Consider the following 85,613-nt stretch of genomic DNA (forward strand, 5'->3'; position numbering starts at 1 on the left):
GCAGGGGGGACCCTGTGGGAGAGTAGGACGCCGCCGAACAATCTTTAGCCTCGGTCCCGAGCATTTCATGCTCGGGACCGAGGCATTTTTGCGTTCAGTACCAGGTTCCCAATCGAACTGATGTATCACTGGATCGAGTGAAACGGGGCTGCGGCCCTGGCGTGGCGAGTGCGAGACCGCCCAGAATCGCCAGCAGCAGGGGTGAGGAGAGGCGGGGGAGCCGGTGAGGGTCGTGAGGGCGATGCGGGCAGGGAGGGCGGCGGAGACGGCATCAGGGCCCGCTATGGGGCCGGTTCTGGCGCCACCGTCCGCCACCCTCACCGCATCAGTCGCCGCAGCCGGCGGCACGGGCGAGTTCGAGGTCGAGCGCCTCGCGGCGGATGCGCTGATCCATGTAGAGGAGAGCGGTCACGCCGGCGCTGATCGGAAAGGTGATGGACGAGCTGATCACCCCGCCGATGCCGACGACGATCAGAAAGGCCCAGCCGACCGAGACGGACTCGCCGGAGAGGTAGTCGATGGCGCTGTCTCCGCCCAATGCCATCGCGACGGCGCTGGTCGGGACCTCGACGATGGCGGCCACGAGGAAGACCAGCACGATGGACAGGAGCTGGATGCCGAAGACTCGCCACCAAGCCCCGCGTACGAGCTTGGCCGAGCGGCGGAGCGCAGAGATGATCCCCTGCTTTTCCAGCATCAGCGCGGGAGCGGCGAGGCTGAAGCGGACCCAGAGCCAGATGGCGACACCCGTTCCCGCGAGGGCTCCGAGCGAGGCGAGCGCCGCGCCCTCGCTGCCCACACCGACCGCTACGAGGAGCATCCCCGGCGCCATGCCCACGCCGATCACGGCCGCGGTGATGGCCGGGATGAGCAGGAGCAGACCGCACAGCTGAAGCAGGCGCGGTCGGGCACCGCCCCAGGCCTCACCGGTGGACACGGCGTGGCCCAGGACCGCCCGGGCGGTGACCATGGTCAGCAGGGCGGTGGTGACGATGGTGCCCAGCACGCCGACGAGCAAGGTCACCGAGCTGCTGCCCAGAGCGTTGCGAACGGCCTCCAGCGCCTCCTCGAGCGTGGGGTCCGGATGGTCGACCACGCCGGTCCCGGAGGTGGTGCGGAACCAGAGACCGGTGACGACGGTGATCAGCCCCTGGGCCACCACCGAGACGGCGAGCGAGATGCCGAGGACCGTGCGCCAGTGGGCACGCATGGTGGCGACGGCGCCGTCGAGGATTTCGCTCACGCCGAGCGGCCGCAGCGGGATGACACCGGGGCGGGGCGCGGGCGGCTGCTGTCGCCAACCGGCGCCCCAGCCACCGCCGTTCGCCGGTCCGGCCGGGTGCGGGGGCGGCGTGGAGATGCCGCCGCCCGGGGTCGTCCAGCGTCCTGCGGGCGGTTGCTGCCGGGCCCAGGTGGCGCCCCGCGCAGGCCGCTCCGGCACGGGGTGGTCGACGGGCTCGTTCGGCTGCTGACTGCCGTGGTCGGGCTCGTCGGAAGGGGACGATCCGGGCGGAGCCCAGCCCGGAGAGTCGTTCATCGTCGCTCCGTAGGTCGTTCGTTGGCCGGTCGCGGATGCGGTGACGGCCGCTTCGTAGCCATCGTGCCACGGTGCGTTGTGGTTCGTGCCGGTCGCCGGGGCGGGCTGACCACTTCATTAGTCGGTGCCGCAGGGGGCAGACTGGGCGGATGGCTGATGAGCACCGGGGATCCCCGGAAGGCGCCGCAGGGCCCACTGCTTTCGCACTGCGCTGGGAGGAACCACCGGAGGGGCCCGTGGTGGTCCTCCTCGACCAGACCCGGCTTCCCGCCGAAGAGGTCGAGCTGGTGTGCACGGATGTGCCGATGCTGGTGGAGGCGATCCGCTCGCTCGCCGTCCGAGGAGCCCCGCTGCTCGGCATCGCCGGGGCCTATGGGGTCGCCCTCGCCGCGGTGCGCGGATTCGATGTGGACGAGGCCGCCGAGTCACTCGCCCATGCCCGCCCCACCGCCGTCAATCTCGGCTACGGAGTGCGCCGGGCCGCCGCCGCGTACCACGAGGCGATCGGGGACGGAGCGGATCCCGACCGGGCCGCCGCGGCCGCGCTCGCCGAGGCCCGCACCCTGCACGGGGAGGACGCCGAGGCGAGTGAGCGGATGGCCGGGCATGGCCAGGCGCTCCTCGATGAGCTGCTCCCCGCGGGGGGCTACCGCATCCTCACCCACTGCAACGCCGGCGCGCTGGTCTCCGGCGGTGAGGGCACCGCCCTGGCCGTCGTCAAGGCGGTGCACCGGGCCGGGCAGCTGCGGCGGCTGTGGGTGGACGAGACCCGCCCGCTGTTCCAGGGGTCTCGCTTGACGGCGTACGAGGCGGCCCGAGCGGGGATGGCCTACACGCTGCTCACCGACAACGCGGCTGGATCGCTGTTCGCGGCGGGTGAAGTGGACGCGGTCCTGATCGGTGCGGACCGGATAGCGGCGGACGGCTCGGTGGCGAACAAGATCGGCAGCTATCCGCTCGCGGTGCTGGCCCGCTACCACCATGTGCCCTTCATCGTGGTGGCCCCGACCACCACGGTGGATCCGGACACCCCCGACGGGGCGTCGATCGAGGTCGAACAGCGGCCCGGGCACGAGGTGACGGACGTCATAGTGCCGCATGCCCCGAGCCCCGGAGCCGAGACGGCGATGGGAGTCCCAGTGGCTCCACTGGGCACTCAGGCCTTCAATCCCGCTTTTGACGTCACACCGCCGGAGCTGGTCACCGCGATCGTCACCGAGCGTGGTGTCGTCGCTCCGGTCACCGAGGGGGGTATCGCGGAGCTGTGCGCCAGGTCACGATCAGGTAATGGGATGATGGCCTCATGAAGGGACGCGTCCTTGTCGTCGACGACGACACCGCACTGGCAGAGATGCTCGGCATCGTGCTGCGCGGCGAAGGCTTTGAACCGTCGTTCGTCTCGGACGGCGACAAGGCTCTTGCCGCCTTCCGCGAGGCCAAGCCGGATCTGGTGCTGCTCGACCTCATGCTGCCCGGGCGGGACGGGATCGAGGTGTGCCGGCTGATCCGGGCCGAGTCCGGGGTGCCGATCGTCATGCTCACCGCCAAGAGCGACACGGTCGACGTGGTGGTCGGGCTGGAGTCCGGTGCCGATGACTACATCGTCAAGCCGTTCAAGCCGAAGGAGCTGGTGGCCCGGATCCGGGCGCGGCTGCGGCGGTCCGAGGACCCGACGCCGGAGCAGCTGACGATCGGCGATCTGGTGATCGACGTCGCCGGGCACTCGGTGAAGCGGGACGGGCAGTCGATAGCGCTGACCCCGCTGGAGTTCGATCTGCTGGTGGCCCTGGCCCGTAAGCCGTGGCAGGTGTTCACCCGTGAGGTGCTGCTGGAGCAGGTCTGGGGCTATCGGCACGCGGCCGATACCCGGCTGGTCAACGTCCATGTGCAGCGGCTGCGCTCCAAGGTCGAGAAGGACCCGGAGCGGCCGGAGATCGTGGTGACCGTGCGCGGCGTCGGCTACAAGGCCGGGCCCAGTTGAGATGACGGCTGGCGGCACGGCTCCGCGGCCCCAGGGTTCGGGAGGCGGGGCGCCGGAGAGCGGCCGGGTGGGGCGGCCCGACCCGGCGGGTGACATTCCGCTGTTCCGGAGGCTGTGGAGCGGCGGGCATCTGCTGCCCGATGGTGCCTCCGGTGGACCGGCCCATCCGCTGATCCGGCTGTTCGGGCGGTGGGTGCGCCGTCCGCTGCTGCCCGCTGCCCGGCTGTGGCGGCGGAACATCCAGCTGCGGGTGGTGGCCACCACGCTGCTGATGTCCCTTGGCGTGGTGATCCTGCTCGGCCTGGTCGTCATCGGCCAGGTGCGCAACGGACTGCTGGACGCCAAGCGGCACGCCGCGCAGGGCCAGGCCGTCGGCGGGTTCGAGGTCGCCGAGCAGATGGCCGACCGCAAGCGCGACGGCGGCGGCCAGGACGGCGCGAGCCCCGGCAGCCGCGGCGCCCAGGACGCGGGGGCGTGGCTGAACGCGCTGGTGGAGCAGTTGGCCAGCGGCGGCAAGGGCGCGTACTCGGTGGTCGCGCTCAGCTCCGACTCCGGGGAGACGCCCTATGTGGCCAGCCGAGGCCCCCGGGCCTCCGGTGACGTCAAGGCGGACAGTGTGCCCGCCGACCTGCGGCAGCGGGTGGACGAGGGCCGGACGGCCCCGTACGAGCAGTACGGGCGGATCCAGCACCTCGGCTCCGGTGACAGCGAGCCCGCGCTGATCATCGGCAAGCGGCTGGACGACAACCACGGCGACGCCTATCAGCTGTACTACCTCTTCCCCTTCACCCAGGAGGAGAAGTCGCTGAGCCTGGTGAAGGGCACGCTGGCCACGGCCGGGGTGTTCGTGGTGGTGCTGCTGGGCGCCATCGCCTGGGTGGTGGTGCGGCAGGTCGTCACCCCGGTGCGGATGGCGGCCGGGATCTCCGAGCGGCTGGCGGCCGGGCTGCTGCAGGAGCGGATGAAGGTCACCGGGGAGGACGACATCGCCCGCCTCGGTGAGGCGTTCAACAAGATGGCCCAGAACCTCCAGCTCAAGATCCAGCAGCTGGAGGAGCTGTCCCGGATGCAGCGGCGGTTCGTCTCGGACGTCTCGCACGAGCTGCGCACACCGCTGACGACCGTGCGGATGGCGGCGGATGTCATCTACGAGGGGCGCGAGGACTTCGATCCGATCACGGCGCGCTCCGCCGAGCTGCTGTGGGGCCAGGTCGACCGCTTCGAGTCGCTGCTCTCCGATCTGCTGGAGATCAGCCGGTTCGACGCGGGCGCGGCCGCCCTGGAGGCCGATCAGATCGATCTGCGCGATGTCGTGAACCGGGTCGTCGACGGGGCCGAGCCGCTGGCCGACGCCAAGGGCACCCGGATCCTGGTGCGGGGCGCCGAGGCGCCCGTGGTCGCGGAGGCGGACGCCCGCCGGGTGGAGCGGGTGCTGCGCAACCTGGTGGTCAACGCCGTGGAGCACGGCGAGGGCCGGGACGTGGTGGTGCGGCTCGCGGCGGCGGGCGGCGCGGTCGCCGTGGCCGTCCGGGACTACGGGGTGGGGCTGAAGCCCGGCGAGGCGACGCGGGTGTTCAACCGCTTCTGGCGGGCCGATCCGGCGCGGGCCCGCACGACCGGCGGCACCGGTTTGGGGCTGTCGATCGCGGTGGAGGACGCGCGGCTGCACGGCGGCTGGCTCCAGGCGTGGGGCGAGCCCGGTGGCGGTTCGCAGTTCCGGCTGACGCTGCCGAGCGCCGCGGGCGATGTGCTGCGCGGTTCGCCGATCCCGCTGGAGCCCGAGGACTCCCGGCGCAACCGGCAGCCGGCCGAGGCCGGGCAGGCGCAGCCCGCGGCGGAGCGGCTGGCCTCGGTGCCCGCGCAGCCCCGCTCCGCGCTGCCGCCCGCCGACGCCCCGGTGCCCTCGGCCGATCCGACGGCGCTGCCGGGGAACGGGGCACGGGTGGTCCGTGGCGCCGCGGAGCCGTCGTACCGGGAGCACCGGGAGCACCGGGAGCGAACGACACCGAACGAAGGGGAGGGCCGCCCCCGTGGGCGCTGACCGTGCCGACCGCCACCGTTCCCGCTCCGGCGCGCGCCGTCGCGCGCGGGGCACGGGCACGTTGCTCGCGTGTGGTGTGCTGCTGCTGTCCGGCTGTGCCTCGATGCCCGACAGCGGGGATGTGCGCCGGGTCGATTCCTCGCCGCGCTCCGATGTGGATTCGCAGGTCCGGGTGTACGGGGTGAGCCCGGGCAAGGGCGAGCAGCCCGCGGAGCTGGTCTCCGGCTTCCTGGAGGCCACGACGAGCGACGAGGAGAACTTCGCCACCGCGAAGGAGTATCTGACCCGGGGCGCCTCCAAGGACTGGGACCCGTTCGCGCAGACCACGGTGCTGGAGCAGGCCCCGGATGTGCGGGTCGAGACCGACCCCGGCGACCGGGACGGCAACAGCAAGACCGTGGTGCTGTCGGGCAAGCGGATCGCCACGGTGGACGCCACGCACGCATACCGGCCCGATGAGGAGAATTACGAGGCGCGCATCCACCTCACCCTGCGCGGGTCGGAGTGGCGGATCGACGGGCCGCCGCCGGGGCTGGTGCTCGGCGAGTCCGACTTCCAGCGCATCTACCACTCGGTCAACAAGTACTACTTCGCGAAGCTGGGCCCGGACGCCAAGGACTCACGGGTGGGGGAGGAGGTCCTGGTCGCCGACCCGGTCTATCTTCGGCGGCGCATCAACCCGGTCACGGCGACCGTCAAGGCGCTGCTGGACGGCCCGACGGGCTGGCTGGATCCGGTGGTCAGCACTGCCTTCCCGGCCGGTACGGTGCTCGGCCGCCACGCCGACAAGCTGTCGCTGGACGATTCGAACGCGCTGAAGGTCCGGCTGAGCGATCAGGCGGCGCAGATCAGCCCGACCCGCTGTGCCCGGATGGCGGCGCAGACGCTGTTCACGGTGCAGGACCTCTGGGAGGGATCGGATGAGGTCAGCGGGGTGCGGCTGGAGCGGCAGAGCGGCTCCGAGCTGTGCACCCTGTCGAGCGACGCGGCACGCGCGTACGCACCCGACCGTGTCATCGGCCGGCCCCAGCACCAGTACTTCGTGGACGCGAAGAACCGGATGGTCCGGCTGTCCGACGACGAGGAGAAGCCACGGCCGGTGCCGGGGCCGTTCGGCGCCGACGGCGCGGGGCTGGGCACCGTGGCGGTCTCGCGCGACGAGCGGGACGCGGCGGCGGTCAGCGAGGACGGCCGGTCGCTGTATGTGACGGAGCTGTCGGCCGGCGCCGAGCGGGGCCGGGTGCGGGTGCACAGCCAGGGCGGCAGCCCCGAGAACGGGCTGACGGCGCCCAGCTGGGACGGGCTGGGCGGGCTGTGGGTGGCCGACCGGGATCCGCAGCGGCCGCGGCTGCTGCGGCTGCGGGGCGGCACCGGCCCGGCGGACGAGGTCGAGCTGCCTTCGCTCGACGGTGGCCGGATCACGGCGCTGCGGGTGTCCGCGGACGGCACGAGGATCGCGATGCTGGTCAAGCGGGGCGGGCATACGACGCTGCGGCTGGGCTGGATCGAGCGGCGGGGCACGGCCGACCAGCCGAAGCTGTCGGTGCGGGCGCTGCACGCGATCGCGCCGAAGCTGCAGGATGTCGACACCGCGTCCTGGGCCGGGGACAGCCGGCTGGTGGTCGCGGGCCGCGAGTCGGACGGTGTGCAGCAGCTGCAGTACGTGGAGACGGACGGCTCACCGGCGGACCTGCCGGAGGTACCGGGGCCGAACGGGGTGGAGACGGTCGCCGCCTCGGAGGACCAGACCCGGCCGCTGATCGCCGAGACCAGGGAGAACGGGATCGTCCGGCTGCTGCCGAACTCGGACTGGAAGACCGTCGACGAGGACGGTTCCGGGCCGGTGTACCCGGGATAGCCGCAGGGCGGGGGAGGCCGGGGCGGCCTTCTCACCGCCTTCCCCGCCATGGGGGCGGCCGGTTGTCCACATGCGCGTGGTTTTCCACAGGGGGTGGCGGCCCGGCCGGTGTGACGGGACAGTGGGGGCCATGCGGGGCTGGTGGCAGGAGATCGCCGATCTGGTGCTGCCGGCCGACTGCGCGGGGTGCGGTCGGCCGGGTGTCCCGCTGTGCGACCGGTGTCAAGGGGCGCTGCGTGGGCCCGGGGCGCGTCGGGTGCTGCCGAGCCCGGTGCCGCCGGGGCTGCCGGTGGTGCATGCGGCGGTGGATTACGTGGACGAGGCCCGGGCGGTGCTGCTCGCGCACAAGGAGCGGGGAGCGCTGCGGCTGGCGGGGCCGCTGGGCGAGGCGCTGGCCGGTGCGGTGCGGGCGGCGGCCCGCGGGGCCCTGCCCCGGGCCCCGGGAGGCCCACCCCTGCTGCTGGTGCCGGTGCCCTCGGCGCGGCGGGCGGTGGGGGCGCGGGGTCATGATCCGGCCAGGCGCATCGCGTGCGCGGCGGCGGACGTGCTGCGCCGCGAGGGGTGTCCCACGCGGGTGCCGGCGGTGCTGCGGCAGCGGCGCCGGGTGACCGATCAGGCGGGGCTGGGCGCCCGGCAGCGCCGGGCGAACGTGACGGGGGCGCTGGAGGCCGTGCAGGGCGGCGGGCGGCTCCTGGTGGTGGGCCCGGTGGTGCTGGTGGACGATCTGATGACGACGGGGGCCTCGCTCGCGGAGGCGGCACGGGCGGTGACGGAGGCGGGCGGACGCGTCGTGGGCGGTGCGGTGGTGGCCGCGCCGCCGGCCCCGGTGACCGCGGCGGCCGCGGGGTCTTCCGGGCGTCTCAGACCCTTCGCGAGCCGTAAGCGGAACTGAATACGAAGCCGCGTCGTTGCAGGCTGTAAGGATGCCAAAGCACCTGATCGGAGGTACGGCCCGGTAGGGGGTGCCGACATCCGCCCGGGCGAGCTATGTTCGGTTGTGAGGAGTGGCAAGTGCTATGACTCACAAATCCGCTTGGCGTGTTTTGGGTGCTTTTTTGTGAGCTGTTGGACGAAACGGGGTGGACCTCTTCCCCGTGGGAAGGAGAGGTGAAACCGCCAAGTCGGTGGCTCCGGAAGACGCCGGAGCCTGGTGCACAAGGGATGAGCTCCGGTGGATGATCCGGAGCGACCCGGGAACGGAGTTCTGCGTGGACATCGTCGTCAAGGGCCGTAAAACAGATGTGCCCGAGCGGTTCCGGAAGCACGTGGCCGAGAAGCTGAAGCTGGATAAGCTCCAGAAGCTCGACGGCAAGGTGATCAGCCTCGACGTCGAGGTGTCCAAGGAGCACAATCCGCGGCAGGCCGACCGGTCCGACCGAGTGGAGATCACCCTGCGCTCCCGTGGTCCGGTCATCCGGGCGGAGGCCGCGGCGGCCGATCCGTACGCAGCGCTGGACCTGGCGGCCGGCAAGCTGGAAGCGCGGATGCGCAAGCAGCACGACAAGCGCCACACCCGGCGCGGCAACGGTCGCATTCCGGCCAGCGACGTGGCCATCACCGTGCCCAACGCGGCACGCATCAACGGGCACGGCGAGATCGCCGCCCAGCGCACCCCGTCGGACAATGTGCCGACCACCCGGATGGGGCCCCTGGAAGTCCAGGGCGAAGGCCCCCTCGTGGTCCGTGAGAAGACCCACGCCGCGGTCCCGATGACGCTTGACCAGGCTCTCTACGAGATGGAGCTGGTCGGGCACGATTTCTATCTGTTCGTCGACTCCGACACCAGCCAGCCCAGCGTCGTCTACCGGCGGCACGGCTATGACTACGGGGTCATTCATCTTCAGCCGGAGGCGTTCGCCGGGGAGGAGCCCGGCGGCGCCGGCGGTGCCCTCGGCGCCTGAGGCGCACCTGGCCTCGACCGCCTCTGGGCGGGCGCACAGAGAGTGAGCGGGATCGCGCGGCGTATGCGCCGCGCGGTCCCGTGGCCGGTCCGGGCATGAAATCATGGCTCGACGGCCAACCGGCATGGGGGAAACGACTGGTTGGCGCCGCACCGCACCGTGCACCGCAGAGTGCAGACCGCAAGGGCCATGGCCTTCAGGGGGAGGAACGATGGCGGACAGCTTCGGGCCCATGTCCGACGAAGGCGATGACCAACGCCTGAGGCCGGACAGGGGTGAGCCGCGCAAGGAGCCGATCCGGGTCCTCGTAGTGGACGACCACGCTCTCTTCCGGCGTGGGTTGGAGATCGTCCTAGCCCAGGAGGAGGACATTCAGGTCGTCGGTGAGGCCGGGGACGGGGCCGAGGCGGTGGACAAGGCGGCGGACCTGCTGCCGGACATCGTCCTGATGGATGTGCGCATGCCCAAGCGCGGGGGAATCGAGGCATGCACGTCGATCAAGGAAGTGGCCCCCAGCGCCAAGATCATCATGCTGACGATCAGCGACGAGGAGGCCGACCTCTACGACGCGATCAAGGCGGGTGCCACCGGCTATCTCCTCAAGGAGATCTCGACCGACGAGGTGTCGACCGCGATTCGCGCGGTGGCCGACGGCCAGTCGCAGATCAGCCCGTCGATGGCGGCCAAGCTCCTCACCGAGTTCAAGTCGATGATCCAGCGCACCGACGAGCGCCGGCTGGTGCCGGCGCCCCGGCTCACGGACCGTGAGCTGGAGGTGCTGAAGCTGGTGGCCACCGGCATGAACAACCGCGACATCGCCAAGGAGCTGTTCATCAGCGAGAACACCGTGAAGAACCACGTCCGGAACATCCTGGAGAAGCTGCAGCTGCACTCCCGGATGGAGGCCGTGGTCTACGCGATGCGGGAGAAGATCCTCGAAATCAGGTGAGCGAGCGGGGCCGGGCCACGGTCAGCGGACCGCGGCCGCCAGCGGCGCCGCCAGCTCCGGGCGGTTGACGCGCTCGATCCGCACCGCGTCGCAGCCCACCCAGCCGGCCGCCTCGCGCAGCGCCTCCGCCATCGGCGCCACGGCCTTCGGCGTGTCCAGCGACACCTGCCGGGCCACCAGCGTGGTGCCCTCACGGGCCGGATCGACCCGGCCGAGCAGCCGCCCACCCGACAGCAGCGGCATGGCGAAGTAGCCGTACACCCGCTTCGGCCGGGGCACGTACGCCTCCAGCCGGTGGCTGAAGCCGAAGATCCGCTCGGTGCGCGCCCGATCCCATATCAACGAGTCGAAGGGCGACAGCAGGGTCGTGCGGTGCCGTCCGCGCGGGGTGGTGGCCAGCGCCTCGGGATCCGCCCAGGCCGCCTTGTCCCAGCCCGCGACCGTCACCGGCACCAGCCCCGAGTCCGCGATCACCGCGGCCACCTGGTCCTGCTTGAGCCGGTGGTAGTCCGCGAGGTCCGCCCGGGTGCCCACGCCGAGGGACTGGCCCGCGAGCCGCACCAGCCGCCGCAGGCACTCCGCGTCGTCCAGGTCGTCGTGGAGCAGCGCGGCCGGCACGGCGCGCTCCGCCAGGTCGTACACCCGCTTCCAGCCGCGCCGCTCCACGCACACCACATCGCCGTACATCAGCGCGCGCTCGACCGCGATCTTCGTCGCCGACCAGTCCCACCACAGGCCGCCGTTCTTGGCGCCGCCCAGCTCGGTCGCGGTCAGCGGGCCCTCGGCCCGCAACTGCGCCACCACCTTCTCGTACGCGCCCGGCGGCAGCTCGTGGTGCCAGTGCGGGCGGGCGCGGTAGGCGCGGCGCCGGAAGGCGAAGTGCGGCCACTCCTCGATCGGCAGCACGCAGGCCGCGTGCGACCAGTACTCGAAGGCATGGGTGTCGCTCCAGTACGCCGACTCGACCGTCGTGCGGCCGACCGCGCCCAGCCGCGCGTACGGAATCAGCTCGTGCGAGCGGGCCAGCACCGAGATGGTGTCCAGCTGCACCGCGCCCAGGTGGCGCAGGAGGCCACGCACCCCGCCGCGCCGGTCGGGCGCCCCCAGGAGCCCCTGGGCGCGCAGCGCGATCCTGCGCGCCTCGTCGGCGGACAAGGTGACCTCGGGCTTGCGGTCCGCGAGGGACCCGGCGGCGGGATTCGTCATGCGCGCCACCGTAGTGGCGACCACCGACAACGCCCCCGCCTCCTGGGGGCGCGCGTCAGGCCGGGTCCGCCACGGGGGCCGGGAGGTACGGCGTGGCCGAGGGCAGCCCCCAGTCGGAGGGCAGCAGCGCGCCCCGCCAGGCGTCCCGCCGCGTGCCCTCGCGGACGATCCGCGCCCGGTCCGTCCCCTCCATCCGGAAGCCCACGGCGAGCGCGACCGCCCGCGACGCCTCGTTCCCGGCCTCCGTGCACCACTCCAGCCGCTCCACGCCGAGCCCGGTGAACGCCCACTCGGCCACCGCCCGGGCCGCCTCGCCGGTGTAGCCGCGCCGCCGGTGCTCCCGTACCGTCCAGTAGCCCAGTTCGGCCTGGCGCTCGGGGCTGTGCAGCCGGGTCAGCCGTACGAGGCCCATGGCCCCGATGAGTTCTCCCTCACTCTTGGTGACCAGCGCGAAGTTGTAGCTGCTGTCGCCCCGCCAGCCCTCCGGGCAGGTCCGCCGGATGAAGTCGTCGGCGTGCGCGCGTTCGTACGGAGCGGGCACGGTCGTCCAGCGCAGGATGTCCGGGTCCTGGCAGGCGGCGTGGACCGCCGGGGCGTCGGACGGCCGGAAGGGGCGCAGGACGAGTCGCTCGGTGGTGAGGGTGACGGGCTCCATGGCCAGAGTCTGGGCCGCTGCCGCACGGCGCCGCGAGCGGTTTTGGCGAATTCGGGGGCACCCCGGCGCCCCCTCACGCGTTGACACGGTGTGGTGACACCCGGCCCGCGTGGTGACGGACCTCCCGGCCAGGCGGGGTCTGTCTTACGATGGCCGTTGCGGCGGGGCTTGTGCCCCTTGACAATGCCGCGCCAGCGCACCCCACAACCGTGCCAGGCCCGACCGGCAAGGAGCCAGCCTACGTGTCCGTCTTCAACAAGCTCATGCGTGCAGGCGAAGGAAAGATCCTGCGCAAGCTGCACCGCATCGCGGACCAGGTCAATTCCATCGAAGAGGACTTCCTGTCGCTCTCCGACGCCGAGCTGCGTGCCCTCACCGACGAGTACAAGGAGCGGTACGCCGACGGCGAAAGCCTCGACGACCTCATGCCGGAGGCGTTCGCGACGGTGCGCGAGGCGGCCAAGCGGGTGCTCGGCCAGCGTCACTACGACGTCCAGCTGATGGGCGGCGCGGCGCTGCACCTCGGGTACGTCGCGGAGATGAAGACCGGTGAGGGCAAGACCCTGGTGGGCACCCTGCCCGCCTATCTGAACGCGCTGTCCGGCAAGGGCGTCCACCTCATCACGGTCAACGACTATCTGGCCGAGCGCGACTCCGAGTGGATGGGCCGGGTGCACAGGTTCCTCGGCCTCGAGGTCGGCTGCATCCTCGCCAACATGACCCCGGCGCAGCGCCGTGAGCAGTACGCGTGCGACATCACCTACGGCACCAACAACGAGTTCGGCTTCGACTATCTGCGCGACAACATGGCGTGGTCGCAGGACGAGTTGGTGCAGCGCGGCCACAACTTCGCGATCGTCGACGAGGTCGACTCGATCCTGGTGGACGAGGCCCGTACACCGCTGATCATCTCGGGCCCGGCCGACCAGGCCACCAAGTGGTACGGGGACTTCGCCAAGCTGGTCACCCGGCTGACCCGGGGCGAGGCGGCGAATCCGCAGAAGGGCGTGGAGGAGACCGGGGACTACGAGGTCGACGAGAAGAAGCGCACCGTCGCCATCCACGAGTCCGGCGTCACCAAGGTCGAGGACTGGCTGGGCATCGACAACCTGTACGAGTCGGTGAACACCCCGCTGGTCGGCTACCTGAACAACGCCATCAAGGCCAAGGAGCTGTTCAAGAAGGACAAGGACTACGTCGTCATCGACGGCGAAGTCATGATCGTCGACGAGCACACCGGCCGTATCCTCGCCGGCCGCCGCTACAACGAGGGCATGCACCAGGCGATCGAGGCCAAGGAAGCGGTCGAGATCAAGGACGAGAACCAGACCCTCGCCACGATCACCCTCCAGAACTTCTTCCGCCTCTACGACAAGCTCTCCGGCATGACCGGTACGGCGATGACCGAGGCCGCCGAGTTCCACCAGATCTACAAGCTCGGTGTGGTCCCGATCCCGACCCACCGCCCGCTGGCCCGCCTCGACCAGTCCGACCTGATCTACCGCACCGAGGTGGCCAAGTTCGACGCGGTCGTCGACGACATCGTCGAGAAGCACGAGAAGGGCCAGCCGGTCCTGGTCGGCACCACCTCCGTGGAGAAGTCCGAGTATCTGTCGCAGCAGCTCGCCAAGCGCGGCGTGCCGCACGAGGTGCTGAACGCCAAGCAGCACGACCGGGAGGCGACGATCGTCGCTCAGGCGGGCCGCAAGGGCGCCGTCACGGTCGCGACGAACATGGCCGGCCGTGGTACGGACATCAAGCTCGGCGGCAACCCCGACGACCTCGCCGAGGCCGAGCTGCGCCAGCGCGGGCTCGACCCGGTGGAGCACGCCGAGGAGTGGGCGGCCGCGCTGCCCGCCGCCCTGGAGAAGGCGGAGGCCGCGGTCAAGGCCGAGTTCGAGGAGGTCAAGGAGCTCGGCGGGCTGTATGTGCTGGGCACCGAGCGCCATGAGTCGCGCCGCATCGACAACCAGCTGCGCGGCCGTTCCGGCCGTCAGGGCGACCCCGGCGAGTCTCGCTTCTACCTCTCGCTCGGCGACGATCTGATGCGGCTGTTCAAGGCGCAGATGGTCGAGCGCGTGATGGCCATGGCCAACGTTCCCGACGATGTGCCGATCGAGAACAAGATGGTCACCCGCGCCATCGCCTCCGCCCAGTCGCAGGTCGAGCAGCAGAACTTCGAGACCCGTAAGAACGTCCTGAAGTACGACGAGGTCCTCAACCGGCAGCGCGAGGTCATCTACGGCGAGCGCCGCCGGGTCCTGGAGGGCGAGGACCTGCAGGAGCAGGTCGGCCACTTCATGGACGACACGATCGACGCGTACATCCAGGCGGAGACCGTCGAGGGCTTCGCGGAGGAGTGGGACCTGGACCGGCTGTGGGGCGCGTTCAAGCAGCTCTACCCGGTGAAGGTGACCGTCGACGAGCTGGAGGAGGAGACCGGCGACCGCGCCGGGATCACCGCCGAGTTCATCGCCGAGGCCATCAAGGACGACATCCACCAGCAGTACGAGGCGCGTGAGGAGCAGCTCGGCTCCGAGATCATGCGCGAGCTGGAGCGGCGCGTCGTGCTGTCCGTGCTGGACCGCAAGTGGCGCGAGCACCTGTACGAGATGGACTACCTCCAGGAGGGCATCGGCCTGCGCGCGATGGCCCAGAAGGACCCGCTGGTCGAGTACCAGCGCGAGGGCTTCGACATGTTCCAGGCCATGATGGAGGGAATCAAGGAGGAGTCGGTCGGCTACCTGTTCAACCTGGAGGTCCAGGTCGAGCAGCAGGTCGAGGAGGTCCCGGTCGAGGACGCGGAGGCCAAGACCTCGCTGGACAAGGACGTGCAGGACGCGGTCCCGGCGGGCGCGGGCGCATCCTCGGGTGGTCGTCCCGAGATCCACGCCAAGGGCCTGGAGGCCCCACAGCGGCCGGACCGGCTGCACTTCTCGGCCCCGACGGTGGACGGCGAAGGCGGCATCGTGGAGGGCGACTTCACCAACGATGACACCCCGCCCGCCCCGCGCTCCGAGTCCGACGGGCTGACCCGGGCGGAGCGGCGCAAGGCCAACAAGGGCCGCCGCCGCAAGAAGTAGCGCGTACGCGGTACGCGAGAGGGCCGGGGCACCGTGCGGATCGCACGATGCCCCGGCCCTCTCATGTCACCAGCGGGGCCGGCGGGGCCAGCGGGCCGAGGTCGACGGCGGCGCAGCGCCAACGGGCGTCGGCGCCCAGCTCCAGCCGGAACGCGAGCGCGCTGAGCCGGTCGCCGGAGGCGATCCGGGCGAACGCCTCGATCACCCCGTGCCGCGGCCGGTACTCCCCGCAGCGCCGTACGACGGGCGCGGCGCGTCCAGTGGCGGGGCGCAGCGGTGCGCACGGCGCGAGGGCGATCAGCTGGTCGTAGGCGTCCGGGAGGGCGTGCCCGAGCAGGGTGTGGACGGGGCGCTGGCCGCTGAGGGCGAGCAGCAGCCGGTGCGCGAACCAGTAGTGGGGGAGCCGGTCGCGCTCCCGCTGTACGGCGGCGAGGGCGGCCGTGCGCGAGACGGCCGCCGCGCGCCGCGTCGCGGTGCGGGTGCCGGGGTGTGGCGCGGTCGCGCTGCCGGGCGCGCTGTCCGGCCGCCGTACGGTGGTGCCGCCCGGCCGCCGGGAGTCGTGGCGCCCCGGCGGCCCACCGCTCCGGCGCCGGGCGGTGGTGCCCGCCGGGCCCCGGTCGGTCCGCGTCGTCGTCCGGGTGATCTCGTGCATGCGCCTCGCCGCCGTCTCTGCCGGGCCCGTGGAATACCGGGCAGTAGCTTGTCGTTGGAGAGACTTCTACCGACGCGTTTCCGCCACCCGCAACGCCCGGGCCGGGGCCCCCGGACCCCGCCGGGGGCTTCACCTATCCGGGGGAACCGATCCGGTGGAAGGGCTGGTGGCGGCGTACGGGACGGCGGGCGAGCCGGGGGCCGCGGGGCCCCGCGAATACCCCGAACGGGGACCGGCGGGGCACGTATGCTGGCGGGACCTGATGTCTCGTGAAAGCGGCGGCCCATGCGCGTCTACGTCCCCCTGACCCTCTCCGGTCTCGCCGAGGCGCACAAGGCGGGGGAACTGGGACCGGGGCCGCTGACCGCCTACGCCGTGACGCCCGCGCTGCGCGAGTGGTACGTGTCGGATGACATCGAGGAGCTGGAGTACGCCGCGCTCAGCCGGGCCGCGCAGGCGTCCCTGCGGCTGCTCGCCGTGGACCCGCAGGTCCCGCGGCGGCGCGTGGTGGTCGCCCTGGACGTGCCCGACGGGCAGGCCGTCGCCGATCCGGACCGGGGGCTGGACCAGTCCGCGCTGGGGGAGGTGCGGGTCGCCGCCGCCGTACGGCTGGCCGAGGCCGCGGCGGTGCACCTGGACGCCGAGGACGCCGAGGGGGACGTCGCCGCGGCGGCCGACGCGCTGGGCGCGGCGGACCTCGGGGACGACGACGCGCAGTTCACGGTGGACGGCGCGGAGGACCACGAGCTGATGTGGTACGCAACACAGGAGATCCCCAATCTCATCGGCTGAGCCGTACCGTCGAGGGATGGGGACGAACCACGTGACGCACATCGTGTGGGACTGGAACGGCACGCTCTTCCACGACATCGACGCCGTGATACAGGCGACGAACGCCTCATTCGGGGAGATAGGGCTGCCGCCGATCACGCTCGAGCGCTACCGGGAGCTGTACTGCGTCCCGGTCCCGCTCTTCTACGAGCGGCTGATGGGGCGGCTTCCCACCGACGAGGAGTGGGAGGTCATGGACGCGGCCTTCCACCGGCACTACTGGGTGCTGGCCGAGACCGCGGGGCTGGCGCTCGGCGCCCGGGAACTGCTCACGGAGTGGCAGTCCGCGGGGCTCACCCAGTCGCTGTGTTCGCTGGCGCCGCACGAGAATCTGATGCCCCTGGTGCGTACGCACGGCATCGAACGCCACTTCGTCCGCGTGGACGGCCGCACCGGGCAGAGCACCACCGGCAAGGCCGAGCAGATGGTGCGCCATCTCGCCGCGCTGGAGCGGGTGCCGCCGCGGCGGGTCGTGGTGATCGGGGACGCGGTGGACGACGCGGTGGCTGCCCAGCGCGTGGGGGCGCGGGCGGTGCTCTACACGGGCGGCTCGCACAGCCGGGCCAGTCTGCTGGCCGCCGGGGTGCCGGTGGTCGACACCCTGGAGGAGGCCGTACGGGAGGCCGAGGCGCTGGCTGACAGCTGACGGATCTCGGCTGACAGCCGGCGGACAGCAGATGGCGGATAGCAGCTGTCAGCTGACAGGTATCGGGTGACGGGTATCAGCTAACAGGTAGTGGCTGACAGCTATCAGAAACTGTCAGCCACGCTGAACGGGCGCCTTCGTCCGCAGCACCGCCAGGAACTCCCGCATCCACACCGGATGGTCCGGCCACGCCCGCGACGACACCAGCGTGCCGTCCACCACGACCTCCGCGTCCTGGAACGTCGCCCCCGCCGCCTGCATGTCCAGCTCCAGCGCCGGATACGAGGTCACCCGCCGCCCGGTCAGCCCGCCGATCGCCGCCGTCAGCAGCGGGCCGTGGCAGATCTGCGCCACCGGCTTGTCGGCGTCGAAGAACGCCTTGCAGATCTTGCGCAGCTCCGCGTCGTTGCGCAGGTACTCCGGGGCCCGGCCGCCCGGGATCACCAGGGCGGCGTACTGCCCCGGGTCGACCTCGGAGAAGGCGAGGTCGGCGGGGAAGCTGTAGCCGGGCTTCTCGGTGTAGGTGTCGTAGCCCTCCTCGAAGTCGTGCACCACGAAGCGCAGCGTCTTCCGGGAGGGGGCCGCGATGTGTACGTCGTAGCCTTCCTCGCGCAGCCGCTGGTACGGGTAGAGCACCTCCAGGGATTCGGCCGCGTCCCCGGTCACCAGCAGGATCTTCGCAGTCGCAGCCGTGCTGCTCATGCCGCCCACCTCCACGTTTCCACGCTTACCACCGACGATGTCACCCTGCATCCGCACCAGGGGTTTGCCAAGAGCGCATATGTGGCGGCGCGCGCTCCCTCGCGGCCGGCCCCGCTGTCCGGTGTTGTCAAACATCGGGGCCGGGTTTTGTACACGAACGGCTCATGACGAGCCCCTGGGGTGGGGCGATAGCCTTACTGCGTGATCAGCGCGATAGTCCACGGGGGCAATGAGGCCCTCGCTCCCGTCCCGGGGCGCCTCCGGGCCGGAGCCGCCGCCGCTGGTCGACGCCGCGTGGGGTCTTGGTCACTTACGGCCGAGTACGCCGCGGCCTTCTCCGAATCCGGCATACCGTCGTACGTGACCGGATACCCCGCGTCGCGGCGTCATGCCACCGCCACCTATGTCACGCAACGGCGCGCGACAGGAGCCAGAGGACATGCAGACCAAGCTGGACGAAGCCAAGGCCGAGCTGCTCGCACGGGCCGCCCGGGTCGCTGAGAACAGTCCTGCCGGGGGGCAACCACCGGTACAGGGCCCGGGCCCGGAGACCCTGACCGCATACCTCCAGCACTACTACCTGCACACGCCACCCGAGGACCTCGCGGACCGCGACCCTGTCGACGTCTTCGGTGCGGCGCTCTCGCACTACCGACTCGCCGAGGCGCGCCCCCAGGGCACGGCGAATGTACGGGTGCACACCCCGACCGTCGAGGAGCACGGCTGGACGTGCAGCCATTCGGTCGTCGAGGTGGTCACCGACGACATGCCGTTCCTGGTCGACTCGGTGACCAACGAGCTGACCCGTCAGGGCCGTGGCATCCATGTGGTGATCCACCCGCAGGTGGTCGTGCGCCGCGACATCACCGGCAAGCTGATCGAGCTGCTGGACGCCTCGTACGACCGCAAGGCCCGCGAGAACCTGCCGCACGACGCCGTCGTCGAGTCCTGGATCCATGTCGAGACGGACCGGGAGACCGACCGCGGCGACCTCAAGCAGATCACCGCCGACCTGCTGCGCGTCCTGTCCGACGTCCGCGAGGCCGTCGAGGACTGGGACAAGATGCGCCAGTCGGCGCTGCGGCTCGCCGAGGTGCTGCCCGAGGAGCCCAAGGCCGCCGAGGTCCGCGACCAGGAGGTCGAGGAGGCCCGTGAGCTGCTGCGCTGGCTCGCGGATGACCACTTCACCTTCATCGGCTACCGCGAGTACGAGCTGACCCAGGCGCCCACCGAGGCCGGTGGCGAGGAGGACGTGCTGACCGCGGTGCCCGGCACGGGGCTGGGCATCCTGCGGTCCGACCCGGAGCACCGGGACACCGACGAGAGCGCCCACACCGGGGCCGCCCCGGTGTCCCCGTCGTTCAACCGGCTGCCGGCCGACGCCCGGGCGAAGGCCCGCGAACACAAGCTGCTGGTCCTCACCAAGGCCAACAGCCGCGCCACCGTCCACCGGCCGTCGTACCTCGACTACATCGGCGTGAAGAAGTTCGACGCCGAGGGCAACGTGGTCGGCGAGCGCCGCTTCCTGGGGCTGTTCTCGTCCGCCGCGTACACCGAGTCGGTGCGCCGGGTCCCGGTCATCCGGCGCAAGGTGGACGAGGTGCTTGCGGGCGCCGGTTTCGGGTCCAACAGCCATGACGGCCGGGACCTGCTGCAGATCCTGGAGACCTACCCGCGCGACGAGCTGTTCCAGACGCCGGTCGACCAGCTCCGCTCGATCGTCACCAGTGTGCTCTACCTCCAGGAGCGCCGCCGGCTGCGGCTGTTCCTGCGGCAGGACGAGTACGGGCGCTACTACTCCGCGCTGGTCTACCTGCCGCGCGACCGCTTCACCACCGATGTGCGGCTGCGGCTGACCGACATCCTGCTGGAGGAGCTGACCGGCCGCCCGCCGGTGGACTTCACCGCCCTGCACACCGAGTCGGTGCTGTCCCGGCTGCACTTCGTGGTCCGCGTCCAGCCCGGTACGGAGCTGCCCGACCTGACCGACGCCGATGTCGAGCGCATCGAGAACCGGCTGGTCGACGCCGCCCGCTCGTGGGCCGACGGCTTCTCCGAGGCCCTGGTGTCGGAGGTGGGCGAGGAGCGCGCCGCCGAGCTGCTGCGCCGCTACCAGCACGCCTTCCCCGAGGGCTACAAGGCCGACCACACGCCGCGCGGCGCCGTCGCCGACCTCCAGCACGTGGAGCGGCTGACCGCCGAGGACAGCAAGCAGGACTTCGCGCTCAGCCTGTACGAGCCGGTCGGCGCGGCCCACGCCGAGCGCCGCTTCAAGATCTACCGGGCGGGCGGCCAGGTGTCGCTGTCCGCCGTACTGCCGGTGCTCAACACGCTCGGCGTCGAGGTCGTCGACGAGCGCCCGTACGAGCTGCGCTGCGCCGACAGGACCACCGCCTGGATCTACGACTTCGGGCTGCGGCTGCCGCTGCGCGAGGGCGAGGCCCTGGCCGACGACGCCCGCGAGCGCTTCCAGAACGCGTTCGCCGCCGTGTGGACCGGCCAGGCCGAGAGCGACAACTTCAACCAGCTGGTGCTGGGCGCCGGTCTTGACTGGCGGCAGGCCATGGTGCTGCGCGCGTACGCCAAGTACCTGCGGCAGGCCGGGTCCACCTTCAGCCAGTCGTACATGGAGGACACCCTCCGTAACAACGTGCACACGACGCGGCTGCTGGTCTCCCTCTTCGAGGCCCGGATGTCGCCCGAGCGGCAGCGGGCGGGTCTTGAGCTGACCGACGCGCTGATGGAGGAGCTGGACGCGGCGCTGGACCAGGTGGCCTCGCTCGACGAGGACCGCATCCTGCGCTCGTTCCTGACCCTCATCAAGGCCACCCTGCGCACCAACCACTTCCAGAAGAACGCACACGGCGAGCCGCACGACTACCTGTCGGTCAAGCTCGACCCGCAGGCCGTGCCCGATCTGCCAGCGCCCCGCCCGGCGTACGAGATCTGGGTGTACTCGCCGCGCGTCGAGGGCGTGCACCTGCGCTTCGGCAAGGTCGCGCGCGGTGGTCTGCGCTGGTCCGACCGGCGTGAGGACTTCCGTACCGAGATCCTGGGCCTGGTGAAGGCGCAGATGGTGAAGAACACGGTCATCGTGCCGGTCGGCGCCAAGGGCGGTTTCGTCGGCAAGCGGCTGCCGGATCCGTCGGTGGACCGGGACGCCTGGCTGGCCGAGGGCATCGGCTGCTACAAGACCTTCATCTCGGGTCTGCTCGACATCACCGACAACATGGTCGGCGGTCAGGTCGAGCCGCCGAAGGACGTCGTCCGGCACGACGGAGAGGACACCTACCTGGTCGTCGCCGCCGACAAGGGCACCGCGACCTTCTCCGACATCGCCAACGAGGTCGCCCAGTCGTACGGCTTCTGGCTCGGCGACGCCTTCGCCTCCGGTGGTTCCGCGGGGTACGACCACAAAGGCATGGGCATCACCGCGCGCGGTGCCTGGGAGTCCGTCAAGCGGCACTTCCGCGAGCTGGACCACGACACCCAGAGCGAGGACTTCACGGTCGTCGGCGTCGGTGACATGTCCGGTGACGTGTTCGGCAACGGCATGCTGCTGAGCGAGCACATCCGGCTGGTCGCCGCCTTCGACCACCGGCACATCTTCATCGACCCCAACCCGGACGCGGCCACCTCGTACGCCGAGCGCCGCCGGCTGTTCGAGCTGCCGCGCTCGTCCTGGGAGGACTACAACGCCGAGCTGATCTCGGCGGGCGGCGGCATCCACCCCCGTACGGCCAAGGCCATCCAGATCACCCCGCAGGTGCGGGCCGCGCTCGGCATCGAGACCAAGGTCGCCAAGATGACCCCGGCCGACCTGATGAAGGCCATCCTCAAGGCCCCGGTCGACCTGCTGTGGAACGGCGGCATCGGTACGTACGTCAAGGCGTCCACCGAGTCGCACGCCGACGTCGGCGACAAGGCCAACGACGCGATCCGGGTGGACGGCCAGGACCTGCGGGTCAAGGTCGTCGGCGAGGGCGGCAACCTGGGCCTGACCCAGCTCGGCCGCATCGAGTTCGCCACCAACGGCGGCCGGATCAACACCGACGCGATCGACAACAGCGCCGGGGTGGACACCTCCGACCACGAGGTGAACATCAAGATCCTGCTCAACGCGCTGGTCACCGAGGGGGACATGACGGTCAAGCAGCGCAACAAGCTGCTGGCCGAGATGACCGACGAGGTCGGCGCGCTGGTGCTGCGCAACAACTACGCGCAGAACGTGGCCCTCGCCAACTCCGCCTCCCAGGCCCCCAGCCTGCTCCACGCCCACCAGCGGCTGATGCGCCGGCTGTCGCGCGAGGGACGGCTGGACCGCGCGCTGGAGTTCCTGCCCACCGACCGGCAGATCCGCGAGCGGCTGTCCGCCGGACGCGGTCTGACCCAGCCCGAGCTGGCCGTGCTGCTCGCCTACGTCAAGATCACCGTGGCGGACGAGCTGATCGGCACCGATCTGCCCGACGACCCGTACCTTCAGCGGCTGCTGCACGCCTACTTCCCGCAGGCGCTGCGCCAGAGCTTCCCCGAGTACGTCGACGGGCACGCGCTGCGCCGCGAGATCATCACCACGGTGCTGGTCAACGACACGATCAACACCGCCGGTACGACCTTCCTGCACCGCATGCGGGAGGAGAGCGGGGCCTCCACCGAGGAGGTCGTGCGCGCCCAGACCGCGGCCCGGGTGATCTTCGAGCTGGGGGAGATCTGGGACGAGGTCGAGGCCCTGGACACGGTCGTCCCCGCCGAGTACCAGACCCGGATGCGGCTGCACTCGCGGCGGCTCGTCGAGCGTGGCACCCGCTGGCTGCTCAACAACCGGCCGCAGCCGCTGGAGCTGGCCGGGACGATCGACTTCTTCGCCGAGCGGGTCGCCGCGGTGCGGGCGCAGCTGCCCAAGCTGCTGCGCGGCAGCGACATCGAGTGGTACCAGCGCATCCATGACGAGCTGACCGCCGCCGGTGTCCCGGACGACCTGGCCACCCGGGTGGCGGGCTTCTCGTCCGCCTTCCCGACGCTGGACATCGTCGCCATCGCGGACCGCACCGGCAAGGACCCCCTCGCGGTCGCCGAGGTCTACTACGACCTGGCCGACCGGCTGTCGATCAGCCAGCTGATGGACCGCATCATCGAACTGCCGCGGGCCGACCGCTGGCAGTCCATGGCCCGCGTCTCCATCCGCGAGGACCTGTACGCGGCCCAGGCCGCCCTCACTTCCGACGTCCTGTCGGTCGGTAACGGTGGTTCGACGCCGGAGCAGCGGTTCAAGGCATGGGAGGAGAAGAACGCCGCGATCCTCCAGCGGGCGCGGACCACGCTGGACGAGATCCAGTCGTCGGAGACGTTCGACCTGGCGAACCTGTCGGTGGCGATGCGCACCATGCGGACGCTGCTGCGCACGCACAGCTGATCCGGTCCGGCTCTCCACAGCGCCCCCGGCGGGTTTCATGCCCGCCGGGGGCGTTCTTCACCCGGTCGGCCGCCACTTTTATGAACTTATCGGGCATATAGGGACGTATGATCCTACGGTGGTGAAGCAGCGAGCGCTTCGCGCTCAAGGCCGTCGTTGCGTCCTGAAGGAGCCGTATGCCCCGCTTCACCATCGTCATCGCCGCCTACCGCGTGCAGGGCTATCTGCAGGCCTGCCTGGACTCCGTGCTGACCCAGTCGTTCCGCGACCTGGAGGTGGTGGCCGTCGACGACTGCTCGCCGGACCACTGCGGCGCCATCATCGACTCCCGCGCGGCCCGCGACAGCCGGGTGGTGCCCGTGCATCAGCCCGTCAACTCCGGCCCAGGCCAGGCCCGTAACGCGGGGGTCGAACACGCCACCGGCGACTATCTGCTGTTCCTCGACGGGGACGACACCCTCGCGCCCGGCACCCTGGAGGGCCTCGCCGAACGGCTCGCCCTCACCGAGGACCCGGACATCCTCTACTTCAACCATGTGCGCACCTACTGGTCGGGGCGCACGGCGCCCAGCGTCTTCGGGGAGCTGCTGGCCTCGGCGGGCACCGATGTTTTCTCCATCCTGGAGCGCCCCGAATTCCTGCGGATCTTCGCGATGTCGTCCAACCGGGTCTACCGCCGCGCCTTCTACACCGGCCACGGCTTCGCGTTCAACGAGGGAATCTACGAGGACGCCCTGCTGTCGTATCTGACGATGCTCACGGCCCGGCGCATCACCTGCGTGGATTTGGTCGGCCTGGAATACCGTCAGCGCCGGGTCGGTGCCAGCACGGGAAGTCCCGGCGAGAAACACTTCGTCATCTTCGACCAGTACGCCCGGCTCTTCGCCTTCCTCGACGAACATCCGCATCTGAACCCGCTGCGGTGTCTGCTCTTCGAACGGGCCGTCTCCCATTTCCTGTTCTGCCTCGACCGCCGCTCCCGGGTGGCGACGGCCGACCGGCCCCGCTTCTTCCGCCGGGCCGCCGCCTGGTACGGGACCCACCTCCCGGACGGGTTCACGCCGCCCGCCGGGGCCGAATGGCGCTTCGCGGCGCTCGCCCGTAGCTCCTTCGCCCGCTACCGGGAGCACGAGATGGCGACGCGGGCCGTCTCCGGGGCCCGCAAGGCCAAGCGGATCGCCCGCGCGGCGCTGGCCGTACGGGGCAAACGGGCCCTGTACCGGGCCCACCGGCAGCGCCCGGTCGAACCCAATCTCGCCGTCTACAGCGCGTACTGGGGGCGGGGCGTGCTGTGCAACCCGGCGGCGATCTACTACAAGGCCCGGGAACTGGCGCCGCACATCCACGGGGTGTGGGTCGTCAAGAAGTCGGAAATCGCCTCGCTCCCGGACGACATCGACTACGTCATCGCGGGAACCCGGGACTTCTACCGGACGGTGGCCCGCGCCGCCTATCTCATCAACAACGTCAATTTCCCCAACGACGTCGTCAAGCGGCCCGGCACCGTGCATCTGCAGACCTTCCACGGCACCCCGCTCAAATGCATGGGCCTGGACCAGCAGCACTATCCCGCCGCGGCGGCCGGAATGAGCTTCGGGAATCTCCTCAGCCGCATCGACCGCTGGGACGTCGCCCTCTCCTCCAATCCGCATTCCAGCGAGGTGTGGGAGCGGGTCTACCCCGCCAACTACCGGCTGCTGGAATACGGATATCCGCGCAACGACGTGCTGGCCTCGGCCTCCGCGGACGACGTCCGGCGCGCCCGCGCCGGGCTCGGAGTCCCGGAGGGCCACACCACCGTCCTCTACACCCCGACGATCCGCGACTACCAGAAGGGGTTCATGCCCCGGCTGGACCTGGAGCGGGTCAGCCGCGGCCTGGGACCGAACACGACGCTCCTGGTGCGGGCGCACTACTCGTACCGGCCGTCGGCGGCGCTGCGCGCACTGGACGAGGCGGGACTCGTGCGGGACGTGTCGCGCCATCCGCGGGTCGAGGAGCTGTGCCTGGCCGCCGATGCGCTCATCACCGACTATTCGTCGATCATGTTCGACTACGCCCTGCTCGACCGGCCCATCGTGATCTACGCGGACGACTGGGACACCTACCGGGCCGCGCGCGGCGTCTACTTCGACCTGTTGTCGGGCCGCCCCGGCGACACCCCGGGCCCGGTGGCTCGCACCCTGGACGAACTGATCGCCGTGTTCCGCGAGGGCCGGTGGTGCGACGCCGAAGCGGCCGCGCTCCGCACCGCGTTCCGGGCCCGCTTCTGCCCGTACGACGACGGGCACGCGGCGGAGCGCGTCGTACGGGCCCTCATGCTGGGCGAGGACGTCACCGCGCAGCCGGTGGCGCAGGGGCGGCCCGACAGCCGTACGGTGCCGTCGCCACACGGTGTGCGGGCGCACGGCGGCGCCCTGCCCCCGCACACCGCCCAGCCCACCCGCGCCTTCCCCGACCGCGAGTGATCCTTTCGGCCCCGAGTCCGGAGTCAGGAGCCCGCCATGCCCGCGTCCCCTCCCCGTGCCAGCGTGATCATCCCCGCCTACAACGCCATGCCGGAGCTGACCCGTTCCGTCACCTCCGCGATGGACCAGACCCTCGGCCCGGACCGGATCGAGATCATCGCGGTGGACGACGGTTCGACCGACGGCACCGGCGAAGAGCTGGAGCGGCTCGCCCGCGCGTGCCCCGCGCTGCACGTGATCCACCAGGCGAACTCCGGCTGCGCGGGCAGCCCCCGCAACACCGGCCTCGACCGTGCCCGCGGCGACTTCGTGTTCTTCCTCGACTCCGACGACTACCTGGGGCCGGACGCGCTGCGCCGCATGGTCGCCATGGCCGACGAGAACGACACCGACATCGTGCTCGGCAGGATCGCGTCGGTGGGCGGCCGCGCCGTACCGCGGGCCGTCTTCTCGCACAACCAGCCGCGCACCGACATCTTCTCCTCCCACGCCTATCTCACCCTGGGCCCCTGGAAGCTCTTCCGGCGTTCGCTCATAGAACGGCTGCGGCTGCGCTTCCCGCCCTACCGCAACTGCGAGGACAAGCCGTTCACCGCGGCCGCCTATCTGAACGCCTCCGGCATATCCGTGGTCGCCGACTACGACTGCTACTACGTCCGCTACCGCGAGAACCGCAGCAACCTCACCCTCACCGCGTCCGACCTCGTCCACCGCATGGACGGCATCCGGCTGTGCTTCGAGACCGTGGCCCGCCATCTCGAACCGGGTCCCCGCCGGGACCAGATCATGCGCCGTCACGTCGAGTGGGAGCTGTGCGGTCCGCTGCGGGGGCTGCTGCCGCGTGAGAGCGAGCGGGACGCGCGTGAGCGCTTCTTCCCCGAGTTCCGGCACTTGGCGCGGACTTGGGTGACCGACACCATATTCCAGCGGATCGACGCCCCGGACCGGCTGCTGATACATCTGCTGCGCGCCGACCGCTTCGACGACGTTCTGGCCGTCGCGCGCGACGCCAAGGAGGACGCGGGCCGCGGCCATCTGGTCGACAAGGGCCGCGTCTACTGGCTCCACCCCTTCTTCCGCGACCACACCGCCGACGTCCCCGACGCCTGTTTCGACATCACGGACCGGCTGCCGGTCCACCACCGCCTCGACGCGGCGCACTGGCACGGCGGAGTGCTGCGGCTGACCGGCCGGGCCGCCATCGAGGGCATCGACGCGATCGACCCGGCCACCGACGTCATCCTGCGCAAGTACGAGTCCGACCGCCCCGAGATCCGGGTGCCCACCACGCCCCATCCCCCCGGGTCGCCCGGCTTTTCCGTCGGCATCGACCCGGCCACCGCAGACGGCGGCGCACCGCTGGAACGCGGCCTGTGGAACATCTACCTCGACGTCCGGGCCCAGGACGTCAGCCGTATCGTGCGGTTCGGGAGCGTCCGCGAGGGTCGGGCCTCCGGTGAGGCCACCCGGCCGACCCGGCGCGCGGTGACGACTCCGGGGGGCGAACCCGTGGTGGTGGTCCCGTACTTCACCCCGTACGGCAATCTCTCGCTCGACGTCGGCGAGGTCGCCCACCGTCGTGAGGACGCCGACGACGCCCCGTGCGAGGTGACCCGGACCGGCTGGCACGGCGCCAGGGTCCTGATCGTCGGCGGGCGGCTGACCGGCGCGGCCGTCCGGGACGGGGCCGGGCTGCGGCTGCGCGCCGAGAGCGGGGCGGGCGTGGTGCGCGAGGTCGCGGTGCGGTTCGAGCCGGGCGATGGCTCCGGCTCCTCCGGTGACTTCACCGCCCGGCTGCCCGTCGGACGGCTGACGGCGGGCCGCTGGACGCTGACGCTGGTCATGGCGGACCGCAGCGTCGTCGTGCCCAGCCTGGGCCGGCTGGCCCCGACCCGCTGGCTCCGCTTCGGCCGTCCGTACTACGCCAAACCGCTCACCCGGCCGTCGCCCTCGGCCCTCGCGCTTGAGGTGGCGCCCATCAAGGTCGCCGAGGGTGTGCGGCGGCGACTGCGGGGGGCCCGTATCGGCGGGTGAGTGGCGGTCAGGTGCGGTGGCCGAGGCGGTTGCGGGCGGCGGCGAGGAGGCGTACGGGGGCGATGCGCAGCTCCAGGGTCGCCGCGCCGCGGCCGGTGAGCGGCTTGGCGTAGTACGGACGGCCCCGGCGCAGCCAGCGGGTGCCGGGCAGCCGCTCGGGCGGCGGTACGGGCGCGGCGCACGGCGGGCCGTCGCCGCGGCCGACGAGGGCGAGCGTCACCGTCCAGCGGCCGCGGCCGAGGTCGCGTACCGGCAGCCGGGCGGTGAACGCCCCCGCCGGGTGGCCCGCCGCGTACCGCACGGGGTGGTCCACGACGCGGCCGTCGGTGTGCTCGGCGCGCAGCCGCAGCACCCGGTCGCGGGGCGGCGAGCCCGGCGGCAGCAGCCGCCCGGCGACGACCAGCGTGCCCTTGTCGGACGGATGCCACAGCGCCTCGGTCACCTCGCAGGGCGCGCCGCCCGGGGCCGGGCCGATGTCGAGGGAGAGATTGCCGTACGGGGTGGTGAAGTACGGCGTGACGCGGGCGCGCAGGCCGGGCCCCGCGGTCACCACCCGGCGCGCGGTGCCGATGTCGAGCCCCTCGTCGTGGCGGTTGCCGAACCGTATGGTGCGGCTGACGCCCTCGGCGCGTACGTCCAGGAAGACATCCCAGACGCCGGGGCGCAGCGGGGCGCCGCCGTTGGCGGTGGCGATGTCGACATCCGCCGCGAACTCGCCGTCCGCCGCCTCGCCCTCCGCCGTCTCCTGGGCGATCGCCGTCACCGGTATGCACAGTTCGTCCATGGCCTCGCGGCGGCGCAGCACCAGTGCGGTGCGGTCCTCGGGACCGGCCTCCAGGCCCTTGACCTCGGCCCGGCCGCGGACCCGCAGGGTGGAGCCGCCGTGCCAGGCCGCGCCGGTGAGGTGGTGGCGGACCGGCAGCCGGTCGGTGACGTCGAAGCAGTCGTCGGGGACGTCGGCCGCCGGGTCGCGGAAGAAGGGGTGCAGCCAGTACACGCGCCCCTTCTCGACCAGACGGCCGCGGCCCGCGTCCTCCTTCGCGCTGCGGATGACGGTCAGCAGATCGTCGAAGCGGCCGGTGCGCAGGAGGTGGACCATCAGCCGTTCGGGCGCGGTGAGGGTGCGGAAGAGCGCGTCCGAGCAGTGGTCGGTCGCCCAGCGGCGCAGCTCGGGGAGGAACCGGGTCCGCGCGTCGGCCTCGTTCTCGCGGGGCAGGGCGCGCAGCACGCCGCACAGCTCCCGGCGGATGTGGTGCCGCATCACATGGTCGCGGCGCGGGCCCGGCTGGGTGTAGCGGGCGGCGGTCTGGAACAGCAGCCGGATGGCGTCGATGCGGTCGGTGAGGCCGGTGCGGGCGGGGTGCCTCCCGGCCTCGTCGCGGGTGAGGTGGTAGCAGTCGTAGTCGGCGACGACGGAGATGCCGGAGGCGTTGAGGTAGGCGGCCGCGGTGAAGGGCTGGTCCTCGTCGGTGCGGCAGTTCTCCGGGAAGCGCAGATCGAACCGTTCGATGAGGGAGCGGCGGAACAGCTTCCAGGGGCCGAGGGTGGAGTAGGCGTGCGAGCCGAGGACGTCGGTGCGCAGCTGGTTGTGGCGGAAGGCCGCCCGGGGGACGCCGCGTCCGCTGGGGGAGGCCATCCTGCCGAGGACGACGTCGGTGCCGTTCTGGTCGGCCATGGCGACCATGCGGCGCAGCGCGTCGGGGCCCAGCCGGCCGTCGGCGTCGAGGAAGAAGACGTAGTCGCCGCGGGCGAGGTCGAGGCCGGTGTTGCGGTGCCTGCCCGGTCCGCCGCCGGGTTCCTCGTGGACGACCTTGAGGGCGGGGCAGTCGGCGGCCAGCCGGTCCAGCTCGGCCGCGGTGCCGTCCGTGGACCCGGCGTCGATCGCGATGATCTCCAGCCGGGCGATGCCTATGGTCTGCTCCATGGCGGAGGTGAGGGCGCGGGTCAGGGCGGGCATGGCGTTGCGGGCGGGGACGATCACGCTGACGCGGGGGCGCGGGCCGGGGCGAGGGGTACGCGGCAACATGCGGACTCCGGAGGGTGAGATGGGGCTCAGGCTGCGTCGCCGGGGGGCGCGGACGGGCGGGTGCGGTCGGAGTTGCCGCGGGTCCCGCGGTCGTGGTCCGTGGCCCATCTGCCGTCGGTGGGCGCCTGGATGAGGCCGACGGCTATGACGTGCTGCGTTCCCATGATCGCTCCTGTGTTCCTGGTGGCTGCTCCTGGTGGCTGCTCATGGTCGGGGCCGGGGGTGAGTGACGGGTGTGGGACGTACGGCCGGCCGGTGACGGACCGGCGTCCGGGGCGCCCCGGTACGACGTACGGAACGCCGAACCCGTTCACTTCACTTCGCGGGCGGCGGCGCGGCGGGAACGGACGGAGCGCAGGTGCACGGTGCGGCCGGCTGGTGCTCATCGGGTGCGTCGGGCGCATCGGCTGCTCCCTCGTGGATCGTCTGCGGTTCGCGCAGCCGGATGAGCGCCTCGCCCTTCGCGGCGAGCGCGTCGACCGCCTCGTTGAAGCGCTGGATGGACGGCGGGTTCGTGGGGCCGAGCAGATACGCCTTGAGCTCGTGGCGCGCGGCGCGCAACGTGTCCCGGGTGGGGTCGAAGAGCAGCCGGAGCAGGTCGTCCACCCCGGCGGCTCCCGGGCCGAGCAGATGGGCGGCGCGGGCCACCGTGTGCTGCCGCCGGAACTCCTGCGTATCGGTATCGGTACCTGTATCGGTGAGGGCGTACGGCTTGAGGGTGGCGATGAAGTCGGATACCGGGCCGGAGAGATCACTGATCAGCAGATCGGCCTGGTCGAAGCAGGAGTGGAGGGACGGTCCCGTCGTCTCGACCACCTGGTGCAGCCAGGGCGGCGAGGCCGCCCAGTGAGCCCGGTGCCACTGCTCGCTCAGCTCCCTGGCCTCGTCCGCCGCCGGATCGGGGGCCGCGCTGTCGCGGGTGAGCATGGCCTCGTCGGCGTACGCCGGGCGCAGCCGTGCCCCGTGCGCGGCGATACGTCTCGTCAGCTCGGCGCGGCAGCGGGCGGCCTCGGCGCGCAGCGCCCCGGCTTCCTCCGGCTCGTCCGCCCCCTGCCCGGCCCGCCGCTCGTTCGCCGCGCCGATCAGGGCGACGACGCGCCGGTGCGCGGCGCGGGCCGCGGCGGACCGGCGGCCGGTGGAGGGGCACGGCCGGTAGAGGACCCGGACCGGCGGCTCGCTCTCCAGCAGCCGCCGTACGAGCGACTCGCCCCCGGCCGCCGGCGACGCGTCGCCCGGGGCGTACAGCACGGTGGGGACGGACGCCGGGGCGCGGTCGTCGTCCTCCTGGACCCGGACGCCGTCCAGCTGGGGCCGCCCCACCTCCACGATGTCCGCGTCCTCGACCCCGACCGCCGCCTCCGCGTACCGCTGCCGCCCGGCCCGGCCCGCGACCCACACCTGGTCGTAGACCTTGCTGTACGGATCGACTCCGGCGGCCGTGTCGCCGTCGCCCAGGAACACGTGCTGCATGGTGGGAACGCGCAGCAGATGGATGTTCTCGCCGACGTTCGCCGGATAGAGCGCGACCCGTACGCTGCCGAGATCCAGCGCCCGCAGATGCGTCGCGTCCGGCACGCACAGCACCGGCAGCGCGGTCGGCCCCAGCACCTCCAGCAGCTGCCGCTCCCGCAGGATCACCAGCGCCGGGGCGCGCAGCGCCGCCACCGTCTCCAGCCATGTGTTGCCCTGCTGCCCGGTGAAGTAGAGCACCGTCTCCGGCCGGTGCCGCGCCAGCCAGGCGTTCACCTCGGCCAGCACCCGCGCCGGTCCCGGCAGCCGGCGCGACCGCACGAGGTACGGCAGCAGCGCCAGCACCGTCACCACACACCCCCCGGCCGCCGCCGCCAGCCCCGCCACCACCCAGCGGGCATCCCCGGTGACCAGCGTCGCTCCCAGCCCGGCCAGCGCGGACACCTCGTACGCCAGCATCCGCAGCCCCGGCCATTCGGTCAGCCGCCGCGGCGGCCGGTCGCTGATGCGCAAGCCCCGCAGATCGATATGGCGCGCCGCGACCGCGAGCCGCCGCCGACGGCGCATCAGCGTGCAGATCGCGGCATGCAGCGCCTGACCGCCCAGCAGACACAGCACCGTCGCCATCGCCGACGCCAGCCCCACCGGACCGGTCACATGCATCCGCCCGAGCAGCAGGAGCATCAGCACACACCGCAACTCGAAGCGCAGCGTCTCCCCGATATGCAGCCGCCCCAGACGTCCCATCAGCCCCGGCTCGCTGCGCTGCAGCACCAGATCGCCCCCGACCCCCACCACCCACGCCCCCACGAACACCCCACCACTCCCACCCACGGCAGTCCCCGCCATCGTCACCAGCCCCCCGGCCACCACGGCAAACGCCGCGAGACCGCGGGGACTCCTGATACCGAGGCGATTCATGGCGCGCGTCCTTCGCGGTGGATACGTCGTACTGAGAGCAAACCCTAGGCGACTCGCCGTATATGCGCCTTTTGTCGCCTCCGATGGAGTACGACCCCATGGGAGGCTCTGTTCGCGTGCGCAGAGGGAGGCCGGACATGAGGGAGGGGCTTGTGGTTCTGGACGAGGCGGACGGCTTCGGGGATCCCTGGGAAGGGGTGGACGCCCAGGCCGTGGGGGAGGCGGCTCGGCGGCAGGGGGAGCGGGCGGTGGCCGGGGTGGGGGACATGGCGGCGTACCTCGATGCCCAGGTGTCCGACGTCTCCCATCGGGCGGGAGGGTGCCAACTGCTCGCCGGGGAGTGCGTACGAGGGTGAATTAGCTCGATCGTGTGATGGTTGACTTTCGAGCTTGTGGTGGTGTGGGCTGTTCGGGCTAGGGTGAGCGGGCGATCTGGGACGCCGGGTACGGTGCCAGCGTGCGGGGCCCCCGCTCCACCAGCGAGATGGTTCGGGGCCTCCCCGTCGCCTCTGGCCGTATCCACATGGCCAGGTCGTGAGGGATCTGGCCTCCCGGGATCGGACCACGCACAGGATGCGTGTCGCCGCCCCGGGGCTGAGTACGCCGGGGACCAGTGCGCCCAAGACCGTTCGGGGCGTGCGGCTGAGCGGACTCACTCCTGCTCAGTCCCCAGGAACGGTACCGAGTCGGCCGGCGGGCCGCCCGGTGAGGGCTGGGCGTACAACGATGTCCGGGTGAACCTGACCGCGCTGGCGCTCACGGTGCTGTTCCGCCGCGCGCTGCCGGACGTGCTGCGGGATCGCGTCATGGCGCCGGTCGGGGCGTCGTCGTCCTGGTCCTGGCACGGCTACGAGGACTCGTTCGTGGACGTGGACGGCACCCGTGTGCCGGTGGTCTCCGGGGGCGCCCACTGGGGCGGGGGGCTGTGGATCAGCGCGCTCGACCTGGCCCGCATCGGGCAGCTGTGCCTGCGCGGCGGCCGGTGGGGGCGGGCCCGGGTCGTCTCCGCCGGCTGGATCGAGCAGATGTGGACGCCGTGCCGGGTCAAGCCGAACTACGGGCTGTCCTGGTGGCTGAACGACCACCGCACGGTATGGCCGTCCGCCCCGGCGACCGGGCGCTGCGCCCGGGGCAACGGCGGCGGTCACCTGCTGTGGGTCGACCCCGCCCGGGACCTGGTCATCAGCTCCCGCTGGGGCGCCGGTGTCGAGAGCCTTCTCGCCGAGGTGTCGCGGGCGGTCAGCGCGGGGCCGCGAGGTGTTTTGCCAGGCGCCGGGGGCCCGGCATGATCCACAAGGCGCCCCCGAGGCGAGTGAGGGCGGGGCGGAGGGTGCGGGGGCGGTAGGGGGCGTTCCAGGCGCAGGGGAAGGACGCCCTGTCGGGGGTGAGGAGGTTCGTCGTCTCGTCGCAGACCAGGATCGCGATCAGCCAGCGGCGCACGGCGCGGTGGAAGGCGGGGGTGAGGGGGCGGGGGGCCAGGAGCCAGTCGCGGGACTGGGGGCTGACCGCCTGCCGGTAGGTGGTCTCGTCGTAGCGCTGCCAGGGGGACTCCGGGGTGATCGGGTGCAGGCCGTAGTCCATGGCGGTGAGGGGGGTCAGGGCGGTGCGAAGGGTTTCGTGGTCGGCGCCGGGGAGGAGTTCGCAGATGATCCAGGGGCGGTGGCGGCGGATCGTGGCGAGGGCGCCGGTGAGGACGGCCGCTTCGTAGGTCTCGACGTCGATCTTGATGAGGTGGGGGACGAGACCGCGGTCCTCGGTGACGGCGTCCACCGTCGTGACCGGGACGGTCACCGACTCGGTGTGCTTGCGGTGGGCCGGGTTGAGGGAGTTCGAGGACTCCGACTTGTGGGAGAAGTACAGCTCCGCCGTGCCGGGTTCGGAGGCGAGCGCGGTCTGCTGCACCTCGTAGTTCAGGGCGTTGCAGAGGCGGATGCGGCGGCAGAGGGCGGCGGTCTGCGGGGTGGGCTCGAAGGCGATGGTGCGCGGGCCGCCGCCGGTGCGGGTGCCGGTGGTCGTTCCGCGCCCGTAGATCGCGTCGATCAGGGCCGAGTACAGCCCGATGTGCGCCCCGATGTCGTACACCGCGCTGCCCGCCGGGGCCTGGCCGGCGAGGGCCAGCAGGGTGGCCTGGGTGGTGGGTTCGTAGCCCGCCAGGCCGGAGCGGCGCAACTGCCGCTGGACCGCGGTCTGTTTGCGGCTGAGCACATTGAGCGCGCGGGGGTACGGGCCGCGGGAGGCCAGGACGTCCGGGTTCAGCGGGAGGGTGATGGCGAGGGGCATGGCTGCCGCGGCTCCTGTCGGGTGACGGCCCGCTCCAGCGGGCTGGGAACGGGGAAGTAGGCGTCGAGGAACGGGCGGAGCAGGGCCAGCTGGGCGGCCAGGTCGTGCTCGGAGGAGACCGTGTCGTTGAGGCAGAACGCCTGGCAGCGGCGCGACCGCAGCAGTTTCGCGAGCCGGGAGTGGATGGCGGGCCGGGAGAGGTCGACGTAGTCGTAGCGCAGCTGGGCCGGGATCGCGCGGCCGGTGAGGAACGCGTAGTAGTGGTGCAGCGAGGACGGCAGGGAGATGTCCGAGGCGGAGCGCACCCGGTTGGCCGTGGTGGCGCGGATCGGGTCGGGGAACTCCCGCTCGATCTCGGCGAGGACGCTGGTGCGCACGGCGTGCGGGGTGTGCTTCATCTTCTGGGTGACGGTCGCGCCGAACCGGCCCTCCAGCAGCCGCCGGTTGTTCTTGCCCGCCGCCGATACGGGGACGTCCAGCTGGTCGGCGGGGGCCAGCGGGATCAGCGCGCGGGAGGGGAAGAACTTGCTGACGCCGTTGGCGAGGAAGAAGTCCTGGGGGGTGACGGGCGAGCCGAGGAAGACGTCGTCGTTGAAGTAGAGGAAGTGTTCGGCGAGGCCCTTGATGTGGTGCAGCCGGGTCTCGATGGCATGCGAGTTGAAGGTGGGCAGCACGGTCGGGTCGTCGAAGATGTCCTCGTGGTCGACGACGGTGATGCCCGGGTGGTCGAGCGCGAGCCAGGGCGGAACCTGGCGGTCGGTCACGATGTAGATGTGGCGCACCCAGGGGGCGTACAGGTGCAGCGAGCGGAGCGAATAGCGCAGCTCGTCGCGGTTGGCGTAGCGGGCGGCGTTGGCGGCCTGCTCGTGGTAGCCCACCCCTCCGCCCTCGCCGGTCACGGCGGCGCGCCGCCGCTGCCACTGCGGGTCCGAGCCGTCGACCCAGGTGTAGACGACGTCGATGGGGAAGCGGACCTCGTCCGGCAGCCGGGTGGTGAACTCGGGGCGCGTACGGACGAGGGGGCCCGGGGACCAGCCCTCGGCCGGGGCGAGCCGGGTGAACATCTGGTCCGGCGCGCGTACGGCGTCGCCGGTGAGCGGTACGGAGGCGGTGGTGCGGTTGGGGCGGGGGGCGTGGAGGTGGCTCTTGGCCGTGTGTCCGGCGGGTTCCGGGATGCCCGGGGCGGGGGCAGGGCCGTCTGCCGGGCCGCGCTCCCAGAACTCGATGTCGCAGCCGTGCGACGAGCCCAGGACGAGATCCCCGCGCGGGGTGGTGTGGAAGCGGGTGAAGCGGACGACGGGCTCGGCGGCCAGCCGCCGCCAGACCCGGGGCGCGGCGCCGAGGCGCGGCGCGCCCGCCCGGCCCCGCCGGCGCGGGGACGGCGAGACGTAGCCCGCCTCGCGGGCGCACAGCGCGCCGAGCGCGGCGACCACCGCCGCCCGTTGATCCGCCCGAACGCCCACGGCGGAGGAGACGTTGCTGTAGCAGCGGATGACGAAGTGGTCGAGCCGTGCCAGGTCCAGCGCCTCGCACACCAGCCGCAGGTTCTCGGCGCGCGCGAACAGCGGGGTGGGCGTGGCGACGACGGTCGCGATCCGGGTGCCGCGGTCGTCGGCGACCACCATGCGGTCCGGTGCGGACAGCAGCCCCGTACGCACCAGGCGGCCCAGCCGCCGCCGCGCCCAGCGCAGCCGTAGCGCACCGGAGGTGAGGGACAGCCGGCCCAGTCCGCGCAGGGCCGCGAGGCGCAGCTCGGCGCCGATCAGGGCGATGATCGCGCGGCGGAACCGCAGCGGGACCGTACGCCGGTAGCCGCGCACCAGGGGCGGATCGGCGAGCCACGGGGGGCGGCGGGCGGCGGGCGGTGCGGTGAGGGGCATCGTGCGTCCTGGGGCGGGCGGCGCAGTACGGGTTCCTCACACCATCATCTGAACGCCGCCCGGATGGGGCGGCGGCATGGCGGGCCACCGCCCAAAGTGCCCCCGTTCGGCCCAGCGGGTCATTCCCCTGTCCCGCCCCGGCCCCGGCCCCGGCGCCGCACGGGGCCGGGGCCGGGGTGCGGGCCGGGGGCTACTTCACGGCGCCTGCCATGACGCCCGCCACGAACTGGCGCTGGAAGGCGAAGAAGACGGCCAGCGGGATGATCATCGAGACGAACGCCCCGGGGCCCAGGATGTCGATGTTGTTCCCGAACTGCCGAACCTGCTGCTGCAGCGCCACCGTGATCGGCGGGTTGCCGCTGTCGGCGAAGATCAGGGCGACCAGCATGTCGTTCCAGACCCACAGGAACTGGAAGATCCCGAGCGAGGCGATCGCCGGGGCGCCCAGCGGCATCACGACGCGGAAGAAGAGCCGCAGCTCGCCCGCGCCGTCCAGGCGGGCCGCCTCCAGCAGCTCCCTGGGGATCTCGGCGAAGAAGTTCCGCAGTAGGAAGATCGCGAAGGGCAGGCCGAAGGCGGTGTGGAAGAGCACGACGCCGGTCGTGGTCTGGAAGATGCCGATCTCGCCGAAGAGCTTGGCGACCGGGATCAGGGCGACCTGGATCGGGACGACCAGCAGGCTGACGACGATCAGGAACCACCAGTCGCGGCCGGGGAAGTCCATCCAGGCGAAGGCGTAGCCGGCCAGCGCGCCGATGACGACGACCAGAAGGGTCGCCGGGATGGTGATGGCGAGGGTGGTCCCCAGCGAGTCGGTGATCTGCTGGTTGCCCAGCAGCTTGTCGTACGCGTCGAAGGTCAGCTGCGACGGGTCGCTGAAGACCTTCCACCACCCCGAGATGTCCACCTGCGACGGGTCGCGCAGGGAGGACAGCAGCAGCCCCGCCGTCGGCATCAGCCAGAAGAGCCCGATGAGGACGAGGACGACCTGCACCACCCCGCCCCCGGCCCGTTCGGCGATCCGCCCGATCAGGGACCGCTTCGCCTGTACGACCGTGTCCGCGCTGGTCATCGGCGGCTCTCCCTTCGGATCCGGCGGATGTTGACGAACATGACGGGCAGCACCAGCAACAGCAGCAGGACGGCGATCGCGCTGCCGAGGCCCTGGTTGACGTCGGTCCCGAAGGACGACTGGAAGAGCTGGAGCGCGAGGACGTTGGCGTCGTCCTGCGAGGGGCCCGGCGCGATGATGTAGACGAGGTCGAAGATCTTCATCACGTTGATCATCAGTGTGACGACGACCACCGAGAGCACCGGCGCCAGCAGCGGCACGGTGACCCGCCGGAAGACCTGCCACTCGTTGGCGCCGTCCATCCGCGCGGCCTCCATCAGCTCACGCGGTACGCCCGCGAGCCCGGCCGCGATGAGCACCATGGCGAAGCCCGCCCAGATCCAGACGTACGAGCCGATGATGGCCGGGGTGACGAGGGACGGGCCGAGCCAGTCGATGCCGTTGTACGGCGCGGAGAAGTTCCAGGCGGGCAGCCGCAGCTGGGCGCCCTCGGCCTTGGCGGGGAGGGCGTACGTACCGTCCGCGGCCGAGGTCGTCTTCGCGACGACCTTGCCGTCCTTGACCGCCTCGATCTTGAGGTCGGCCATCGCCTTCTCGCCCTTGTCGATGGCGCCTTCCTTGCCGAGGCCGCCCTTGGTGAAGTCGAACCAGACGGTGCCGGTGACCTTCCCGGCCTCGGGCCGCGCGGCCTTGGCGTCCTGCGCGCCGCTGATGTCGTCGCGCTTGGCGGCGACCAGCGGAATCGAGGAGGGGGACCCGGCGCGGACGGTGTCCCGGGTGGTGAAGGAGCCGCCTCCGGACTCCGTCAGCCCGGCGTCCGGGCGCGGATGGGCGCCGGGGAAGGGCGGCGAGGCGCTGAACGAGTCATGTACGCCCACCCACATGGCGTTGGCCACGCCCTTGTCCGGGTCCTGGTCGTACACCAGCCGGAAGATGATGCCCGCGGCCAGCATGGAGATCGCCATGGGCATGAAGACGATCAGCTTGAACGCGGTCGCCCAGCGCACCCGCTCGGTGAGCACGGCGAAGATCAGGCCGAGCGCGGTGGAGATGGTCGGCGCCAGGATCAGCCAGATGATGTTGTTCTTGATCGCCGTCTTGGTCGCGTCGTCGGAGAACATCTCCGTGTAGTTGTCCAGGCCGACGAAGCCGTTGCCGCTCGCGTCGAAGAAACTGCGGTAAACGGAGTAGCCGATCGGATAGACGACGAGCGCGCCGAGCAGCACCAGCGCGGGCAGCAGGAACACCGCCGCCAGCCAGGGCCGGGTGCCCAGGACGCTCTTCCTCTTCTTGACGGTCAGTGGTGAGGCCGGTGGGGCGGACGGCGCCCGGCCAGGTGTGGCCGCGCCGCCCGCTGTCGCGGTCGACATATGTGGATCTCCCGGTCGAGTCGTCAGTTCTTGTACGCCTTGGCGGCATCGGCTTCCAACTGGCGCTGGATTCCTTCCACGTTCCTCGGGTTCTTGAGGAAGTCCTGGAGCGCTTTCCATTCGCCCTGGGCGGGCTTTCCACCGAAGGAGGCCGGGGCCTGGTCGGACATGTCGAACCGGAAGTCATTGCCCGCCGCGACGAGCGCCTTGGCGATGTCGCGCATCGGGTCATTGGGATACGCGCTGAATTTGACGTGTCTGTTGGCCGAGACGAACCCGCCGGACTGGGCCCAGATGGTCGCCGCGTCGGGCGACGCCAGGAACGTCAGCAGCGCCTGCGCGGCCTTGCTGTTCTTCAGCGCCACGCCCACGTCGCCGCCGGTCACCACCGGCTTCTTGGCGCCCACCGCCGGGAACGGGAACACCTTCGCGTCCCCGCCGAGTTCCGCGCCCGCGTCTTGGACGTTGGCGGCGACGAAGTCGGCCTCGAAGACCATGCCCGCGTCGGGCTGGGCGGCATTGCCGAACGCCTTGGTGACCGAATCCGGGAACGCGGTCTGCAGCGCCCCGCTGCGTCCGCCCGCGATCAGGCCCTTGGCGCCCCACAGCTGGGCGAGGGTTTCCAGCGCCTTCTTGACGGACGGGTCGGTCCATTTGATTTTGTGCTGGGCGAGCTGGTCGTACTTCTCCGGCCCCGCCTGGGAGAGGTAGACGTTCTCGAACCAGTCGGTCAGCGTCCAGCCGTCCTGGCCGCCGATCGCGATCGCGTCGGTGCCGGAATCCGAGATCAGCTGGGCCTGCTCAAGGAATTGGTTCCAGGTCTTCGGCACCTTCGCGCCCGCGTAGTCGAAGGCCGAGGTGTTGTACCAGAGCAGCGACTTGTTGCTGGCCTTGAAATACACCCCGTACTGCTTGCCGTCGTACGAGCCGAGATCCTGCCAGCCCTTGGCGAAGTTCTTGTTCACCTCGGCCTTGGCGGCGGCGTCGAGCGGTTTCGCCCAGCCCTTCTGCGCGAATTCGCGCATGACCCCGACCTGGCCGACCATCGCCACGTCCGGCGGTGAGCCGCCCGCGACCTTCGAGCCGACGAAGCCCGCCATGTCGTCACCGCTGGGCACGAAGGAAACCTTGGCACCGGTGCGCTTTTCGAACTCCTTCAGCACCTTGGTGAAGTTCTCCTGCTCCGTCCCCGTCCAGACGGCGGTGACCTCGAGCTTCTGGCCCTTGAGGCTGGGCAGCTTCACGGTGACCGGCGGTGGGCCGCCGCTGACCGTGTCCCCGTCGTCGCCGCCGCAGCCGGCGACGGTGAGCATGAGCGCTCCCGCCGATGCCGCGGCCAGCGTGGCTCGTGCCACTCGCCTTTTCCGCTTCCTGCGAAGCGATTTCTGCATCCCCGTTTCCCTCCGATGCCGACCGCCTCGCGCGCGGTCGTGTCCCGTGCGACAGTCCTACGCCCGGTCACCCAACGTGGCAATACTGTTTTCGGCGTTCACTCACGGTCGTGACCGGGCCGTGATGAACGCCAAAAACGCACAGGTGGTGCGGAACTGGGAGATCCGTGATCGGTTAAAGCGTCAATTGATCGGTGGGGTGAGTGGGGTGAGCGAGGCGGACGGAGCGGGCGGGCCGTGGTGTGGCCCGTCCGCTCCGGTTGTCCCTGTGACCGTCAGATCAGCGCGGGTGCGGTCGGCGCGTCCGCCGACTGCGCGGCGCGCTGGAGCGCGCTGGCGAGCAGCGCCAGATCGGTCGGCCCGTTGCCCAGCTCGCGCAGCGGGCGGCGGGCCGGCGGATCGCCCATCCGCTCCCACTCCAGCGGTACGACCGTCGGCCGCTGGGTCGCGGTCCGCGGTATCCGCCCGGTGACCCGGCCCGCCTGGAACGGGGTCGCCGCGCCGTCGTCGGGGCGCAGCAGGCGGCCACGGCCGGGGGCGTGCTCACCGCCGGACTCACCGGACGTGTCGGAGGCGTGGCCCTCTCCGTTCGGCCGCTCCGGCCGCCCGGACGGGGCGGGGCCCAGCGGACGGGGCTCCAGCACGATCCGCAGCCCGGCCCGCTCGACCGCCGCCGTATCCGCCGTACGGTCCGGGCGGCCGGATGCCGCCACCAGGTGGACGCCGAGATGGGCGCCGTCGCGGGCGATCGCCTCCAGCGCGCGCACCACCGAACCGGCCGCCGGGCGGCCCGGGCTGCCGAGGGCCGGGGCCACCAGCGCGTCGAAGTCGTCGACGAGGACGACGAGGCGGGGGAGGGGGCGCGGAGCTTCCGCGGTACGGGCTTCGGGCGCGTGCTGCTCGCCCTGGTCGCCCTGGTCGTGGCGGCCGCCGCGCTGGGGGCGCAGCTTCAGCGTCGTACTGGGCGGGGGGTCGATGTCACCGGGGGAACGCGGCGCGATCACCCGCTGGGGAGCGCCGCCGGGCGCGCTCGCGCCCGTACCCTCCCGAAGCCGGGTGTGCCAGGTGACGAAGTCCAGCCGGCCCAGCAGCTCGGCCCGGCGCTTCAGCTCCGACGTGAGCGCCTGTGCGAACTCCCGCATCCGCACCGGGTCGGAGGCGGCCAGATACGTCGACACATGCGGCAGGTCGGTGCAAACCCGCAGCCCCTCGCCGCGCTCCGCCCCGCCGCCCGCCCCCGCGCCGTCGAGGAGCACCAGCTCCAGCCGATCGGGCCGCTCGGCGGCCGCGAGGGAGGCGGCCAGCGACCGCAGCAGCTCCGTCTTGCCGGTGCCCGCGCCGCCGTCGATCAGCAGATGCGGGCCGTCGGCGGCCAGATCGACGGCGACCGGCCCGCGCGGCCCGGCGCCCAGCACCGCGAGCGCCCGGCCGCCCGCCGGGACCTCGTCCGCGGCGGCCGCCCAACGCGCCATCAGCGAGGCGGGCGTGGCCCGGGCAAGCCCCAACTCGTCCAGCAGCCGGGCCGAGTCGGGCAGCGGGGCCGACACCTGCCGCCCGGGGTCGCCCTCTTCGCCATGGCCGGAAGCGGCCGGGCGCAGGGGCGCGAGCGCCCGCGCGAACCGCTCGGCCCACGCCCCCGACACCGCGTCCACGGTGGCCGCCGTGGTGGCCCCGGCCGCCCACATGGGCACGCCCGCGCCGCCGGTGGCGGCGTCCCGGCGCACGATCTGCAACCCGGTGGCCACATCGCCGCTCAGCAGCGCCGCCACCTCGCACGACGAGAACGCCGCGGAGGCCGCGCACGCCGTCTCGTAACTCACCGACAGCGGTGAGGCGGGCGACGCGGCCGGGGCCTCGGCCAGACACAGCAGGTGGATCCCGGCCCCCGGGCCGCCGACCGCCAGCCGCGCGAGCGTCTCGCGCAGCGCGGGCGGGCCCGGATCGCCGTCCACGATCACCACGGTGTACGGCTCGGCCGGGCCAGCGGTGGCGTCCTCCAGCCGCCGCGTCAGCTCCGCCGTACGGGCCGTCACCTGCTCCGCGTCGTACGCCAGCAGCAGCCGGCAGTCCTGCCCGCGCAACGGCTGGAGGTGCGGCAGCCAGCCCAGCCAGGACCACTCGGCGGGCCGGTCCTCGGTGCTGAGCAGCACGATCTCCAGCGTGCTGGGGGAGTGCAGCGCCGCGAGCTGCGCCACGACGGACCGGGCGAGCCCGGCCAGCCGCCCGCGCGGCCCCGCCAGCCCCAGCGAACCCGCCTGCCGCAGATCGACGGTCACGGGCGCGGCGGGCAGCAGCCCGCCGGCGCCGGAGAGCCGGTCGGCGGAGCCGAGCCGCACGGTGAGCGCGTCCGGGTGGCCCGGCCCGCGCTCCCACAGCCGCGGCCCCGGCCCCAGCGCCGTCATCAGCACGGCGGCGGGGTCCGGCCACCGCCGGTGCAGCGCGGCGGCCTCCTCGGCCGCCCGCGCCGTCAGCTCCTCGGCGCCCGCGGGCGCGTCCGCGCCCGGCTCGTCCCCGCCCCGGCCCCCGGTCAACTGCCGCACCCAGGCCCCTATCCCGCGCCGCCGGACCTGCGCCCCGGGCGCGTCGTACGCGTACGCCCCCGCCTCGCCGATCCCCTGCGGCACGGTGGTCCCCCGCAACGGCGTCCCCCGCCCGCCGCGCGGCCCGGTGCCGGCCGGACCGCCGCCGTACGGCGCGCCGCCGCCCGCCGGGCCCGGCGCCCAGGAGTCGTGCGCGCCGCCCGGCCCGCCACCCGCTTCCGGGCCTCCGGCCCACGGTTCCTGGCTACCGCGACCGGGGCGGCCAGAGCCGCTGGGCGTGCCTCGGTGGCCTGCGGTGTGCCCGCCATCGCCCGGCCATGGCTCCTGCGCGTCGTGCGCCGGGGCGCCCGGCTGCCCGGCGGGGCCGCTGCCTGTGGGGTACCTGCCCGCGCCCGGCTGACCGGCGGCGGTTGGGCCGCCCTGCGGCGAGCCGCTGTCCGCCGCAGGGCCTCCGGCCCAGGGGCCGGGGGCTGCCGCGCGCCCGCCGGGGGTCCGGTTGCCGTGAGGCGCGTTGCCGCTCGCGTCCGGCTGCCCGGTGGTCCCGCGCTGCGCGGGGTGCCCGCCGGTGTCCGTTCGGCCGTCGCCGCCCCGGCCGCTTCCGGTCGAGGTGCCGTAGGGCGCGCCTCCGGCGGTGCCCGGCTGCCCGGGGAAGCCGCGTTCGTCGGCCGACCGTCGGTCGGTTGGGCCGCCGTGCGGTGGGCCGCTGTCCGTTGCCGGGCCTCCGGCCCAGGGGGCCTGGGTGCCGGGGTGCCCGGAGTGCGGTCCGCCGCCCGCGGCGCCCGGGGCGGGGTGGGTGCCCGTGCCATGGGTGGTGGGGGCTTCGGGGTGGGCGGCGATTCCCTGGGCGCCGGCGTGGGTGGCGGCGTCCCACTGGCCGACCGGGGCCCAGCCCCGGCCGGGGTTGCGGGGGGTCGGGACCGGGGCGCCGGTCCAGGGGCCCGTGGCGTGGGCCACGCCGTCCGTGCGGGGGGTGACCCGCAGATGGCCCTCGCCGTCCGGGTGGGCGGGGAGGCGCACGGGGGAGGACGGGGCGGTGGCGGGCGTACGCAGCCGCAGCGCGGATTCGCCGATCCGGAGCAGCGCGCCCGGCGCGAGCGGTACGGGGTCGCGGCCGACCGGGGCGCCGTCGGCGGCGGTGCCGTTCGTCGAGCCGAGGTCGGCGATGGTCACCCGGCCGTCCTCGGTGACCGTCACGGCGCAGTGCAGCCGGGAGACGTCGGGGTCGTCCAGGGGGACGTCGGCGTCGGCGGAGCGGCCGATGCGGACCTGGCCGCCGTGCAGCAGGTGGACGCCGCCCGCGTCGGGCCCCGCGATCACGTCCAGGTGGACCGTGGCGTCGGACACCGCCGCCTCGGGCAGGCCGGGGTAGCCCGGGTAGCCGGGGTAGTGGTCGGGGTCGGCCGGGGCGTGGAGGGAGAGCACCGCGCCGTCCACCAGCGGCGGCTCGCCGAGCGCGCAGCGCTGTGCGTCGAGCCGCTCCGAGCCCGCGTACACCACGACCGCGCCGGTGCCGCCCCCGGCGTCGTGCCCGGCCGCGGCGACGGCGGCGGCGAGGCCGCTCGTCACGGAGGCGAGGGCGGTGCCGACGGGAGCGGTCACGAGCACGTCCACCGCGCCCGCGAGGGCGTGCGGCGGCGGCGCGGGCGCAGGACGGCCGGAACGGCCGGGGTGGGCGCTGCGCGGCCCGAGGACGGTCAGCCGAATCTGCATCGCCGTCAACGGTCCCTTCTGTCCGGGGGGCCGGGCGGGGGTGCCAACCCGCCGTCTCGCCCCCAGGCGCTTCGGCACGTACAGGTCCGTACGGGGTCGTACGGATCACGGAGCGTGAGCCCCCCGCCGCTCGGCGCTTCCGTGCTGCGTGCATCCTCGCACCTGCCGCTGACACTTCGCCCGCCGCCCGGCGCGACATGATCTTGATTGGTCGGCTAGTCGGCCGAAACTGGCTGATTGCGACCGGATCCGCTGCGTGAGTGCTGCGTGAGTGAGGACCTGATCCACTGTGCGAGGACCTGATCCCCTGTGTTAAGAGGGCGGGAGTGGGCAACCGACCCTCCGGATCACGCGTCTTTCCCCCGGGCCCTGTCACGGCCCGGGACGCCCGCGCCCGGGTGGTGATCTGCGGTGATCGGTACGGCACCATCTCCGTCCCATTACAGTGGGCGGTCGAGCACGGCAGGCAGTGCAAGCGACGCAACAAGCAATGCAGCAAGCGATGCAAGTGATATGACCACGACCAGGGAGCGCATGACGTGCGGCCGGTAGGCAGCAAGTACCTGCTCGAGGAGCCGCTCGGACGCGGAGCCACGGGCACCGTCTGGCGGGCCAGCCAGCGGGAGACGGCGGGCGCCGAGGCGGCCGTGGCCGGGCAGCCCGGCGAGACGGTCGCGATCAAGGTCCTCAAGGAGGAGCTGGCGAACGACGCGGACATCGTCATGCGCTTTCTGCGCGAGCGTTCCGTACTCCTCCGTCTCACCCACCCCAACATCGTCCGTACCCGGGATCTCGTCGTCGAGGGCGATATGCTCGCCCTCGTCATGGACCTGATCGACGGTCCGGATCTCCACAACTACCTGCGCGCCAACGGCCCGTTCACCCCCGTCGCCGCGTCCCTCCTCACCGCGCAGATCGCCGACGCGCTCGCCGCCAGCCACGCCGACGGCATCGTGCACCGCGACCTCAAGCCCGCCAACGTGCTCCTCGCGGGCACCGGCGAGGGCCAGGACATGCACCCGATGCTGACCGACTTCGGCATCGCGCGGCTCGCCGACTCGCCCGGCCTGACCCGGACCCAGGAGTTCGTCGGCACCCCCGCCTACGTGGCGCCGGAGTCCGCCGAGGGCCGCCCGCAGACGTCCGCTGTGGACATCTACGGCGCGGGCATCATGCTGTACGAGCTGGTCACCGGCCGTCCGCCGTTCGCGGGCAACACCGCGCTCGAGGTGCTGCACCGGCACCTCAGCGAGGAGCCGCGCCGCCCCACGACCGTGCCCGAGCCGCTGTGGACGGTCATAGAGCGCTGCCTGCGCAAGAACCCGGACGAGCGCCCGAGCGCCGAGAGCCTGGCCCGGGGGCTGCGCGTGGTCGCCGCCGGTATCGGCGTGCACGCCTCGGCCGCGCAGGCGGAGGCCGCCCTCGGCGTCGCCGCGCTGCTCGCGCCGGACCCGGCACCGGCCCCGGTCCCGGACACCGCCCCCGCGGACGCGGGCGAGGCGACCCAGGTGCTGCCGACGAACGCGCCGAACGCGCCGGGCAATCAGTACGACCCGGCCGCGGCCACCAACGTGCTCCCCACCACGGGCCCCGACGCCGACCCCACCCGGGCCATGCCCCCCGTACCGCCCGGCGGTGCCCCCGGCCAGGACGATCAGCACCCCTGGCAGAACCAGATGCGCGCGGCCCGCGACCGCAACGAGCAGACGCAGGTCCAGTACCTCGACCCGAGCGAGGACCCGCTGCGCCGCCGCCCCCACCGTCCCGCACCGCAGCAGCCGCCGCAGGGGTACCAGCAACAGCAGCAACAGCAGCGGTATCAGCAGTACGCGCAGCCGCAGCAGTACCAGCAGCCGCAACAGCCGCCGCCGTCGCGCCGTCAGCAGCGGCAGCAGCCGCAGCGCTACGCGCCGCCGCCGCAGCAGCCGGAGCCGCGCCGCGAGCCCCGGCAGCGCAGGGACAACCCCAACCGGATGAAGATCCCCGGGCTCGGCTGCCTCAAGGGCTGCCTGTTCGTGATCCTGATCCTGGTGGTGGGTTCCTGGCTGATCTGGGAGCTGACCCCGCTCAAGGACTGGGTCGCCGAGGGCAAGGGCTACTGGGACGCGGTCTCGACCTGGGCCACCGAGGTCAAGGACTGGATCTCCAGTCTGGGCGGCCCGAGCTGACCCACGCCCCGATCCGCCGAACCCTTCGGAAGAGCGGAAGTTCCACCGGAAGCACGCCGGAAACACCCTCAACACCCCGACCGATGCGCCGAGTCAGGTGATTTGTCGACATCCAAGGGGTGTTTTCCGCTCAGAAGTGACAGTTGGCGCTGTCTGATGCCCCCAACGCGCCAGTAGCCGCGTAGCTTTGTCGCCAACGTGCCCCCTGTCGGAGGATTCGGAGCAGCCTTGTCACGGAAGATCGGCAGCCGGTACACCGCGCACCAGGTCCTGGGCCGCGGGAGCGCCGGCACGGTGTGGCTGGGCGACGGTCCCGAGGGCCCGGTCGCCATCAAGCTCCTGCGGGAGGACCTCGCCTCCGACCAGGAGCTCGTGGGCCGTTTCGTGCAGGAGCGCACCGCGCTGCTCAGCCTCGACCACCCCCGGGTGGTCGGGGTGCGCGATCTCGTGGTGGACGGCAACGACCTGGCGCTCGTCATGGACCTGATCCGCGGTACGGATCTGCGGACCCGGCTCGACCGCGAGCGGCGGCTGTCCCCCGAGGCCGCGGTCGCGATCACCGCGGATGTCGCCGACGGGCTGGCCGCCGCGCACGCCGCCGGGATCGTGCACCGGGACGTCAAGCCGGAGAACGTCCTGCTGGACATGCAGGGCCCGCTCGGCCCCGGCCGCTCCCATCCCGCCCTGCTGACCGACTTCGGCATCGCCCGTCTGGTCGACGAACCGGGCCGGGCCCGCGGCGGCCGGCCGGCCCGCGGCCAGCAGCCGCCCCAGGGCCGCTCGCCCAACCCGCGCAGCGTCATCGGCACCCCCGACTACCTCGCGCCGGAGATCATCGAGGGGTTGCCGCCGCGCGCCAGCGTGGACGTGTACGCGCTGGCCACGGTGTTGTACGAGCTGCTGGCGGGCTTCACCCCGTTCGGCGGCGGCCACCCCGGAGCGATCCTGCGCCGCCATGTGACGGAGACCGTCGCCCCGCTGCCCGGTATCCCCGACGAGCTGTGGCAGCTGCTGCTCCAGTGCCTGGCCAAGGCCCCCGCCTCCCGGCTGCGCGCCTCCGAGCTGGCCGCACGGCTGCGCGAGATGCTGCCCAGTCTGGCCGGATATCCGCCGCTGGACATCGACGAGCCGGACGAGGCCGAGGAGGAGCGGGAGGGCGAGGGCCCCGAGGGAGGCCACCAGCCCGCCCCCACCGGACCGGGCCAGGGGTACGGGCAGGGATACGGCCAAGCCGGCCAGGGCGGCCAGGGCGGCCAGGGCGGGCCGCAGCAGCGGCGGCGCGGCGCGGTCCCGCTGGTCCCGGGCGCGGTCCCGGACGGCAGCCGCGAGACCCACACCAGCATGCGCGTGCCCAGCGCGGACGAGCTGGCGGGCGGCGCGCACGGCACCGCGCGCGCCCCGCGCGTTCACGGTCAGCGCCGGGCGGGCTCGGCGCGCCATCCGGCGGTCTCGGGGGCGCTGCGCCGTCGTCGGCTCAAGGTCGCGGCGGCCACGGTGGCGGCGGTCGTCGTCGTGGGCGTCGGCGGATGGCTGGTCGCGGGCGGCGATGACGGCGGCGATGCGCCCAAGGGCGGCGAGCACTCGTCCTCGCAGGACTCAGGGCAGTGAGCCTGGGCAGGAGCCCGGTCAGGGCACCCGGACAGGCCCCCGGGCAGGGCGCCGGGACCCGGTGAGGGCCCGCTGTCCCGGCGAGGGACCGACGGGCCGGAGATCCTTCTATAGCGGTTAGGCTGGTGCACGTGGCAGTCGTCGATGTATCCGAAGAGCTGAAGTCCCTCTCCTCGACCATGGGGTCGATCGAGGCCGTCCTGGACCTCGACAAGATGCGGGCCGACATCGCCGTGCTCGAGGAGCAGGCGGCGGCCCCGTCCCTGTGGGACGACCCGGAGAACGCGCAGAAGATCACCAGCAAGCTTTCCTACCTCCAGGGGCATCTGCGCCGGGCCGAGGAGCTGCGCGGCCGGATCGACGACCTCGAGGTGCTGTTCGAGCTGGCCTCCGACGAGGGCGACGAGGACGCCCGCGCCGAGGCCGAGGCCGAGCTGGAGTCCGTGCGCAAGGCCGTCGACGAGATGGAGGTCCGTACCCTCCTGTCCGGCGAGTACGACGCCCGTGAGGCGGTCGTCAACATCCGCGCCGAGGCGGGCGGCGTCGACGCCGCCGACTTCGCCGAGCAGCTGCAGCGGATGTATCTGCGCTGGGCCGAGCGGCACGGCTACAAGACGGAGATCTACGAGACCTCGTACGCGGAGGAGGCCGGCATCAAGTCGACCACCTTCGCCGTGCAGACGCCGTACGCGTACGGCACGCTCTCCGTCGAGCAGGGCACCCACCGCCTGGTGCGGATCTCGCCGTTCGACAACCAGGGCCGCCGCCAGACCTCCTTCGCGGGGGTCGAGGTGCTGCCGGTGGTCGAGCAGACCGACCACATCGAGATCGACGAGTCCGAGCTGCGGGTCGACGTCTACCGTTCGTCGGGGCCCGGCGGGCAGGGCGTCAACACCACCGACTCCGCGGTGCGGTTGACCCACATCCCGACCGGCATCGTGGTCTCCTGTCAGAACGAGCGCTCGCAGATCCAGAACCGGGCGACGGCGATGAACGTCCTCCAGGCGAAGCTCCTCGAGCGGCGCCGCCAGGAGGAGCAGGCCAAGATGGACGCGCTCAAGGGCGACGGCGGCAATTCCTGGGGCAACCAGATGCGTTCGTACGTCCTGCACCCGTACCAGATGGTCAAGGACCTGCGCACCGAGTTCGAGGTCGGCAACCCGCAGGCGGTGCTCGACGGCGAGCTGGACGGTTTTCTCGAAGCGGGGATCCGCTGGCGCAAGCAGCGGGAGCAGGAGAGCTGAAGCCTCTCGCCACTGTCTTCCTGATCGGCAAGTGCTCGCTCAAAGAGCTTTTTTGGTCACAGTCCTGTACCCATGCGTCACACAAGCACCTTCATAGCGGACATCTCGCTCTCAAAGACGCTTGACGGTGCCATGAAAACTGGGAAGGCTGACGCGCGGCATGCGTATGACTGGGGCGCGTGTGAACGGGGACGGCGGATCGCCTGAGCAGGCAGAGCCCGCGGAACTTCTCCCCCTGACGGCCGTGGCCCCGTGCATAGCTGCTCTCCATTACGAGTACAGCTACTGGGGGTAGCAGGCAGATGACGAAGAAGACGCGGCTGCGTGTCGCGCGCATAGCGGCCGCTGCGGTGATCGCCGCCGGTGCGTCGCTGACCGCAGCCGGCGCCGCATCGGCCGTGGGGATCGACGTCGGGATCGGTGGCGTCGACGCCTCGGTCAAGGCGGACGAGAAGGGCCTGGACGTCGGTGTCGGCGTCAAGAACCCCGACAACCCGACCGAAGACCCGACCGAAGACCCGACCGGCATTCCTACCGGCGACCCGACGGACGAGCCCACCGACGAGCCGACGGGCCTGCCCACCGGGCTGCCGACGCTCCCGACGGGCGAGCCGACGGGCGAGCCGACCGGCCAGCCGACGGACGAGCCCACCGACGAGCCGACCGGCAAGCCCACGGGCAAGCCGACCGGTGAGCCGACGGACGAGCCCTCCGGCCAGCCCAGCGCCTCGCCCAGCCAGGGCGGCGGCGCCGGTGGCGACGACAACACGTGCACCGTGGACCTCGACTCCACCAACTGCGACGACAACACGGACACCGACAGCGTCGGCTCCAAGCCGGTCGAGCAGGGCAAGGCCAAGGAGGAGCTGGCCGAGACCGGTGCCTCCTCCGAGACCACCTTCCTGCTGATCGGTGCCGCGACCATGATCGCGGGTGGCATCGGCTTCCGCGTCGTGCCGCGTCTCGCGAACCGCAACAACAACGTGGCCTGATTCACGCGCCACACGCACGTCGAGGGGCCCGGAGCGCTGCAGAGCTCCGGGCCCCTCGGGCGTCTATGTCATGGGGTGCGGTAACGCTGCGTTACGCCGCGGCCGCCATCTCGTGAGCGAGCACGGCCACCGCGATCAGCGCCACCAGGAGCGCTATCAGCGCCGCCGGGGTCAGCCCGCCGAAGAGGCCGTCCTGCTGCTGCAGGCGCTCCCTGCTGGCCCGGCAGACCGGGCAGCGGCCCTCGCTGACCGGGCTCGCGCAGTTGGCGCAGACGAGCCTGTCGTACGTCATGCGCTTTCTCCTCCCGCGCGGCGGTGCCGCAGTAGATATGGGGCCAACGCTCGGGGAAATGGGTTGGTTCCCCTTCCACTGTGCCAGCTTCCGCCCGGTTCGGCGCGCCCCGCACGATTCCGTGCCGCATCCGTACCGGTTCTGTGGCCGTTTCGGACGACCCGACGGCCGCTTTGTCAACCGTTTGCCCCCAATAGTGCCGTGAATAAACGCACCAAGCCGGATGGGCGCTGCGCACCCGTGCGCGCTTCGCGTATGGTCACGCTCACCGACGGGAGCCGCTCCGGCTGCGACCCGTACCGCTACCCAGGTCGACCGTGGTGCATCAGTGATCCGATTCGACAACGTATCCAAGACTTACCCCAAGCAGACCCGTCCCGCACTCCGGGATGTCTCGCTCGAGATCGAGAAGGGCGAGTTCGTCTTCCTGGTGGGCTCCTCGGGGTCGGGAAAGTCCACCTTTCTCCGGCTGCTGCTCCGTGAGGAGCGCGCGAGCCACGGCGCGGTCCATGTGCTGGGCAAGGATCTCGCGCGGCTGTCCAACTGGAAGGTGCCGCAGATGCGCCGCCAGCTGGGCACGGTGTTCCAGGACTTCCGGCTGCTCCCCAACAAGACGGTCGGGGAGAACGTCGCCTTCGCGCTGGAGGTGATCGGCAAGCCGCGTGGCGCGATCCGCAAGACCGTGCCCGAGGTGCTCGACCTGGTGGGCCTGGGCGGCAAGGACGACCGGATGCCCGGCGAGCTGTCCGGCGGTGAGCAGCAGCGCGTGGCCATCGCGCGCGCGTTCGTGAACCGGCCGATGCTGCTGATCGCCGACGAGCCGACGGGCAACCTGGACCCGCAGACCTCCGTTGGGATCATGAAGCTGCTGGACCGGATCAACCGGACCGGCACCACGGTCGTCATGGCCACGCACGACCAGCAGATCGTGGACCAGATGCGCAAGCGCGTGATCGAGCTTGAGAAAGGCCGTCTCGTCCGCGACCAGTCCCGCGGCGTCTACGGCTACCAGCACTGATCACGGCTACCAGCACCTGAAAGGACGCCATGCGCGCCCAGTTCGTCCTGTCGGAGATCGGCGTCGGTCTCCGCCGCAATCTCACGATGACCTTCGCGGTCATCGTCTCCGTAGCCCTCTCGCTCGCCCTGTTCGGCGGGTCCCTGCTGATGAGCCAGCAGGTGAGCACGATGAAGGGCTATTGGTACGACAAGGTCAACGTCTCGATCTTCCTCTGCAACAAGAACGACAAGGAGTCGTCGGCCAACTGCGCGAAAGGCGCGGCCACCGACGTCCAGAAAAAGGAGATCCGCTCCGAACTGAACCAGATGAACATCGTCGACTCGGTTCAGTTCGAGACCAGCGAGCAGGCGTACAAGCACTACAAGGAGCAGTTCGGCGATTCACCGCTCGCCGATTCGCTGACCCCGGACCAGATGCAGGAGTCCTTCCGTATCAAGCTGAAGGACCCGACGCGGTACGACGTCATCTCCACCGCCTTCGCCGCCCGGCCCGGGGTGCAGGAGGTCCAGGACCAAAAGGCCCTGGTCGACGATCTCTTCAATCTGCTCAACGGCATGAACTACGCGGCGCTCGGCGTGATGACGCTGATGCTGGTGGTCGCGTTGATGCTGATCGTGAACACGGTGCGGGTGTCGGCGTTCAGCCGGCGCCGGGAGACCGGGATCATGCGGCTCGTCGGCGCGTCCAGCTTCTACATCCAGATGCCGTTCATCATGGAGGCCGCCATCGCGGGGCTGATGGGCGCGGGCTTCGCCTGTGTACTCCTCGTCAGCGGCCAGTACTTCCTGGTCAACAACTGGCTCGCGGGCAAGATCGAGGTGATCAACTTCATCGGCTGGGACGCGGTGCTGGCCAAGTTGCCGCTCGTGCTGGCGATCGGGCTGCTCATGCCCGCCCTCGCGGCCTTCTTCGCGCTCCGCAAGTACCTCAAGGTGTGACATTCGCCTGGGGCGCCGTACCTCACAACTCGGCGTACGGCCCCTGGGCTTGCCCTACACTCACCGGCATGTCGGGCCCGTGTTTGTTCGTCCATCCCCGCCGCATTCGCCACGGGGCCGCCCTGACATTGGTCTTCGTGAGCGTGCTCGCCACGGGCGCAGCCGCCGGCTCATGGGGCGCGGAAGGTCCCGCCCGAGCCGCCGACCGGGGCTCGTCGGCCGCGCGGATACCGATCCGCCCGGTCGCCGCCGGCTCCGTCGAGAGCGACCAGGTCGAGGCGGCCGCTGCCGCGGCCGAGGAGGACGGTAAGTCCGGTTCGCAGGCCGCCCGTGAAGTGGTGAGCCGCAGCGGCGACCGGTGGGGCGCGGTCTACAGCGCCCGTGAGTACGAAGGATTCCGCCAGCACCTCGACGGCGCCTATGTCGGCATCGGGGTCTCCGCGCGGGTCGGAACCGGCGGCCGGATCGAAGTGGACCACGTCCAGCCCGGCAGCCCCGCCGACCGCGCCGGACTCCGGTCCGGCGACCGGCTGCTGACCGTCGACGGTACGAAGGCCACCGGCCACCCCGTCACCGAGGTCGTCGCCCGGCTGCGCGGACACGCCGGCCGCTCGGCGGGCACCCCGGTGGCGCTCGGCCTGGAGCGCGACGGCCACGAGTGGCGGCAGACCCTGCACCGGGCGCGGCTGGCCACCGAGCCGGTCACCGTCGACCGCGTCGGCGACGTCGGCGACCGGAGACGGGGAGCCGTCCGCATCAAGGTCGACTCCTTCACCAAGGGGTCCGGCGAGGCGGTGCGCCGCGCCGTGCGGGACGTTCCCCAGGGCGACGGCATCCTCCTCGACCTGCGCGGCAACTCCGGCGGCCTGGTCACCGAGGCCGTCACCGCCGCCTCCTCCTTCCTCGACGGCGGCCTGGTCGCCACGTACGACGTACGGGGCGAGCAGCGCGTCCTGGACGCCCGCTCCGGCGGCGACACCCGCAGCCCGCTGGTCGTCCTCGTCGACGGCGGCACCATGAGCGCCGCCGAGCTGCTCACCGGTGCCCTCCAGGACCGCGGCCGCGCCATCGTCGTCGGCTCCCGCACCTTCGGCAAGGGCTCGGTGCAGATGCCCAGCAAGCTCTCCGACGGCTCCGTCGCCGAGCTGACCGTCGGCCACTACCGCACCCCCGCCGGCCGCGTCGTCGACGGCGCGGGCATCACCCCCGACCTCACCGTCCACGACGACGAAGGACCGAGCGCCGAGGCACGCGCCCGGACAGTATTGAGTGGCCTCGGGGGCGGGGCGTAGTGCGAGAATGACCTCGCTATGGCTAAAGAGACGGGTCGCAAACTGATCGCGCAGAACAAGAAGGCGCGGCACGACTACCACATCCTCGACACCTACGAGTGCGGTCTGGTGCTGACGGGGACCGAGGTGAAGTCGCTCCGCCAGGGGCGCGCCTCGCTCGCCGACGGCTTCGCGCAGCTCGACAACGGCGAGGCGTGGCTGCACAACGTCCACATCCCCGAGTACAGCCAGGGGACGTGGACCAACCACTCGGCGCGCCGCCGCCGCAAGCTGCTGCTGCACCGGGCGGAGATCGACAAGCTCCTCTCCAAGACCCAGGAGTCCGGCAACACCATCGTGCCGCTGTCCCTGTACTTCAAGGACGGCCGCGCCAAGGTCGAGGTCGCGCTCGCCAAGGGCAAGAAGGACTACGACAAGCGCCAGGCTCTCCGCGAGAAGCAGGACCGCCGCGAGACCGACCGGGCGATCTCGGCGGCCCGCCGCCGTGAGCGCGGCCGAGTCTGACCTCGGACATCGCCCGGGGGAATGATGTGGCCCCGTAGCGCGTTGTTCACCTATGATGGCGGTGCGCCCCACGCAGGGGCGTGGCACCACCCTTGAGCAGTACCTAATTCAATAGTGGCAACATGGGGATGATCGGTTTCGACAGCGGCTGTCGAAGCAGGGGAAGCGAGCCGAGGAAGCGGCAATGATCTCGTAAACCATATGTCGCAACCAATAATCGCCAACACCAAGCGCGATTCCTTCGCCCTCGCTGCCTAAGTAGCGACTTTGCGAAGTGTCAGCCCGGGGCTGTTCCCGACCCGGATCCTGGCATCGACTAGGGAACTAAACCACTAGACCCGGTCACGGGGTGTAGTGGGAAATCAAACAGTGACTGAGCCCGTCGGAGACTTGTCCGCGTGATCTCCGGGGCCGAGAAAATCACAGCGGACTGCGCTCGGAGAAGCCCTGATTCCGCACCGTTGGACGCGGGTTCGATTCCCGCCATCTCCACTCATCCCATGTACGACGAGGGCCCCGCCGGATGGCGGGGCCCTCGTCGTGTTCGGGGCCGGTGCCCGTCAGCCGCAGGGGTCCCGGTAGTCGAGGTCCGGGAAGAGCCGGTGCCAGCGGTCGCCCGGGGTCGCCGTGCGGCGGACCGAGCAGAGCCTGTCGCTCAGCCGCGGGAAGTCGACGCTCACCAGGACCGTCCCCGCTCCCAGCGCGGGCATCGGGGAGAAGCCGGTGCTCGGCGAGACGACCATGGCGTCCCCCTGCTCCGTGAAGTCCTTGACGGACGCACTGCCGAAACTGGGGGAGAGGGCGAGGAGCTCCGCGTCTCCGGGAGGTGAACCGTCCCGCGCCAGCCGCCAGAGCCCCAACCCTCCGTAGTCCGACCACGCGACCAGCAGCTTGCCGTCGGAGGCCAGCTCCTTCATGGCGTCGATCGGGCCCGGAAGGGGAACCGTGGTCCTCAGATGGTCCACGGACCACAGGGCCGGCCGCCCGGACGAGGAGATGCCCGCCAGCAGTCGGCCGGAGACGAGGCGCAGTTTCAGGGCATCCGCGTCGACCGTGCCGAGCCTGCGCGCCGTGGCCCGCGCGGACACCGACCACACACCGGACCGCTTCGCCCCGCCCTTTGCGGCGTCGGTGACCAGGACCCGCCGCCCGTCGCTCGCGCTGATCCCCATGGGCACCTCTTTGTCCTCGGCGCCGACACGGGAGGTGCGCCGCGGATGCCGGGGGTCGGCGAGATCCCAGAACTGGGCCGTAGAGGACAGCACGGCGAAGACCCGGTCACCGCCGGAGAAGGCCAGGTCGAACCCGTCCTCGGGCACGGGTACGTGCCCGAGTCGCTTCGGCCGCGCCGCATGGCGGATGTCCCAGATGGTCGCGGTGCGGACGGACGGGTCCGCCACGGCCAGCAGACCACCCCGCGAAGCGACGGCGAAGGTCAGGGTGTGCTCCGTACGCGCGGCCGGGCGGAACTCGTATCCGGGGCGCAGACGGCCGCCGCGGAAGCTCCACAGCCCCAGCCGCTTCCAGTCCGCGCTCTGGGCGATCAGCGTCCGTCCACCCGGCAGAAAGCGCGCCTTGTTCCAGGGCCGGGGGAGCGTGGCGGCCTCGGTCGGAGGCGTGCCCGGTTCGCCGAGCCGCCAGATGTGCGTACGGTCCCTGGTCGTGGTGGTGATGAACCGTCCCTGCGGGTCGGAGGCGGAGCCGCTGACCGACCCCGCGGCGTCGGTGGTGCCGGGGACCGAGTCCGGTGGCGGGTTCCACAGGTGGATGAGGCCGTCGGAGCCGCCGACGGCGATACCGCGTCCGTCCGGGCGGTAGGCGAGGGAGAGGTCCCTCTCGGCGGCTTTGCCCGCGCGCGGCAGCGCGGCCGACTCCAGCAGCGGATCGGAGTACGTCTCGTCCCGCACGTTGAACAGATGCGGCGTACCGTCCCACGAGGAGGCCGCCGCGTACTGGCCGTCCGGGCTGAAGGCGATCGACGTCAGGACCTTGGAGGTGATAGGCCCGGTACCGAGGTACCGGTGGGGGCGTTCCGGGTCGGTCACCTTCCAGACGGCGACCTCCCCCGACGCCCCGCCCCCCGCCAGCAGCCGTCCGTTCGGGCTGAAGGCCAGGGACAGGACGAGGGCCTTGCGCAGCACCTTTCCCGGTTTCGGGCGGTGGGCGTCCGCGGTGTTCCACAGCTGCACGGTGCCGTCTCCCACCGCCGTGGCCATGACCTTGCCGCCGGGCTGGAACGCGACGGCTTCCACGGGCTTTCCGCGCCTCGTTCCCGCCACCACGGTGCGGACCGGGTGCCGGGGGTCGCGGAGGTCCCACAGCCACACCCGGCCGTGTTCCGCGCCGACCGCGAGGGTACGGCCGTCCGGGCTGAAGGCCGCCGCGAAGACCCGGCCGTCGCGCACCGGCACGCGGGCGACGCGCCGGGGGTGCCGGGCGTCGCGGACGTTCCACACGTACAGCGCGTCCCTGGTGCTCGCGGTGAGGTATCGGCCGTCCGGATGCCAGGCGATGGCCGCCGGCCTGCCCACCCTGAGCACGGAACCCGGCAACGGGCCGTAGGGGTTGGCCGTGTTCCACAGGCGGACCGTGCCGTCGGTCGACGAGCTGGCCAGCACCTTTCCGCCCGCCCGGTACGCCAGGTTGATCACCTCGCGGGAGTGCCCCCGCAGCGGTACCGGCGGCGTGGGAGAGAGCGCCGACCGCAGCAGGGCGGAGCGGGCTTCGACGGTCGGGGAGCGACGGTAGGCGGCCAGGCTCAGGTCGAGCGCCGTCACAGGGTCATCGTCCCGCAGCGCGTCGGCCTGGGCGGCGACGCGCTTCGAGGCCAGCTCGTCCGCCCGCTTCCTCGACTCGCTCCGTTCGACGTAGGCCACCGTGCCGATCGCGACGAGCAGCAGCGCGACGCAGGCGGCCACGCCGCGCCACAGCATGCGCAGGCGGCGGCCGCGCCGTGCGGCCTCGGCCCCGGCCCCAAGGAACTCCCGCTCGACGGTGGTGAGCGCGATTCCGGGAGCGTTCCCCGGGCGGTCCGGGTCCAGGCGCCCGCGGACCTGATCCAGATGTGAACCGGCGTAGAGGTAGTGCGGGTTGCGGTCGTGCTCCTCCCAGACGGCGGCCGACTCGGCGAGCCGCTGGTGCTCCAGCAGATCGGCGTGGGCGTCCCGGATCCAGGACCGCAGTCTGGGCCAGGCGTGCAGCAGCGCGTCGTGGGAGAACCGCGCGCCTTCACGGTCGACGGTGACCAGCCGGGTCCGGAGCAGATGGTCCCAGACGGTCCGTACGTCGTCGGCGCCCCCTTCCCCCAGCAGGTCCGCCGGGGCGACCTCGCGGCGCACCACCTCACCGGCCGAGGTGAGGTGCACCATGCTCAGCAGCAGACGGCGCAGGACGTGCCGCTCGGGTTCCCGTAATGCCTGGTACAGCGCGTCGGTCGAGGTGGTCACGGACTCCCAGATCCCGCCGGTGCGCTGGTAACCCGCCAGGGTCAGGACCGTTCCGCTGCGCTCCCGCCACGTCTCCACGAGGACATGCGCGAGGAACGGGGCCGCCGCGTCCCGCGCCGTTCCGTCCTCGCCGTCCCGGCGCAGGTCCGACAGCAGCCGGTCGACGAGCCCGTCCTCCAGGACGAGGCCCGCCCGCGCCGCCGGGCGCTCGATGGCGGCGCGGAGGGTGTCCAGGTCCATCGGCGCCACGGTGAACTGCCCGTGGTCCAGGGCGTCGACCAGCTCCGGGTGGGCCAGACAGTCGCCGTAGTGGTCGGCGCGCAGTGCCAGAACCACCCTGGGCCGGTCGCCCGGGTCACCGGGTTCGTCCGGGGGCCCGCACAGCAGCCGGATGAAGCGGCTTCGCCGTTCGGCGTCCTCGCAGCGGGTGAAGACCTCCTCGAACTGGTCGACCACGAGCAGTCGGCAGGGCTGGCGGCCGGGCTCCGGACCGGGGAACCGGCCCTCTTCGAAGGCTTCCCGTATCTCCTCCGGACGCCGTCCCGTGGCCGACGCCCAGCGTTCGGCGAGGGTCTGCAGCGGGTCGGCGCCGGGGGCCGGCAGCAGCAGCGCGGGCCAGGGGACCGTGTCGCGTTCCGCACCGTGCCGGGCCTCCAGACTCGCCAGCAGCCCCGCTCCCAGCAGCGACGACTTGCCCGAGCCCGACGCGCCCACGAGTACGACCGGGTGGTCTCGCGACGGATCGCACACGGCCGACACGAGCCGTTCGGTCAGCTCTTCGCGTCCGAAGAACCACTCCTGGTCGGCCGCCCCGAACGACCGCATGCCCGGGTACGGGCACGGCACATCGGCCGGTGGCTCGCCGGGCGGCACCGCATCGGGGCGGTAGGCGGCGTTACGGGCCACCACGAGCCCGCCGAGTCTGCCCTCGCTCTGCCCATGCGGACGTACCGGCCCGTCCCGGAACGCACGGTCCAGCGCGCCGTGCAGGTACTCGACCGTCAGCCAGGGCGGGCCGCCCGGGTCGCCGTCCTCCAGCAGGCGCAGCAGCCGCCCGCTGAACAGCGTGTGCCGGGCGCCCTCGGGGGCGAAGGAGAGCGCGAACTGCGAGGCGGAGGTGATCAGGAAGCTGCCGTCCGGGCGTGCGGAGGCGTAGGGGCTGGGTTCGCGTCCGTCCGGTGCCGTGGCACGGCCGGAGAAGCAGCAGTCCAGCACGACCACGCTGCCGCCCAGGGCCCCGCCGAGCAGATCCTTGACGGTCCGGTAGGGGACGGAGCCGGAGATCCGGTCGTCGGCCGGGCTGGCGTGAGTGGCGAGATACAGCTCGTCCCCCGGGCCGAGGATGCCGTGGCCCACGTACGCGAAGAGCACCGGCCCGGTGGCTTCGGCGACGGCGTCCTCCACGGCGGCCACGACCTCCGCCTGCCCGGCGCCCGCCGCAACCCGGTGCACGTGTGCCATGCCGCAGACGTCGCGCAGCACCCGCTCCAGGTCCTCCAGTGTGGTCCCGACGCTCGGCAAGGGCGGCAGGGTGGAGCCCGCGACATGCTCACCGGTCCCGACCAGCACCGCGCGGGCCCCCGGCGCGGCCAGACCGGTCGGGGACGTGCCGGGCAGGGGCCGGGCGTCGCTCATGACGCCGGTGGCAGGCCGTCGGCCGGGTCCGCGCCTTCGTCCTGTTCCAGGGCGGCCGCCAGCCGCTCCGCCAGCTCAATCGCCTGTTGCGGGTCGAGCGTCCCGACCTCGGCGGAGCTGACGGTGATCTCCGTACCGTCGGGCCGCGTGAGGGTGACGGTCCGGCCCCCGCGGCGGGTCTGCAACCAGGTCACCACCGCACCGGCCAACACCGTGGCGACGCCGCCGGGCTCCAGCAGCGCGAGGATCACGTCCGTCCCCGCGCCCATGGCCCCCGGCGGCGGGCCGGAGTCGGTGGCTCTGCGCACCCTGCCGCGCAGCCCCGGCTGGCCCGCCAGCCAGCGCCGCAGATCGTCGGAGCCCGCATCCGGAGATGGGGCCCGCTCATCAGCACGGACGGTCAAACCGATACGCATGGGCTCCCCCGGTGGCCTGGTTCGCGTAGGTTGCCCCGGGAGGGTAGTGGCAGTGGTGGCTGAAGAGAGAGACCTGTTCACGCCATGCTTGCCGATGGCCCGCTCAGACGAGGCGGTGCTCCCAGCGCAACGCGGGCCCGTCGCCGATCCAGTACGTGTGGGAGCTGGGGGTGATACGGATCCGCATGGCGCTGATGTCGGGGCGCCCGGCGGCCTGCCAGGCGATCAGCGCCCGCTCGATGTCGTCCCACAGGGCCACCGGACCGCCTTGCCGTACGGTCCAGCCGGAGCCGTTCTCGGCGAACGCGGCGAAGGATTCGCGCTCGGCGTCGAATAGATAGAGCTGCGGGGTGCCATCGCCCAGGACGGCGCGTACGAGCTGGGCGCCGGGTGCGGCGAGCTGGGTGAGGAAGGCGGGCATCCACTCCTCAAGCAGCGTCGGTGGCACCTTCGCCTCGCGCTCGCTGTCGGCGTACGCGGTACGCGCCGACAGGTCCCCGGCGAGCGGCACGGCGGCCTGGGAGCGGGCCTGCATGAACGACGACTCCCCGATGATCCGCCCCTCGGCCGTGCCGTCGTCGTTCACGGTGACCTTGGCGAGCCCGGTGCCGTACGCCCACGAGCCGGGGGCGAGGGTGGTGAGGATGATGCCGCCCGGCGTGGTCTGGCGTACCCAGGTGTGGGGGACGCGGCGCACCGCGCACGTGGCGATGACCCGGTCGTAAGGGGCGCGGCGGGGGTGACCGAGGAGTCCGTCACCGGTCACGGTCCAGGTGGAGTATCCGGCGGCTTCCAGGGCGGCATCCGCACGGGCCGCCACGCCCGGGTCCACTTCGATCGTGGTGACGTTGTCCTCTCCGAGCCGGTGGCACATCAGGGCGGTGGAGTAGCCGGTACCGGTGCCGATCTCCAGCACGGTGTGACCGTCCTCGACATCCAGGGCCTCGATCATGCCGACGACCGTCACGGGCGTGGTGGACGACGATGTGGGCACGCCGGGGACGGTCTCGACTGCCTGGTCGGCGGTGAGGTGGCCGTCCAGTTGCGTCACCAGGGACTCGTCCCGGTGGGCGATCTCGGCCCATACCTCCGGGGCGGTGCCGAGCGTGGTGGCGGGCTGCCATCGTCCGCCGTCCGTGGGCAGAAACACTCCGGGCCGGAGGAACAGTTCGCGGGGCACGGCCTCGACCGCTGCGCGCCACTTCGGGTGGGCGAGGACCTTGGCCTCCTGGAGCCGGTCGGCGAGGGCGTGCCGCTCAGGGGCGGTGTCGGGCGTCATCGGTGCTGTCTCCTTGTGCGAGCAGGCCGGCGAAGGCGGCGGCCATCGGCAGGCCGGTCTTCTCCTCCAACCACCCCCATTGGCCGTTCGGGTTCAGCTCCAGGAAGTGGGGTTCGCCGTCGCGGTCGAGGGCGAGATCGAAGCTGCCGGAGGGGAGATCGAAGCGGTCGAGAAAGGCGAGCAGCGCTCTTTCCAGCCGATCCGGCAGGTCTACCACGCTGTACGACAGGGCGGAGTAGTCCTTGCGCCAGTCCAGCAGGCTGGAGTCGATACGGACGGCGAACGACTGTCGGCCGACGACCAGCACCCGGAGGTCGGCTGTCTTGTCCACACGGGCCTGGAACAGGTGCGGCGCCGCCGTCACGGTGTCGTCGACTTCGTCGGCGGTGACCGGCTCGGCCCAGCTCGTCAGGCCGATGCCGTCTCGCTCGTACGGGGTCCACCGCAGCGTCTTGGTGATCACCGGTCCGTGTGCCGTGATGAACCTGCGTGCCTCATCCGGGTCGTTGGTCACCAGCGTCGCGGGCACGGTGAGGCCGAGGCGTGCGGCTGCGGCGAGTTGGGCGGGTTTGTGGTCGGCTGCCGCGTTGCGGGCGGGGTGGTTGACCCACAGGGGGCCGTCGAGGGCGTGGAGCGTGCCCGCGAGCCCGTGGCGGACCTGCGCGGCGGCATAGCGTGCGTCGTCCGTGTTCAGGTGCTCGAAGGTGGGCCAGACGGGACGGCGCCAGTACACCGCCCGTACGTGCTCCAAGGCGACGGTCCTCGACGGGGTACGGAGCTGCCCGGCCACCGGGATGGAGGCCGGGCAGCCACCGAACCGAGCCGAGACCGTCAGCTCCGCGACTGGGAGGTCCGCCGGGTTGAAGCGGACCACGGGGACGCCGCGCTCGTTGAGGTGGGTGATCACCATGTCGGCGGTGATGTCGAGCGGTTCCGTGACCACCAGGACCGGTTTCGTGTCGGTCATCGAGGCTGTCAGTCCTGTTGGGAGTCCTGGTCGGAGCCCGCGTCGTTGCGCGAGTCCAGGTTCGTCACGGTCGATGTCGAGGTGGCGGAGCTGGTGCCGTGCCTGCCCATCTCGACCACCAGGCCGTCGCGGTCGCGGAACACGCCGGTCTGGGTGTCCGGGTCGATGGTGACGGTGGTGAAGGGCATCTCCGCCGCCCTGGGGTACGGACCGAGTCGGCGGAGGCCCCAGGGGCGGATCGGGGCGCGGCGGCTGGGAGCGGTGCGGGTCGTGCACTCCGCCCAGACGCCCTTGCCCCATGGCTTGGGGGTGATGCCCCACCGGCAGGAGAGGGCTTCCACCACCGCCATGCCGCGCCCGGACTCGGCGGTGTCGCTCGCCTGAACGATGCGGGGGACGGCCCGGGACCGGTCGAACGTCGTGATGCGTACCAGGTGGTCGCCGGGGCGTTCGACCTTGAGGCGGAAGCTGCCGCACTGCTCGGGGTCGGGGTCGGGGTCGGGGGCGTGGCGGGCAGCGTGCCGGATCGCGTTGGTGGCCAGCTCCGAGGCGATCAGGCGGGCGTCGTCCACCAGGGCCTCCAGCCCCCATGCGCGCAGGGTCGCGGCGACGGATAAGCGCGCGATGCCCACGGACTCGTCGGTGCACGGGAGCGACTGGGAGTACGCCGGGTGGCCTGTGCCGGTGGGGGTGAGTGGTGAGTAGCTGCTGATCATCATCGTGGTCATTTCGTCGGCCTTCTGGTGAGTGGGCCGGGCAGCGTGGAGGTCCCGGGCAATGGGGGTACTCGTGGGCGGCCTGGCTCCGCGTGACAATCAGTCAACGCGCGGGAGCGCTCCGGGTTCAGGGCATACGCGATCCTTCCAGGCCGCACGCACCCGGACTTTTTTGCCCACCCTTGACCCGTTTTCTTGGTGGGTTGTGCCCGCGTGTCTACCGTGGGGGCATGGGGAACCAAGCGCTCCAAACCGCCCTGGACGATGCTGGATTAACGCAGGAGAAATTGGCCGAGGCGCTGAACAAGGCCATCGAGCGGATGACCGGTAGGCCCGGCCGTATCAGTGACCGGGTGGTGCGGCGGTGGCTGAGCGGTCAGACCCGTTGGCCCCATGAACTCCAGCGCCGCGCCCTCACCATGACGCTGGGCCGGGAACCGGTCGAGCTGGGATTCGTTCCCCCGCCGGGTCGTCCCTCTGTCGCCGTTCCGGAGGACAACGTGAACCGTCGCCAAGCCCTCTCCACAGGAGTTGCCCTCGGCGCGGCCGTCGCCGCACCGGTTCCCGCTGCCCCATATCGCGTCGGCATGACCGATGTGCGCGCCCTGCAAGGCCGCTTCGCCAAGCTCGTTGCCGCCGACCACAAGAAGGGCGGGGAACGGCAAACCGAGGCCGCTGCCCTGGCCCTGGCCGATGAAGCCGTTGCCCTGCGGCAGCGCGGTGCGTGCTCCCAGCGCGTCAGGCTTGCCCTCTACGCCACGGCCGCCGCCTGCGTGTCCAGCGCCATGTGGGCCGCCACAGACGGGCGTCGATTCGATGCGGCTCTACGGCATCACGAGCGGGCGGCCAGCCTTGCCCAGGAGTCCGGTGACCAGGCCATCCTGTTCCGCATCTGGTCCCACAAGGGGAGTCTCTACCGCCATCTGGGCAGACCGGCCGACGCCCTCGACGCCAACGATGTTGCCCGCCGCCTGTCCATCACCCGCCGCGACCCGCTGTTCGCTTCCCTGGGCCACGCCCGGCACGCCGCGATCCTCGGTCTGGCACGGGACAAGGCAGGTGTGGACCGTGCCTTGGACTGCGCCCGGGACGCGATGCGCCGGGCTGATCATGGCGAGCGGCGGCCGCTATGGCTGACCGCGTTCTACGACGAAGCCGAGGTGCACAGCCTGGCCGTCACCGCGTATCTGGCCGTCGGCCGACCGGCCGAGGCCGAGGCGCAGGCTCACGCGTCCCTCACCCTGTTCCGCCCCCACCTCGTCCGCTCCCGGGGCATCACGACCGCCCGCCTGGCCCGAGCCCAGCTCGGGCAGGGGGAGGCGGAGCGCGCCGTGGCCACCGCCGTCTCCATCGCGGTGGAGCACCCCCGGGTGCGGTCCATGCTCGACTCGTTCACCCGGGACCTTCGCCGGATCGCTCCCGGGCCTGTCTACGACTCGTGGGAGCAGCAGTGGAAGACGGTGTGAACCTCGTCGGGATCGGCGACGTGGAGTCCGTGTGGGATGACCTGGTGGGCATCTACAAGGAGTGCTGGGCGCACAAGCTCCACCTGCCGCACTACGCCCCCGAGGCGTTCGGGGAGCGGTTGCACCGGCATGCCGCCGAGCCGGGGTGGGAGGCCGTGGTGGCGTACGACTCGGGCGAGCCGGTCGGCTACCTCTACGCCAACCGGCTCACCGGAGCGGACGACCGCTGGTGGCGCCGTACGCGCCCGGAGCCGGAACCGAGGATTGTGGGGGCTTCCACCGTGGCGGTGAAGGAGATGATGGTCCGCCAACAGTGGCGCAGGCGGGGGATCGCCCGCGGGCTGCATGACGTTCTGCTGGCCGGGCGGCCCGAGGCGCAGGCCTCGTTGATGGTGAACCCGCAGAACCAGGACGGGAGGGTGCAGGCCCGCTACGTGGCGTGGGGATACCGGGCGGTGGGCACCGCGCAGTCGTCGCCGGAGGCGCCGGTCCTGACGGTGATGGTGCGGTCTGTGCGTCAGCCGGTCGCGCGGTAGGCGGTGACGCGGCCGTCGTCCTTGGCGATGCCCAGGCCGACGTAGCCGTCCGAGGCGTACGGGGCGATGCCGGGTGCGTCCTCCTTGTCCTGCCCAGTCCGGGCGTCCATGACGACGGGGCCGTTCTTGGTGACGCCGTAGAGCAGTCCGTTGCGGACCAGGGTCACGTGAGGCGGGATCCGGTCGGCGGAGTCATGGGTCAGCTTCCACAGTTGCCTGCCGCTCTTGGCGTCGTACGCGGCGACCGAGCCGTCGCCGCTCAGGCCGTCGCCGGTGCACACGGTGACGGAGGCGCCGTCGTAGCCGCAGTCCATGGCGGGGGATCCCTCGGGGAGCATCTTGCGCACCGAGCCGTCTGTGGCGTCGAGGAGGTAGTGCCGGTTGTCGGTGCCGGTCGCGTACTCGAAGGTCATGACGGTGTCGGGGCCGATCGCGTAGAGACCGTCGGAGGACATCTGCGCGGTCACCCGCGGGGAGACCCAGGACTGCCGGCCGGTGGCGGCGTTGAGTCCCACGACCTTCTTGTCACCCAGGCCGTCCCCGCGCACCGCGACGACGCGGTCCCCGGCGACGACGGCGTTCGTCGCGTACGTGTCGCCCGGCGCGGTCCACACCCGTTTGTGGGTGTTGATGTCCACGCCGAAGAGCTGACCGGCGCCGAGGACGACGACCGTGTCGCCGCTGCGCCCGACCACGGCGGCGTCCGTGCGGCCGTCGGAGAACTCGCCGCCTCCGGACAGCGGGATCTCCGTGAACCAGGGCTTGGTGGCGTTCGCGGTGTCCGTGGCCATCAGTTCCACCAGGTCGTGGCCCTTGCTCGTGCCGGAGCCCGGCACCTCGGTCACCAAGGCGCTGAGCGCCACGGTCTTGCCGCCCGCGGAGGTGATGAACGGTGCCTTGGAGTGGGTGTCGCCCGCCTTCCCGACGGCCCCGTGCTCAGGGGTGATGCGGACCGGGTCGCTGGCGACGTGCCCGCTGGCGACCTCCAGTCCGTCGGGCCGGGCGATGAACGCCGTTCCCTTGTGGAGGGTCACCGGGAGCGTGTTCTGCGCCGCCGCGCCCAGGCCCGTGTCCGTCGAACCCCCCGATTCGGGCAGTGCGATCGGCTTGGCGGTGGAGAACTTCAGCGGTGCCGCGTAGTGCTTGAGGACGGGGCTCTTGTCGCCGCCCGCCGCCTCGCTCGCCTCATCCTTGCCTTTCGGCCCGTCCGCGTCCCCGCCCGAACCGCAGGCGGTCAGCGCCGCTGCGAGAGCGGCGGCTGCCGCGGTGTGCAGGACAGCCCTGTGGAACCCCATGTGGTCCCTCCCCCGTAGATCTACTTGACGGGGGACAGTAAAGCAGCCCGCACCGGGGACCGTTCAGTCAGCCGATCTTCAGGACGGCCTTGCCGTGGAGGCGGCGGTCCAGGAGGGCCGCGATGGCTTCGGCCGCCCGGTCCCAGCCGCCGCGCCAGGCGATCTGTGGGTCCAGGTCGCCCGCCGCGAGGCGGTGGGCGAGCCAGGTCAGGTCCGGGCCGATGTCGGGGCGTTCCAGCAGGTAGAAGGTGACGATCGAACGGTCGTGGCGCCCCGCGTCTCCGTAGAGGGCGCCGAAGGGGAACGTCTCGGGCTGGCCGGTGACATGGCCGACGGAGACCAGGGTGCCGTGCGCGGCGAGGGTGTCGTACGCCGCCACCAGCTGGGGGCCGCCTACGAGGTCCACCACGCCGTGTACCGGTTCGGCGACATCCGCCGGTTCGGTGACCACCTGGTGGGCGCCGAGGGCGCGCAGGTCGTCGCCGTGGGCGCCCGGGTCGCCGGTGGTGGCGATGACGTACGCGCCGCCGAGGCGGGCGAGTTGGACGGCGTACCGGCCGACGCCGCCGGTGGCGCCCGTGACCAGGATGCGGCGGCCGAGGGTGTCGCCGATCCGGCGGAGGGCGCGTAGTGCGCTGGCTCCCGCGACCGGGAGGGTGCTGAGTGCGCCCGGGTCGGCGCCGGTGGGTGGGACGCCGAGCATGCCGGTGTGTACGGCGCGCAGTTCGGCCCATCCGCCGGCTTCGCCGAGCGTGACGACGGGGGTGCCGACGGCGGGACCGGAGCCGTCGGCGGCGGCGCGTTCGATCACCCCGGCGGCGTCCCAGCCGAGCACCGTGCCCTCGGGGGCCTCCTTGCGGTGGGCGACCTCGCCGTAGTTGAGGGACGTGGCGGTCACCCGGACGAGTGCTTCGTGCCGGGCGGGTTCGGGGTCGGCGGTCTCGCCGAGGCGGAGTCCGGAGGGGGTGGAGCTGTCGACGAGCAGGGCGCGCATGGGGGTTGTGCCTTCCGGAAGGGGGTGAGGACTTATTTATGCCACTCAGTGGCAGAAGCGTGCAAGTGGCATTCGCGTTCGCGTAGACTCGTCGTCGTGACTGCCCCCGTCCCCACCCCGTCGCTGCGCGAACGCAAGAAGCGGCGCACCCGTCAGGCGCTGATCGACACCGCGCTGGAGCTGTTCACCGAGCGCGGCTTCGGCGGCGTCACGCTGGATGAGCTGTGCGAGGAGGTGGAGGTCTCCAAGCGCACGTTCTTCCGGTACTTCACCAGCAAGGAAGACGTCGCGATGGCCCCCGAACAGGACCTTTGGCGGGCCTTCCTGGAGGAGCTGGAGACCGTGGCCCCGGGCCAACGGACGCTGGTGGAGCTGGGGCGGGACGCGCTGCTGGCCGCGCTGGGCCGCATGGACGACGAGGGCTGGGCCCGCCGGGTCGTGCTCAGCCGCCGGCTGGCCGAGCGGACGCCCTCGATGGCCGCGCACGGACTGCAGTTCTGCGAGGCCGCGACCCAGGGGGCGCTGGAGATCCTGTGCCGCCGGTTCGGTCTGGGGGGCGAGGGCGACGTACGCCCCCGGCTGGCCGTGGACATGCTGATCGCCGCGCACCACTGCGCGACGGCGGGCTGGGTGGCCCAGGCAGGCGGTGCCGCGTCCCCGGCCACGCCCGACCTGGGCGCCCGCCTCCGCGAGGCCGTCGCCGCCCTGCCGGGCAGCCTCACGATGTCCGTGGAGGGCTGACCGATGCGCGCTTGGACCCTGCCGACGCTGCTGGTGCTCTGCGGCTCCGCGATCGCGACCGGGCTGATCTTCCGGGGGAGCGTCGGCGAGGCCGCCGCGCTCCTGCTGGTGTTCGTGCTGCTCGCTGGCGCCCACTCGCCGCTCGTCTTCCCGAGGTCGATCGGCGCGCTGGAGGCGCAGCGCCGCAGCGCGGCCGACGGCCGGCCCGTCGTCTACTGGCGGCCGGGTTGCGCGTACTGCCTCCGGCTGCGCACCCGGCTGGGCCGTGGCGCCCGCCGGGCGCATTGGGTCGACATCTGGCGCGACCCGGAGGGAGCGGCAGTGGTGAGGGCGGCCAACGACGGCAACGAGACCGTGCCGACGGTCGTCGTGGCGGGCCGGCCGCACACCAACCCGGATCCCGCATGGGTACGCGAACAGCTCTCCGGCGCGGTGTGACGGCGGTCGTCAGCTGAGGACGATCACCAAGCCGAAGCCGAGGAAGAGCGTGCCGCCCAGGGCCAGGCCCGCCATCGGACCCACTATGTGGCGCCGCATCCATACCCGGGCCTTCTGCGACTCGCTCGGGAGGTACATCACGTCCACCGTCCGGCCGGTCGCCAGCCCCAGGCCGACGCCCTGGATCGCGGTCTTGAACTCCACCTCGTAGCCCTGATGGTCGTGGAACCGGATGATCGGCGTCTGGGTCGGATTCCGGTTCTGGGACTGGTGGTCCACGACGTTGGCGACCACCAGCCCCTGCGTACGCACCCCCTCGCGGCGCAGCCGCCGCACCAGACGGGCGTCGCGCAGGGCACAGGCGTAGAGGAACAGGCCGACCGCAACGCACAGCGGTTCGGCTCCGGGCACAGCCATCGGTGGTTCGCCTCTCGTCGTGCTCGATTCCCCCTCCCGGCACAAGGGACGCGGTGATCCGGAGCTTCGGTTGCCGCCCGGAGGCGGTCTGTTGCGCGGCGACCCGGTGCGGGATCCTGCCGTCGCATGAAGAGACCCCTGAACCGTCGTGCGCGCGCCTGGAGCTGGCCCCTCGTCATCGGGCTGGTCTGTACCCTCACCTGGAGTTCACCGGCCGGGGCCGACCCCTCCGCCGCCGGGTTCGGTGAGGCCGTCGACAGGATTCTTGACGACCCCCTGCTGAGGGGCGGGGCGGCCGGGGTGGTGGTGGCGGACGCCGACTCCGGCGCCGTGCTGTACCGGCACCGGGCCGACGACCGGCTGATGCCCGCCTCCAACACCAAGCTGTTCACCTCGGCCGCCGCCATGGGGCTGCTCGGGCCCGACCACACCTTCCGGACCGATGTCCTGGGCGAGGGCACCCGACACGGCCGGACGTTACGCGGCGATCTGTATCTGCGGGGCACCGGCGACCCGACCATGCTCGCCAAGGACTACGACAGCCTGGCGAAGGACGTCGCCGACGCGGGGATCAGCCGGGTCACCGGACGGCTGGTCGCCGACGACACCCGGTTCGACGCGCAGCGCGCGGGCCGCTCCTGGGCCGCCGACGACGAGTCCTCGTACTACGCGGCGCAGATCTCGCCGCTCACCGTCGCCCCCGACACCGACTACGACGCGGGCAGCGTCATCGTCGAGGTCGCGCCCGGAGCGGCGGCGGGGGAGCGGCCGAAGGTCACGGTGACGCCCCGGACCGCGTACGTCCGTATCGACAACCGGGCGACCACCGGAAGCGGCGGCCTCACGGTCGAACGGCAGCACGGCACCAACACCATCACCGTCAGCGGCGCCATCGCGGCCGGGGCCCCGGTGGCCAAGGAGTGGGTCAGCGTCTGGGAGCCCACCGGGTACGCGGCCGCCGTGTTCGCCGATGCGCTCACGAAGCATGGGGTGCGCGTCGCGGGGGCCACGAGGCTCGGCACGGCCACCCCGCCGGACGCCCGTCCGCTCGCCGCGCACCGCTCGATGCCGCTCAAGAAGCTGCTGATCCCGTTCATGAAGCTGTCGAACAACATCCACGCCGAGGTGCTCACCAAGGCCATCGGCTACGAGACGGCGGGGCGCGGGACCTGGGACGCGGGCCTGGCCGCCATCGCCGACCACCTCAAGAAGCTGGGCGTGGACACCGGAGCGGTGCGCCAGGTCGACGGCTCCGGGCTGTCCCGGATGGACAACATCGCGGCCGGGCAGCTCACCGAGCTGCTGCTGGCGGTCCGTCACCAGCCCTGGTACGCGGACTGGTACGCCTCGCTGCCGGTGGCCTGCGCCCCGGACCGCTTCGTCGGCGGCACGCTGCGCTCGCGCATGTGCGGTACCCCGGCCGCGGGCAACGCGCGCGGCAAGACCGGCAGCCTGACCGGCGCCTCCGGGCTCTCCGGGTACGTCACCGACGCGGACGGCCGGGAGCTGGTCTACAGCGTCGTTCTCAACAACTACCTCTCCCCGTCGGTGAAGAGCCTGGAGGACGCGATCGTGGTGACGCTCGCGAAGTCCGGCGAGGGCCGCACCGAAGGGGTGCGGCCCCGGGCCGTACGCGGTGAAACCACAGCGGACCTGGAGTGCTCCTGGATCAAGCCCCGGCGCTGCTGAGCGCCAGGGTGAGGGCGGCCGTCCCCGCCTCCGCGTCGGCGGACGGCCCGCCCACCACCTCCACGCGCCAGGGCGCCGAGGGCCCGCGGCGGGACCGGTCGGCCTCGACGCGCAGGGTCTCCCCGTCCCGTACGACGGTGAACGCGGCGGCCGTCGAGCCGTCCGGGGCCGGGATCCGCACGGTGACCCCGGTGCCGGGCAGGGCGGAGGGTTCGTACACCCGCAGCGTGACGCCGTCCGCCCAGTCGGCGTCCGGCCGGTCGTAGGCCGCGCCGAACGGGATGACCGAGCCCGGCCGGGCCAGCAGCGGCACGCTCAGGAAGCCGTGCCGCTCACGCACCCAGCGCGGGCCGCGCACGGTCCGGCCGCTCAGCACATGCGTCCACACCCCCTCCGGGACGTAGTACGCGACCTCGCCCCCGTCGTCGAAGACCGGCGCGACCAGCAGATCGCCGCCGAGCATGTACTGCCGGTCCAGACCCGCGCACCCCGGGTCGCCGGGGAATTCGAGGACCATGGCGCGCATCACCGGCACGCCCTCGCCGTGCGCCTGCCGCGCCGCCTCGTACAGGTACGGCATCAGCCGCAGCTTGAGCCGGGTGAAGAAGCGTAAGCCCGCGACCGACTCCTCGTCGAAGTGCCACGGAACGCGGTAGGAGGACGAGCCGTGCAGCCTGCTGTGCGAGGACAGCAGCCCGAAGGCGATCCACCGCTTGAAGAGCGCGGGGTCGGGGGTGCCCTCGAAGCCGCCGATGTCATGGCTCCAGAAGCCGAAGCCGGAAAGACCGAGGGAGAGCCCACCGCGCAGCGATTCGGCCATCGCCTCGTACGTGGACTCGCAGTCGCCGCCCCAGTGCACCGGGTACCGCTGGCCGCCCGCGGTCGCGGAGCGCGCGAAGACGACGGCCTCCCGCTCCCCCCGCCGCTCGCGCAGCGCCTCGAAGACGGTGCGGTTGTAGAGGTGGGTGTAGTAGTTGTGCATCCGCTCCGGGTCGGAGCCGTCCGCGTACACCACGTCCAACGGCACGCGCTCGCCGAAGTCGGTCTTGAAGCAGTCCACGCCCATGTCGAGGAGCGCGGTCAGCTTCCCGGCGTACCAGGTCCGGGCGGCGGGGCTGGTGAAGTCGACCAGGGCCATGCCGGGCTGCCACAGGTCCCACTGCCATACGGAGCCGTCCGGCCGCTTCAGCAGATGACCGGCCGCCTTGCCCTCGGCGAAGAGCGGGGAGCGCTGCGCGATGTACGGGTTGATCCACACGCAGACGCGCAGGCCCTTCTCGCGCAGCCGCCGCAGCATGCCCGCCGGGTCGGGGAAGACGCGCGGATCCCAGGTGAAGTCGCACCAGTGGTGCTCGCGCATCCAGAAGCAGTCGAAGTGGAAGACGGACAGCGGCAGCTCGCGCTGTGCCATGCCGTCGACGAAGCCGGTGACCGTCTCCTCGTCGTAGGAGGTGGTAAAGGACGTGGACAGCCACAGCCCGAAGGACCAGGCGGGCGGCAGCGCGGGGCGGCCGGTGAGGGCGGTGTACTTCCGGAGGATCTCCTTGGGCGTGGGCCCGTGGATGACGTAGTACGTCAGTTCCTGGCACTCGGCGCTGAACTGGACGCGGGAGACCGCCTCCGAGCCGACCTCGAAGGAGACCTTGCCGGGGTGGTCGACGAAGACGCCGTAGCCCGCGTCGGTGAGGTAGAAGGGGACGTTCTTGTAGGCCTGTTCGGTGGCGGTGCCGCCGTCGGCGTTCCAGATGTCGACGGTCTGGCCGTTCTTCACCAGCGGGCCGAAGCGCTCGCCGAGGCCGTACGCGGAGGTGCCGACGCGCAGGGTCAGCCGCTCGCGCAGATAGTGGTGGCCGTCGGCGGTCTCCATGATGCCCGCGTCCTTCGGCCCGCTGCTGGTGAGCGTGCGCCCCTCCGCCTCGAAGGCGACGCGCCAGGGGCCGGTGCGGGCGATGCGCACGGTGAGGGCGCCGGAGGTGAGCCGGGCCTCGTCCTCGTCGCAGGACACCTCCCCGTACGAGCCATCGGCCAGCTCGAACGACGGGCCCCGCTCGGCCCCGCCCGCGAAGTGGGCGAGCCGGACCCCGATCACCCCTGGCATCGGCGCGGTGCAGGTCAGGCTGAGGACCGGGCCCTTGAGGAGGTCGCCGCGGTGGCGGACCGGATGGGTGGGGGCGTGCACGGTGAGGCTGCCGGGGCCGGTCTCCACGTCCAGGACGCCGGCCGGATACCCGGCGGTGACGCCCTCGCGCAGCAGCCAGTAGCCGTCGCTGAACTTCATGCGGGGCCCTCCTCGTCACTTGACCGCGCCCGCGGCGATGCCGCGGGTCAGGGTCCGCTGGAAGATCAGGAAGAAGATGATCGCGGGGACCACGCCGAGCAGGGCGGCCGCGTTGGTCATGGTGGCGTCCATCAGCCGCTGGCCCTGGAGGACGCCGAGGGCGACCGACACCGTCTGGTTGTCGTTGGAGATCAGCATCACCAGCGGCAGCAGGAACTCGTTCCAGGTCCAGATGAAGAAGAACACCAGCAGCACCCCGATGGTGGGGCGGCTGACCGGAACCACCACCCGCCACAGCACCTGCCACTTGTTCGCGCCGTCGATCCGGGCCGCCTCGACGATCTCCCGGGGGAAGGCGCCGAGGACGGAGGAGAGCAGATAGGTGCCGAACGCGGCCTGGATGACGATGAAGACGAGGATCACGCTCAGCCGGGTGTCGTACAGCCCCACCTGCTTGGACAGGTAGTAGACGGGGTAGACCAGCGCCTCCTGCGGCAGCATGTTCGCCAGCACGAAGAAGGCCAGCACCCAGGGGCGGCCCTTCACCCGGCCGATGCCGATGGCGTACGCGTTGAGCACGGACAGCACGGCGGCGCCGATCGCCACCGAGCCCGAGATCAGCACGGAGTTGATCAGCTTCTGCCCGAAGTCGACCCGCTCCCAGAAGTCCTCGATCCCGTCCAGGTAGAACCCCTCGGGGAGGCTCAGCGGCCCGTTCGCGGAGTACTCGGCGGGCGACTTGACCGCGTTGAGTGCCACCACCAGGAACGGCAGCACCATGAGGACGGCCGCCACGATCAGCGCGGCCAGCACCGGATAGCGTCTGAGGACCCTCACCGCTCCTGGTCCTCCGCCCTCGTCTGGAGGCGCAGGGCGGCCAGCGCCAGCGCCAGGATGATCACGGTGAGCACGGTCGAGACCGCGGAGCCGTACCCGACCTGCGTCTTCTCGAAGAACGCCTGGAAGGAGAAGTACGAGGGGACATTGGTCGCCCCGCCCGGTCCGCCCTTGGTGAGCACGTACACCGCGCCGAAGACCTTGAGCGCGGCGATCGTGCACCACAGCAGCACCACGGAGATCTCCGGCCGGATCTGCGGCAGCGTCACGTGCCAGAACCGCCGCCACCACGAGGCGCCGTCCAGCTCGGCCGCCTCGTACAGCGCCGGATCGACGCGCTGAAGCCCGGCCATGAACACCACCAGCGGAAAGCCCAGCTGGACCCACACCATCACGCCCATCACGCTGTAGAGCGCGAAGTCCGGGTCGCCCAGCCAGTCGTGGCGCAGCGAGCCGAGGCCCACCGCCTTCAGCAGCTCGTTGAGGGCGCCGTTCTCGGGGGCCAGGATCCAGCTCCAGACGATGCCCGCCACCGCGATCGGCAGCACCTGCGGGAGATAGAAGCAGGCGCGCAGCACGCTCGCGGTGCGGCTGCCGAAGTGCTTGCCGACGAAGTCGAACAGCGCGGCGGCCAGCACAAGACCGAGCGCGGTCGGGATCGCCGCCATCGCCACCACCATGGCGAGGCTGTGCCGGAACGACTCCCAGAAGGCGTCGTCGTCCAGCAGCGTCCGATAGTTGTCCGGACCGGCCCACTTCGGGGTGCCCACCCCCTGCCAGTCGGTGAAGCTGATCCCGGTGTTCATCAGGAACGGAACGACGATGACGGCGAGGAACGCCAGGGCGCCGGGGATCAGGAAGAGCGTGTACGGATACTCGCGCGGCCGGCTCATCCCTTCGGCGCGCCCGCCTCGTACGCCTTCGCCAGCGCGTCCAGATAGGCGCCGGGCTTCGCGCTGCCCGTCATCAGCTTCTGGGTCTCGGAGACGAGGGTGTCGTAGAAGCCGGGCACCGGCCAGTCCGGGTAGAAGGCGAGGCCGCCGCCGTCGGAGTAGGCGGTGAAGTCCTTGATCAGGCTCTTGGCCTTGGGGTCGGTGATCGCGGCCGGATCGGCGGCCACGGGCACGCCGCCCTTGTTGCCCAGGGTGTTCTGGATGCCCTTCTTCATCGTGATGTCGATGAAGTCGTACGCGAGCTGCTTGTTCTTCGCGCCCTTGGGGACGACCCACAGATTGCCGCCGGAGCCGAGCGTCAGCTTCGAGCCGGGGAAGGGGAACGTGCCCCACTCGTCCTTGATCTCCGACTTGAAGCGGCCGAACCACCAGCTGCCGGAGAAGAACATCGGGTACTTCCCCGCGATGAACGCCGCGCCCGCGTCCTCGGCCTTGGTGCCGCTCGAACTCTTCGCGATCCAGCCCTTCTTCACCCAGTCGGCGAAGGTGGTGGCGCCGTAGGTCCAGGCGGCGTCGTGGAAGTCGGGCTTGCCCTTGTACTGCTCGTACGCGTCCACCCAGGAGCGGTCGGCCTTGGTCAGGGCCAGCTGGTAGACGTACTGCTGGGCGGGGTATTCGGCGCCCGCGTTGGCCAGCGGGGTGACGCCCTTGTCCTTGAACGCCTTCAGCGCGGCGGTGAACCCCTCGAAGGTGGTCGGGACCTTCACCTTGTGCTTCGCGAAGAGGGTCTTGTTGTAGAAGACCATCGTGTACTCGGCGTAGTTCGGCACCCCGAACCACTTGCCGGAGCCCATCACGCCGCGTGCGTCGTACCGGCTGGTGGTGCGCACCCCGGGGCTGAGCGGCTTGTCCCAGCCGCGCTTGGCGACCTCGGAGGAGAGGTCGGTGAGCAGCCCCTGCTTGGAGAGCAGCCCGGTGGTGGCGTTGCCCTTGTTGTACTCCATGAGATCGGGCGCGCTGTCCGACCCCAGCACCATCGAGGCGGTCTTCTGGATCTGTTCGAAGCCCTTCTCCTCGAACTTCACCGTCACGCCCGGATGGCTCTTCTTGAACTCCTCGATCGCCTGGCTCCAGGCCGCGCCCATGGCCCCGTTGGGCGCCTCGTAATGCCATAACCGGAGCGTCTTGCCGTCCCCGGCCTCGTCCCCACCGCCCCCGCACCCCGCCAGGACCAGGGCCCCCGCGAGCGCGGCCGCGAGGACGGCCCCCGTTCGTCTCGTCGTTCGTGTCGTCCGTTTCCGTGCCGTCAACATCCACTGCCTCCGGGAGGTTGGGAGGAATGTGCACGTGCAACGTTCGTCGAAGCGCTTCGATGGGCAGAGGTATAGGTGGGCGTGGAGAGGTATGTCAATGGCGTTGACAAAATGCTGGGGGAAGCCCGTGGACCAAGGCGGGGGGAGGCACGCGAAGGGCCCGCCCCCTACCGGGGGGAGGCCCCGGAGCCGTCTAGAGGTCTTCGTACGGCGGAATCACGCGAGTGATGACGAGGAGCCGCAGGCGCGGCATGGCCAGGAAGTACAGCCAGCCGTCGCCGCCGATGCCGAGGCGGCGCAGCCCGCCCGGAGCCCCCGGCCGAGGGCCCTTGCCGAGGTCCGTGACATCGACGCTCATGGTGGCAAGGTCGACCAGCTCGTTCGCGATGCGCTCGACCTCGCTGATCAGGTGGCTGGGCAGCCCGGCGACGACGTGTGCCTCGTCGGGGTCGTACTCCCAGCGCCAGGAGTCGCTCACGCGTCCCCCCGCTTCACCCCGGCCTCGTCGAACGCGGCGTCCAGGATGCGCCCGATCTCCGCGATCGCCTCGCGCGCCTGGACGAGGTCGTCCGTCTCTGCGGCCAGCGCTTCCAGCTCGCGGAGACGGTTGGCACGCGCGGGGTGGCGAGCGATCGCCACGTTGACCGACCACTGCCGGGTGAAGCTGCGCAGCGGGGCCGCGCTCACCTCGGTACGGGCCTGCTGGACGGCTTCCGCGCGCTCGGCGTCGAAGGCAGCCAGAGACCCGGGGGCGACCTGCGCCACCGCCGCGCGCAGCGCCTCGGGTGTGGCGGCCGGTTGCGGGGTCACCGGGTCGTACGAGTGGTCCGGCTGGGTGCTCATGCGGTCCTCCGGCGCGGGCGGGCGGGTGGTGCACTAGGCACGGTACCGGTCGCGCAAGCGGGTGTGCGCGCAACGGCGATTGCGTCGATGACCGGACCCTGGTCGCCCTCACCGCACCCCGCCCCCGCGGGTGAGAGCAAGGTTTCGTGCCGGTCACCTGCCGCCACAGCCCGGTAATCCCGGGTGCCTAGCGTCGGGCAGCGACACCGAGAACTGTGGAGGCGTGATGACTGCCCCGACCACCACCCCCGCCCGCACGGGGGGCCGCTGGATAGAGGAGTGGGATCCGGAGGACGAGACGTTCTGGCGGGAGAAGGGGGAGCGGATCGCGACCCGCAACCTGGTCTTCTCCATCCTCTCCGAACACATCGGCTTCTCCATCTGGAGCCTGTGGTCGGTGATGGTCCTGTTCATGGGGCCGGAGTACGGGGTCGACCCGGCCGGGAAGTTCTTCCTGGTCGCGATGCCCACCCTGGTCGGCGGGATCCTCCGCGTCCCGTACACCTTCGCCGTGGCCCGCTTCGGCGGCCGCAACTGGACGATCATCAGCGCCGCGATGCTGCTGGTGCCCTCCATCACGGCCGCCGCGGTGATGGAGCCCGGCACCTCGTACACCACGTTCATGGTGGTCGCGGCGCTCACCGGGGTCGGCGGCGGGAACTTCGCGTCGTCCATGACCAACATCAACTCCTTCTACCCGCTGCGCAAGAAGGGCTGGGCGCTCGGGCTCAACGCGGGCGGCGGCAACATCGGCGTGCCGGTCATCCAGCTGATCGGGCTGCTCGTCATCGGCACGGCCGGGGCCTCCCACCCGCGGCTCGTGCTGGCCGTCTACCTCCCGCTGATCGTGATCGCGGCGGCCCTCTCGGCGCTCTTCATGGACAACCTGGCGCCGGTGAAGAACGACACCGGGGCGGCCAAGGAGGCGGCCCGCGACGCCCACACCTGGATCATGTCGCTGCTCTACATCGGCACCTTCGGCTCGTTCATCGGCTACAGCTTCGCCTTCGGGCTCGTGCTCCAGAACCAGTTCGACCGCACCCCGCTGCAGGCCGCGTCGCTCACCTTCATCGGCCCGCTGCTCGGTTCCCTCATCCGCCCCGTCGGCGGGCGGCTGGCCGACGCCTACGGCGGCGCGCGGATCACGCTGTGGAACTTCGCCGGGATGGCCGCCGCGACGCTCGTGGTCGTCTACGCCTCCGCGCAGAAGTCGCTGCCGGTCTTCCTCGTCGGTTTCATCGCCCTCTTCGTCCTCAGCGGACTCGGCAATGGCTCCACGTTCAAGATGATCCCCGGCATCTTCCAGGCCAAGGCCCACGCCCGCGGGCTCACCGGGGAGGAGGCCGCGGCCTACGGGCGGCGGCTGTCCGGCGCGGCGATGGGGCTGATCGGAGCGGTCGGCGCGCTCGGCGGCCTCGGTATCAACCTGGCCTTCCGGGAGTCCTTCGGCAGCGCCCACTCCGGCACCCCCGCCTTCGTCTCCTTCCTCGCCTTCTATGCCCTGTGCTCGGCGGTCACCTGGGCCGTATACCTCCGCCGCAGCCCGGCGGCGGCCCGGCCCGCGGGAGCCGGTGTGGAGGAGGCGCAGACGGCGCCGCAGCCCGCCTACGCGGAGGTGTGAGCCCACAGTCCCAGTCCCCGGGGGCGTACGGTCGTAAGTCGTGCCCGTGACCGTACGCCCCGTTACATCCGGGAAACGTGCCGGAACCGCGTCCGTCACGGGGCGGCGCCAAGATGACGCCTTCACCCCAAGGCGCGCATACGACAGTGAACCGGGACGAGAGCCGAGAGTCAGAGCCACATGCAGCGAGACCACCACCAGGCCGCCCCGACGGCCGTCGGCCCCCTCGCGGGGTTCACCGTCGGCGTCACCGCCGCGCGCCGCGCCGATGAACTCGGCGCCCTGCTGCTGCGGCGCGGCGCGGCCGTCCTGCACGCGCCCGCGCTGCGGATCGTACCGCTCTCGGACGACTCGGAACTGCTCACCGCCACCAAGCAGTTGATCGACCACGCCCCCGATGTGGTGGTCGCCACCACCGCCATCGGCTTCCGCGGCTGGGTCGAAGCCGCCGACGGCTGGGGGCTTGGCGACGCCCTGCTGAACCGGCTGCGCGATGTCGAACTGCTGGCCCGCGGGCCCAAGGTGCGCGGCGCCGTACGGGCCGCCGGGCTCACCGAGAAGTGGTCCCCGGCCTCCGAGTCGATGGCCGAGGTGCTCGACCGGCTGCTGGAGGAGGGCGTCGACGGCCGCCGCATCGCGGTCCAGCTGCACGGCGAGCCGCTGCCCGGCTTCGTCGAGTCGCTGCGCGCCGGGGGCGCGGAGGTGGTCGGCGTGCCGGTCTACCGGTGGATGCCGCCGGATGATCTCGGCCCGGTGGACCGGCTGCTGGACGCGACGGTCGCGCGGGGCGTGGACGCCATCACCTTCACCAGCGCCCCCGCCGCCGCGAGCCTGCTGGACCGCGCCGCGCGGCGCGGCATGCGCGAGGAGCTGCTCGACGCGCTGCGCCACGATGTGCTGCCCGCGTGCGTCGGTCCGGTCACCGCGCTGCCGCTGGAGGCCCAGGACGTCACCACCAGCCAGCCCGAACGCTTCCGGCTCGGCCCCCTCGTCCAGCTGCTGACCAGCGAACTCCCCGGCCGGGTCCGCCCGTTGCCGGTCGCAGGCCGACGGCTGGAGATCCGCGGCCACGCGGTCGTCGTGGACGGCGAGCTGCGCACCGTCCCGCCTGCCGGAATGGCCCTGCTGCGGGCCCTGGCCCGCCACCCGGGCTGGGTCGTGGCCCGCGCCGAACTGCTGAAGGTCCTCCCGGGCGCGGGGCGCGACGAGCACGCCGTGGAGACGGCGATGGCCCGCCTCCGCACCGCCCTGGGCTCGCCCAAGCTGATCCAGACGGTGGTGAAGCGGGGCTATCGGCTGGCGCTGGATCCGGTGGCCGACACCAAGTACGGCGACGTGTAGCCGCACCGCCCCACCGGGCGTTTCGTTCCCGGGTGCGGGCCGGTGGGCGGGTTGTGCCCACCCGTCCCTCCCCGGCTACCGCTGGGAGGTGCCCCGCAGCGGGACGATTGCCCATAACCGGGCACGATCCTTCCGGCGTGTGCGGGGGCCGGGGTGGAGCCCCGATTCGGGAAGGGGCGGGGTGGGGAAGCAGCCGCGGCCACCAGCGACGGCGGGGTACCGGGTCCGGGCCCGGGCGGGCACCCTGGAGGGGAGCCTGCCCCTGGAGGTGACAGGAACATGGCGGCGGACGCCTTCGACCTGCGGTTCGACGCCGGGCGCATCTGCCTGGACCTGGTGGCCACCGTCGACGGACGCCTCAGCGAGACCCCCGTGGAACGCCTCGACGGCGTCGAACCCCTCCGCGCCTGGCTGCTCGGCACCGGCCTCATCCCCCACGGCACCGCCCGCGAGGCCCTCGACGCCGTCGACACCGCCTGGCTCACCCGCTTCCGCGCCGCCCGCGACCTCCTCCACCGCATCGTGCACACGGAAGTGGAGGGCAGGGCCGCGGGCCCGGATCTGGAGCGGGTGAACGCGCTCGCCGCCACCGCCCCGCCCGCCGTACGGGCCGTACGCGCCACCGACGGCACCCTCGTCGCCCGGCTCGCCGCCGCCCCCGACTGCGGGGCGCTGCTCGCCCAGATCGCCCGCGACGCCGTCGCGCTGCTCACCGACCCGGTGGCGCGCGGGCAGCTGCGGCGCTGCGAGGGGGAGAGCTGCTCGCTGGTGTACCTGGACACCTCGCGGGGCCGGCGCCGCCGCTGGTGCTCCAGCGAGCTGTGCGGCAATCGAGAGCGCGTGGCACGGCATCGACGGCGTTCAAACCCCCAACGCGAGCAAAACATGAACGAGTTTCAGACATGACGCAGGCCCCGGATGGGGGGACCGGGGCCTGCGGGGCGGTGTTTGGGGAGGGAGCCCTTTATGGTGGCCGACGCCCGCCCGGCGCCGGGTTCTCGGCCTCAAGTACGTGTCGTGGCCCGGGAAATGTTCACTCCGGAAGTGGGAGGAATGTCACAGGGTTGTGAATGAACTGAGGATCATTCCAGCCCGTACGCCCCTCGACCCAGAGCCTTGCGTACGCAAAGATGCCCTCGTGACCGAGAGGACGACACCGGACGACGCGCTGATGCGCGCGCTCTATGCGGAGCATGCGGGCCCGCTTCTCGCCTTCGTCCTGCGCCTGGTCGCAGGCGACCGGCACCGCGCCGAGGACGTGGTTCAGGAGACGCTTTTACGGGCTTGGCGCAACGCCGACCAGCTGCAGCGCAGCGGTGGTTCCGTACGCCCGTGGCTGGTAACCGTGGCTCGCCGCATCGTCATCGACGGCCACCGAAGCCGCCGTGCCCGCCCCCAAGAGGTCGACGCGGCTCCCCTGCATGTCATGCCCGCAGCGGATGACATCGACCGGGCTCTCCGCCAGATGACCATTTCCGATGCACTGAATGACCTGTCCGATGCGCACAGAGAGGCGCTCGTCGAGACATACTTCAAGGGACGGACGGTGAGTGAGGCTGCGGAAGTGCTGCGCGTGCCGCCCGGGACCGTACGATCCCGGGTCTACTACGCGATGCGTGCCCTCAAGCTCTCACTTGAGGAACGGGGGGTCACGGCATGATGCCGACAGCGGACGACCAGCAGCACACCGCCGTCGGCGCCTATGCGCTCGGTGTCCTCGACGCGGCCGACGCGGCGCGCTTCGAGGAGCATCTGATCGGGTGCGATCGGTGCGCGGAAGAGCTGGACGGGCTGATGGGCATCCCACCACTGCTCGCGGACTACGCGACCAACGCGGACGGCACGGCCGTCCACGACGCCGCCACCCTCACCGCCCGCCCCGGGCCCGAGATGCTGGGCCGGCTGCTCGACGAGGTGACGGTCAGCCGCCGCGCCAAGAGCCGCAGGCGGCTCTTCCTCGTCGCCGCGGCGGGCCTCCTGATCGTCGGCGGCCCGCTCGCGGGCGCGGCGGTCAACTCCGGATCCGACGAGGGCGGTGGCGGCACGACGCCCCCGGCCGCCGCGGCCAACCCGGCGCAGGCGGCGTACGACCAGGGCAAGAAGTACAGCTCGGTGGACCCCGAGACCAAGGTGGACGCCTCGGTCTCGCTCACCCAGAAGGGCTGGGGCACCTCCATCGCGGTCAAGCTGGGCAACCTCAAGGGGCCCAAGGCTTGCGATCTGATCGCCATCGGCAAGGACGGCCACGAGGAGACCGTCACGACCTGGGCCGTGCCCAGCGCGGGCTACGGGATCAAGGACGGCGACGGCTCCCGCTGGAACAAGGAGCCGCTGTACGCGCAGGGCGGCGCGGCGATGAACGAGAGCGACATCGCCCGCTTCGAGGTCCGCACCCTCGACGGCCAGCGGCTGGCCGAGGTCAATATCTGAGGGTCGATACCCGAGTGGCGCGCAGGGGTGGGTGTACGGTTGACGGCTGCCCTATGTACACAGAAGGGGGCTTGGGTGGCCGCGCAGAACGCCACGCAGAACGCCACGCGGAACGTCACGCACGAAAGCCGGACGGCCCCGCCGCGTGACGGTGGGGACGGGATCCGGGACGGCGAGATCCGGGTCGAGCAGACCCATCTGGACCGCGTGTACCGCCGCCTCGAGGAGAAGATCCACGAGGCGGAGTTCCTCATGGACGACGCCGCCAAGCGCGGCCAGGTCGGCACCCCGGGCGCACTCGCCGAGCGCGACGCCCAGGTGTTCCGGGCCGGGGTGCACCTCAACCGGCTGAACAGCGAGTTCGAGGACTTCCTCTTCGGCCGCATCGATCTGCTCCTCGGCAAGGACGGCGAGCGCGGCCCGGACGGTGCGTACACCTCCGTGGAACCCGCCGACGACGCCATCCGGCCGGGTACGGACGGGGAGGGTGACCGCGCGGAGATCGCGGAGACCCTGCACATCGGCCGCATCGGGGTGCTGGACGCCGACTACTCCCCGCTGGTGATCGACTGGCGGGCCCCCGCCGCCGCCCCCTTCTACCGCTCCACCCCGGTCGCCCCCGGCCGGGTCGTGCGCCGCCGCGTGATCCGGAGCAAGGGCCGCCGGGTGCTCGGCGTCGAGGACGACCTGATGCGCCCCGAGCTGACCGCGACTCTCGGCGGCGAGGTGCTGCCGGTGGTCGGCGACGGCGCTCTGATGGCCGCGCTCGGCCAGGCCCGCGGCCACACCATGCGCGACATCGTCGCCTCCATCCAGGCCGAGCAGGACTTGGTGATCCGCGCCCCCGCCGCCTCCGTCACCGAGGTCGAGGGCGGCCCCGGCACCGGCAAGACCGCGGTCGCGCTGCACCGCGCGGCGTATCTGCTCTACCAGGACCGCAGACGCTACGCGGGCGGCATCCTGGTGGTCAGCCCCACCCCGCTGCTCGTCGCGTACACCGAGGGCGTGCTGCCCTCGCTGGGCGAGGAGGGCCAGGTGGCGATCCGCGCGGTCGGCTCCCTGGTCGACGGCGCCGAGGCCACCACGTACGACGAACCGGCCGTGGCCCGGATCAAGGGCTCCTCGCGCATGATGAAGGTCCTGCGCAAGGCGGCCCGCGGCGCCCTGGAGCTGCCGCCCGCGGGCGCGGCGCCCGCCGACGGCGGCGGCCAGCTGTCCCTGGACGACGTCACCGAAGGGCCCGGCAGGGGCGAGAGACCCGGCGGGCCGCCCGAGCGGCTGCGGGTCGTCGCCTTCGGCGCGCGCGTCGAGCTGGACGCCGAGGAGCTGCGCCGCATCCGGCAGAGCGCGCTGGGCGGCACCGCGCCCGTCAACCTGCTGCGCCCGCGCGCCCGCCGGCTGCTGCTGGACGCGCTGTGGGCCCGTACGGGCGGCCCGCGGCGCTACACGGACCCGGAACTGGCCGCCGAGGCGCGCGAGGGCTTCGACGAGGACATCTCCGGCGAGGACGCGTTCACCGACTTCCTGGACGCCTGGTGGCCCGAGCTGACCCCGCGCTCCGTGCTCGCCGCGATGGCCGACGAGAAGCGGCTCGGCCGCTGGTCGCGGCGGGTGCTGAACCCGCGCGAGGCCCGTCAGGTGGCCCGCTCCCTGGCCCGCCTCGGCCCGGCCGGGCAGGGCCCGCTGTCGGTGCACGACGTGGCGCTGCTGGACGAGCTGCACACCATCCTGGGTGCCCCGGCTCGCCCGGCGAAACCCCGCGAGGTCGATCCGCTGGACCAGCTCACCGGTCTTGACGAGCTGACCACCTTCGCCGACCGCTCCGCCCCCCGGCGCGCCCGCGCGGAGCAGGAGCGCACCGACTACGCGCACATCATCGTCGACGAGGCCCAGGACCTGACGCCCATGCAGTGGCGGATGGTGGGGCGGCGCGGCCGCCACGCCACCTGGACGGTGGTCGGCGACCCGGCCCAGTCCTCCTGGTCCGCCCCGGACGAGGCGGCCGCGGCCCGTGACGAGGCGCTGGGCACCCGTCCGCGCCGCCGCTTCACCCTCACCGTCAACTACCGCAACCCGGCGGAGATCGCCGAGCTGGCCGCCAAGGTGCTCGCGCTCGCGATGCCCGGCACCCCCTCGCCCCGCGCGGTCCGCTCGACCGGCGCCGTACCGCGGTTCGCGCCGCTCCCGGCGCACCCGGACGGCGACCTGGGGACCCACGTCCGTAGCGAGGCGGCCCGGCTGCTGGACGAGGTGGACGGCACGGTCGGCGTCGTCGTCGCCATGAGCCGCCGCGAACAGGCCCGCCGCTGGCTCGCCGGGCTCGGCGAGCGGGCGGTCGCGCTGGGCAGCCTGGAGGCCAAGGGGCTGGAGTACGACGCGACGGTGGTGGTCTCGCCCGCCGAGATCGCCGATGAGTCACCGGCCGGGCTGCGGGTGCTGTACGTGGCGCTCACCCGGGCGACCCAGCGGCTGACGGTCGTCCCGGGGGAGCGCGACGACCCGGACCGGGACGGCGTCCCGGACCTGCTGAGGGCCGACTGACCACTGACCGACGGCCGACCGGGGGATGCGGCGAAGCCGACCGGGGGACGGAGTGAAATCGGCCCGTCCGGTGGGGAATCGCTTCCGGGGATGGTTTGTTAGCCTTGCTGTGGCACCGGCTCGATCCAAGCCCCCGGGCCCAACCATCGTCGCTGCGAGCGACCACTTGCCGCGAGGCGAGCATGGCGGGTCGGTGCCACCTACAACGTCATAGTGACGAGGTCCGCGTTCTCACCCGAGGACGCGGACTTCTTCGGCTTGCGGCCCCTTGCGGCCCTGCACGATCTGGAATTCGACCCGCTGGTCGTCCGCAAGGCTGCGGTAGCCGTTGCCGTTGATCGAGCTGTAGTGGACGAAGACGTCCGGCCCGCCGCCCTCCTGGGCGATGAAGCCGTAGCCCTTCTCGGCGTTGAACCATTTGACGGTGCCCTGAGCCATGCCCGCTGCTCCTCGTGTTCCTCGACGCCGGTGGACGTCGTTCGGCGCTGTGCGCGCCAGAGCCTAGGGGCGTGGGCTGCGGGGACGGCCCGCCTCGCCCGGCGTTCCCGCGAAGGAGTGGGGCTTTCCACTCGGCTGACCCCACCCTCGTATGTCAGAACAATATGTCCGAAAGTCGGGCCGGGTTACCTCGTACCAGAAGGTAGGTGCAACCATCTGAGGACGTGGCCCGGTGACAGCGGGCCCCGCAAGACCTGGCACAAGGGAAAGCAGAGGAAGACGGTCATGGCAACGGCGCCCAGCGTCTCGTACTCGATGACGGTCCGGCTGGAGGTGCCCGCGAGCGGTACCGCGGTGAGCCAGCTGA

At 71.9% G+C, this 85,613-nt stretch carries 64 protein-coding genes and 1 other RNA gene; 35 read left to right on the top strand and 30 right to left on the bottom strand.

Features of this window, described 5'->3' with window-relative positions:
- Positions 1-325 precede the first annotated feature (325 nt).
- The gene (locus ACH4SI_RS40515) at positions 326-1,537 is read right to left on the bottom strand and encodes a hypothetical protein (RefSeq protein WP_398305521.1); all 1,212 of its coding nucleotides are present in this window, start codon (positions 1,535-1,537) and stop codon (positions 326-328) included.
- Between the two features lie 149 nt (positions 1,538-1,686).
- Between ACH4SI_RS40515 and mtnA the strand changes: the two genes are divergently transcribed.
- The 7 genes from mtnA (at position 1,687) to ACH4SI_RS40550 (ending at position 10,267) form a co-directional block, all read left to right on the top strand.
- Positions 1,687-2,844, top strand: coding sequence for an S-methyl-5-thioribose-1-phosphate isomerase (mtnA, locus tag ACH4SI_RS40520; RefSeq protein ID WP_398305524.1), 1,158 nt, complete (start codon positions 1,687-1,689; stop codon positions 2,842-2,844).
- Positions 2,841-3,518, top strand: a complete 678-nt coding sequence (gene mtrA, locus ACH4SI_RS40525) for a two-component system response regulator MtrA (protein WP_009717421.1) — start codon at positions 2,841-2,843, stop codon at positions 3,516-3,518. The genes mtnA and mtrA overlap by 4 nt, the downstream gene beginning before the upstream one ends.
- A 1-nt stretch (position 3,519) precedes the next feature.
- Entirely contained in the window at positions 3,520-5,559 is a 2,040-nt protein-coding gene (gene mtrB, locus ACH4SI_RS40530) for an MtrAB system histidine kinase MtrB (RefSeq protein WP_398305529.1), read from the top strand.
- Entirely contained in the window at positions 5,549-7,417 is a 1,869-nt protein-coding gene (locus tag ACH4SI_RS40535; protein ID WP_398305532.1) for an LpqB family beta-propeller domain-containing protein, read from the top strand. Before mtrB ends, ACH4SI_RS40535 begins: the two co-directional genes overlap by 11 nt.
- 130 nt (positions 7,418-7,547) lie before the next feature.
- The gene (locus ACH4SI_RS40540; protein ID WP_398305535.1) at positions 7,548-8,309 is read left to right on the top strand and encodes a ComF family protein; all 762 of its coding nucleotides are present in this window, start codon (positions 7,548-7,550) and stop codon (positions 8,307-8,309) included.
- 316 nt (positions 8,310-8,625) lie between these two features.
- Entirely contained in the window at positions 8,626-9,318 is a 693-nt protein-coding gene (gene hpf / locus ACH4SI_RS40545; protein ID WP_398305538.1) for a ribosome hibernation-promoting factor, HPF/YfiA family, read from the top strand.
- 211 nt (positions 9,319-9,529) lie between these two features.
- A complete protein-coding gene (locus tag ACH4SI_RS40550) occupies positions 9,530-10,267 on the top strand; it encodes a response regulator (protein WP_398305541.1) in 738 nt (245 codons plus the stop codon).
- A 21-nt stretch (positions 10,268-10,288) separates the two neighbouring features.
- Here ACH4SI_RS40550 and ACH4SI_RS40555 read toward each other — a convergent pair whose 3' ends face one another.
- Together ACH4SI_RS40555 and ACH4SI_RS40560 are read right to left on the bottom strand one after the other, a co-directional pair.
- Positions 10,289-11,473, bottom strand: a complete 1,185-nt coding sequence (locus tag ACH4SI_RS40555) for a winged helix-turn-helix domain-containing protein (RefSeq protein ID WP_398305544.1) — start codon at positions 11,471-11,473, stop codon at positions 10,289-10,291.
- Positions 11,474-11,528: 55 nt separating this feature from the next.
- Positions 11,529-12,128 carry a GNAT family N-acetyltransferase gene (locus ACH4SI_RS40560; RefSeq protein WP_398305547.1) on the bottom strand — a complete coding sequence of 200 codons (600 nt, stop codon included), beginning with the start codon at positions 12,126-12,128 and terminating at the stop codon, positions 11,529-11,531.
- A 242-nt stretch (positions 12,129-12,370) separates the two neighbouring features.
- Between ACH4SI_RS40560 and secA the strand changes: the two genes are divergently transcribed.
- On the top strand, positions 12,371-15,211 hold the full coding sequence (gene secA / locus ACH4SI_RS40565; RefSeq protein WP_398305550.1) for a preprotein translocase subunit SecA: 2,841 nt from the start codon (positions 12,371-12,373) through the stop codon (positions 15,209-15,211).
- 61 nt (positions 15,212-15,272) lie between these two features.
- Here the strand turns inward: secA and ACH4SI_RS40570 are convergent, their stop codons facing one another.
- Positions 15,273-15,863 carry an Rv3235 family protein gene (locus tag ACH4SI_RS40570; protein WP_398305553.1) on the bottom strand — a complete coding sequence of 197 codons (591 nt, stop codon included), beginning with the start codon at positions 15,861-15,863 and terminating at the stop codon, positions 15,273-15,275.
- Positions 15,864-16,148: 285 nt separating this feature from the next.
- Between ACH4SI_RS40570 and ACH4SI_RS40575 the strand changes: the two genes are divergently transcribed.
- Positions 16,149-16,655 carry a DUF6912 family protein gene (locus tag ACH4SI_RS40575; protein WP_398305556.1) on the top strand — a complete coding sequence of 169 codons (507 nt, stop codon included), beginning with the start codon at positions 16,149-16,151 and terminating at the stop codon, positions 16,653-16,655.
- 16 nt (positions 16,656-16,671) lie between these two features.
- The gene (locus ACH4SI_RS40580; protein ID WP_398305559.1) at positions 16,672-17,340 is read left to right on the top strand and encodes an HAD family hydrolase; all 669 of its coding nucleotides are present in this window, start codon (positions 16,672-16,674) and stop codon (positions 17,338-17,340) included.
- Between the two features lie 114 nt (positions 17,341-17,454).
- Here the strand turns inward: ACH4SI_RS40580 and ACH4SI_RS40585 are convergent, their stop codons facing one another.
- Positions 17,455-18,042: a DJ-1/PfpI family protein gene (locus tag ACH4SI_RS40585; protein WP_398305563.1), complete on the bottom strand. Its 588-nt coding sequence runs from the start codon at positions 18,040-18,042 to the stop codon at positions 17,455-17,457.
- 439 nt (positions 18,043-18,481) lie between these two features.
- Between ACH4SI_RS40585 and ACH4SI_RS40590 the strand changes: the two genes are divergently transcribed.
- The 3 genes from ACH4SI_RS40590 (at position 18,482) to ACH4SI_RS40600 (ending at position 27,957) form a co-directional block, all read left to right on the top strand.
- On the top strand, positions 18,482-23,455 hold the full coding sequence (locus ACH4SI_RS40590; RefSeq protein WP_398305566.1) for an NAD-glutamate dehydrogenase: 4,974 nt from the start codon (positions 18,482-18,484) through the stop codon (positions 23,453-23,455).
- A gap of 176 nt (positions 23,456-23,631) precedes the next feature.
- Positions 23,632-25,923 carry a CDP-glycerol glycerophosphotransferase family protein gene (locus ACH4SI_RS40595; RefSeq protein WP_398305569.1) on the top strand — a complete coding sequence of 764 codons (2,292 nt, stop codon included), beginning with the start codon at positions 23,632-23,634 and terminating at the stop codon, positions 25,921-25,923.
- 36 nt (positions 25,924-25,959) lie between these two features.
- On the top strand, positions 25,960-27,957 hold the full coding sequence (locus ACH4SI_RS40600) for a glycosyltransferase family 2 protein (protein ID WP_398305572.1): 1,998 nt from the start codon (positions 25,960-25,962) through the stop codon (positions 27,955-27,957).
- A gap of 7 nt (positions 27,958-27,964) precedes the next feature.
- On the opposite strand, the gene ACH4SI_RS40605 is transcribed toward ACH4SI_RS40600, so the two are convergent.
- The 3 genes from ACH4SI_RS40605 to ACH4SI_RS40615 form a co-directional block, all read right to left on the bottom strand.
- The gene (locus ACH4SI_RS40605; RefSeq protein ID WP_398305575.1) at positions 27,965-29,983 is read right to left on the bottom strand and encodes a glycosyltransferase; all 2,019 of its coding nucleotides are present in this window, start codon (positions 29,981-29,983) and stop codon (positions 27,965-27,967) included.
- Positions 29,984-30,009: 26 nt separating this feature from the next.
- Entirely contained in the window at positions 30,010-30,147 is a 138-nt protein-coding gene (locus tag ACH4SI_RS40610; protein WP_398305578.1) for a hypothetical protein, read from the bottom strand.
- 151 nt (positions 30,148-30,298) lie between these two features.
- Positions 30,299-32,374 (bottom strand): hypothetical protein, encoded by a 2,076-nt coding sequence (locus tag ACH4SI_RS40615; RefSeq protein ID WP_398305581.1) that lies wholly within the window; start codon positions 32,372-32,374, stop codon positions 30,299-30,301.
- Positions 32,375-32,511: 137 nt separating this feature from the next.
- Between ACH4SI_RS40615 and ACH4SI_RS40620 the strand changes: the two genes are divergently transcribed.
- Together ACH4SI_RS40620 and ACH4SI_RS40625 are read left to right on the top strand one after the other, a co-directional pair.
- Complete coding sequence (locus ACH4SI_RS40620; RefSeq protein ID WP_398305584.1) at positions 32,512-32,730, top strand: hypothetical protein; 219 nt, start codon at positions 32,512-32,514, stop codon at positions 32,728-32,730.
- A gap of 93 nt (positions 32,731-32,823) precedes the next feature.
- Positions 32,824-33,663, top strand: a complete 840-nt coding sequence (locus ACH4SI_RS40625) for a serine hydrolase domain-containing protein (RefSeq protein ID WP_398305587.1) — start codon at positions 32,824-32,826, stop codon at positions 33,661-33,663.
- On the opposite strand, the gene ACH4SI_RS40630 is transcribed toward ACH4SI_RS40625, so the two are convergent.
- The 6 genes from ACH4SI_RS40630 to ACH4SI_RS40655 form a co-directional block, all read right to left on the bottom strand.
- Positions 33,614-34,654: an FkbM family methyltransferase gene (locus ACH4SI_RS40630; RefSeq protein WP_398305590.1), complete on the bottom strand. Its 1,041-nt coding sequence runs from the start codon at positions 34,652-34,654 to the stop codon at positions 33,614-33,616. The genes ACH4SI_RS40625 and ACH4SI_RS40630 overlap by 50 nt on opposite strands.
- Entirely contained in the window at positions 34,627-36,534 is a 1,908-nt protein-coding gene (locus tag ACH4SI_RS40635) for a stealth family protein (protein ID WP_398305593.1), read from the bottom strand. The genes ACH4SI_RS40630 and ACH4SI_RS40635 overlap by 28 nt, the downstream gene beginning before the upstream one ends.
- Positions 36,535-36,724: 190 nt before the next feature.
- The gene (locus tag ACH4SI_RS40640; RefSeq protein WP_398305596.1) at positions 36,725-37,606 is read right to left on the bottom strand and encodes a carbohydrate ABC transporter permease; all 882 of its coding nucleotides are present in this window, start codon (positions 37,604-37,606) and stop codon (positions 36,725-36,727) included.
- Positions 37,603-38,976: a carbohydrate ABC transporter permease gene (locus ACH4SI_RS40645; protein WP_398305599.1), complete on the bottom strand. Its 1,374-nt coding sequence runs from the start codon at positions 38,974-38,976 to the stop codon at positions 37,603-37,605. Before ACH4SI_RS40645 ends, ACH4SI_RS40640 begins: the two co-directional genes overlap by 4 nt.
- Before the next feature lie 23 nt (positions 38,977-38,999).
- The gene (locus ACH4SI_RS40650) at positions 39,000-40,367 is read right to left on the bottom strand and encodes an ABC transporter substrate-binding protein (RefSeq protein WP_398305602.1); all 1,368 of its coding nucleotides are present in this window, start codon (positions 40,365-40,367) and stop codon (positions 39,000-39,002) included.
- Between the two features lie 275 nt (positions 40,368-40,642).
- Positions 40,643-44,617 carry an FtsK/SpoIIIE domain-containing protein gene (locus ACH4SI_RS40655; protein ID WP_398305605.1) on the bottom strand — a complete coding sequence of 1,325 codons (3,975 nt, stop codon included), beginning with the start codon at positions 44,615-44,617 and terminating at the stop codon, positions 40,643-40,645.
- Between the two features lie 539 nt (positions 44,618-45,156).
- On the opposite strand from ACH4SI_RS40655, the gene ACH4SI_RS40660 reads away from it, so the two are divergent.
- From ACH4SI_RS40660 to ACH4SI_RS40675, 4 genes are all read left to right on the top strand, one after another.
- Positions 45,157-46,785, top strand: a complete 1,629-nt coding sequence (locus ACH4SI_RS40660) for a serine/threonine-protein kinase (RefSeq protein WP_398305608.1) — start codon at positions 45,157-45,159, stop codon at positions 46,783-46,785.
- 228 nt (positions 46,786-47,013) lie between these two features.
- Positions 47,014-48,393 (top strand): serine/threonine-protein kinase, encoded by a 1,380-nt coding sequence (locus tag ACH4SI_RS40665; RefSeq protein ID WP_398305611.1) that lies wholly within the window; start codon positions 47,014-47,016, stop codon positions 48,391-48,393.
- A 131-nt stretch (positions 48,394-48,524) separates the two neighbouring features.
- Complete coding sequence (gene prfB / locus ACH4SI_RS40670) at positions 48,525-49,637, top strand: peptide chain release factor 2 (RefSeq protein ID WP_398305614.1); 1,113 nt, start codon at positions 48,525-48,527, stop codon at positions 49,635-49,637.
- A gap of 302 nt (positions 49,638-49,939) precedes the next feature.
- Positions 49,940-50,629 carry a PT domain-containing protein gene (locus tag ACH4SI_RS40675; protein WP_398305617.1) on the top strand — a complete coding sequence of 230 codons (690 nt, stop codon included), beginning with the start codon at positions 49,940-49,942 and terminating at the stop codon, positions 50,627-50,629.
- A gap of 91 nt (positions 50,630-50,720) precedes the next feature.
- Here the strand turns inward: ACH4SI_RS40675 and ACH4SI_RS40680 are convergent, their stop codons facing one another.
- Positions 50,721-50,921, bottom strand: a complete 201-nt coding sequence (locus tag ACH4SI_RS40680) for a hypothetical protein (protein ID WP_123108461.1) — start codon at positions 50,919-50,921, stop codon at positions 50,721-50,723.
- A gap of 328 nt (positions 50,922-51,249) precedes the next feature.
- On the opposite strand from ACH4SI_RS40680, the gene ftsE reads away from it, so the two are divergent.
- The 5 genes from ftsE to ssrA all read left to right on the top strand — a co-directional run bounded on the left by ftsE (position 51,250) and on the right by ssrA (position 55,171).
- Positions 51,250-51,939: a cell division ATP-binding protein FtsE gene (ftsE, locus tag ACH4SI_RS40685; RefSeq protein WP_009717451.1), complete on the top strand. Its 690-nt coding sequence runs from the start codon at positions 51,250-51,252 to the stop codon at positions 51,937-51,939.
- Between the two features lie 29 nt (positions 51,940-51,968).
- Entirely contained in the window at positions 51,969-52,880 is a 912-nt protein-coding gene (gene ftsX / locus ACH4SI_RS40690; RefSeq protein WP_398305622.1) for a permease-like cell division protein FtsX, read from the top strand.
- Between the two features lie 68 nt (positions 52,881-52,948).
- Complete coding sequence (locus ACH4SI_RS40695) at positions 52,949-54,172, top strand: S41 family peptidase (RefSeq protein WP_398305625.1); 1,224 nt, start codon at positions 52,949-52,951, stop codon at positions 54,170-54,172.
- Positions 54,173-54,190: 18 nt separating this feature from the next.
- The gene (smpB, locus tag ACH4SI_RS40700) at positions 54,191-54,676 is read left to right on the top strand and encodes an SsrA-binding protein SmpB (RefSeq protein ID WP_398305628.1); all 486 of its coding nucleotides are present in this window, start codon (positions 54,191-54,193) and stop codon (positions 54,674-54,676) included.
- Positions 54,677-54,800: 124 nt separating this feature from the next.
- Positions 54,801-55,171: a transfer-messenger RNA gene (ssrA, locus tag ACH4SI_RS40705) on the top strand.
- 65 nt (positions 55,172-55,236) lie between these two features.
- Here ssrA and ACH4SI_RS40710 read toward each other — a convergent pair.
- From ACH4SI_RS40710 to tgmA, 5 genes are all read right to left on the bottom strand, one after another.
- Positions 55,237-59,757, bottom strand: coding sequence for a caspase family protein (locus tag ACH4SI_RS40710; protein ID WP_398305631.1), 4,521 nt, complete (start codon positions 59,755-59,757; stop codon positions 55,237-55,239).
- Positions 59,754-60,173: a hypothetical protein gene (locus tag ACH4SI_RS40715; RefSeq protein WP_398305634.1), complete on the bottom strand. Its 420-nt coding sequence runs from the start codon at positions 60,171-60,173 to the stop codon at positions 59,754-59,756. The genes ACH4SI_RS40710 and ACH4SI_RS40715 overlap by 4 nt, the downstream gene beginning before the upstream one ends.
- A gap of 103 nt (positions 60,174-60,276) precedes the next feature.
- Positions 60,277-61,452: an ATP-grasp peptide maturase system methyltransferase gene (gene tgmC / locus ACH4SI_RS40720; RefSeq protein WP_398305636.1), complete on the bottom strand. Its 1,176-nt coding sequence runs from the start codon at positions 61,450-61,452 to the stop codon at positions 60,277-60,279.
- Positions 61,430-62,419, bottom strand: coding sequence for an ATP-grasp ribosomal peptide maturase (gene tgmB / locus ACH4SI_RS40725; protein ID WP_398305639.1), 990 nt, complete (start codon positions 62,417-62,419; stop codon positions 61,430-61,432). The genes tgmC and tgmB overlap by 23 nt, the downstream gene beginning before the upstream one ends.
- 8 nt (positions 62,420-62,427) lie before the next feature.
- Positions 62,428-63,147, bottom strand: coding sequence for a putative ATP-grasp-modified RiPP (gene tgmA, locus ACH4SI_RS40730; protein ID WP_398305642.1), 720 nt, complete (start codon positions 63,145-63,147; stop codon positions 62,428-62,430).
- 218 nt (positions 63,148-63,365) lie between these two features.
- Between tgmA and ACH4SI_RS40735 the strand changes: the two genes are divergently transcribed.
- Positions 63,366-64,601, top strand: coding sequence for an XRE family transcriptional regulator (locus tag ACH4SI_RS40735; protein ID WP_398305645.1), 1,236 nt, complete (start codon positions 63,366-63,368; stop codon positions 64,599-64,601).
- Entirely contained in the window at positions 64,598-65,137 is a 540-nt protein-coding gene (locus tag ACH4SI_RS40740; protein WP_398305648.1) for a GNAT family N-acetyltransferase, read from the top strand. Before ACH4SI_RS40735 ends, ACH4SI_RS40740 begins: the two co-directional genes overlap by 4 nt.
- Here the strand turns inward: ACH4SI_RS40740 and ACH4SI_RS40745 are convergent.
- Positions 65,119-66,432 (bottom strand): PQQ-binding-like beta-propeller repeat protein, encoded by a 1,314-nt coding sequence (locus ACH4SI_RS40745; protein WP_398305651.1) that lies wholly within the window; start codon positions 66,430-66,432, stop codon positions 65,119-65,121. The genes ACH4SI_RS40740 and ACH4SI_RS40745 overlap by 19 nt on opposite strands.
- Positions 66,433-66,499: 67 nt before the next feature.
- Entirely contained in the window at positions 66,500-67,426 is a 927-nt protein-coding gene (locus ACH4SI_RS40750; protein WP_398305654.1) for a zinc-binding dehydrogenase, read from the bottom strand.
- A gap of 96 nt (positions 67,427-67,522) precedes the next feature.
- Between ACH4SI_RS40750 and ACH4SI_RS40755 the strand changes: the two genes are divergently transcribed.
- Together ACH4SI_RS40755 and ACH4SI_RS40760 are read left to right on the top strand one after the other, a co-directional pair.
- Positions 67,523-68,167 (top strand): TetR/AcrR family transcriptional regulator, encoded by a 645-nt coding sequence (locus tag ACH4SI_RS40755; RefSeq protein ID WP_398305657.1) that lies wholly within the window; start codon positions 67,523-67,525, stop codon positions 68,165-68,167.
- Between the two features lie 3 nt (positions 68,168-68,170).
- Complete coding sequence (locus ACH4SI_RS40760; protein ID WP_398305660.1) at positions 68,171-68,605, top strand: glutaredoxin domain-containing protein; 435 nt, start codon at positions 68,171-68,173, stop codon at positions 68,603-68,605.
- 9 nt (positions 68,606-68,614) lie between these two features.
- On the opposite strand, the gene ACH4SI_RS40765 is transcribed toward ACH4SI_RS40760, so the two are convergent.
- A complete protein-coding gene (locus ACH4SI_RS40765) occupies positions 68,615-69,022 on the bottom strand; it encodes a DUF3592 domain-containing protein (protein WP_398305663.1) in 408 nt (135 codons plus the stop codon).
- 126 nt (positions 69,023-69,148) lie between these two features.
- Here ACH4SI_RS40765 and dacB point away from each other — a divergent pair, with 126 nt between their 5' ends.
- On the top strand, positions 69,149-70,711 hold the full coding sequence (gene dacB / locus ACH4SI_RS40770) for a D-alanyl-D-alanine carboxypeptidase/D-alanyl-D-alanine-endopeptidase (protein WP_398305666.1): 1,563 nt from the start codon (positions 69,149-69,151) through the stop codon (positions 70,709-70,711).
- Here dacB and yicI read toward each other — a convergent pair.
- From yicI to ACH4SI_RS40800, 6 genes are all read right to left on the bottom strand, one after another.
- Positions 70,692-72,989: an alpha-xylosidase gene (gene yicI, locus ACH4SI_RS40775; protein WP_398305669.1), complete on the bottom strand. Its 2,298-nt coding sequence runs from the start codon at positions 72,987-72,989 to the stop codon at positions 70,692-70,694. The two genes, dacB and yicI, sit on opposite strands and share 20 nt — an antisense overlap.
- A 15-nt stretch (positions 72,990-73,004) precedes the next feature.
- Positions 73,005-73,769, bottom strand: coding sequence for a carbohydrate ABC transporter permease (locus tag ACH4SI_RS40780; RefSeq protein WP_398305703.1), 765 nt, complete (start codon positions 73,767-73,769; stop codon positions 73,005-73,007).
- 53 nt (positions 73,770-73,822) lie between these two features.
- On the bottom strand, positions 73,823-74,719 hold the full coding sequence (locus ACH4SI_RS40785; protein ID WP_398305672.1) for a carbohydrate ABC transporter permease: 897 nt from the start codon (positions 74,717-74,719) through the stop codon (positions 73,823-73,825).
- A complete protein-coding gene (locus ACH4SI_RS40790) occupies positions 74,716-76,032 on the bottom strand; it encodes an extracellular solute-binding protein (protein WP_398305675.1) in 1,317 nt (438 codons plus the stop codon). Before ACH4SI_RS40790 ends, ACH4SI_RS40785 begins: the two co-directional genes overlap by 4 nt.
- Before the next feature lie 193 nt (positions 76,033-76,225).
- Complete coding sequence (locus ACH4SI_RS40795; protein WP_398305678.1) at positions 76,226-76,510, bottom strand: hypothetical protein; 285 nt, start codon at positions 76,508-76,510, stop codon at positions 76,226-76,228.
- Positions 76,507-76,875 (bottom strand): DUF6247 family protein, encoded by a 369-nt coding sequence (locus tag ACH4SI_RS40800; protein ID WP_398305681.1) that lies wholly within the window; start codon positions 76,873-76,875, stop codon positions 76,507-76,509. The genes ACH4SI_RS40795 and ACH4SI_RS40800 overlap by 4 nt, the downstream gene beginning before the upstream one ends.
- A 226-nt stretch (positions 76,876-77,101) precedes the next feature.
- Between ACH4SI_RS40800 and ACH4SI_RS40805 the strand changes: the two genes are divergently transcribed.
- From ACH4SI_RS40805 to ACH4SI_RS40830, 6 genes are all read left to right on the top strand, one after another.
- Positions 77,102-78,496 carry a nitrate/nitrite transporter gene (locus ACH4SI_RS40805; RefSeq protein WP_398305684.1) on the top strand — a complete coding sequence of 465 codons (1,395 nt, stop codon included), beginning with the start codon at positions 77,102-77,104 and terminating at the stop codon, positions 78,494-78,496.
- Between the two features lie 180 nt (positions 78,497-78,676).
- Positions 78,677-79,837, top strand: coding sequence for a uroporphyrinogen-III synthase (locus ACH4SI_RS40810; protein WP_398305687.1), 1,161 nt, complete (start codon positions 78,677-78,679; stop codon positions 79,835-79,837).
- Between the two features lie 279 nt (positions 79,838-80,116).
- Positions 80,117-80,743, top strand: coding sequence for a CGNR zinc finger domain-containing protein (locus tag ACH4SI_RS40815; RefSeq protein ID WP_398305690.1), 627 nt, complete (start codon positions 80,117-80,119; stop codon positions 80,741-80,743).
- Positions 80,744-80,975: 232 nt separating this feature from the next.
- On the top strand, positions 80,976-81,497 hold the full coding sequence (locus tag ACH4SI_RS40820; RefSeq protein ID WP_398305693.1) for a sigma-70 family RNA polymerase sigma factor: 522 nt from the start codon (positions 80,976-80,978) through the stop codon (positions 81,495-81,497).
- The gene (locus ACH4SI_RS40825; protein ID WP_398305696.1) at positions 81,494-82,267 is read left to right on the top strand and encodes an anti-sigma factor family protein; all 774 of its coding nucleotides are present in this window, start codon (positions 81,494-81,496) and stop codon (positions 82,265-82,267) included. Before ACH4SI_RS40820 ends, ACH4SI_RS40825 begins: the two co-directional genes overlap by 4 nt.
- 75 nt (positions 82,268-82,342) lie before the next feature.
- On the top strand, positions 82,343-84,808 hold the full coding sequence (locus ACH4SI_RS40830) for a HelD family protein (RefSeq protein WP_398305699.1): 2,466 nt from the start codon (positions 82,343-82,345) through the stop codon (positions 84,806-84,808).
- Positions 84,809-85,039: 231 nt separating this feature from the next.
- On the opposite strand, the gene ACH4SI_RS40835 is transcribed toward ACH4SI_RS40830, so the two are convergent.
- On the bottom strand, positions 85,040-85,246 hold the full coding sequence (locus ACH4SI_RS40835) for a cold-shock protein (RefSeq protein WP_009717477.1): 207 nt from the start codon (positions 85,244-85,246) through the stop codon (positions 85,040-85,042).
- Positions 85,247-85,613: the final 367 nt, after the last annotated feature.

The organism is Streptomyces sp. NPDC021212 (genome assembly GCF_044332925.1).
In the GTDB taxonomy this organism is placed as follows: Bacteria; Actinomycetota; Actinomycetes; order Streptomycetales; family Streptomycetaceae; genus Streptomyces.

What these genes read in the sequence shown, in the direction of transcription:
- ACH4SI_RS40515 (WP_398305521.1), bottom strand. Translation starts at nt 1,537, where the DNA reads ATGAACGACTCTCCGGGCTGGGCTCCGCCCGGATCGTCCCCTTCCGAC.
- mtnA (WP_398305524.1), top strand. Translation starts at nt 1,687, where the DNA reads ATGGCTGATGAGCACCGGGGATCCCCGGAAGGCGCCGCAGGGCCCACT.
- mtrA (WP_009717421.1), top strand. Translation starts at nt 2,841, where the DNA reads ATGAAGGGACGCGTCCTTGTCGTCGACGACGACACCGCACTGGCAGAG.
- mtrB (WP_398305529.1), top strand. Translation starts at nt 3,520, where the DNA reads ATGACGGCTGGCGGCACGGCTCCGCGGCCCCAGGGTTCGGGAGGCGGG.
- ACH4SI_RS40540 (WP_398305535.1), top strand. Translation starts at nt 7,548, where the DNA reads ATGCGGGGCTGGTGGCAGGAGATCGCCGATCTGGTGCTGCCGGCCGAC.
- ACH4SI_RS40550 (WP_398305541.1), top strand. Translation starts at nt 9,530, where the DNA reads ATGGCGGACAGCTTCGGGCCCATGTCCGACGAAGGCGATGACCAACGC.
- ACH4SI_RS40555 (WP_398305544.1), bottom strand. Translation starts at nt 11,473, where the DNA reads ATGACGAATCCCGCCGCCGGGTCCCTCGCGGACCGCAAGCCCGAGGTC.
- ACH4SI_RS40560 (WP_398305547.1), bottom strand. Translation starts at nt 12,128, where the DNA reads ATGGAGCCCGTCACCCTCACCACCGAGCGACTCGTCCTGCGCCCCTTC.
- ACH4SI_RS40570 (WP_398305553.1), bottom strand. Translation starts at nt 15,863, where the DNA reads ATGCACGAGATCACCCGGACGACGACGCGGACCGACCGGGGCCCGGCG.
- ACH4SI_RS40575 (WP_398305556.1), top strand. Translation starts at nt 16,149, where the DNA reads ATGCGCGTCTACGTCCCCCTGACCCTCTCCGGTCTCGCCGAGGCGCAC.
- ACH4SI_RS40580 (WP_398305559.1), top strand. Translation starts at nt 16,672, where the DNA reads ATGGGGACGAACCACGTGACGCACATCGTGTGGGACTGGAACGGCACG.
- ACH4SI_RS40585 (WP_398305563.1), bottom strand. Translation starts at nt 18,042, where the DNA reads ATGAGCAGCACGGCTGCGACTGCGAAGATCCTGCTGGTGACCGGGGAC.
- ACH4SI_RS40590 (WP_398305566.1), top strand. Translation starts at nt 18,482, where the DNA reads ATGCAGACCAAGCTGGACGAAGCCAAGGCCGAGCTGCTCGCACGGGCC.
- ACH4SI_RS40595 (WP_398305569.1), top strand. Translation starts at nt 23,632, where the DNA reads ATGCCCCGCTTCACCATCGTCATCGCCGCCTACCGCGTGCAGGGCTAT.
- ACH4SI_RS40600 (WP_398305572.1), top strand. Translation starts at nt 25,960, where the DNA reads ATGCCCGCGTCCCCTCCCCGTGCCAGCGTGATCATCCCCGCCTACAAC.
- ACH4SI_RS40605 (WP_398305575.1), bottom strand. Translation starts at nt 29,983, where the DNA reads ATGTTGCCGCGTACCCCTCGCCCCGGCCCGCGCCCCCGCGTCAGCGTG.
- ACH4SI_RS40610 (WP_398305578.1), bottom strand. Translation starts at nt 30,147, where the DNA reads ATGGGAACGCAGCACGTCATAGCCGTCGGCCTCATCCAGGCGCCCACC.
- ACH4SI_RS40615 (WP_398305581.1), bottom strand. Translation starts at nt 32,374, where the DNA reads ATGAATCGCCTCGGTATCAGGAGTCCCCGCGGTCTCGCGGCGTTTGCC.
- ACH4SI_RS40620 (WP_398305584.1), top strand. Translation starts at nt 32,512, where the DNA reads ATGAGGGAGGGGCTTGTGGTTCTGGACGAGGCGGACGGCTTCGGGGAT.
- ACH4SI_RS40630 (WP_398305590.1), bottom strand. Translation starts at nt 34,654, where the DNA reads ATGCCCCTCGCCATCACCCTCCCGCTGAACCCGGACGTCCTGGCCTCC.
- ACH4SI_RS40635 (WP_398305593.1), bottom strand. Translation starts at nt 36,534, where the DNA reads ATGCCCCTCACCGCACCGCCCGCCGCCCGCCGCCCCCCGTGGCTCGCC.
- ACH4SI_RS40640 (WP_398305596.1), bottom strand. Translation starts at nt 37,606, where the DNA reads ATGACCAGCGCGGACACGGTCGTACAGGCGAAGCGGTCCCTGATCGGG.
- ACH4SI_RS40645 (WP_398305599.1), bottom strand. Translation starts at nt 38,976, where the DNA reads ATGTCGACCGCGACAGCGGGCGGCGCGGCCACACCTGGCCGGGCGCCG.
- ACH4SI_RS40650 (WP_398305602.1), bottom strand. Translation starts at nt 40,367, where the DNA reads ATGCAGAAATCGCTTCGCAGGAAGCGGAAAAGGCGAGTGGCACGAGCC.
- ACH4SI_RS40655 (WP_398305605.1), bottom strand. Translation starts at nt 44,617, where the DNA reads ATGCAGATTCGGCTGACCGTCCTCGGGCCGCGCAGCGCCCACCCCGGC.
- ACH4SI_RS40675 (WP_398305617.1), top strand. Translation starts at nt 49,940, where the DNA reads ATGACGAAGAAGACGCGGCTGCGTGTCGCGCGCATAGCGGCCGCTGCG.
- ACH4SI_RS40680 (WP_123108461.1), bottom strand. Translation starts at nt 50,921, where the DNA reads ATGACGTACGACAGGCTCGTCTGCGCCAACTGCGCGAGCCCGGTCAGC.
- ftsX (WP_398305622.1), top strand. Translation starts at nt 51,969, where the DNA reads ATGCGCGCCCAGTTCGTCCTGTCGGAGATCGGCGTCGGTCTCCGCCGC.
- ACH4SI_RS40695 (WP_398305625.1), top strand. Translation starts at nt 52,949, where the DNA reads ATGTCGGGCCCGTGTTTGTTCGTCCATCCCCGCCGCATTCGCCACGGG.
- smpB (WP_398305628.1), top strand. Translation starts at nt 54,191, where the DNA reads ATGGCTAAAGAGACGGGTCGCAAACTGATCGCGCAGAACAAGAAGGCG.
- ACH4SI_RS40710 (WP_398305631.1), bottom strand. Translation starts at nt 59,757, where the DNA reads ATGAGCGACGCCCGGCCCCTGCCCGGCACGTCCCCGACCGGTCTGGCC.
- ACH4SI_RS40715 (WP_398305634.1), bottom strand. Translation starts at nt 60,173, where the DNA reads ATGCGTATCGGTTTGACCGTCCGTGCTGATGAGCGGGCCCCATCTCCG.
- tgmC (WP_398305636.1), bottom strand. Translation starts at nt 61,452, where the DNA reads ATGACGCCCGACACCGCCCCTGAGCGGCACGCCCTCGCCGACCGGCTC.
- tgmB (WP_398305639.1), bottom strand. Translation starts at nt 62,419, where the DNA reads ATGACCGACACGAAACCGGTCCTGGTGGTCACGGAACCGCTCGACATC.
- tgmA (WP_398305642.1), bottom strand. Translation starts at nt 63,147, where the DNA reads ATGACCACGATGATGATCAGCAGCTACTCACCACTCACCCCCACCGGC.
- ACH4SI_RS40735 (WP_398305645.1), top strand. Translation starts at nt 63,366, where the DNA reads ATGGGGAACCAAGCGCTCCAAACCGCCCTGGACGATGCTGGATTAACG.
- ACH4SI_RS40745 (WP_398305651.1), bottom strand. Translation starts at nt 66,432, where the DNA reads ATGGGGTTCCACAGGGCTGTCCTGCACACCGCGGCAGCCGCCGCTCTC.
- ACH4SI_RS40750 (WP_398305654.1), bottom strand. Translation starts at nt 67,426, where the DNA reads ATGCGCGCCCTGCTCGTCGACAGCTCCACCCCCTCCGGACTCCGCCTC.
- ACH4SI_RS40760 (WP_398305660.1), top strand. Translation starts at nt 68,171, where the DNA reads ATGCGCGCTTGGACCCTGCCGACGCTGCTGGTGCTCTGCGGCTCCGCG.
- ACH4SI_RS40765 (WP_398305663.1), bottom strand. Translation starts at nt 69,022, where the DNA reads ATGGCTGTGCCCGGAGCCGAACCGCTGTGCGTTGCGGTCGGCCTGTTC.
- dacB (WP_398305666.1), top strand. Translation starts at nt 69,149, where the DNA reads ATGAAGAGACCCCTGAACCGTCGTGCGCGCGCCTGGAGCTGGCCCCTC.
- yicI (WP_398305669.1), bottom strand. Translation starts at nt 72,989, where the DNA reads ATGAAGTTCAGCGACGGCTACTGGCTGCTGCGCGAGGGCGTCACCGCC.
- ACH4SI_RS40780 (WP_398305703.1), bottom strand. Translation starts at nt 73,769, where the DNA reads ATGGTGCTGCCGTTCCTGGTGGTGGCACTCAACGCGGTCAAGTCGCCC.
- ACH4SI_RS40785 (WP_398305672.1), bottom strand. Translation starts at nt 74,719, where the DNA reads ATGAGCCGGCCGCGCGAGTATCCGTACACGCTCTTCCTGATCCCCGGC.
- ACH4SI_RS40790 (WP_398305675.1), bottom strand. Translation starts at nt 76,032, where the DNA reads ATGTTGACGGCACGGAAACGGACGACACGAACGACGAGACGAACGGGG.
- ACH4SI_RS40800 (WP_398305681.1), bottom strand. Translation starts at nt 76,875, where the DNA reads ATGAGCACCCAGCCGGACCACTCGTACGACCCGGTGACCCCGCAACCG.
- ACH4SI_RS40805 (WP_398305684.1), top strand. Translation starts at nt 77,102, where the DNA reads ATGACTGCCCCGACCACCACCCCCGCCCGCACGGGGGGCCGCTGGATA.
- ACH4SI_RS40810 (WP_398305687.1), top strand. Translation starts at nt 78,677, where the DNA reads ATGCAGCGAGACCACCACCAGGCCGCCCCGACGGCCGTCGGCCCCCTC.
- ACH4SI_RS40815 (WP_398305690.1), top strand. Translation starts at nt 80,117, where the DNA reads ATGGCGGCGGACGCCTTCGACCTGCGGTTCGACGCCGGGCGCATCTGC.
- ACH4SI_RS40825 (WP_398305696.1), top strand. Translation starts at nt 81,494, where the DNA reads ATGATGCCGACAGCGGACGACCAGCAGCACACCGCCGTCGGCGCCTAT.
- ACH4SI_RS40835 (WP_009717477.1), bottom strand. Translation starts at nt 85,246, where the DNA reads ATGGCTCAGGGCACCGTCAAATGGTTCAACGCCGAGAAGGGCTACGGC.